The sequence below is a fragment of the Actinomyces provencensis genome, from assembly GCF_900155435.1.
GTDB classification, from domain to species: Bacteria; Actinomycetota; Actinomycetes; order Actinomycetales; family Actinomycetaceae; genus Pauljensenia; species Pauljensenia provencensis.
Genome location: NZ_LT700212.1, coordinates 1,759,837 through 1,845,100, shown reverse-complemented (window position 1 = coordinate 1,845,100; position 85,264 = coordinate 1,759,837). Strand labels below are relative to the sequence as shown.

General features: G+C 69.2%; 79 protein-coding genes, 1 tRNA gene, 1 other RNA gene and 1 pseudogene. 57 read left to right on the top strand and 25 right to left on the bottom strand.

Annotated features, from left to right (window positions below):
* The first annotated feature begins 304 nt into the window (after nucleotides 1-304).
* Nucleotides 305-601 (top strand): co-chaperone GroES, encoded by a 297-nt coding sequence (gene groES, locus BQ9890_RS08165; protein WP_075890730.1) that lies wholly within the window; start codon nucleotides 305-307, stop codon nucleotides 599-601.
* Nucleotides 602-784: 183 nt separating this feature from the next.
* On the opposite strand, the gene BQ9890_RS08160 is transcribed toward groES, so the two are convergent.
* Nucleotides 785-1,072 carry a WhiB family transcriptional regulator gene (locus tag BQ9890_RS08160; RefSeq protein ID WP_075890728.1) on the bottom strand — a complete coding sequence of 96 codons (288 nt, stop codon included), beginning with the start codon at nucleotides 1,070-1,072 and terminating at the stop codon, nucleotides 785-787.
* 317 nt (nucleotides 1,073-1,389) lie between these two features.
* Here BQ9890_RS08160 and BQ9890_RS08155 point away from each other — a divergent pair, with 317 nt between their 5' ends.
* On the top strand, nucleotides 1,390-2,331 hold the full coding sequence (locus BQ9890_RS08155) for a MerR family transcriptional regulator (RefSeq protein ID WP_075890726.1): 942 nt from the start codon (nucleotides 1,390-1,392) through the stop codon (nucleotides 2,329-2,331).
* Between the two features lie 64 nt (nucleotides 2,332-2,395).
* On the opposite strand, the gene BQ9890_RS08150 is transcribed toward BQ9890_RS08155, so the two are convergent.
* Complete coding sequence (locus BQ9890_RS08150; RefSeq protein WP_075889109.1) at nucleotides 2,396-3,706, bottom strand: ISL3 family transposase; 1,311 nt, start codon at nucleotides 3,704-3,706, stop codon at nucleotides 2,396-2,398.
* 173 nt (nucleotides 3,707-3,879) lie between these two features.
* Here BQ9890_RS08150 and BQ9890_RS08145 point away from each other — a divergent pair, with 173 nt between their 5' ends.
* Together BQ9890_RS08145 and guaB are read left to right on the top strand one after the other, a co-directional pair.
* Nucleotides 3,880-5,163 carry an AGE family epimerase/isomerase gene (locus BQ9890_RS08145; RefSeq protein ID WP_075890724.1) on the top strand — a complete coding sequence of 428 codons (1,284 nt, stop codon included), beginning with the start codon at nucleotides 3,880-3,882 and terminating at the stop codon, nucleotides 5,161-5,163.
* Nucleotides 5,164-5,437: 274 nt separating this feature from the next.
* Nucleotides 5,438-6,958: an IMP dehydrogenase gene (gene guaB / locus BQ9890_RS08140; protein WP_075890722.1), complete on the top strand. Its 1,521-nt coding sequence runs from the start codon at nucleotides 5,438-5,440 to the stop codon at nucleotides 6,956-6,958.
* A gap of 188 nt (nucleotides 6,959-7,146) precedes the next feature.
* Here guaB and BQ9890_RS08135 read toward each other — a convergent pair whose 3' ends face one another.
* Nucleotides 7,147-7,857 (bottom strand): exonuclease domain-containing protein, encoded by a 711-nt coding sequence (locus BQ9890_RS08135; protein WP_075890720.1) that lies wholly within the window; start codon nucleotides 7,855-7,857, stop codon nucleotides 7,147-7,149.
* A gap of 260 nt (nucleotides 7,858-8,117) precedes the next feature.
* Between BQ9890_RS08135 and BQ9890_RS08130 the strand changes: the two genes are divergently transcribed.
* The 7 genes from BQ9890_RS08130 to BQ9890_RS08100 all read left to right on the top strand — a co-directional run bounded on the left by BQ9890_RS08130 (nucleotide 8,118) and on the right by BQ9890_RS08100 (nucleotide 14,973).
* Nucleotides 8,118-8,708 (top strand): hypothetical protein, encoded by a 591-nt coding sequence (locus BQ9890_RS08130; RefSeq protein WP_075890718.1) that lies wholly within the window; start codon nucleotides 8,118-8,120, stop codon nucleotides 8,706-8,708.
* A gap of 142 nt (nucleotides 8,709-8,850) precedes the next feature.
* Entirely contained in the window at nucleotides 8,851-9,975 is a 1,125-nt protein-coding gene (locus BQ9890_RS08125) for a GuaB3 family IMP dehydrogenase-related protein (protein ID WP_075890716.1), read from the top strand.
* An 82-nt stretch (nucleotides 9,976-10,057) separates the two neighbouring features.
* On the top strand, nucleotides 10,058-10,654 hold the full coding sequence (locus tag BQ9890_RS08120) for a hypothetical protein (protein WP_043536281.1): 597 nt from the start codon (nucleotides 10,058-10,060) through the stop codon (nucleotides 10,652-10,654).
* 144 nt (nucleotides 10,655-10,798) lie between these two features.
* A complete protein-coding gene (locus tag BQ9890_RS08115; RefSeq protein ID WP_075890714.1) occupies nucleotides 10,799-11,428 on the top strand; it encodes a hypothetical protein in 630 nt (209 codons plus the stop codon).
* Nucleotides 11,429-11,579: 151 nt separating this feature from the next.
* Nucleotides 11,580-12,950 carry an MFS transporter gene (locus tag BQ9890_RS08110; RefSeq protein ID WP_075890712.1) on the top strand — a complete coding sequence of 457 codons (1,371 nt, stop codon included), beginning with the start codon at nucleotides 11,580-11,582 and terminating at the stop codon, nucleotides 12,948-12,950.
* A gap of 55 nt (nucleotides 12,951-13,005) precedes the next feature.
* A complete protein-coding gene (locus BQ9890_RS08105; protein WP_075890710.1) occupies nucleotides 13,006-14,046 on the top strand; it encodes an NAD(P)-dependent alcohol dehydrogenase in 1,041 nt (346 codons plus the stop codon).
* 45 nt (nucleotides 14,047-14,091) lie between these two features.
* Nucleotides 14,092-14,973, top strand: a complete 882-nt coding sequence (locus tag BQ9890_RS08100; protein ID WP_075890708.1) for an AraC family transcriptional regulator — start codon at nucleotides 14,092-14,094, stop codon at nucleotides 14,971-14,973.
* Nucleotides 14,974-15,168: 195 nt separating this feature from the next.
* Here the strand turns inward: BQ9890_RS08100 and BQ9890_RS08095 are convergent, their stop codons facing one another.
* Nucleotides 15,169-16,845 carry a fumarate hydratase gene (locus tag BQ9890_RS08095; protein WP_075890706.1) on the bottom strand — a complete coding sequence of 559 codons (1,677 nt, stop codon included), beginning with the start codon at nucleotides 16,843-16,845 and terminating at the stop codon, nucleotides 15,169-15,171.
* Nucleotides 16,846-17,140: 295 nt separating this feature from the next.
* Between BQ9890_RS08095 and BQ9890_RS08090 the strand changes: the two genes are divergently transcribed.
* Together BQ9890_RS08090 and BQ9890_RS08085 are read left to right on the top strand one after the other, a co-directional pair.
* Nucleotides 17,141-18,529 carry a class II fumarate hydratase gene (locus BQ9890_RS08090; protein WP_075890704.1) on the top strand — a complete coding sequence of 463 codons (1,389 nt, stop codon included), beginning with the start codon at nucleotides 17,141-17,143 and terminating at the stop codon, nucleotides 18,527-18,529.
* 292 nt (nucleotides 18,530-18,821) lie between these two features.
* Complete coding sequence (locus BQ9890_RS08085; RefSeq protein WP_075890702.1) at nucleotides 18,822-20,198, top strand: MFS transporter; 1,377 nt, start codon at nucleotides 18,822-18,824, stop codon at nucleotides 20,196-20,198.
* A 54-nt stretch (nucleotides 20,199-20,252) separates the two neighbouring features.
* Here the strand turns inward: BQ9890_RS08085 and BQ9890_RS08080 are convergent, their stop codons facing one another.
* Both BQ9890_RS08080 and BQ9890_RS08075 read right to left on the bottom strand, forming a co-directional pair.
* Nucleotides 20,253-20,735: a DUF456 domain-containing protein gene (locus BQ9890_RS08080; RefSeq protein WP_075890700.1), complete on the bottom strand. Its 483-nt coding sequence runs from the start codon at nucleotides 20,733-20,735 to the stop codon at nucleotides 20,253-20,255.
* A gap of 94 nt (nucleotides 20,736-20,829) precedes the next feature.
* Nucleotides 20,830-22,119, bottom strand: a complete 1,290-nt coding sequence (locus BQ9890_RS08075; RefSeq protein WP_230297882.1) for a phosphotransferase — start codon at nucleotides 22,117-22,119, stop codon at nucleotides 20,830-20,832.
* A gap of 351 nt (nucleotides 22,120-22,470) precedes the next feature.
* Here BQ9890_RS08075 and BQ9890_RS08070 point away from each other — a divergent pair, with 351 nt between their 5' ends.
* From BQ9890_RS08070 to BQ9890_RS08040, 7 genes are all read left to right on the top strand, one after another.
* Entirely contained in the window at nucleotides 22,471-23,691 is a 1,221-nt protein-coding gene (locus BQ9890_RS08070) for a TadA family conjugal transfer-associated ATPase (protein ID WP_075890698.1), read from the top strand.
* Nucleotides 23,688-24,548 carry a type II secretion system F family protein gene (locus BQ9890_RS08065; protein WP_075890696.1) on the top strand — a complete coding sequence of 287 codons (861 nt, stop codon included), beginning with the start codon at nucleotides 23,688-23,690 and terminating at the stop codon, nucleotides 24,546-24,548. The genes BQ9890_RS08070 and BQ9890_RS08065 overlap by 4 nt, the downstream gene beginning before the upstream one ends.
* A complete protein-coding gene (locus tag BQ9890_RS08060; RefSeq protein ID WP_075890694.1) occupies nucleotides 24,545-25,438 on the top strand; it encodes a type II secretion system F family protein in 894 nt (297 codons plus the stop codon). The genes BQ9890_RS08065 and BQ9890_RS08060 overlap by 4 nt, the downstream gene beginning before the upstream one ends.
* Nucleotides 25,439-25,687: 249 nt before the next feature.
* On the top strand, nucleotides 25,688-25,891 hold the full coding sequence (locus tag BQ9890_RS08055) for a hypothetical protein (protein WP_075890692.1): 204 nt from the start codon (nucleotides 25,688-25,690) through the stop codon (nucleotides 25,889-25,891).
* 3 nt (nucleotides 25,892-25,894) lie between these two features.
* The gene (locus BQ9890_RS08050; protein ID WP_075890690.1) at nucleotides 25,895-26,308 is read left to right on the top strand and encodes a TadE/TadG family type IV pilus assembly protein; all 414 of its coding nucleotides are present in this window, start codon (nucleotides 25,895-25,897) and stop codon (nucleotides 26,306-26,308) included.
* On the top strand, nucleotides 26,298-26,795 hold the full coding sequence (locus BQ9890_RS08045) for a hypothetical protein (protein ID WP_078062330.1): 498 nt from the start codon (nucleotides 26,298-26,300) through the stop codon (nucleotides 26,793-26,795). The genes BQ9890_RS08050 and BQ9890_RS08045 overlap by 11 nt, the downstream gene beginning before the upstream one ends.
* Nucleotides 26,788-27,249, top strand: a complete 462-nt coding sequence (locus tag BQ9890_RS08040; protein ID WP_075890688.1) for a hypothetical protein — start codon at nucleotides 26,788-26,790, stop codon at nucleotides 27,247-27,249. The genes BQ9890_RS08045 and BQ9890_RS08040 overlap by 8 nt, the downstream gene beginning before the upstream one ends.
* Nucleotides 27,250-27,290: 41 nt before the next feature.
* Here the strand turns inward: BQ9890_RS08040 and BQ9890_RS08035 are convergent, their stop codons facing one another.
* Nucleotides 27,291-30,047 carry a PEP/pyruvate-binding domain-containing protein gene (locus tag BQ9890_RS08035; protein ID WP_075890686.1) on the bottom strand — a complete coding sequence of 919 codons (2,757 nt, stop codon included), beginning with the start codon at nucleotides 30,045-30,047 and terminating at the stop codon, nucleotides 27,291-27,293.
* 99 nt (nucleotides 30,048-30,146) lie between these two features.
* Nucleotides 30,147-31,487, bottom strand: coding sequence for an NADP-specific glutamate dehydrogenase (gene gdhA / locus BQ9890_RS08030; protein WP_407638911.1), 1,341 nt, complete (start codon nucleotides 31,485-31,487; stop codon nucleotides 30,147-30,149).
* A gap of 173 nt (nucleotides 31,488-31,660) precedes the next feature.
* On the opposite strand from gdhA, the gene BQ9890_RS08025 reads away from it, so the two are divergent.
* From BQ9890_RS08025 to BQ9890_RS07980, 10 genes are all read left to right on the top strand, one after another.
* Complete coding sequence (locus tag BQ9890_RS08025) at nucleotides 31,661-32,212, top strand: hypothetical protein (RefSeq protein ID WP_143226285.1); 552 nt, start codon at nucleotides 31,661-31,663, stop codon at nucleotides 32,210-32,212.
* A gap of 329 nt (nucleotides 32,213-32,541) precedes the next feature.
* Entirely contained in the window at nucleotides 32,542-33,660 is a 1,119-nt protein-coding gene (gene prfB, locus BQ9890_RS08020; RefSeq protein WP_075890679.1) for a peptide chain release factor 2, read from the top strand.
* A gap of 136 nt (nucleotides 33,661-33,796) precedes the next feature.
* Nucleotides 33,797-34,486, top strand: coding sequence for a cell division ATP-binding protein FtsE (ftsE, locus tag BQ9890_RS08015; protein WP_075890677.1), 690 nt, complete (start codon nucleotides 33,797-33,799; stop codon nucleotides 34,484-34,486).
* A 4-nt stretch (nucleotides 34,487-34,490) separates the two neighbouring features.
* Nucleotides 34,491-35,405: a permease-like cell division protein FtsX gene (gene ftsX / locus BQ9890_RS08010; protein ID WP_075890675.1), complete on the top strand. Its 915-nt coding sequence runs from the start codon at nucleotides 34,491-34,493 to the stop codon at nucleotides 35,403-35,405.
* A 12-nt stretch (nucleotides 35,406-35,417) separates the two neighbouring features.
* Nucleotides 35,418-36,701, top strand: a complete 1,284-nt coding sequence (locus BQ9890_RS08005; RefSeq protein WP_143226284.1) for a peptidoglycan DD-metalloendopeptidase family protein — start codon at nucleotides 35,418-35,420, stop codon at nucleotides 36,699-36,701.
* A 106-nt stretch (nucleotides 36,702-36,807) separates the two neighbouring features.
* Complete coding sequence (smpB, locus tag BQ9890_RS08000; RefSeq protein ID WP_075890672.1) at nucleotides 36,808-37,335, top strand: SsrA-binding protein SmpB; 528 nt, start codon at nucleotides 36,808-36,810, stop codon at nucleotides 37,333-37,335.
* Nucleotides 37,336-37,768: 433 nt separating this feature from the next.
* Nucleotides 37,769-38,144: a transfer-messenger RNA gene (ssrA, locus tag BQ9890_RS07995) on the top strand.
* 181 nt (nucleotides 38,145-38,325) lie between these two features.
* Complete coding sequence (locus BQ9890_RS07990) at nucleotides 38,326-39,516, top strand: tyrosine-type recombinase/integrase (RefSeq protein WP_075890670.1); 1,191 nt, start codon at nucleotides 38,326-38,328, stop codon at nucleotides 39,514-39,516.
* A gap of 550 nt (nucleotides 39,517-40,066) precedes the next feature.
* Nucleotides 40,067-40,273: a helix-turn-helix domain-containing protein gene (locus BQ9890_RS07985; RefSeq protein ID WP_075890668.1), complete on the top strand. Its 207-nt coding sequence runs from the start codon at nucleotides 40,067-40,069 to the stop codon at nucleotides 40,271-40,273.
* 312 nt (nucleotides 40,274-40,585) lie between these two features.
* Nucleotides 40,586-42,715, top strand: a complete 2,130-nt coding sequence (locus tag BQ9890_RS07980) for a bifunctional DNA primase/polymerase (RefSeq protein WP_075890666.1) — start codon at nucleotides 40,586-40,588, stop codon at nucleotides 42,713-42,715.
* A 144-nt stretch (nucleotides 42,716-42,859) separates the two neighbouring features.
* On the opposite strand, the gene BQ9890_RS07975 is transcribed toward BQ9890_RS07980, so the two are convergent.
* The gene (locus BQ9890_RS07975; RefSeq protein WP_230297880.1) at nucleotides 42,860-44,284 is read right to left on the bottom strand and encodes an IS1380 family transposase; all 1,425 of its coding nucleotides are present in this window, start codon (nucleotides 44,282-44,284) and stop codon (nucleotides 42,860-42,862) included.
* 194 nt (nucleotides 44,285-44,478) lie between these two features.
* On the opposite strand from BQ9890_RS07975, the gene BQ9890_RS15655 reads away from it, so the two are divergent.
* The 7 genes from BQ9890_RS15655 to BQ9890_RS07945 all read left to right on the top strand — a co-directional run bounded on the left by BQ9890_RS15655 (nucleotide 44,479) and on the right by BQ9890_RS07945 (nucleotide 50,476).
* On the top strand, nucleotides 44,479-44,637 hold the full coding sequence (locus BQ9890_RS15655) for a hypothetical protein (protein WP_154671907.1): 159 nt from the start codon (nucleotides 44,479-44,481) through the stop codon (nucleotides 44,635-44,637).
* A gap of 1 nt (nucleotide 44,638) precedes the next feature.
* On the top strand, nucleotides 44,639-45,184 hold the full coding sequence (locus tag BQ9890_RS07970) for a WhiB family transcriptional regulator (protein ID WP_075890662.1): 546 nt from the start codon (nucleotides 44,639-44,641) through the stop codon (nucleotides 45,182-45,184).
* Nucleotides 45,185-45,190: 6 nt separating this feature from the next.
* A complete protein-coding gene (locus BQ9890_RS07965; protein ID WP_078062328.1) occupies nucleotides 45,191-48,271 on the top strand; it encodes a tape measure protein in 3,081 nt (1,026 codons plus the stop codon).
* A gap of 23 nt (nucleotides 48,272-48,294) precedes the next feature.
* Nucleotides 48,295-48,891, top strand: coding sequence for a hypothetical protein (locus BQ9890_RS07960; RefSeq protein WP_075890658.1), 597 nt, complete (start codon nucleotides 48,295-48,297; stop codon nucleotides 48,889-48,891).
* Nucleotides 48,888-49,280, top strand: a complete 393-nt coding sequence (locus BQ9890_RS07955) for a hypothetical protein (RefSeq protein WP_075890656.1) — start codon at nucleotides 48,888-48,890, stop codon at nucleotides 49,278-49,280. Before BQ9890_RS07960 ends, BQ9890_RS07955 begins: the two co-directional genes overlap by 4 nt.
* A 21-nt stretch (nucleotides 49,281-49,301) precedes the next feature.
* Entirely contained in the window at nucleotides 49,302-49,982 is a 681-nt protein-coding gene (locus BQ9890_RS07950) for a hypothetical protein (RefSeq protein WP_075890654.1), read from the top strand.
* Between the two features lie 86 nt (nucleotides 49,983-50,068).
* A complete protein-coding gene (locus tag BQ9890_RS07945; protein WP_075890652.1) occupies nucleotides 50,069-50,476 on the top strand; it encodes a hypothetical protein in 408 nt (135 codons plus the stop codon).
* Between the two features lie 41 nt (nucleotides 50,477-50,517).
* On the opposite strand, the gene BQ9890_RS07940 is transcribed toward BQ9890_RS07945, so the two are convergent.
* From BQ9890_RS07940 to BQ9890_RS07905, 8 genes are all read right to left on the bottom strand, one after another.
* A tRNA-Asp gene (locus BQ9890_RS07940) sits at nucleotides 50,518-50,604 on the bottom strand.
* 457 nt (nucleotides 50,605-51,061) lie between these two features.
* Nucleotides 51,062-51,520, bottom strand: coding sequence for an SHOCT domain-containing protein (locus BQ9890_RS07935; protein ID WP_075890650.1), 459 nt, complete (start codon nucleotides 51,518-51,520; stop codon nucleotides 51,062-51,064).
* An 859-nt stretch (nucleotides 51,521-52,379) separates the two neighbouring features.
* Nucleotides 52,380-52,760: a hypothetical protein gene (locus BQ9890_RS07930; RefSeq protein ID WP_075890648.1), complete on the bottom strand. Its 381-nt coding sequence runs from the start codon at nucleotides 52,758-52,760 to the stop codon at nucleotides 52,380-52,382.
* Complete coding sequence (locus BQ9890_RS07925; RefSeq protein ID WP_075890646.1) at nucleotides 52,757-53,062, bottom strand: hypothetical protein; 306 nt, start codon at nucleotides 53,060-53,062, stop codon at nucleotides 52,757-52,759. Before BQ9890_RS07925 ends, BQ9890_RS07930 begins: the two co-directional genes overlap by 4 nt.
* A gap of 127 nt (nucleotides 53,063-53,189) precedes the next feature.
* Entirely contained in the window at nucleotides 53,190-53,600 is a 411-nt protein-coding gene (locus BQ9890_RS07920) for a hypothetical protein (RefSeq protein ID WP_075890644.1), read from the bottom strand.
* Nucleotides 53,597-53,959, bottom strand: coding sequence for a hypothetical protein (locus BQ9890_RS07915; RefSeq protein ID WP_075890642.1), 363 nt, complete (start codon nucleotides 53,957-53,959; stop codon nucleotides 53,597-53,599). The genes BQ9890_RS07920 and BQ9890_RS07915 overlap by 4 nt, the downstream gene beginning before the upstream one ends.
* 387 nt (nucleotides 53,960-54,346) lie before the next feature.
* Nucleotides 54,347-54,571: a hypothetical protein gene (locus tag BQ9890_RS07910; RefSeq protein ID WP_075890640.1), complete on the bottom strand. Its 225-nt coding sequence runs from the start codon at nucleotides 54,569-54,571 to the stop codon at nucleotides 54,347-54,349.
* Complete coding sequence (locus BQ9890_RS07905; protein WP_075890638.1) at nucleotides 54,568-54,960, bottom strand: helix-turn-helix domain-containing protein; 393 nt, start codon at nucleotides 54,958-54,960, stop codon at nucleotides 54,568-54,570. Before BQ9890_RS07905 ends, BQ9890_RS07910 begins: the two co-directional genes overlap by 4 nt.
* 184 nt (nucleotides 54,961-55,144) lie before the next feature.
* Here BQ9890_RS07905 and BQ9890_RS16900 point away from each other — a divergent pair, with 184 nt between their 5' ends.
* The 5 genes and pseudogenes from BQ9890_RS16900 to tcmP all read left to right on the top strand — a co-directional run bounded on the left by BQ9890_RS16900 (nucleotide 55,145) and on the right by tcmP (nucleotide 60,404).
* A complete protein-coding gene (locus BQ9890_RS16900) occupies nucleotides 55,145-55,534 on the top strand; it encodes a helix-turn-helix domain-containing protein (protein ID WP_075890636.1) in 390 nt (129 codons plus the stop codon).
* Nucleotides 55,535-55,706: 172 nt separating this feature from the next.
* Nucleotides 55,707-57,107: a hypothetical protein gene (locus BQ9890_RS07895; protein WP_143226283.1), complete on the top strand. Its 1,401-nt coding sequence runs from the start codon at nucleotides 55,707-55,709 to the stop codon at nucleotides 57,105-57,107.
* Nucleotides 57,108-57,310: 203 nt separating this feature from the next.
* Nucleotides 57,311-57,520 carry a hypothetical protein gene (locus BQ9890_RS15320; protein ID WP_143226282.1) on the top strand — a complete coding sequence of 70 codons (210 nt, stop codon included), beginning with the start codon at nucleotides 57,311-57,313 and terminating at the stop codon, nucleotides 57,518-57,520.
* Between the two features lie 363 nt (nucleotides 57,521-57,883).
* A pseudogene (locus BQ9890_RS07885) lies at nucleotides 57,884-59,150 on the top strand (IS256 family transposase).
* A 72-nt stretch (nucleotides 59,151-59,222) separates the two neighbouring features.
* A complete protein-coding gene (gene tcmP, locus BQ9890_RS07880) occupies nucleotides 59,223-60,404 on the top strand; it encodes a three-Cys-motif partner protein TcmP (RefSeq protein ID WP_075890630.1) in 1,182 nt (393 codons plus the stop codon).
* Nucleotides 60,405-60,411: 7 nt separating this feature from the next.
* On the opposite strand, the gene BQ9890_RS07875 is transcribed toward tcmP, so the two are convergent.
* Nucleotides 60,412-61,158 (bottom strand): DUF5131 family protein, encoded by a 747-nt coding sequence (locus BQ9890_RS07875; RefSeq protein WP_075890628.1) that lies wholly within the window; start codon nucleotides 61,156-61,158, stop codon nucleotides 60,412-60,414.
* A gap of 617 nt (nucleotides 61,159-61,775) precedes the next feature.
* Between BQ9890_RS07875 and BQ9890_RS16895 the strand changes: the two genes are divergently transcribed.
* The 7 genes from BQ9890_RS16895 to BQ9890_RS07845 all read left to right on the top strand — a co-directional run bounded on the left by BQ9890_RS16895 (nucleotide 61,776) and on the right by BQ9890_RS07845 (nucleotide 68,173).
* Entirely contained in the window at nucleotides 61,776-62,099 is a 324-nt protein-coding gene (locus BQ9890_RS16895) for a GNAT family N-acetyltransferase (protein WP_078062326.1), read from the top strand.
* A gap of 877 nt (nucleotides 62,100-62,976) precedes the next feature.
* Nucleotides 62,977-63,258: an HU family DNA-binding protein gene (locus BQ9890_RS07870; protein ID WP_075890626.1), complete on the top strand. Its 282-nt coding sequence runs from the start codon at nucleotides 62,977-62,979 to the stop codon at nucleotides 63,256-63,258.
* A gap of 220 nt (nucleotides 63,259-63,478) precedes the next feature.
* Nucleotides 63,479-64,258: a glucosamine-6-phosphate deaminase gene (gene nagB, locus BQ9890_RS07865; protein WP_075890624.1), complete on the top strand. Its 780-nt coding sequence runs from the start codon at nucleotides 63,479-63,481 to the stop codon at nucleotides 64,256-64,258.
* A 116-nt stretch (nucleotides 64,259-64,374) separates the two neighbouring features.
* Nucleotides 64,375-64,731, top strand: a complete 357-nt coding sequence (locus tag BQ9890_RS07860; RefSeq protein WP_396142368.1) for a DUF3039 domain-containing protein — start codon at nucleotides 64,375-64,377, stop codon at nucleotides 64,729-64,731.
* Complete coding sequence (locus BQ9890_RS07855; RefSeq protein ID WP_078062325.1) at nucleotides 64,728-66,545, top strand: DEAD/DEAH box helicase; 1,818 nt, start codon at nucleotides 64,728-64,730, stop codon at nucleotides 66,543-66,545. Before BQ9890_RS07860 ends, BQ9890_RS07855 begins: the two co-directional genes overlap by 4 nt.
* Nucleotides 66,546-66,644: 99 nt before the next feature.
* Nucleotides 66,645-66,968: a DMT family transporter gene (locus BQ9890_RS07850; protein ID WP_230297879.1), complete on the top strand. Its 324-nt coding sequence runs from the start codon at nucleotides 66,645-66,647 to the stop codon at nucleotides 66,966-66,968.
* Nucleotides 66,969-67,039: 71 nt separating this feature from the next.
* Nucleotides 67,040-68,173: an integrase core domain-containing protein gene (locus tag BQ9890_RS07845; RefSeq protein ID WP_078062541.1), complete on the top strand. Its 1,134-nt coding sequence runs from the start codon at nucleotides 67,040-67,042 to the stop codon at nucleotides 68,171-68,173.
* Nucleotides 68,174-68,718: 545 nt separating this feature from the next.
* Here the strand turns inward: BQ9890_RS07845 and BQ9890_RS07840 are convergent.
* Nucleotides 68,719-70,062, bottom strand: coding sequence for a nicotinate phosphoribosyltransferase (locus BQ9890_RS07840; protein ID WP_075890619.1), 1,344 nt, complete (start codon nucleotides 70,060-70,062; stop codon nucleotides 68,719-68,721).
* Nucleotides 70,063-70,143: 81 nt separating this feature from the next.
* Here BQ9890_RS07840 and clpS point away from each other — a divergent pair, with 81 nt between their 5' ends.
* Genes clpS through BQ9890_RS07820 form a run of 4 tightly spaced genes read left to right on the top strand, consistent with a single transcriptional unit; the run spans nucleotide 70,144 to nucleotide 72,674 of the window.
* The gene (clpS, locus tag BQ9890_RS07835) at nucleotides 70,144-70,434 is read left to right on the top strand and encodes an ATP-dependent Clp protease adapter ClpS (protein WP_075890617.1); all 291 of its coding nucleotides are present in this window, start codon (nucleotides 70,144-70,146) and stop codon (nucleotides 70,432-70,434) included.
* Nucleotides 70,431-71,006 (top strand): DUF2017 family protein, encoded by a 576-nt coding sequence (locus BQ9890_RS07830; RefSeq protein ID WP_075890615.1) that lies wholly within the window; start codon nucleotides 70,431-70,433, stop codon nucleotides 71,004-71,006. The genes clpS and BQ9890_RS07830 overlap by 4 nt, the downstream gene beginning before the upstream one ends.
* A gap of 10 nt (nucleotides 71,007-71,016) precedes the next feature.
* Entirely contained in the window at nucleotides 71,017-71,853 is an 837-nt protein-coding gene (gene murI / locus BQ9890_RS07825; protein ID WP_075890613.1) for a glutamate racemase, read from the top strand.
* Nucleotides 71,850-72,674 (top strand): MBL fold metallo-hydrolase, encoded by an 825-nt coding sequence (locus BQ9890_RS07820; RefSeq protein WP_075890611.1) that lies wholly within the window; start codon nucleotides 71,850-71,852, stop codon nucleotides 72,672-72,674. The genes murI and BQ9890_RS07820 overlap by 4 nt, the downstream gene beginning before the upstream one ends.
* A 53-nt stretch (nucleotides 72,675-72,727) precedes the next feature.
* Here the strand turns inward: BQ9890_RS07820 and BQ9890_RS07815 are convergent, their stop codons facing one another.
* A complete protein-coding gene (locus BQ9890_RS07815) occupies nucleotides 72,728-73,645 on the bottom strand; it encodes a LysR family transcriptional regulator (RefSeq protein ID WP_075890609.1) in 918 nt (305 codons plus the stop codon).
* 195 nt (nucleotides 73,646-73,840) lie between these two features.
* Between BQ9890_RS07815 and BQ9890_RS07810 the strand changes: the two genes are divergently transcribed.
* On the top strand, nucleotides 73,841-74,221 hold the full coding sequence (locus tag BQ9890_RS07810; RefSeq protein WP_230298015.1) for a CBU_0592 family membrane protein: 381 nt from the start codon (nucleotides 73,841-73,843) through the stop codon (nucleotides 74,219-74,221).
* A 109-nt stretch (nucleotides 74,222-74,330) separates the two neighbouring features.
* Here BQ9890_RS07810 and rdgB read toward each other — a convergent pair whose 3' ends face one another.
* Nucleotides 74,331-74,993 (bottom strand): RdgB/HAM1 family non-canonical purine NTP pyrophosphatase, encoded by a 663-nt coding sequence (gene rdgB, locus BQ9890_RS07805; protein ID WP_230297878.1) that lies wholly within the window; start codon nucleotides 74,991-74,993, stop codon nucleotides 74,331-74,333.
* A 2-nt stretch (nucleotides 74,994-74,995) separates the two neighbouring features.
* Nucleotides 74,996-75,772, bottom strand: coding sequence for a ribonuclease PH (gene rph / locus BQ9890_RS07800; RefSeq protein ID WP_075892910.1), 777 nt, complete (start codon nucleotides 75,770-75,772; stop codon nucleotides 74,996-74,998).
* Between the two features lie 37 nt (nucleotides 75,773-75,809).
* On the opposite strand from rph, the gene nudC reads away from it, so the two are divergent.
* Nucleotides 75,810-76,934, top strand: coding sequence for an NAD(+) diphosphatase (gene nudC / locus BQ9890_RS07795; protein ID WP_230297877.1), 1,125 nt, complete (start codon nucleotides 75,810-75,812; stop codon nucleotides 76,932-76,934).
* Nucleotides 76,935-77,368: 434 nt separating this feature from the next.
* Entirely contained in the window at nucleotides 77,369-79,597 is a 2,229-nt protein-coding gene (locus tag BQ9890_RS07790; protein ID WP_075890605.1) for an ATP-dependent helicase, read from the top strand.
* Nucleotides 79,598-79,788: 191 nt separating this feature from the next.
* Here BQ9890_RS07790 and BQ9890_RS15650 read toward each other — a convergent pair whose 3' ends face one another.
* On the bottom strand, nucleotides 79,789-80,730 hold the full coding sequence (locus BQ9890_RS15650) for a hypothetical protein (RefSeq protein ID WP_154671906.1): 942 nt from the start codon (nucleotides 80,728-80,730) through the stop codon (nucleotides 79,789-79,791).
* Nucleotides 80,731-81,140: 410 nt separating this feature from the next.
* Complete coding sequence (locus BQ9890_RS07780; protein ID WP_075890601.1) at nucleotides 81,141-82,781, bottom strand: zinc-dependent metalloprotease; 1,641 nt, start codon at nucleotides 82,779-82,781, stop codon at nucleotides 81,141-81,143.
* A gap of 121 nt (nucleotides 82,782-82,902) precedes the next feature.
* Between BQ9890_RS07780 and BQ9890_RS07775 the strand changes: the two genes are divergently transcribed.
* The gene (locus tag BQ9890_RS07775) at nucleotides 82,903-84,168 is read left to right on the top strand and encodes a YlbL family protein (protein ID WP_230297876.1); all 1,266 of its coding nucleotides are present in this window, start codon (nucleotides 82,903-82,905) and stop codon (nucleotides 84,166-84,168) included.
* 348 nt (nucleotides 84,169-84,516) lie between these two features.
* On the opposite strand, the gene BQ9890_RS07770 is transcribed toward BQ9890_RS07775, so the two are convergent.
* Nucleotides 84,517-85,122: a PPA1309 family protein gene (locus BQ9890_RS07770; protein ID WP_075890599.1), complete on the bottom strand. Its 606-nt coding sequence runs from the start codon at nucleotides 85,120-85,122 to the stop codon at nucleotides 84,517-84,519.
* Nucleotides 85,123-85,264: the final 142 nt, after the last annotated feature.

Here is an 85,264-nt window from a genome sequence, read left to right as displayed (position 1 = left end):
GCGTGGCGCCGGTGGGGTCGGACCGGGGGGCCCGTGCGGCGCCGACGGGGTGCGCGGGGTCTCCCCGTCCTCGTGCTGCGGTGGTGCGGTGGGGCGCGGCGGCAGGCGCGGAAGGGTTCGCGGACGTCACGAGGGCGGACACCACGGACGTTGGCACTCGGGTTGTCAGAGTGCCAGCCGCGTCCTAGACTTGTGCGCGGAACGCGGCCCACAGCCGCGGTCGGGCCCCGGACCCTGACCCCCGCGACGGCAGGGTGGAACCGGGGCGCACCAATGCGCGAACATCAGAAAGGGAGTAACGACAGTGTCGATCTCCATCAAGCCCCTCGAGGACCGCATCGTGATCCGTCAGGTCGAGGCCGAGCGCACCACCGCGTCCGGTCTGGTCATCCCTGACACCGCCAAGGAGAAGCCGCAGGAGGGCGAGGTCATCGCCGTCGGACCCGGTCGCATCGACGACAAGGGCAACCGCGTCCCCATGGACGTCTCCGAGGGTGACACCGTGATCTACAGCCGTTACGGCGGCACCGAGGTCAAGTACGCCGGCGAGGAGTACGTCATCCTCTCCGCGCGCGACGTCCTGGCGGTCGTCGAGCACTGAGCCGCCGGGCGCCCGGCCACCGGGTGCCCGACAGCCCGACCACCGCGCGGTCACTGTGATGCGACTGCACAGGTCGGACAGTACGACGGAAGGGGCCCACCCCATCGGGGGTGGGCCCCTTCCGTGCGTGCGGACACGGGTCGGGCCCGGCACCTGTGCGGTACCGGGCCCGGCGTGTGGGGATCAGGCGGTGCGACGCTGACGCTGGAGGAACTCGCGGCGCTCCTCCTCGGTCATGCCGCCCCAGATCCCGTAGGGCTCCTGGGCGCGCAGCGCGTGCTCGCGGCACTGCTCGATCACCGGGCAGGTGGCGCACACGGCCTTCGCGGCTGCTGCGCGACGCCGACGGGTGGAGCCGCGCTCCCCCTCGGGGTGGAAGAAGAGCTCGGTGTCCATGTCGCGGCAGGCACCGTCATACTGCCATTCCCAGGCTTCGATCATCGGTCCGGGGAGTCGTGAGACGTCGGTCATTGGATCCCTACCTTCCGTTGTCTGAGGGGATGGTCAGGTGGGAGCACCCGGCCGTTCCGATCTGTGGCAAGGCTACAGAGTTACGCACCACTTATTCAAGAGTGGTCCAGCAACTCTCCGTAAACTCCCAGCTTGGGACCCATTCCTGAATGTCGCCTGACAACCATCAGCTCGTCCCTGCCTCGGGGTGCCCGTTCCCGGCGGCCCGAGTGGCAGGAAACGCCTGATGCGTCGACAATCAAGGGTGTGCGGGAGGCGGAGACGGCCCGCGGACAAGTACTGAACACTCCGGAACACGACGGGGAAGGGGACACGGGATGCCCAAGGCGCAGATCATCCGCGCAGTCCCCGGTGTCCCCCTCTCGGTGACGATGGTCGCCGCACGCCTGGGGGTGTCGGCCTCGACGTTGCGCACCTGGGAGCGACGCTACGGACTGGGCCCCTCCGAACGGCGGGCCGGGACGCACCGTCGGTACCGTCCGGAGGACGTCGCGCGTCTCTCACGCATGCTCGAGCTCGTCCGCTCCGGAGTGGCGGCCGCGGACGCCGCGGCCACGGTGCTCTCCCTGGCGGATGAGGACCTGGGTAGGGCATTGGTGGGGACGAGTGTCCCCTCCGGTCCCGAGGACCTGGTGGAGGCCGCGAAGCTGCGGGACCAGGAGCGTCTGGAGCGTCTCATCGCCGCCTCGGTCTCCGTCGTCGGCCTCGTCCACACCTGGTGCGACCTCATCGAACCGGCCATGGAGACGATCCTCGGCTCCGACGAGGGGGAGGAACCGGGCAGTGCGCCCTCGTCCTTCCTCACCGTCGCGGTCCTCGCGGTCATCCGCTCCGTCTCGGAGCACTGCCCCACCGCGCCCACGCCTGCGGCAGCGCCCGTGGTGGTCCTGGCGGACCGGGACCATTCACTGGCCGCACACGTGGCAGGCGTCGCCCTGCAGTGGAACGGGATCCCGACCGCCGTGATCTCCACCGGCCCCCATGCGGGGAGCACGGGATCGGGGCGTTTCGCGGCCCACCGTGCGCGTGCCGGGGACTCGGTGGCGGTGGTGATGGGGCGGGGCGCCTCCTGCGAACGCCTCATGCGTGCCATCGCGGGTTCCGGGGAGGTCGACATCGTCCTGGTGGGCGCGGACTCCCCCCACGTCCTCGACCAGCACGTCCAACGGGTGCGCACCCTCTCCGCCTGCGTGGACGAGACCGTGGCCCTGGCGCGCGCGAAGGCCACCCAGGGTGAGGAGCAACTGCTGGAGGACTGAGCCGGGCAGGACGTCGCAGCTGTCCAGCGGTGGTAATTTTGGGCGCTTCTGACTCTTCCGTGGGTCATGGTCGGCCGGGGAGGGTGGGGCGGTGGCCGCCGAGGGTGAGCATGGCCAGGGCGATGAGTGCGTCGGGTGAGCGGAACCCGAACGCGACGCGGGTGATGAGTCGGATCTTGGTGTTGACGGACTCGATGCGCCCGTTGGAGAGTCCGTGCTCGATCGCGGCGAGGATCCTCTCGCGGTGTTTCACGATCGAGCGTTGGAGTTTCACGAAGGCGGGGATACGACATCGCCTGGCCCAGGAGATCCACCGCTCCAGTGCGTCGATGGCTTGCTCGTAGGGCAGCTTGAAGACGACCCGTAGTCCTTCTTTGAGGAGGTAGGCGCGGTGCAACCTGGGGTCGGTCTGCGCGATCCAGGCGAGCTTCTCGGTCTGCCTCTCGGTGAGATCCTCAGGGTTCTTCCACAGCGCGTAGCGTGAGTTCTTCAACCTGCGGGCTGTGTCGTTGGCGGGTCTGGCGGGTGCGTCTTTGCGAGGTCTGCCGACGTTGCGGCGCGGCTCACCCCGGGCGGCCTTGCGGGCATCGTTCCATGCCTGCCGGCGCACCTCATCCAGGGCGTCGGTGGCCCACTTGACGACGTGGAACGGGTCAGCGCAGCGCACTGCATGAGGGCACTTCTCCGCCACGACGTCGCCGATCCAGTCCGCCCCGTCCGCACTGACATGCGTGACCTGGGCGCACCTGCCCGCCCCGGAGGCCTCCAGGGCGTCAAAGAAGGCTCGCAGCGTCTTCTTGTCCCGCCCAGGCGCTGCCCACACGAGTCGGCCGGTGTCGTGACAGACGACGACGGTGAGGTACTTGTGGCCCTTCTTGTAGCTGATCTCATCGATCCCGATGCGGGTGAGCCCGGCGAACAGGTCGGTCTCGGCGGCGGTGTCGTCCCACACGCGGGCAACGATCGCTCCGACCGTGCGCCACGCGATGCGCATCAACTCCCTCACGGCAGACTTCGAGGACACTGTCGCCAACCACGCGACCTGATCGTCGAAGAACCTCGTGTGTCCGGCACCGTGACGCGCCCACGGCACCTGCGCGACGATCACCCCATGCTCAGTACACTTCACACGCGGCGCCTCCGCTTCCAGCCACACCGGGACAGGGCCCAGGTCCAGCGCCCTCCACCGCCGCAGCCCCTCACCGAGGTCGTAACGGGCAGCACGTCTGCCGCACCTCCCGCACCGAGGCCTCAGCTTCCCCGACGCACGCACCGACGCGACCACGATGCCCTCGTCCGCGTCATACTCGACCTGCTCGACGACCGTGGTCTTCTCGACTCCCAGCAGCCCTCGCCATAGGGTGGTTTCCTGCACGCCGTTCTCCCTGTTTCGTTACTGACTCTCGACAAGCCAGGAACATAGACGAGAGAACGGCGTGCACCCGTCCAGACCCGCCCAACCACCCACAGATCAGTCACAAGAGCCTAATTTTGGCTGGGGTCCCGATGACGGGCCCGCAACGACGCACCCCGCCAGAAAGGCCTTCGATGGACACCCCTTGGGACGATCGAGCAGTCCGCGCAGAGTTCGACACCGAGTTCCGTGCGGTCGTCGACTTCGCACGCAACTCACGGGTTGCGACCGGGTTCGGCTACATGGGACCCGAGGGTGAGGTCGACACCTCACGCCCCGTCGAACTGTGGATCACCTGCCGCATGACGCATGTCTTCTGCCTGGCGGCCCTGCAGGGCATCGAGGGTGCCGCGGAGCTCGCCGACCACGGGATCGCCGCCCTGAGGGGTCCCTTCCACGACGAGGAGCACGGCGGCTGGTACTCCGCGATCGCCCACGGCACGGACGAGCACGGCGCGGGCATCCCCTGGGAGGGAACCCGCAAGGAGGCCTACGCCCACGCATTCGTCGTCCTGGCCGGTACCTCGGCGGTGGCCGCCGGTCGCCCCGGTGGCCAGGAGCTCCTCGACGCCGCCCTGGACGCCCAGGACCGTTTCTGGTGGGAGCCCGAGTTCGGGCGCGTGCGCGAGTCCTGGGACGTCGCCTTCACGGAGACCGAGGACTACCGCGGCATCAACGCCAACATGCACACCACCGAGTGCTACCTCTCCGCCTGGGACGTGACGGGGGACCGCAAGTGGCTGGACCGTGCCCGCGGCATCCTCCTCTTCGTCCACGACCGCGCCCAGGAACGCAACTGGCGCATCCCCGAGCACTTCACGGCCGACTGGAAGGTCCTCCCCGACTACAACCGTGACCAGCCCGCACACCCCTTCCGGCCCTTCGGCGTCACCCCCGGGCACGGCATCGAATGGTCCAGGCTCATGCTGCAGGCCCGCGCGGCCCTGCTGGCGCTGGGTGAGGAACCCGGTGAGTGGATGCTCGACGGCGCCCGTCACCTCTTCGCACGCGCGGTCGAGGACGGCTGGGACGTCGACGGTGCGCCCGGCTTCGTCTACACGACCGACTTCGACGGGACGCCAGTGGTGCGCGAGCGCATGCACTGGGTGCTGTGCGAGGGCATCGGTGCCGCCGTGGTGCTGGGCCGCGTCCTCGCCGACGAGGGCGGACACGAGGAGGAGATCGAGTCCCTGAGCAAGGACTTCGCCACCTGGGTGGCCTACGCCGACCAGTACCTGCGGGAAGCACCCGGACGCTGGTACCACGAGCTCACTCCCGAGAATGCGCCCGGTACCCGTACGTGGCCGGGCAAGCCCGACGCCTACCACGTCGCCCAGATGCTGCTCCTGCCGCGCCTGCCCGTGACCCCGACCTTCGCCACGGCGATCAGGGACGGGCTCCTGGCCCCGCTGGACTGAGGGCTGCGGCCCCGCGGGGCCGCCACTGGGCCGGCGGGGCCCACGGTGTGTCCGGACACGCGGTGTCCGCGCACGCGGTGTCCGCCCTCGTGCGCGCACAGGTGGGCCCGGCCCCGTCCCCCGGGGGAGGCCACAGTGCCGGACGTGTGGGTCCGGGTGGTGCGTGTCGGACCACGTCACGGGTCCCTTCCCCCTCCCGGCAGCGACGACGCCCCCGTGGGGTGTGACCACTCTCGCGTCGGGGTGGGGGGTGGGCCCCACCTAAACTTGGGCCATGGGTGACTATGACGCGACCGACCCGTTCGGCCTGACCGGATTGACCTACGACGACGTCCTGCTCCTTCCCGAGCTCACCGATGTGGTGCCCGCGGACGTGGACACCACGGGGCGACTGACCAAGAAGATCTCATTGCACGTCCCCCTCGTCTCCGCGGCGATGGACACCGTCACCGAAGCGCGCATGGCCATCGCCATGGCCCGCCAGGGCGGGATCGGGATCCTGCACCGCAACCTCTCCATCGAGGACCAGGCGCAGCAGGTCCGTCAGGTCAAGCGCTCCGAGTCCGGGATGGTCGAGGACCCCGTCACCGCCGGACCGGACGCCACGATCGAGCAGCTCGACGAGCTGTGCGGTCACTACCGCGTCTCCGGCCTCCCCGTGGTCGACCACGATGACGTTCTCCTGGGCATCATCACCAACCGCGACCTCCGCTTCGTCCCCGCTGCGGACTGGGGGCACCTGACGGTCCGCGACTGCATGACCCCCATGCCCCTCATCACGGGCAAGGTCGGGATCTCGCGCGAGGACGCGAAGAACCTCCTGGCCGAGCACCGCATCGAGAAGCTCCCCCTGGTCGATGACCAGGGGCGCCTGGCCGGCCTCATCACGGTCAAGGACTTCGTCAAGACCGAGCAGTACCCCCACGCCACCAAGGACGCCCGGGGTCGTCTGGTGGTCGGTGCCGCCATCGGTTACTGGGGCGACACCTGGGAGCGTGCCCAGGCGCTGGCGGACGCCGGTGTCGACGTACTGGTCGTGGACACCGCCAACGGTGGGGCACGTCTCGAGGTCGAGATGGTCCGGCGCCTCAAGGCCGACCCGACCTTCGACGGCATCGAGGTCATCGGCGGCAACGTCGCGACCACGGAGGGCGCCCAGGCGCTCATCGATGCCGGGGTGGACGCGGTGAAGGTGGGTGTGGGACCGGGGTCGATCTGCACGACCCGTGTCGTCGCGGGTGTCGGCGTCCCCCAGGTCACGGCCATCCACCTGGCCGCCAAGGCCTGCCGTCCCGCGGGTGTCCCCCTGATCGCCGACGGAGGGCTCCAGTACTCCGGGGACATCGGCAAGGCACTGGTGGCAGGCGCGGACACGGTCATGCTCGGCTCACTGCTGGCCGGGTGCGAGGAGTCCCCCGGGGAGCTCGTGTTCACCAATGGCAAGCAGTACAAGCTCTACCGTGGGATGGGCTCACTGGGCGCCATGAGCTCGCGGGGCCGCAAGAGCTACTCCAAGGACCGCTACTTCCAGGCCGATGTCTCCTCCGACGACCAGATCGTGCCGGAGGGCATCGAGGGTCAGGTGCCCTACTCCGGGTCCCTGGCGGCGGTCGTCTACCAGCTGGTGGGTGGGCTGCACCAGACGATGTTCTACCTGGGGGCGCCGACCCTGGAGGACGTCAGGCGCAACGGTCGCTTCGTGCGCATCACCTCCGCCGGCCTGCGCGAGTCCCACCCCCACGACGTCCAGATGACCACCGAGGCTCCGAACTACCACGGGTTCGGGGCCAAGTGACGGACTGAGCAGCTGTCCGGACGGCGTCCTGCGGGACCCCGGACGCCGCCGTGTCTGTGGCGCCAGCCCAGCATGCGGTCGGCCACGTGCCCGGAGATCCGTGTCCGCCGAGTGAGTGGCGGAGGCGACGCGCGCACAGATCGCCCGGAGCAGTGCCGGGGCCGCACTCGGCTGCGTGGTGGGACCGATCAGCCCTGGGGCCAGTGGGGGGAGATGTGGGCGTCGCGTCCCTTGGAACGCAGCCACTTCTCGAAGTCCACGGCCCAGGTGCGGTGGGCGTCCACCTCGAAGGCGTGGAGCTCGGCACCGTCCATGGCGGCGATCCGTGGGAACCGACGGGCCATGGCAGCCAGGACGTCCAGGGTCATGGCCACGTCGACCTCAGCGGTGTGGGCGTCCTCGGACAGCTCCACGCCGTAGACCGGCGCCATGGCGGCGAGGGTCTTCTTGCCGCGCCGGTAGCGGTCCAGGGCCCGGTCGAGCACCAGGGGATCGACGACGGGTGCGGGGCCAGTGCCGAGGCGCTCCTCGAAGGAGCCCAGCCCGTGGCGACGCAACTCGTTGTTGACGAGTGAGATGTCGTAGGAGGCGTTGAAGGCGACCACTGGGTTGCCCTGGCGCCAGTGGTCGACGAGCGTGGTCGCGACCTCGTCGAGGACGTCCACGACGGGGCGGCCCTCCTCACGTGCCCGCTCGGTCGAGATCCCGTGGACCTCGGTGGCAGCGCCGGGGATCTCCACCCCGGGGTCGGCCAACCAGGTCCTCTCCCGGTCCGGTGCCGAGGCATCCATGCCACCCGGCCTCAGGACCAGTGCTGCGGTGACCAGCCGGTCACGTGCGACGTCGACCCCGGTCGTCTCGGTGTCGAAGCCCAGCCAGGGTGCTTCCGTCCAGTTCACGTCTCCTCCTCGGTCGCTCTGTTCCCGTGCCCACAGTGTGCGCCACGGCATGTGCACCTGGGGGACGGAGGGCGCATCTCCCCCAACTCCCCGGCCAGGAGGCCTCCCCCGGACGTGCGCGGGAGCGGAACTGTCCACAACTGCCCCTGCGGCCCGTCGTCCGTCCACAACCGTGGGCACCAGGACTGGCAGGGACGAGGGGTCGCCGGGAAGCTGGCTCCACCGTTGGCATCCGCCGATGGGTCGGGCAGAATGGGGACGTGGTCACGGTGAGTGCGGAGATCATCACGACGATCGGCACGGTCGGCGCGGCGTTGATCGCGCTCCTGACCTACTTCCACATGAGCAGCACCAGGATGGAGGCCCGGCTGGACGACCGCTTCCTCCGGATCGAGAACGAGCTGCGTGACACCAGGGACTCGCTGCATCGCGAGATCGTCGAGGGGGACACCGAGACACGCGGTGAGATCGCAGGTCTGGCGATCTCCCTGCGTGCGGAGATCGCGAGTGGGGATGCGGCCCTGCGTGCCGAGATGGCGGGGCTGGGGACCGCCCTGCGTGAGGAGATGGCGGGGCTGGGGACCGCCCTGCGTGAGGAGATGGCGGGGCTGGGGTCCACCCTGCGTGCGGAGATGGCCAGTGGTGACGCCGCTGTGCGCTCCGAGTCCGCCCTCCGCTTCGACGCGGTCACCAGCAGGTTCGACCAACTCGATGGCAGGCTCGACGGCATCGACGGGCGGCTCGACAAGCTCGATGTCGGCCTGGAGGGCCTGCGGCGGGAGGTCACGGAGGTGAAGATCTCCGTCGCGAGGCTCGAAGGCCCCCGTCCCCGACTCATCGAGGCCCGGTGACCCCTGCTCCCCGGGCGACACCTGTCCGCTTCGGGGATGCTGCCGCCTGCGGCCGGTCACACCCGGTCCCCGACGCGACGGGCCCGCAGCCGTGTGGGGCTCCCGTGACCCGTTCCGCAACGCGTGCGAATAGGATCGACCCGTGAGCAACGAAGTGGAGATCGGCCGGGGCAAGCGCGGACGCAGGGCCTACTCGCTCGACGACATCGCACTGGTGCCGTCACGGCGCACCCGCGATCCCGAGGACGTCAACGTCGGGTGGCAGATCGATGCCTACCACGTCGACATCCCGATCATGGCCGCCCCCATGGACTCCGTGATGAGCCCGACCACCGCGATCGAGTTCGGGCGGCTCGGGGGGATCGGCGTCCTCGACCTCGACGGCCTGTGGACACGCTACGAGGACCCGACGGCGCTCTTCGAGGAGATCGCCCACCTGCGCGAGGAGAACTCCATCGCGCGGCTCCAGCAGATCTACTCCGAGCCCATCAAACCAGAGCTCATCACCGCGAGGCTCCAGGAGATCCGCCGGGCCGGGGTGGTGGTGGCCGGCAAGCTGTCCCCCCAGCGCACCCACCGCTACTGGCGCGCTGTGGTCGACGCCGGGGTCGACCTCTTCGTCATCCGTGGGACCACCGTATCGGCCGAGCACGTCTCCTCCCGCTCGGAGCCGCTGAACCTCAAGCGGTTCATCTACGAGCTCGACGTGCCGGTCATCGTCGGGGGTGTCTCCACCGACACCGCTGCCCTGCACCTCATGCGCACGGGTGCGGCGGGAGTCCTCGTCGGGTTCGGGGGAGGGGCGGCTCACTCGACACGGCGCTCCCTGGGGGTGCACGCCCCCATGGCGACCGCCATCGCAGATGTCGCCGCAGCCCGGCGTGACTACATGGACGAGTCCGGGGGACGCTACGTCCACGTCATCGCCGACGGTGGCATCGGCCTGTCCGGGGACCTGACGCGGGCCATCGCGTGCGGCGCGGATGCGGTGATGCTGGGTGCCGCCCTCGCACGCGCGGAGGAGGCCCCGGGGCGCGGATGGCACTGGGGGTCGGAGGCCACCCACCCCGACATGCCGCGCGGGCACCGGGCCCATGTCGGCACCGTGGGCACCATGCGCCAGATCCTCTACGGGCCCTCCACCCGGGCGGACGGATCACTGAACTTCGTCGGTGCCCTGCGCCGCACCATGGCCTCCACCGGCTACTCCGAGGTCAAGGACCTCCAGCGCGTCGAGGTGGTCGTGAGCCCCTACACCCCGTCGTGACGAGGACGTCGTGGGTGGCCCTCCGGTCTCCCTGTGACGGCACCGCTGTCCGGGTCCCTCCGGGTCTGGGACACTGGGAGCCATGACAACTCGCATCTCGGACGACGACTTCAAGGAGCTCGACTGGGGGTTCGGCGGCGACCGTGGACGTGCCGACACCCTCGTGGCGTGGGTCAGCGATCCCGAATTCGTCCTCGACGAGGACGTGGACCCGCTGGGCATGCTGGAACTGGCGGGCGAGGACTTCGCCGGCCTCGGGGAATGGGAGGACGCCGAGAAGGTGGCACTCCTCGCGGAGGAGGTTGACCCTGGCGGGGATAGGGGAGCCTACGTCGCTGCGCTCACCCGGATGGAGGTGGCAGCGGCGAGGGAGGACCTCAAGGTCCTCACGGACGTCGCGGACGGGCTGGCGCGACGCAGACTGCGCGATGCCGACATCCACACGAGGATCGGGGAACTCCTGGAGGGGTGTGGCGAGCTGACCCGTGCGGAGCGCTGGTTCACGAGGGGAATCCTCGTGGGCGAGGCTGCGGGGACCAAGGAGTACGCACTCCTCACCACCCGCAACGGGCGCCGACGGGTGCGCCGCGCCCTCGGGAGACCCACCGATGCGATGGACGAGGAGGGGGACGCCGTGCGCGCCCGCATCAACGACTGGATCCGTGGTGAGGAGGGATGACGTGCACCACTGCGTGGCGCCCCTGCCTGCCCCTGTCCGGTCCACGCGCCGGCTGGCACGGCGAGTGGTCCGGGACACCCGGGGCCGCCATGTCCGCCAGCGCCTCACCCACCCGACACCCGTCGCCCCGACCCGGAGCTCCCGATGAACACCGTGCATGACGAGGACGCGACCGCGGAGGGCCTGTCCGGGTCCCGCGGCCTGCTGGCCAACACACTGCCCACACCCGCAGGCACGTTCGCACTGGGCGCAGCCGTGCTGGCCGCAGCCGTGGTGCTCGGCGTCGCCGGGGGCACCACCCCCGCCCGGATGGCGGGGAACTGGCTCTTCGGTGTCGGCCTCGTCCTCCTGCCCCTCGCCGGGGTGTGGTGGCTGCTGGGACACGCGGTGCCACTGGTGGTGGGTCGACGTCTCAGGGATCGTGTGCGGCCCGCGGGGCTCGCCCTGCGGGAAGGGGCGCTGTGGTCCTTCTGGCTGGGTTGGGTGCTGCTCGCCCTCTTCCAACCGGGTGTGTCCGGCGCGACGGGAGGCATCGCCTCCCCGGTGGTCCGTGTGGCTGTCGGCGCCCTGGTGGTGCTCGGCATTCTCGGGCGGGGGCTGCGTCTGGACGAGGCCGAACGCCTGGCCCGGGGGGCCGGGTACGGCCGGGGGGCACTGGGGACCGTCCTGTTCGTGGGGAGTTCCATCCTCCTGGGCCTCCTCACCGTCGCATCCGTCTTCGTGCTGATCCTGGCCATCGGTCAGGGCTACAACGCTCCTGTTCCCGGCGCCTAGGACCCTCCGCGTCTGCACCCTGACGCGGAGGGGCGGGGCATGAAAGTACCAGGACCGGGCATGGGGAGTGCTGGGAGGGGTCCCGTCGTGTGACGAGACTGGGGGACGTCGGCGGAGCGGCCGTCGACCGGACACGATGAGGTGACCTCCTGTGAACCCACGGACACATCCCCGACTGGTCTTCGGCTTCGTGGCCATCGCCGTCTTCATGACGGGCGACGGCTTCGAACTGACCTTCCTGTCCAAGTACCTCGTGGACCTCGGGTTCTCGGCGACCCAGGCGTCCCTCGTCTTCACCTGCTACGGCCTGGTCGCAGCGTTGGCGGGCTGGTCCTCGGGCGTGCTGGCCGAGATGTTCGGCGCGCGCCGGATCATGCTCGTCGGTGCCGGCGCCTGGGTCACCCTGCACCTCGTCCTGCTGACGGTGGCACTGCCACTGGGCTCCTACCCCCTGATCCTGCTGGTCTATGCGCTGCGTGGCGTCGGATACCCCCTCTTCATCTACAGCTTCGTCGTGCTCATCGCCCAGACCGTCGACACCGCGCGGCTGGGTTCGGCGATGGGATGGTTCTGGACCTCCTACTCCATCGGCATCGGGGTCCTGGGTGCCTACCTGCCCAGCTGGACGGTCCCCTGGATCGGGGAGTACCACACGCTGTGGCTCTCACTGGGATGGGCACTGGCGGGCACGCTCATCTGTGTCCTCCTGGTCCCCCGCAGCCCGGCGAGGGCGGACTCGGAGGGGCTGGACCGGTCGGAGAAACTGCGCGAGCTGACGCGCGGGGCCACCATCCTCGTCGAGGACCGTCGCATCGCCGTGGCCGCGGTGATCCGCGTCATCTGCAACCTGACGCTCTACGGGTTCCCCGTGATCATGCCCCTGTACCTGACGGGGAACACACCGGGGTCCTCCGACTGGTTCACCCTCTCCGACTGGATGAGGATCTGGGCGGCGATGTTCACCGTCACGGTCTTCGGCAACGTGATGTGGGGACGCCTGGGGGACCGCTTCGGTTGGATGCGGCAGATGCGCTGGTACGGCTGCTGGTTCTGTGCCGCTGCGACCCTCGCCTTCTTCTACGCGCCGCGGCTGTTCGGGGCGAACATGGGCGTCATGCTGGCCGCCGCGGTCCTGCTGGGTCTCGGCGTGACGGCCTTCGTCCCGATGGGGGCCGTCTTCCCGGCGCTCGCGCCCCGGCACAAGGGCGCTGCGATCTCGGCCCACAACCTCGCCTCCGGGCTCACCACATTCGCAGGGCCCGCCATCGCCACGGTGCTGTTGCCGGTGGTCGGGGTGGGTGGGGTCTGCTGGACCTACGCCGGGCTCTACCTGGTCGGATCCGCCCTGACCTTCCTCGTGCACCCACCCCAGCCGGGTTTCGACCTCTCCGGACACAGGTTGCCGGCCTCGGCTCCGGTCGCGGCGCCACCGCCGGCGTCCGCACCGGCACCGGTGACCGCAGCGGCGTCAGTGTCCGCACCGGCCCCCCTCACCCCTGCAGCCGTCCCACCATCCGCCTGACCACCCACCCCCACCACCCACCCCTCCTGCCCAACCGATTCGAAGGAGAAACACCATGAAGGCTGTCGTCCTGGAGAAGCAGCACGAGATCAGGATCCGCGACGTCCACCAGGACCTGCACGTCGGGCCCGGTGACCTGAGGATCGCCCCCCACACCGTGGGGATCTGCGGGTCCGACGTCCACTACTACACGCACGGGCGCATCGGTCGCTACGTCGTGGAGAAGCCCATGATCCTGGGCCACGAGGCCGCCGGCACCGTCCTGGAGGTCGGTCCCGACGTGGAGGGGTTCGCTGTCGGTGACCGGGTCGCCATGGAACCCGGCGTCCCCGACATGTCCTCACGGGCAGCACGCATGGGGATGTACAACGTGGATCCCGCTGTCAGGTTCTGGGCGACACCGCCCGACGACGGGTGCCTGGTCGAGGAGGTCGTCCACCCCGCCGCCTTCACCTACCACCTCCCCGACTCCGTCACCTTCGGTGAGGGCGCGCTGCTGGAGCCGCTGGCGGTCGGCATGCACGCCGCGACCAAGGCACAGATCCACCCCGGTGACATCGCGGTGGTGTCCGGGTGCGGCACGGTGGGCATGCTCACCGCTGCATCCGCCCTGGCCGGCGGCGCGGCCCGCGTCCTCGTCTCCGACGTGTCACCCGTGAAGCTGGGGATCGCGGCCCGCATCCCGGGAGTCGTCCCGGTGGACCTGCGCAGCCAGGACCTGGAGGAGGTCGTCCACGACCAGACCGCGGGTTGGGGCGCGGACGTCGTCTTCGAGGCATCGGGGGCTCCTGCCGCCTACGAGACCCTGTGGAAGCTCGGGGCGCCGGGCAACCGCACCGTGCTGGTGGGCATCCCCGTGGACCCCGTCAGCATCGACGTCACCGAGGTCCAGGCACGCGAGACCACGATCGAGACCATCTTCCGTTACGCCAATGTCTACCAACGTGCCATCGACCTGGTGGCCGCGGGGAGGATCGACCTGGCACCGTTCATCACCCACACCTTCGCGATGGACGACGCGGTCGCGGCCTTCGACCGCGTGGCCGAGGGACGACCCGGGGACGTCAAGATCCAGATCACCGTGGACCATTCCTGAGGTGGAACCCCGGCACGTCAGGCGGGGTGGTGGGAGCATGGACAGGTGACCACCTCCCCGCCCGACCGCGGTGTCCTGGAGGTCATCGTGCCCGAACCGGGTACCGTGCTGCGGTGGCACACACATGACCACCCCCACCCCCTGGCACGATGGCACCACCACCCCGAGGCGGAGTTCCACCTCATCCGTCGGGGCACAGGACTGATGATGGCTGGCGATGCCCTGGTCCCGTTCGCACCGGGGCAGGTGGCGCTGATGGGTGGGGGACTTCCCCACAACTGGATCTCGGACCTCGCCCCCGGCGAGGTCCTGCCCGGGCGCGACGTCGTCTGCCAGGTACTCCCCTCCCGGGTCGCCGCCCTGGCGGAGGTGTTCCCGGAGCTGCTCCCCGCCGTGCGCGTGCTCGCGCGCGCCGCCCACGGAACCGTCCTCACGGGGCGCGCCGCCCTCGTCGCGGCAGGGGTGCTGGAGCGCATGGGCAGCCACGCCCCGATGGAGCGCGTGGTGGACCTGCTCACCCTCTTCCGGGTCTTCGCGGAGGCGGACGAGGGCGAGTGGCACACCGTCGTCACACCGGGGTACCTGCCCGACCACTCACCCGACACCGCCGAGCGGCTCAACACCGCCCTGGCCCTCGTCAGCGCCGGACTCGGCTCCGAACTGCGCCTGGAGGACGTGGCGGACGCGGTCGCGATGAGCCCCGCGGCCTTCTCCCGCTTCTTCCACCGCACGGCCGGGATCACGTTCTCCGACCTGGTGAGGCGACTGCGGATCTCGCGCGCCTGCCACCTGCTGGTCACCACGGACCTGCCCGTGTCGCGCGTCCAGGAGGAGTGCGGGTACTCCAACGCCTCCAACTTCAACCGGCGCTTCCGCCAGGAGACGGGTGTGACGCCCAGCGCCTACCGCCGACTCCACCGTGGCTGAGGAGGCGACGGGGCGGCCACCTCATCGGTGACCGCCCCACACGTCGGACAGGTGGCCGCTCAGCTGCTCGCAGTCCCGTCGGATGACGCCCCCACGGTCCCGGGCCAGCGCGGTTCCGGGCTCGCGCGGCGTCATGCCCGCACGGTCCCGGTCCTGCTCAGCCCCGGACCCGCACGGCTCCGGCGTTGCACACCCTCACAGACCGGGGCGCCTGCCGATCGTCAGGGTGACCTCCTGGGTGCCGGCGAAGAAGTCGTTGCCCTTGTCATCCACGACGATGAAGGCCGGGAAGTCCTCGATCTCGATCTTCCACACGGCCTCCATGCCCAGCTCCGGGTACTCCAGGAGCTCCACGGACTTGATGCAGTTGGCGGCCAGCTCCGCGGCGGGCCCACCGATGGAGCCCAGGTAGAAGCCGCCATGCTTCTGACAGGCGTCGGTGACCGCCTGGGAGCGGTTGCCCTTGGCGACCATGACCATGGAGCCCCCGGCGGCCTGGAACTGGTCGACGTAGGAGTCCATGCGCCCGGCGGTGGTCGGCCCGAAGGACCCCGAGGGCATCCCGTCGGGCTTCTTGGCGGGGCCGGCGTAGTAGACGGGGTGGTCCTTGAGGTACTGGGGCATCTCCTCCCCGGCCTCCAGGCGCTCGCGGATCTTCGCGTGGGCGATGTCGCGGGCCACGACCATGGTGCCGTTCAGGGACAGGCGGGTCTTCACCGGGTACTTGGACAGTTCCGCGAGCACATCGGCCATGGGCTGGTCCAGGTCGATGCGCACCGCGTCGTCGTCCTCGTCGTGCCCGATCTCCGCATCGGTGGTGGCGGGGAGGAAGCGGCCGGGGTCGGTGTCGAGCTGCTCGAGGAACACGCCCTCGGGGGTGATCTTCGCCTTCGCCTGGCGGTCCGCGGAGCAGGACACCGCGATGGCGACGGGCAGGGAGGCGCCGTGGCGGGGCAGGCGCACCACGCGCACGTCGTGGCAGAAGTACTTGCCGCCGAACTGTGCGCCGATGCCCATCTGGCGGGTGAGTTCGAGGACCTGCTCCTCCAGCTCCAGGTCGCGGAACCCGTGGGCGGTGGCGTCCCCGTGGGTGGGCAGCTCGTCGAGGTAGTGGGCGGAGGCGTACTTCGCGGTCTTGAGCGCGTACTCCGCTGAGGTCCCGCCCACGACGATGGCCAGGTGGTAGGGCGGGCAGGCCGCGGTGCCGAGGCTGCGGATCTTCTCCTCGAGGAACTGCATCATGTGGGTGGGGTCCAGGATGGCCTTGGTCATCTGGTACAGGTAGGACTTGTTGGCCGAGCCGCCGCCCTTGGCCATGAAGAGGAAGTGGTACTCGTCCTCCTCACCCGGCGCGGTGTCCGCGTAGAGCTCGATCTGGGCGGGCAGGTTGCAGCCGGTGTTCTGCTCCTCGTACATGGAGATCGGCGCGTTCTGGGAGTAGCGCAGGTTGAGCTCGGTGTAGGCCTCGTAGACGCCCTTGGCCAGGGGGCGCTCGTCGGTGCCCTCGGTGATGATGCGCTGGCCGCGCGATCCCTTGACGATGGCGGTGCCCGTGTCCTGGCACATGGGCAGGACACCGGCGGCAGCGACATTGGCGTTGCGCAGCAGGTCCAGCGCCACGAAGCGGTCGTTGGCGGAGGCCTCGGGATCGTCGATGATGCGGCGGACCTGCTCCAGGTGGGCTGTGCGCAGGTAGAAGGAGATGTCGTGGTAGGCGGTGCGCGACAGCAGCTCCAGGGCCTCGGGGGAGACCTTGAGGTAGGTCGTGCCCTCCGGTCCTTCCACGGTCTCGACCCCCTCGCTGGTGAGCAGGCGGTACTGCGTGGGGTCCTCGCCCAGCGGCAGCATGTCCTCGTAGAAGAACTCGGTCACTTCTGGCTCCTTCGCGCTCGCGGTCGCACAACGCGCCCACGCTAGGGGCGGGGTGGGGACGGGCGTGGGGATGCAGGTCCCAGACGCGCGCCATCGACGAGGGCGGACCCATGTCTGCGCTGGTGTGGAGCCATTTGCCGGGTCCCGGGAGCCGCCCTCGTGACGGGGACGACACCCGTGGGACGGGCCGGTGCACCTCCTGCTGCGGGCGCGCGGGGGGAAATAGGTCCCACCGTCGTCACAGAAATGGCGGACAATGGGAGGTGGCCCGTTGCCCGGACGAAGGAGAACTGACATGACGGAGTACCGCATCGAACACGACACCATGGGTGAGGTCCGCGTCCCCAAGGACGCGCTGTACGGTGCCCAGACCCAGCGCGCCGTGGAGAACTTCCCGATCTCGGGGGAGCGTCTGAGCCCCCACCACATCGCGGCACTGGGCCAGATCAAGCGCGCTGCGGCCCTGGCCAACTTGGAGCTCGGGGTCATCGACCAGCCGACCTCGGACGCCATCGTCGCCGCCGCCCAGGAGGTCATCGACGGCCGCCACGACGACCAGTTCCCCATCGACGTCTTCCAGACGGGGTCGGGCACCTCCTCCAACATGAACGCCAACGAGGTCATCGCGACGATCGCCTCGAACGCGTCGGGGCTGAAGATCCACCCCAACGACCACGTCAACGCCTCCCAGTCCTCCAATGACGTCTTCCCCTCCTCCATCCACATCGCCGCCTACCAGGCCGTGGACGAGGTCCTCCTGCCCGGGCTGCGCACCCTGGAGGCGTCACTGGCGGCCAAGGCCGAGGAGTTCAGGGACGTCGTGAAGTCGGGACGCACCCACCTCATGGACGCCACCCCCATCACACTGGGCCAGGAGTTCTCCGGCTACGCCTCCCAGCTCACCCACGGCATCGCACGCGTCGAGGCCACCCTGCCCCACCTGGCGGAGCTGCCCCTGGGGGGCACGGCCGTGGGCACCGGCATCAACACGCCCGAGGGCTTCTCGGCCCGCGTCATCGAGCTGATCGCGGAGAACACGGGTCTGCCCCTGCGTGAGGCGGACAACCACTTCGAGGCCCAGGCCGCCCAGGACTCGCTCGTGGAGCTCTCCGGCGCGCTGCGCACGGTGGCCGTGTCCCTGGTCAAGGTCGCCAACGACCTGCGGTGGATGAGCTCCGGGCCGCGCACCGGCATCGGCGAGATCCACCTGCCCGACCTCCAGCCGGGCTCCTCGATCATGCCCGGCAAGGTCAACCCGGTCCTGCCCGAGGCCACCGTCCAGGTCGCCGCCCAGGTGATCGGCAACGACGCGGCGATCACCTTCGCGGGTGCCCAGGGCAACTTCGACCTGCTCGTCATGCTGCCGGTGATGGCCGCCAACCTGCTGCAGTCGGTCAACATCCTCGGCAACGTGACCCGCGTCCTGGCCGAGCGCTGCGTCGACGGGATCGTGGCGAACGTGGAGACCTGCCTGCGCCACGCGGAGTCCTCGCCCTCCATCGTCACCCCCCTGAACCGCATCATCGGATACGAGAACGCGGCCAAGATCGCCAAGCACTCGGTGAAGGCCGGCATCACCGTGCGCCAGGCCGCCATCGACCTGGGCTTCGTGGAGCGCGGCGAGATCTCCCTGGAGGACCTGGACCGGGCACTCGACGTGCGCACCATGACCGGGTCGCACTGACACCGGGCACCGACCGCGGTTCGCGGTGACTGCCGGCCGGGAGGGGGGACCCCTCCCGGCCGGCGTGCTGTCCGGGCCGGGGGCGGGTGGGTTCGCAGCTCGACATCTGTTCTCCCGGGGACGGGTGCCGTCCGGGCTGTACCGGGGTGGGACGCACTCGTCCGTGAGGGGTGCCCCGGAAGCCCGGGCGTGACGGCGTCCAGGTGGGTGGGTCGCCCTCGTCCGTGCGGGGTGCCCGGGGTGGACGGCTAGGATGTCGGGAGCCTGTCCCGCCCCTTGATGACGAGGTCCGATGACCGCCACCCGCCCCGCTCCGTCCTCGGTTGCACGTCGTGCCCGGGGTGCGGTCTTCGCCCTCTTCTTCACCAATGGTGCGCTCTTCGCCAACCTGGTGCCGCGCTACCCGGAGGTCAAGGACACCTTCGACCTCTCGGACCCCGCCTACGGGGCCACCATCGCGCTGTTCCCCCTGGGGGCGGTCTGTGCAGGTCCACTGGCGGCATGGGTCATCCGCAGGTTCTCCTCGGCCCGCACCGCGACGCTGGGAACCGTCTGCATCGGCGTCGCGCTCAGCGTGGTGGGCATGGTCACCGTGTGGAGGGCCTCCATCGACGAGGGCGGACCCGGCTCCGCCACACTCGCCTACGTGCTCTTCGCCGTGACCTTCTTCCTGGGAGGCGCCTCGGACTCGATCACGGATGTGGGGCAGAACGCCCACGGGCTGCGGGTCCAGCGCCTCTACGGGCGCTCCATCATCAACTCCTTCCACGGCGGCTGGTCCCTGGGGGCCGTGACCGGGGGCCTCATGGGGTCCGCAGCCGTGGGGCTCGGGATCCCCCTGGGGTGGCACCTGCTCGGGGCGGCGCTGGTCTTCATCGTCGTCGGTGCGGGTGCCCTGCGCTTCGCCCTGCCGGGGACGGACGAACCGGGGTCGCCCGGGATGCCGGCCCGCGCGCCGGGCGGCGACGGACCCGGGTCGATCGGGCCGGTGACCGCTGTGACGCCGGGGACCGAGGCAGAGGTGGCGACGCCGGGGGCGGCGGACGCGCCGGTCGACACGGAGGTGGGACACGTGTCCACCAGGAGGTGGCCGTGGCTGATGGTCATCACTGCCCTCACGGTGCTGGCCATCTCGGGCACGGCGGTGGAGGACGTCATCTCCACGTGGTCGACGCTGTACATGCGGGACTTCCTCGGGGTGCACGCAGGGCTCGCCGGTCTGGCCTTCGTCACGATGCTGGTCAGCCAGACCGTGGGGCGACTGGGTGGGGACCGCGTCATCGACGCCCTGGGCATGCGCCGGACCATCCAGCTCGGTGGCGTCCTCGTGGTGGTGGGCACGGGCCTGGCGGCAGCGGTGCCCGCGGTCTGGACGATGCTGGTGGGAATGGTGCTGGCCGGCCTGGGGTGCGCGGCGATCGTCCCCGTGGCGATGAACGCGGCGGACGACATCCCCGGCATGCGCGCCGGGGTGGGGCTGACGGTCGTGACCTGGCTGATGAGGCTCTCGTTCCTGCTGGGCCCACCCCTGGTGGGCCTCCTGGTCGAGGCGACGACCCTGCGCTCGGCCGTGGTGGTCCTGCCCGTCGCGGGCGCTGTCACCCTCGTCGCGGCCTCGGTCCTGACGCCCTCGCCGCGGGGTGCGTCCCGGGGTGGTGCGCGGGAGTGAGCAGGGGTGTGGTGCCCGGGGCAGCGGCGGGTGTGGTCCGCGCGCGCACCGGGATCACACGAGGAACAGGCCCACGACCCAAGCGCCGGTCGCGGCGAGAGCAGCGACCAGTTCGATGACGACCGAGAGACCGACCGCGCGCAGTGCGACGACGGTGGCGGGCCACGCCGCCTGGTGGGACTGCAGGCGTGCCAGCTCGGCGAGGTAGATGCCCAGGACCAGCCCGATGACGAACCCGACCACGGGAATGACGAAGAAGCCGACCACCGCGGCCGCCAGTCCCCACAGCAGGGTCGAGTTGGGGATGCCCGAGCGGGCCAGGCGTCTGCCGGGGATGAGGTACTTCGCGACCAGCGCCGCCATGAGGACCAGCGCCGACACGGCGAAGACCGTCCATGCGGCCGGGGTGTTCCACGCGATGGCCCACACGAGGATGGCGCCACCCACGAACGGTCCCGAGGGATAGACCTGCACGACGGCACCGATGATGCCGATCAGGATGACCAGGCCCACCAGGACCGTTGCTGTTGTGCCCATGCCGCCACGTTAGCGGGGAGTGCGCGGTGCAGCCCGCGCTGGTTCCGGTGACGCTGCTCGCGCTGCGTATCCAGGGGCACGGAGGCGCCGATTCTCAGTGGTGCTCGAGGTCCAGTCTCTCCGTCGGGGCCTCCGACAGGGGGAGAGGACCGGTCTCCGACTCCGTGTCCACGGGGGCTGCTGCAGGTCGGGCGGGAGGGTCGGGCCGGTCCGCGCCGGGTGACCTCTCTCCGGTGCTGTCCGCGTCCCAGTGGTGGTCGTCCCCGTCGTGGTCGGGGGACGGCTGCGGCGTCGCACGATCCGGTGCCGGAGCGTCCTCCGCGGCAGCCCCGCCCTCGTCGACGTCCTCCGGGTCGGCGGGAGAGGGTGCGGATGCCGACCCGGGTGCGGATGCTGCGGCAGGGGCAGGGGCAGGGGCAGACGTGGTCGAGGAGGGCGCGCCGTTCTCCCTGGGGCGCACCAACTGCTCCTCGCCGAGTTCCCCGGCGAGCTCGGCGAGCATGGAGGTGGCGTCCTCCACGACCGAGTCGTCCTCGGCATGGATCCCGTGGGCGAGCCAGCGCACCACCGCGAGCTCGGAGAGCAGCTGGGCGCGTGTGACCAGGTGCAGGTCGGTGGCGTCGCGGGCCATCGAGTACGCCTCCTGGAAGCGGTCCAGGAAGTCGTCGGAGGCGCGGGCCAGGACCCAGGCGATGTCCTCCGCCGGGTCCCCGACGTGCATCGAGGAGAAGCCGGTGAGGCCGATGACGGATCCGTCGTCCACGAGGATCGTGGTGGGTTGGAAATCGCCGTGGACCGGGGTCGTGCGGAAGCGCCACAGCGCGACGTCCTCCAGGGCACCTTCCCAGCGGTCCCAGAGGCTGCGGGGCACCACACCGGTCGTGGCGACCTCGTCGAGGAGTGCGAGGTGGCGTGTGCGGCACTCCTGTGCGGAGTAGGCGGGCAGGTCGACGCCGGTGCACACGGACTCGGGGAGGTTGTGCAGGGCGGCCAGGGCCCGCCCCAGTGAGGCGGGGAGCACATGGGGGTCGGCGAAGTCGTCCTCGGTCATGAAGCGTCCGCCCAGGTCCCGGTGGACCATGACGCGTCCGCCCTCGGGTGTCCGTGTGAACCCGGCAGGACGGGGGACGTCGAAGGGGATCTCCCCGGCGTCCCTGGCGCGCGCGAGGCGCGAGAGGACTGCCGTCTGGGACTCCAGGCCGAGGCCGCCCACCGTGTCGTGGGGGCACACCACCGTCCACTTGTTGCCGGTGGCGTCGATGATTCCCGTGACGGAGACGACCTCGTCGCTGAACTGCGGGGGGCGCAGGCCGGTCACCCGCAGGCCGGGGACGGCGGCAGTGGCCAGGGCAGCCAGTTCCAGAGGGGTCTTCTCAGCGCTCACCCTCCCACGGTACATGCGGGCCGGGTGCCGGGCAGCAGGCAGGAGGGAAGTGCACCGGCACCTGCCGCGGAGGGGAGCACGAGGAGAGCCTGCCGGGGAGGGGGCGCGACGGGTGCCTGCCCGTCACGGGCACGCAAGGGGCACCTGCCGGGGGTGACCCCTGCTCCGTCCCGGCTGCTCCCGCGACCCTGGGGCGCGGCGGTGCCCGGCGCCGGCCGGGACCACCCGTGTCAACTGTCCACAGGGAACAGCCCTCCTTCCCAGGATCGTTCAAAGTGTGTAAGGTACAGCACACCTCGGGGTCGCTCCTCGTGGAGGGCAGGGTCATCGACGACGTCGTGAGGGGGTGTCGTGGTCCAGACGCTGGAACGGGACGTGCGCGAGACCTGGGTCCGTGACGCACTCAGCACCCGCGGCATCGACCCCCTCACCGACGGCCGTGGGGTCAGGCAGGTGGTGGAGGAGGCCCTGGAGCGCTTCCCGGGTCAGTCCTCCGACGCCGACCGGGAGGACGAGGTCCGTTCCCTCCTGGCCGAGGTCGTCGGTTTCGGTCCCCTCCAGCAGTTCCTGGACGATCCAGGGGTGGAAGAGGTGTGGGTCAACGAACCTTCACGTGTGTTCGTGGCCCGCGAGGGCGTCCCCGAACTCACCACGGTGATCCTCAGTGACCAGCAGGTGCGCGACCTGGTCGAGCGGATGCTCCACCATTCCGGGCGTCGACTCGACCTCTCCCTGCCCTTCGTCGACGCGACCCTGCGGGGCGGGGAACGACTCCACGTCGTCATCCCGCCGGTGGCCGGGCGCCACTGGGCCGTCAACATCCGCAAGCACGTCCAGCGTGCCCGCACACTCGCCGATCTGGTCGGGGCCGGGATGGTGCCCGCCCACGTGGCGGACTTCCTCGCGGCAGCCGTCGACTCCGGCCTGTCGGTGCTCGTCTCGGGGGCCGCCCAGGCGGGGAAGACGACCCTGCTCCGGGCTCTCGCAGGAGAGCTGCCCCGCACCCGGCGTGTCATCACCGCTGAGGAGGTCTTCGAACTCTCCCTCAGCCAGCGGGACTGCGTGGCCCTGCAGACGCGGCCGCAGAACCTTGAAGGGCTGGGCGAGGTGACGTTGCGCGACCTCGTGCGCGAGACCCTGCGCATGCGGCCGGAGTGCCTGGTGGTGGGGGAGGTGCGCGGACCCGAGGCCCTCGACCTGCTCCTGGCGCTCAACGCGGGCATCCCGGGCATGGCGACCCTGCACGCGAACTCCGCGCGTGAGGCGCTCACCAAGCTGTCGCTCCTGCCGCTCCTGGCCGGGGAGAACGTGACCTCCGCGTTCGTCGTCCCCACGCTGGCGTCCTGCATCGACCTCGTGTGCCACGTGCACCGGGACCCCTCGGGCAGGAGGTACCTGGCGGAGGTCGTCTCGGTCCCCGGACGCTCGGAGGGGACCAGCATCGAGATCTCCGAGCTGTGGAGCCACGACGGGGTGACGATGCACCGGGGCAGCGGTGGTCTGGAGGAACACGGCCGCTTCGCCGCCGCAGGACACGACCTCTCCCATCTCCTGTCGGAGGGTGTGTCATGAGTGCCGTCCTGGTCGGGCTCACTCTGGGAGGAGGAATCGTCCTGGTCCTCGCCGCATGGGTGGGCATGCCCGCGTGGGGCGAGGGCAGGCCCGGATGGTACCTGCGCTGGCAGGACGAGGTGGTGCGCTCCGGGATCCGCGGTCTCACCCCCCTGCGGCTGGCCGGGATTGCCGTGGCGGTCTCCGTGAGCGTCTTCCTGGTGGTGCTGGCCTGGACCGGTGCGTGGAGTGTGTCCGCGGCGGTGGCACTCATGGCCCTGCCCCTCCCGGCGGCCGTCGTCCTCTCGCGCTCCCGCCACCGGGTCGCGACCGCGCGTGCGGCGTGGCCCGACATCGTCGACTCCCTGGTGGCGGGGGTCCGCAGTGGGGGCGGTTTGCCCGAACTGCTGGTCGACCTCGCGGACTCCGGTCCCCCGGCGCTGCGCCCCCAGTTCGAGCGCTTCGCCGTGGACTACCGTGCGGACGGGCGCTTCGACATCGCCCTCGCACGCCTCAAGGACCGTCTTGCCGACCCGGTGGCTGACCGGATCATCGAGGCACTGCGCCTGGCGCGGGAGGTGGGCGGGTCCGACCTGTCCGCACTGCTGCGCGACCTGGGCGTCCTCCTGCGTGAGGAGTCCCGTGTGCGCGGGGAGTTGGAGGCACGCCAGTCCTGGACCGTCAACGCGGCCAGGCTCGGCGTGGTGGCGCCCTGGCTGGTGCTCGTCATCATCTCCGCCCAGACCCAGGCGGCCCGGGCCTACTCCACCCCGCAGGGCGTCCTCGTCCTCGTCGGGGGTGCATTGGCGACCGTCGTCGCCTACCTCGCCATGCAGCGCATCGGGCGCCTGCCCACGGAGCGGAGGTTCCTGCGATGACCGCGCTCGCGTGGGCAGCAGCCTCGGGACTCGGGATCGGGACCGGGATCCTGGCAGTCGCCGGTGCCTGGAGGACGAGCCGTCCCGACCTTGCGACACGTGCGGCCCAGGGGATGCCCGGGCGTGCACGTGGTGGGGTCGCCCGGGAGATGGCGCGGTCCCTGCGCGGACGCCTGGTCGGGGTCGCGGAGTCACTGGGGTCCACGACGGAGAGCGTCGAGAGGCGTCTGGTGCTCCTGGGCCGTGCCGGCACGATCGGGTCCTTCCGCCTGCAGCAGTTCGCCTCCGCCGTGCTCGGCATGGTGCTCGCGGCAGCTGTCGTGGCAGCGGCGGGGACGGGCAGGGGCGCGGGCCCGCTGGTCCTCCCACCGCTGATGGTGGTCGGTGGCCTGATCGGTGCCGCCCTGTGGGACCAGGTGCTGGGCATGCGCGCGAGGACCCGTCAGAGGCTGCTGGACGCCCAGGTGCCCGATGCCTCCGAACTCGTCGCGCTCTCCATCGGCGCGGGGGAGTCCGTCCCGGGTGCCCTGTCGCGGGTGGCGCATGCCTCCACCTCCTCCCTGGCTCTGGAACTGGAGGCCACGGCCCAGGAGATCCGTCTCGGACGCCCCACCACCCGTGCGCTCCACGACCTGGCCGCACGCAATGACTCCCCCTCCCTGGACCGGCTCTGCCTGACACTGGTGACCGCGATCGAAAGGGGGACACCCCTGGCCGCAGTCCTCCACGACCAGGCTCGTGACATCCGCGAGGCATCGCGTCAGAGGCTCATGGAGCAGGGCGGCCGGCGCGAGATCGCCATGCTCGTCCCCGTCGTGTTCCTCATCCTGCCCGTCACGGTGCTGTTCGCCCTCTACCCCGGTCTCATCTCACTGGGGATCGGGCCGTGACGACCCCGCACGCAGGGGCACTTCCCGTCCGGGCCCGCCCCACGCAGCCACGTTCCCGGCGCCCCCACGTTCCCGGCGCCCCCACGTTCCCGGCGCCCCCACGTTCCCGGCGCCCCCACGTTCCCGGCGCCCCCGCGGCCCTCACGCACCCACGTTCCTCCGGACCCGGACCGATCACCCCGGACCCCGACCCGGACCGATCCGACCCGCGCGGTTCCCGACCGCCACCCCAGACCTGAGGAGGTCACCATGGAGACACTGACCACTTGGTTCCACGCACTGCAGCACCTCGTGGGCCCGGACCCGGGGGAGGACCCCGAACGCGGCGACGTGCCCGGGTGGGTCCTCATCACGCTGATGACGGCTGCCCTGGTCGCAGCGATCTGGGCCGTGGCGGGCACGCGCCTGGTCCAGATCTTCAACGAGGCCATGGACCGGGTGTCGGGGATCTGAACGATGCGTGCGCGCCGTCCGGATCCGGGGAGGGACCCCGAGGAGGGCTCCGAGGTCGTCGCGCACGTCCTCACCCAGGCCCTGGTCGTCCTCGTCTTCCTGGGGGTGCTCCAGGCCGCCTTCGCGCTGCACACCCGCAACCTCGCGATCTCGGCAGCGGGGGAGGGCGCACGACGTGGCGCCCTCGAGGGCAGCGGGGAGCTCCAGGCCGTCGCGCGCACGCAGGAACTCCTCGACGAGTCCCTGGGGGCGTCACGGCCCCGCACGGTCACCACCTCGCGCGAGGTGACCGGTGGACGCGAGACACTGGTCGTCACCGTCTCGACGTCGCTGCCGGTGCTGTTCGCCTGGGGTCCGGGGGAGTGGCTGACGGTTCGGGGACGCTCCCTGGTGGAGGGAGCCGGAGATGCTCCCTGACCACGGGGTCCACGCAGGCGGGCCCGAGTGCGCGACACGCACGACCGGGCCGGGCACGCCTCCCGGCACCCCCTGTGACGAGGGCGAGCGCGGCGGTGCCCTGGTGGAGTTCATCGTGCTGGTCGTCGCGCTGCTCGTCCCCGTCCTCTACCTGGTGATGTCGCTGTCCCTGGTCCAGGCGAGCGTCTTCGCTGCCGAGTCGGCCTCGCGGGAGGCGGCGCGGGTGCTGGCGGGGGATCCCACGGACCTGGACACCGCACGCGCACAGGTGGACCTGGCCTTCGGCGACTTCGGGCTGCCGGCACCGGCGGAGGTGTCCATGGGCTGTGTGCCCGCCGGTTGCCACGGGGAGTCGGCCCGGGTGAGCGTGAGGGTCTCGACGACCGTGCCGATGCCCCTGGTGCCGGGATGGGTGGGGCAGCGAGGACTCGTCCCGGTCACCTCGACGTCGGAGGCAGTGGTGGAGGGGATGCGTCTCGATGGGTGATGGCCACGGGGTACCCCCTGCGCATCCGGACGCGGGCCGCATCTCGGTCCTCGTCATCGGCCTCACCGCACTCTTGCTGGCCGTCGTCCTGGTCCTCGCGGCCATCACGGTGGTCCACGTGCAGGACCGGCGGCTCCTCACCTGTGCGGACAGGGTGGCGGCCGCTGCCTCGGCCGTGATGGATGCGGACGCCTACTACGGAGCGGACGGTAGCCCGAGGCGTCTGCTCCCGGCCCCGGGAGCCGCCAGTGCGGAGGCGGGCAGCACCCTCGCCCTGCTCTCGACGACCTCCTGCTCGGTGGGGGGCGGAGTGGCGCTGCTGGGTGTGGAGGCCACTGCAGGGGGTGTCACGGTCACGGTCTCGGCGACCGCGACGCTGCCGTTGCTCCCACCGGTCCTGGGTGACGTGGTCGCCCCCACGCTGGTGGCGACCTCCTCGGCCACGACCCGTTGAGCACGACCACGAGCAGGGCCGGGACCCGGGCCGGACCGGGCTCAGGAACACACCAGGCGCTGGGTGACGACATCCGCGCGCAGCTCCAGGTCCTCGAAGGCCGCGACGTGGACGACCCCTGCCAGGGGCGCTGCCTCCGGAACCAGCTCGGCCAGCACATTGGGACGCTCCAGGACCAGTTGCGGGTTGAACACCGTACCGGGTGCGTCGTCCATGACGGCGACGTAGAAGATGCCGGTCTCGACCAGGTCCTGGAAGAAGTGACTGCCCCAGGACAACTCGGGGTGGAAGTCGCCCGGCGCGTGGGTCAGTTCCCCCAGCACCGTGGCGCCCGAGATCTCGGCGAAGGTCACCGGCACCCCCAGTCCCGGGGTGGTCGTCCCCCAGCGCCCGGGTCCCAGGTACATGACGTGGCGCCCGGCCAACTCGCGGTTGAGGTCACCGACCCGGCGCGCCACCTCGTGGCGGTCCTGCGTGCCCAGGCCCAGGTAGGCGTCGGGGCGGACCAGCACCACGTGGTCGAGCTCCAGGCGCACATTGCCACCCATGAAACCGCCCCGGGTGGCGAGCAGGCACTGCGCGGGGTCCTCCGGCTCGACCACCTCGACGGCCCGTCCGGGTCCCCGCGTCTGCAGTGGACGGCACTGCAGGAGGTTCACCCGCCAGCCCCGCGGGGTGACGTTCAGTGTGAACTCGATGTCGACGGGGTAGTCGTAGGCACCCTGGAGTGCCGCGAGGACATCCCGCATCCAGGGGGCGAAGTCCGTGTCCGCCAGCAGCCCGTGGAAGTCCACGATCCGCGGCGCGGCGCTCGCGGGTCGCCCGAGTTCCTCCAGACGTCGCACGGCTGCGCGATCGGTGCTGAGGAAGAGGGACCACGTTTCCTCTGCGGCCCCGTCGGCAGTCCCGTCGGCAATCCCACCGGCAGCTCCGTCGGCAGTCCCACCGGCAGCTCCGTCGGCAATCCAGCCGGCAGATTCTTCCAGCTGCCGGTCCGCGCGACTGCCCCCCACCCCGCCCGGACGACCCCCCGACCCCGCGGCGTGACCTCTGCCCCGGCCCGGCCCACCCGTGGGCACGCCCCGACCGGTCGGTCGGTCCCCCTCCACGACCTGTGCCACGGGCACGGCGATGCGCTCGTCGGTGGGCAGGGAGAGCACGTCCATGCGTCTCTGCGAGAAGCGTGCCGCGTCGCCCTCGTCCGTGAGCCCGAGGGAGAGGGGGGCGCCCAGCGCGACGATGCGGGCGTAGTCCTTGCGCGTGCGGTCCACGGCCCGCGTGCCGAGCCCGACCACCATGCGCAGCATGCCGGCATCGGCGTCGATCTCGGGGGACCAGACGTAGAGGTTGGCGGAGTTCCCGACGCCCGCGGCGTGGGGGAAGAAGAGGTCGCCGTGGTGGTCCCCGGAGACCCGCTGGACCAGCAGTGCCATCTGCTCGTCACGGAACTCCAGGCCCCGCTGGCGCCGGTAGGCGAGGGCCTCGGGTGACATGGAGGAGGCGTAGACCGTGCGCACCGCGTCCTCCAGCGCGCGGTGACGCTCCTCGGGGGAACCCTGGTTGACGAGGAACACCGACTCGTACTTGCCGGCGAAGGCGTTGCCGTAGTCGTCCTCCAGCAGGGAGGAGGAGCGCACGATGAAGGGGGACTGCCCGAAGTGGTCCAGCACCCGCCAGAAGTCCTCGCGCACCGAGGGCGGGAACTTGCCCCGCGCCAGGCGCTCACGCAGCCGCGCGCCCGCCTCCATGAAGGACTCCGGCTCCTTCTGCTGCATGCGCAGGCGCCACCAGCCGTTGGAGACGACGTAGGTGTAGAAGTGGTCGGAGCCGACGTAGAAGGAGTCGTGGGCCTCCAGGTTCGCCCGGAAGCGATCCGCCCCGTCATGGTCGAGGATCGCGCGGGCCAACAGCATGCCCACGCTCTTGCCCCCGATGCGCCCGGTGCCGACCAGTCGGTGGGCGACGCCCAGCAGGTCCCCCAGGGTGAAGTGGCGTCGGCACAGCTCCACCAGTCGGCCCCCGCGCCCGACCATGACCTCCAGCAGCAGGTCACGGGCAGCCCGTCGGGCCTCCTCGTCCCCCTCCACGAGGGCTGTGCGGGCGTCCTCGACCAGGTCGGCCCAGTGGTCGGTGAGCTCCACGCGTCCGCCCAGGGTGGCGAAGAGACGCGCCGACTCCTCCGAGGAGGTCACGGGCTCCACCTCGTCGCCGTCGAGGCGGTGGGGGAAGAACATCGTGGGGGAGTAGCGCGCCCAGACCTTCAGCGGGTGGACGTAGAGCTGGTCGTCGATGCGGTGGAGCTCCAGGAGCAACTGGGTGGTCTCGCGCACCCCCGCGATGGTGGTGGCCGAGTGGCGCCGCCGCAGGAGGCAGAAGTAGGCGACCGTGTCCAGGTCGTAGAGGTAGGGACAGGTGACGGTGAAGAAGTTCATCACCATCAGGTCGGAGTGCCAGATGTCCAGCAGGTCGCTCAGGCAGTCGAACACGTAGTACGCGAAGGTGCCGGACTGCCCGATGAGCTGGTGGATCCGCGTGGTGAAGAGCTCGAACCCGGCGGTGGCGTCGACCTCGTGGACCACGACCCCGGGGAGATCGGGCAGCAGTGGGGGCGCGGTGGAGAAACGGATGTAGTGGACCTCGCGCCCGACCTCGAGGGCCCGCCGGACGTAGGGCAGCGTGACCTCGGTGAAGTCGCCGGTGGCGTCCACCTGCCACACGACGTTGTCCCCCAGGCGCAGCCGGTCGATGGTGCGGTCGAGGCCCGGGATCCCGGTGCTCGCGGTGTTGTGCGCTTCCATCGGCCGGCTCCCTCCAGGGTGGGTGGGGCGCATCGACGAGGGCGGCCCGTGCTGCCTGGGCCCGCGCCGCAGGGACCCCGCTACCGGGACCCGTCCTGCTCAGATGACGCCCATCGCCACCATCGCGTCGGCGACCTTGATGTAGCCGGCCAGGTTCGCACCGGCCACGTAGTCGCCGGGGACCCCGTACTCGTCGGCGGTGGCGAGGCAGCGGTGGTGGATGTCATCCATGATGCCCTCCAGACGCTGCTCCGTGTAGTCGAAGGTCCACGAGTCGCGGGAGGCGTTCTGCTGCATCTCCAGGGCGGAGGTCGCCACGCCACCGGCGTTGGAGGCCTTGCCGGGGGCGAAGAGGACGCCCGCCTCGCGCAGGGTGTCAGTCGCGGTGGGGGTCGTGGGCATGTTCGCGCCCTCGGCCACCAGCTCCACACCGTTGGCGATGAGCGTCTTCGCCGCCGACTCGCCCAACTCGTTCTGCGTCGCACAGGGCAGGGCCAGCTGGCAGGGGACGTCCCAGATGGAGCCGCCCTCGATGTAGCGCGCGGAGGATCCGCGTTCCTCGGCGTAGTCGGAGACGCGCCCGCGCCGGATCTCCTTGATGTCGCGCAGGAGCTCGAAGTCCAACCCGGACTCCTCCACGACGTAGCCGGAGGAGTCGGAGCAGGCCACGACCGTGGCGCCGAGCTGCTGGGCCTTCTGGATGGCGTAGAGGGCCACGTTGCCGGAACCGGAGACGACCACACGTTTGCCGGCGATCTCCTGGCCGGCTGCCTTGAGCATCTCCTCCACGAAGAAGACCAGGCCGTAGCCGGTGGCCTCGGTGCGGACCCGGGACCCGCCCCAGGTGAGCCCCTTGCCGGTGAGGACCCCGGAGTCGTAGCGGTTCTGGATGCGTTTGAACTGTCCGAAGAGGTAGCCGATCTCGCGTCCGCCCACACCGATGTCACCTGCGGGCACATCCGTGGTGGGACCGATGTGGCGCTGGAGCTCGGTCATGAAGGACTGGCAGAAGCGCATGACCTCCCCCTCCGACTTGCCCTTCGGGTCGAAGTCGGAGCCTCCCTTGCCGCCGCCGATGGGCATGCCGGTCAGGGAGTTCTTGAAGACCTGCTCGAAACCGAGGAACTTGATGATGGAGAGGTTCACGGAGGGGTGGAAGCGCAGCCCGCCCTTGTAGGGGCCCAGTGCCGAGTTGAACTCGACGCGGAAGCCGCGGTTCACCTGGACGACGCCCTCGTCATCGACCCAGGGCACCCGGAAGATGATCTGGCGCTCGGGTTCGCACATGCGCTGCAGGACGGACCACTGCGCATAGGCGGGTTTGCGTCCCGTCAGGGGCTCCAGGCTGAGGAGGACCTCGTAGACGGCCTGGAGGAATTCGGATTCTCCCGCATTGCGTGACAGCACAGCCATGTACTGGGGTCGCAGGGAGTCGGACAGTCGTTCGATCTCGAGAGTGGCCACAGTGGGATTGTGTCATCCGGGCGGCGCCTTCGTGGACGAACGTCCGGGATCCGGTGGAAGGGACGCGGGGAAGAGGGCGGGCGTCCGGCGCCGGTCGTGGTCGACGTCGGACAATGGGTCCCGGACGGATCGTGGAGGAGGAGTCGGACATGGCGTCGATCACGGGAATCAGTGAGTGGCACCGCGGTGGCGTACCCGGTGCGGAGGCAGGTCCGGGGGCTCCGTGGGCGGTCGTCATCCCCGGGATGGGGTACACCGCCGTGCACCCACTGCTGTTCTGGGCCTCCACCGCCCTGGTCCAGGACGGGTGGAGGGTCCTCACCGTGCAGTGGGACACCACGGGCATCGAACTCCCGCAGGACCTGGACGCAGGGGCCGCCCTCGTCGAGGACGCCTGGTCGGCAGCGCGGACGCACATCCCGGGAGGGCGCGCCCCCGACCTGCTGGTGGGCAAGTCGCTCGGCACCCTCGCGGCGGGGAGTGCATTGGCGGCCGGTGCGGACGTCGTCGCGCTGACGCCCCTGCTCGCCCAGGGACATGCCCCGACGCTACCCGCGGGTTCCGGCCGGTCGGCGGGTGCTGGCGGTCGGGGGGACGGCGGACACGCTCTGGGACGCGGACGCCGCGCGGGAGCTGGGCGACGCCGTGGTCGAGGTGCCCGGTGGCGACCACTCCCTGCAGCTGCGCGGCCACTGGCGTGAGTCCCTGCGCACCGTGGAACGGGTCACCGGAGCCGTCCAGGAGTTCGCCGCCGCGCGCCGTGTGTGAGGGTGCCGGACGTCGGTCCGGCGGGCGGGCCGAGGCCGGATCCGGGGCGTCCTGCAGTGGGGGTCGTCTTCACGGCCGTCCTGGGCCCGTGGAGCCCCCCGAGTGCCGGTGAGATCGACAGTGGACGCCACCGGGGGCGTGTCGACCGCACGCAACCGTCGGGGACGTCCGCCTGGTCCGCGGTGGTGCCCACGGCATGCGGGTCGCGGGGCGGACCCGGCCCCCGGAGTTCCCCGGCCGGGGCATCGACTAGGCTGGGCAGGTGGCCACTGAGTTCCCTGAAGAGATCCAATCACTGCGCACGACGATGGAGAACATCCTCGCCGTGACGCAGCCCGACGTCCTGCGCACCCAGATCGAGGAGTTGTCGAAGAAGGCCGCTGCCCCTGACCTGTGGGACGACCCCGCCAGCGCCCAGGAGGTCACCTCCGAGCTCAGCCACACCCAGTCCGAGCTGGAGCGGGTCACCAAGATGTCGGAGCGCATCGACGACCTCGGTGCCATGGTCGAGATGGCCGGGGAGGACCCGGAGGAGTCCGCCGAGATCCTCGCCGAGGCCGAGGTGGACTTGGTCAAGCTCAAGGAGGACCTCTCCGACCTGGAGATCCGCACCCTCCTGGACGGCGAGTACGACGAGCGCAATGCCGTCGTCACCATCCGCTCCGGGGCCGGTGGCGTGGACGCGGCGGACTTCGCGGAGATGCTCATGCGCATGTACCTGCGCTGGGCCGAGCGCCACGGGTACTCCACGAAGGTGCTCGACACGTCCTACGCGGAGGAGGCGGGCATCAAGTCCGCGACCTTCGAGGTCCAGGCGCCCTATGCCTACGGCACGCTCTCGGTCGAGGCCGGCACGCACCGCCTGGTGCGTATCAGCCCCTTCGACAACCAGGGCCGTCGCCAGACCTCCTTCGCCGCGGTCGAGGTCATCCCGCTCATCGAGTCGACCGACCATGTCGACGTCCCCGACACCGACATCAAGATCGACGTCTTCCGTTCCTCCGGCCCCGGGGGCCAGTCGGTCAACACGACCGACTCCGCCGTGCGCATCACCCACCTCCCGACGGGGATCGTGGTGTCCATGCAGGACGAGAAGTCCCAGATCCAGAACCGCGCGGCCGCCATGCGCGTCCTCCAGTCCCGCCTGCTGGTCCTCCAGCACGAGCAGGAGCAGGCGAAGAAGAAGGAACTCGCCGGGGACGTCAAGGCCTCCTGGGGTGACCAGATGCGCTCCTACGTGCTCCAGCCGTACCAGATGGTCAAGGACCTGCGCACCGAGTACGAGTCCGGCAACCCGCAGTCCGTCTTCGACGGCGACATCGACGGTTTCATCAACGCTGGCATCCGCTGGCGCAAGAACCAGCAGCACGCCGCCCAGTGATGCACCACCGCCGGGTCTGACCGGCGGGTCCCGGGGCGAACCTGTGGGGGAGCTGGTGGCGGCGTGTCGCGCGCTGCGCGCCGGAGGCAGCGCACCTACTCTGGCCACTGACCCCTTCCCCGACAGAGACGGCCCCATGATTCGCTTCGACCACGTGACGAAGGTGTACGCCCCTGGCGCACGCCCGGCACTTGACGACGTCTCCCTGGAGGTGGAGCGGGAGGAGTTCGTCTTCCTCGTCGGCAAGTCCGGATCGGGCAAGTCCACCTTCCTCCAGCTCGTCCTCCGCGAGATCACCCCCACCTCCGGACATGCCTGGGTGCTCGGGTTGGACACCGGGAAGCTCTCGCGCTGGGCGGTGCCCAAGCTGCGCCGCCAGATCGGGACCGTCTTCCAGGACTTCCGCCTGCTTCCGTCGAAGTCCGTCTACGAGAACGTGGCACTGGCCATGCAGGTGATCGGCAGACCGCGCCACGCCATCCAGACGGCAGTTCCCGACGTGTTGGACCTGGTGGGCCTCTCCGGCAAGGAGAAGCGTCTGCCCCATGAGCTCTCCGGCGGTGAGGAACAGCGAGTCGCCATTGCACGCGCCATGGTCAACCGCCCCAAGCTGCTGCTGGCCGACGAGCCCACCGGCAACCTCGATCCCGACACGAGTCTGGGCATCATGCGCCTCCTGGACCGCATCAACCGCACCGGTACCACGGTGGTCATGGCCACCCACGACGCCGACATCGTCAACCAGATGCGCAAGCGCGTCATCGAACTGCAGGACGGCGCCGTCATCCGTGACCAGTCACGCGGCGTCTACGGGGCGGTGAGGTGAGGTCATGAAGCTGCGTTTCATCCTCTCCGAGGTCGGCAAGGGCCTGACCCGCAACCGCGCCATGTCGGTGGCCGTCGTCATCGTCACCTTCGTGTCTCTCCTGTTCGTGGGCGTCGCGGGTCTGGCCCAGATGCAGGTCGGGCGCATGAAGAGCGAGTGGTACGACAAGATCGAGGTCTCGATCTACATGTGTGCCACCGACGACGAGACCCCGTCCTGCAACGGGGACGAGGCCACGGACGACCAGATCGCCGCCGTGCGCGAGAAGCTGAACTCCGAGGAGCTCAAGCCCTACGTCAAGGAGGTCTACGAGGAGTCCAAGGAAGAGGCGTACGAGAACTTCCAGAAGCTCTTCGGTGACTCCCCGTTGGGCCAGTGGACCACCGCCGACATGCTGCAGGTCTCCTTCCGCGTGAAGCTGGTCAACCCCGAGCAGTACTCGATCATCAAGGAGGAGTTCACCGGGACGCCGGGTGTCTCGGTCGTCAAGGACCAGCGTGAGCTGGTGGAGCCACTGTTCCAGGTCATCGACAAGGCGAAGATGCTCTCCCTGGGTCTGGCGGCCGTCATGACCATCGCCGCCATCCTGCTGATCACCACCACCATCCGACTGTCGGCCATGAGCCGTGAGCAGGAGACGTCGATCATGCGTCTGGTGGGTGCCTCGACCCTGTTCATCCAGGCCCCGTTCATGATCGAGGGCGCGATCGCCGCCCTCATCGGTGCCGGACTGGCGGTGGGTGCCCTCTTCGCGGGCGTCCACTTCCTGGTGGACGGCTGGCTCGCCCAGGCCTTCCAGTGGACCAGCTTCATCGGAATGCGCGAGGTGTGGATCATGACGCCCCTGCTGGTGCTGGCAGCCCTCGTGCTGTCCCTGGTGGCATCCGGGTTCTCCCTGGCGAAGTACACGAAGGTCTGAGGAGGGCGCGACGTGGGCAGGCTGTGGGTGAAGGCGGGAGGGCGCTCCCGGGGACGAGGGCGACGTCGCTCCGTTGCCGGCATGGTCGCGTGTGCGCTGCTGCTCTGCGTCCCACTGGCCGCCAATGCCGACGACCGCGACGACGCCGCGGCACGCCAGAAGGAGTCGGCGCAACGGGTCGAGGAGCTGAAGTCCAACCTGGAGGGAATCGACTCGACCCTGGCGGCCGTCTACCTGGAACTCGACTCGCTCAAGACGAAGATCCCGGTGGCGCAGTCGGAGCTGGACACCGCCACGACGAAGTTCGAGGCGGCCTCGCGCCAGCACCAGGTGGCCCTCGACCAGTTGGAGTCCGCCGAGGCGGAACGCGACAGGTTGGAGACCGAGATCTCCCAGGCGAAGGAGGACCAGCGCAAGGCCTCCGATGCCATTGCGGGCCTCGCACGGGAGATGTACCGCGGCGACACGACCTCCCCGCTGGTCCTGGCCATGACCTCGCAGAGCACGCAGGAGATCGGTGACCGTGCCTCCGCGGCGGAGTCGCTGGCGCGGACCCAGAACCGGACCATGGACGAGGCACGCGCCTCCCAGGTGGTCGAGCGCAACAAGGCGGAGCGCCAGAAGGCGGTCACGACCCGCATCTCCTCCCTGGAGGAGAAGGCGAAGCAGGCGGAGGACGAGGCGGCCGAGGCGAAGTCCACCGCGGAGTCGAAGGTCGCCGAGCTCTCGGAGCTCAAGACCCAGGCGGACGCCAAGGCCAAGGAGTGGGACTCGAAGAAGGCACAGGCCCAGAAGCAGTTGGGCGCCTGGCAGGCGGAGCTGGACGCGACGACCGCCAAGCTGGCGAAGATCGATGCGGAGAACCGCTCGAGCGGCCGTGTCTACGTGACGGGCGGCGGCATGTTCACCAGCCCCCTCCCGGTGGCCCTCCAGGTCACCTCGTCCTACGGATGGCGCTACCACCCCGTCCTCGGAGTCAACAAGCTGCACAACGGGACGGACTTCGCTGCTGCGTGTGGGACACCCACCTATGCGATCGCCCCCGGGGTGGTCTCCGCGGTGACGAACGAGGTGGCGGGCGGCAACGTCGTCTACGTGAACCACGGCATGATCAACGGTCACTCCTGGGTCAGCGCCCACGTCCACCTCCAGGAGATCGACGTCTCTGTGGGCCAGCGGGTCGACCGGACCACGGTGGTCGGCAAGGTCGGTGCCACGGGGTACGCCACCGGCTGCCACCTGCACCTGTCACTCATGGAGGACGGCGCCACCGTTGACCCGATGGGCTACCTGTAGGAGAATCGACAAGTTGTGCCCTCGCCCCGCTTCCGCCCGGAGGCAGTGACCCGGGGGCGCGGGGGGCGAGGGACGCCCTCGTCGACACCCCGGGAGGAGGGACACGATGCCCAAGGAATGGAAGCAGCCCAAGGAGACCGCGGCCGAGAAGCGCAAGGCCGCCTCCGATGCCAGGAAGACGATCGCGCGCAACAAGAAGGCGCTGCACGACTACGCGGTGGAGGAGCGGTGGGAGGCGGGCCTGGTCCTCTCCGGCACTGAGGTCAAGGCCCTGAGGATGGGACGCGCATCCCTGGTCGATGCCTGGGTCGAGGCCAAGGACGGGGAGGCGTGGCTCTACGGGGCGAACATCCCCATGTATGCCCAGGGCTCCTGGAACAACCACACGCCCACCCGCAAGCGCAAGCTGCTGCTGCACGCCTCGGAGATCCGCCGCATGGAGCAGAAGGCGATGTCGAAGGGGTACACGATCGTGCCCCTGGAGCTCTACTTCCTGGGTGGGCGCGCCAAGGTCGAGGTGGCCCTGGCCCGCGGCAAGCAGGAGTGGGACAAGCGTCAGACCCTGCGTGAGGCCCAGGACAGGCGTGAGGCCGAGCGAGCCATGCGGCGCTACACCAAGCAGGCGCGGCACTGAGGGATCCGGTGGTCCTGTCCGGACGCTCCGCCGGGTCCGTGATCGATGTGCCCGGGGACAGGGCTCACCGCGTCCCGACAGTTCGTCCTTCTCACTCGACCCGCCCGCACAGGAGCGTCTGACCGGAGGCGTCGGTCCGCGGAGTTCGATTGGCGACGAGGGTGCTGCGTCGGGCGGCATGGTCCGTGCCGAGAGGTGGGTTTCTCACCGAGAGGTGGCGGTACAGGGCCTCCGTTCGGTGAGAAGTCCACCGTTCGACGAGGAGAGCCGTCGGACCCGCGTGGCCGTCCGGACCGGGGTCATCCGTCGGACAGGGGTTCGATTCCCCCCATCTCCACGCCGGTACGTGGCCCATTGCCCCGCGTGCTCGAGGCGGGTATCATGGGATGTCCACCAGCGGGTGACCGGTGGTGGTGGGTTGAAGAACTCAATAGGGGATGATCGGTTTCGACGGCGGTCGTCGATCGAGGGGAAGCGGGTCGAGGACGCGCGCTCAGCTCGTGAACGATGCGTGCAAACCAATAGGTGCCGAACAGAATCGCACCGACTACGTTCTTGCTGCCTGACAGCAGTCTGAACCTTTAGTCCGTCAGCCCGGGTGGTGCTCCCAGCCCGGATCCTGGCGTCATTCAGGGAGCCACTGGTTGTCGACCTCGTCAGCGGGTCGACTTCGACACTCAGTTGACTGAGCCCATCCGGCAGGCATGTCTGCATGACGTCGGGGGCCGAGAAATAGCTTGCAGACTGTGCCCGGAGAAGACCTCGGGGCCGGCCGTCGGACGGGGGTTCGATTCCCCCCATCTCCACAACGGGTGACCCCGGAGCCGCATGGTTCCGGGGTTTTCCTTGGAATCATGCGGTTTGAGGACCTCGCGGCGCGCCTCACTAGTGCCCTCTAGAGGACTCTAGTACCCTCTACTTTAGGAATAGAGTAGGAATCGCGTCAAGCAGCATTCCTAAAGCGTGTCGCACCGGGGGCAGGAGGCGGACATGACAGTCCCGGCCAGGCGCAAGAAGAGGACCATCGAACGCGGCATCAGCGAATGGCAGGGCGGCTACCGCGTGCGCCTCACCGTCAACGGCCGCCAGTACTTCATCGGCCAGTTCGACGCCCTCACCGACGCGCGCACGGCCCTGGCCATCGCCAAGGGCCAAAGAGCTGCAGGCACGTTCGTTCCCCCGGTCGAAGTGCGGCGCCGCGCTCGAGCTGCAGTGAAGGAGCGGGAAGTCGAGGACGTCACCGTGAGGGAGTGGGCCGACAAGTGGCTTGCCCTCCCCGTCCAGTCGGGTCGGCGCAAGGGACAGCCGGTCTCCCCCTCAACCAGGCGCACCCGAAGGTCCTCTCTCGGCGCCCACGTCCTCGACACCCTCGGAGACCTCCGCTTGGGAGACGTGACACCAGAGCAGATTGCAGCCGTCCTCGGAGGCATTGACGCTCCTTCCGCTCGACGAAACACCGCGCTCGCCCTGCGCGCCATGTTCAATGCCGCGGTCCGCCACCATGCAGGTGGACTCACCGCATCTCCCTTCCATGAGGAAGTGGGGGACCACCAGAGATCCGACAAGACCGGTCGCTTCGAGATGATCACCCCCGCCACCGTGCGCGCACTGACGGCCGCCATGCCCGAATGGTTGGCCCTCGTGGTTCCCCTGGCCACATGGTGTGACATGCGCAAGGGCGAGATCCTCGGCCTCCAACGCCGCGACTTCGCCCACCTGGAGAACACCACCAAGGCCACAGTCACCGTCGACCGCCAGTGGATGGCCAAGGCATCCCCGTCGCGCTATGGGCCTCCGAAGGCCGGGAGCAGGCGCACCGTGGCGATCCCCGCGAGCATGGTCCCAGCGGTCATCGCCCATCTGGACAAGTTCGTGGGCCCTGGCCCGGAGTCTCCGGTGTTCCCCTCGCCGCGGATCCCGACTCAGCCGACCGCGCCGAACACCATCGACCTCGCATGGTGGAGAGCCCGCAAGGACCTGGCACCTGGCCTCAGGTTCCACGACCTCCGCGCGGTGGGCCTCACCGAGTACGCCCGGGCCGGGGCCACGACAGCGGACATCATGGCCCGAGGCGGGCACAAGGACGTGGAGGTGGCCATGCGCTACCAGCGGGCGAGCGCCGAACGCGATCGGGACATCACCGACCGCCTCAACGACATCATCGGGAGTGAGGACTCATGACAGCGGCACGACTCCATCAGATAGAGATCTGGTGCGATGGAACCGACACGCATCCTCACGGGCCGGGCAGGATCGCGACCTATGGCTTGTTTGACGAAGGCGAACGAGAAGTGTGGTCACCCATGTCTCTATTCCATCAGCAACAACGTGACGCCGATGGGCTTCCATCCGAAGAAGCCTCTCCTGCGACTGATCTGTTGGTTGGAGACGACCTTCGCTCGGTTGTGGGAGGGTCGAGGCGGGGACGCAAGGTGGGCGGGAGAGGGGTGCTTCCTGAGGAGGCACGCTCACGGCTCCACCTCGATTGCAGGAAGTGTGGGAGCCCCGTGCCTGTCCGCTGGGAGAACTTGGTGTGGGCACTCGACACTCTTCGAGATGCTGGGCGGGGCTACGTGACTCTAGGTGAGTTGCGTGTACTCTTGGGAGCGAAGCGTCGCATCGGCGGCGTCTGATCTTCCTCGCGTAGATCCACGGGACCGGGTGTCACCGCCACGCAGCAACTCGCCCCATCGGGTGGTCAGTTCGACCATGCCCGAAGGGGTGTTTTCAGTTGCATCCGCTTATCACGATCCAGCAAGCCGCCGAGCTGCTGCAGTGCAAGCCGGTCACCATTCGACGGATGATCTCCCGTGGTTGTCTCAAGGCGTACCGGTTCCCCGGGTCTCGGCTGATCCGTGTTGATCCGCGTGACCTCGACCGCATCAAGCGCCCCGTCACCAACGTTGCTGACCTCGTGGGTGCTGGTGATGCCGCGTGACCAACCCACACACGAAGGTGGCCCCCCACCGCCCGTGGGGAGCCACCCAGGAAGAATCCCGTCCAGGAACCGCATCCGCCACCAGTCTACCGGGCAGCACCCCCACGAGCACGGCACGCATAATCAACGTGCGACACGGCCAAGACGGCGTCCGCACCCTCACCGTCGCCTGCCCCTACTGCGGTCGACGACACCGGCACGGCTGGCCCCCAGAGGACAAGACGCCCGGGATCCGTCTCTCACACTGCAGGCCCACCCGCCGGCATCCCGAGCTGGCCGCGCGCCCCTACCTCATCGAGGAGGGGACGGCCCATGTCTGAGATCCTCGACCACGCTCTCGCAGCCGCCCACAGGGGGTGGAGCGTGTTCCCCCTGCAGCAGGCCGGTAAGACACCCCTGCCCGGGTTCAGGTGGACCCGTGACGCCAGTACCGACCCGGACCAGATCCGACAGTGGTTCTCGGACGCGGACCTGAACATGGGGGTCGCGTGCGGGCCCTCGGGACTCCTCGTCGTGGATGAGGACCATCCAGGCGACCTGGACCGCTGGTGCAAGGACCAGGGCGTCACCTTGCCCGCGAGTTTCACCGTGGCCACCGCTCACGGCCGTCACCTCTACTTCAACCGTGGGGGCCTCGACCTGGGCAACCACACGCCCTTCAAGGAGGACGGGTACGGCATCGACGTGCGCGGCGCAGGTGGCTACGTCGTGGGCCCCGGCAGCGTGCACCCCACGGGCGTCATCTACACGCCCACCGACACCTCTCCGGCCGCGCCCCTGCCCCAGTCCCTCGTCGCCTACCTGCAGGCCCCCAGGACCCGCACAGCGCCACCCCCACAGGTCCCTACTGCTCCCGGGGGACGACCCGGGGACGACTTCGAGCAGCGCGCCACGTGGGCAGAGATCCTCCAGCCCCACGGCTGGCAGGTCCACCACACGGACGGGCGGGAGACGTACTGGACGAGGCCCGGCAAGGACGACCGGGAGGGGTGGTCCGCGTCGACGGGGCGCGCCGAGGACCGCGACAGGCTCTGGGTGTTCTCCACCTCCACCCCATTCCAGGCGGAGACCCCGTACACGAAGCTCGGCGCGTTCGCGGTCCTCAACTTCAACGGCGACCACCGTGCCGCCGCCCGCGACCTCCGGGCCCGCGGCTACGGTGCTCCCGACCCCGTCATCGACCTCACGCCACACCTGGCCACCGTCACCACCCTGGAGCCCCACACGGGCCAAGAACGGCACGAGGAGGACGAGGGCACGTCGTGGGCGCCCATACCGCTGGAGGACGTCGTTCGGGGCCTCCTCGACGGCACGCGCCACGCACCCACCCCCACCATCGGCACTGTCCGCAATGGGAGCGCCCTGTTCTACCCCGGCTGCGTCAACGGCGTGGCCGGCGACTCCGGGTGCGGCAAGACCTGGACCGCGCTCACCGTGTGCGCCGAGGAAATCAGCCAAGGACACCACGTCGCCTACTTCGACCTGGAGGACACCCCCGAAGGCATCATCGGGCGCCTCCTCGACATGGGCACCGACCCGCAGGCGATCATCCGAGGCTTCCACTACGCGCGCCCACACGACCACTTCGACGTGTTCGCCCGTGAAGCGGTCACCGCCATGATCCGTGAGCACGGCATCACCCTCGTCATCATCGACTCCACCGGCGAGGCCCTGTCCCTGCAGGGAGCGGACCCCAACGCCGACGAGCAGGTCGCAGGCTGGTTCCGGCAGATGCCGACCTACATCGCGAACCAGGGCCCAGCCGTCGTCCTCCTCGACCACGTCACCAAGAGCGACCCGGACGGCATGTGGCCGATCGGCTCACAACGCAAGCGGGCCGCCATCAACGGCGTGCAGTACATGCAGCGGGCCGTTTCACCGTTCGCACGAGGCAAGGACGGGAGGGCGGTCCTCAAGGTCGCCAAGGACCGCCACGGCCACTACCCGCCCTCCGCGAAGGCAGCAGAGCTCACCGTGAGCACCGTGGGAGACGGCGTGCGGGTCCAGCTGGAGGCGCCTGAGAAGGTGGTGAATGAGGCGGGTGAGTTCAGGCCCACCGTTCTCATGGAGAAGGTCTCCCGCGCACTGGAGGCCGAGCAGCCGTTGACTGGACGACAGATCCGCGAGGAGATCGGGAGCAGCCGCCAGAACGCAGACCTTGCCATCAAAGCCCTCGTCCGAGAAGGACACGTGACGACGGCGGCGGGCCCGAGGCGAAGCCTCCTCCACACGCTGGTGCGTCCCTTCCGAGTAAGTGACTGTTCCCGGGAACACTCAACCGATCCTGACATGCCCGTGGGGAGTGTGAGTGTTCCCCGTCTTAAGGACGGGGAACACAGGAACACTCAATCCCCCCTCACGACTGTTCCCCGCGGGAACACTCGGGAACACTCGGGAACACTCAACCCTGATCCACCGTTTGTGGGGGTGGGGGTGGTGTGAGGCGAGCGGGATGGGGTTGTGGTGGTGTGTTTGTGCTGGTGTGAGGGTGTTCGGGTTCCGGGGTGTGGTGGGGTCTCCGACCACTGGTGTCGGCTTGTCCTGGGGTTCCTCGGGTTGGGCCCGCTGGGGCTGGGTGGGTGGTGGTCAGGCCGCCAGGGGCGGGTCGCTGCCGGTGGCGTGGCCCCACAGGTCCATGAACTGGCGTTGCCAGGGCCAGTGGGTCGGGTAGTGCAGGAAGCGGCGCCTGGACCTCGTGGCCACTCGTGCTGGCACGTGGATGAGTCGGGTGCGGATGGTGGGCATGCGGGCGGTGTTCATGCCTGCGGCGTGGGCTGCGGCCCGGGAGATGTTGAACGCCAGGACCGCCAACTGCAGCCAGGCGGCGTTGGCCTGGAACTTCCCCGAGGGCAGGTGCGCCAGGGCATTGCCCTTCAACTCGGCCATGACCTGCTCGATGATCGCATGTCCCCGGTGACGCTCATCGGCCTGGACCATGGGGAGGGTGGAGTTGGTGATGAAGGGGTGGTACCGGTACGTGTCGAACAGTTCCCCCTGACCCGGGCTGGCCTTCGGGTTCAACCGCTTGACACGGCGCACGACGAGCCTGCAGGTGACGTGTTCACTCACCGTGTGGGAGGTGAAGGCGGTGAAGGGGACTTCTGCGACCTCGGCGTCACTAATCCATTCTCCCGTGTCTTCTTCGAAGACGGCGTTGGGGTAGTGGATCCCCACCCACTCCTCCTCCCGGATCGCACTGATGGCTCGGGTGACGGTCTTCCACTGGGGGACGGTCACGGAGAACCAGCACCCGGCGTCGAGGAAGGCGTGGACGAAGTCGCACGTGCAAAACGCGCTGTCAGCCCGACCCATCACCCTCGCATCCGGGCGGACGCGTCTGAGGACTGTGAGGGCTCTCTTGGCGTGCCAGGCGGCGTTGCCCCCGCTGCGGATGTTGCCCCGACGCAGTTGGGCCCCGGCGATCACGGGCGGGGTGTGCTCGGTGCTGATGGTGGCGACGAGGGCGTTGAGGCCCTTGACATGGTTGTAGCCGTAGGCCACCGCCTGCTTCGAATACCCGTGCACCTCCCGGATGGTGTCATCGAGGTCCACCATCACCAGCTCATCACTGCCGAACAGGGTGGGGACCCTGGGGGCCAGGTTGGCCAGGAGCTGGCGGTTGATGGCTCCCAGCTGGAGGGTGTGACCGTGGGTGAAGGACCGCAGGAAGGTCCCCAGGGTGGAGGGGGCACGCACCGCCCCCACCACCTTCGCCGTGCCCCCCGAACGCAAGACATCCATCCCGTCAATGTCATCGGCCCCCGCCAGCATGCCCGTCACCAGCGCGCGCGTCTTGACCACCGCGTTCGGGGATGCCACCGTCAGCCGCTCGTTCAGCAGATCAGCGAGCCCGGCCCGCTGGGCCAGGCCCATCACCGCGGGCAGGCCCCCGGCGGAGACGAGGTGGTCCTCATCGAAGACCGGGGTGAAACGGCGGGTGGGAGTGTGAAACGATTGCACCTGAGCGATGCCCCCTCGACTTGGTGAAATGGTTTGTCTGGCGACACCCATTATCCCAGATCAGAAGGGGCATCCTCCCTTTTTCACACCCCCACAACCCACCCCCTAAACGGTGGATCAGGGCTCAAAACGGACACCAAGAACGAGCGCCTCTGCCTCAATCCCAGCTGCGACAGGGAACTGATCACCGGAGCCGCCAAAGCGTCCGGCTACTGCGCTGAGCACCGACCCAAGGCGATCGCATCATGACCCGGCCCGCTCTCGACCTCACCGGCCTGCCCCGGGAGGAAGCCGCCAGTCTCCTGCGGGCCGCCCTGGAGCCCGGCAACGTCTACGCGCTCACCGGACCCGGCATCGTCCTCCAATGCCTCGACCCCGACGACGACCCCGAGGGGGTGGCCTGACATGTACGTCAACCACGCCCGCCAAGTCAACGTCGAAGCCCGGGAAGCCGACCACGAAGCCCTCACCCTCGCCCTCAACGCCCTCCCCAACCCCACACCCTGCTACGACGACGACCGCTTCCTCTCCGACTCCGACACCATCCAGACCCTCGCCGCCCCCCGGTGCGCAGGGTGCCCGCTCCTCGACAGGTGTCGCACCTACGGGCTTGCCTGGCCCGAAGAGCTCGGCGTCTACGGCGGGCTCACCCAGAAGGAACGCCAGGCAGCCGCCCCCACCCCACGACCCCCCTCACCGCCCCCGGCCAAACCCCGGCAGGAACGCCCCACCCCGGATCCCCAGAGACTGGCCGCCCGACGTGCCCACCGTGAACACCTCGCCGCCATGACCCCGGCCGAACGGAAGGCAGACCGCGCGGACTTCAACCGGTGGCGCCAGTCCCGCTACCGCTCCGGCCTCTCAGCCACCCGCGCCGAGTACGACACCCCAGACCCCACCCCCACCAGCACAAAGCCCCAACAAGGGGCACACACACGAAAGGACAGGTGACACCGCATGGCAATGAACGTCGGCGAGCTCGCCGCCTACCTCACCCTCGACGACACCCAGTTCAACGCGGGCCTCGGCCGCGCCAAGGGATCCCTCGGCACTCTCGGCAGCCTCGCGAAGGGCGCCGGCCAGGTCGTGGCCACCGCGCTCACCGCAGGCACAGCCGTCGCCACCACCATGGGCGTGGCACTGCTCAAGACCGGAGCGAACTACAACGTCTTGCAGCAGTCCAGCCGCGTTGCCCTCACGACCATTCTCGGTTCCCAGGAGAAGGTCAACGCGCAGATGGCTGAACTCAACGAGATGACCTCCAAGTCACCCTTCGGGAAGGACCTCTTCATCAAGGGCCAGCAGCAGTTGTTGGCCTTCGGCATGGCCGCCGAGCACGTGGTCCCCACCCTCGACGCCGTCCAGAACGCGGTGGCGGCAACGGGCGGCTCCGCCCAGGACCTCTCCGAGATCACCTACGTGCTTGCCCAAATCCAGGCAGCCGGGAAGGTGACCGGCCAGGACCTCATGCAGCTCGGCCAGCGAGGCGTGGACGCGGCCACCCTGGTCGGCGCGCAGATGGGCAAGACCGGATCCGAGATCCGCCAGATGATCTCCGACGGGCAGATCTCCGCCGAACAGTTCATCGACATGCTCACCACCGGCATGACCCAGAAGTTCGGGGGCACCACCGACAAGCTCAAGCAGCAGTGGACGGGCACCATCGACCGGATCACCGCGGCCTGGCGAGACATGGGCGCGGACCTCTCCGCCCCCTTCATCGACCCCAACGGGGGCGGCAAGGCCGTCGAATGGGGCAACCAGGTCGCGGACATGATGCGCGTCGTCCAGAAGGAAGTCGCTTCCGGCATGGGGGAACTCGTCGACCGGGCTGGCCCCGCCTTCCAGCTGGTCACAGACGGGCTCGACAAGGCCAACGACGTCGCCAAGAAGTTCAGCATCGAGAAGATGCTGACCCAGGTCGACAAGCTCGCCGCCTACACGCCCCTCGTCAACGGTGCGACCACCGCCCTCCTGACCCTCGGCCTGAAGCCTGTCCCCGGTCTGGGGAAGCTGGCCGAAGGCATGGGCCCTGTCCTCGTTGGCGTGACCGCCCTGGTCGCCAGCAGCCCCGAGCTCCGCAAGGTGGGATCCGCGTTCACGGATGCCCTCGCCCCCGCCATCCCCCAACTGCAGCAGGCAGGGAAGGGCATGGCCGACCTTGCCATGGAGGCCATCGATGCCCTGGCGCCTGGGCTGACGGTCGCAGCCAAGGGGGCGGGTGACTTCCTCGCTGATCTTTCACCGCTGGTCCCGATGCTCGTCGACGCCACAGGCGCCGTCCTCCCCCTGGTGTCCGGGGTCGCGGACCTCGCCGGGTGGGTCGCCAACCTCCCCACGCCACTCCTCGCCGCCGTCAGCGCGCTGGTGGCCTTCCACGGGCCACTCGGCGACGCCAAGACCAGTGTCATCAACCTCGGCACCAGCCTCGCCGGCGTCATCGGGAACATCCGCGACGTCTCACAGGCCACCAGCCTCCTCAACCTGGAGACCGGCATCTCGAAACCCGCGATCCTCGCGAAGAGCGCCGCAACAGAGCTCGGCACGGCCCTCACGGGGATCCTGACGCCCGCCAACCTCGTCGGCGCGGGGCTGGCCGTGCTGACCGGGGTTGTCGCTGCCTACGCCGCGAAGAAGGCTGAGGCGAAGCGCCAGACCGATGACTTCCGCCAGTCCCTCGACGAGGAGACCGGCGCGATCACCGAGAACACCGAGTCCTTGGTTGCCAAGCGCGTCGCCGATTCCGACGCCGCCGACTCCTACCGGGACATGGGCGGCAACGTCCGCGACCTCACCGAAGCGATCCTCGGCAACGCCGACGCCCAAGAGCGCGTCAACGGGGTCCTCGACGCCTACGCCGAGAAGCAGTCCTACCAGGGACAGACCAACTACGAGGCCCTCAAAGCCATCGGTGACGTCAACAAGGAACTCGGCACCCAGAAGGGGCAGCTCGCCGACGCGAAGGCCGCCCAGGACGAGTACAACGCCGCTTCACTCAACGGGTCAGACGCCGCCCAGCAGCAGGCTGACTCCCTCGCGGACCTCATCGACAAGCAGCGCGAAGCCGCCGGGGTCGCCATGAGCGCCGACGAAGCCCAGGGGAAGTGGAACGAGCAGCTCGCCGACAACGCAGACGTCCTCCAGAAACTCAACGGCTACACCGACGAGGCAGGCAACGCCGTCGCAGGGCTCGGCACAGCGGTCACCGGCTCCAAGGACGCGTGGAACCTACAGTCCGAAGCAGGCAGGCTCGCCAACGACACCATGCTGGACACCGCAAGCCGAGCATGGGACGTCATCAACTCCCTCAAGGAACAGGGCGCAACCCAGGAAGAGTTGAGCGGATCCATGGTCGGCCTCCGCAAGAGCTTCGTCGACACCGCCACCCGTATGGGGATGAACGAGACGGCGGCGAACAGGCTGGCCGACAGCTACCTGCTGATCCCCAGCGAGGTCTCCACCAACATCACGGCCTTCGACAAGGCGTCGGGGATCATCAAGTCGATCCGCACCACCCTGGACGGGCTGCCCCGCGAGAAGACCATCACCGTCTACACGGACCACGTGCAGCTCGGCGGCGGCAAGAACGGCATGACGGGCTACACCGAAGCCAACGGCGGGCTCGTGAAGTTCCTCGGCAGCACCGCCATCCAGGCGTTCGCCAACGGCGGGGAGAACCACGTCGCCCAGATCGCCCCGGCAGGCGCCTACCGACTCTGGGCCGAGGACGAGACCGGTGGGGAAGCGTACATCCCGCTTGCCCCATCCAAGCGGGCACGCAGCGAACAGATCCTCGGGATGGTCGCCGACCAGTTCGACCAGGTCATCATCCCGAAGAGCCACCTGCGTGGCTACGCAGACGGAGGCACCACCGCGACCCCGACGACCTCGACCCAAGTTGCCCCCAGGTATCCGCAGCGTCTCCGCCTCGTCGTCAAGGACCGCGAGTTCGACGCCTACATCGAAGAGACTGCCGAGGCAGTTGCCATCGACGTCACGAACACGAATGCACGTATCAGCAGTTTTTACCGGAGATGACCACCACGAAAGGAACCACCCCCATGACCAGCACCCGCACCCAGCAGCGCGACAGCGAGATCCGCGCCCTCATCAACTACATCCGCGACCAGGGCACCACCCGGTACAAGGACGCCAAGACCCGGGCGCAAGCCCTGGCCATCTCCATGAGCATCACCGTCGACGAGATCCACGCCGAGGAAGAGAAGGTCCTCGACCAGGTCCTCAACCACCCCGACTGCCCACAACCCACCCCCGAGGAACGGGAACTCGAACAGCAGGAAGACGACGTCGACCTGTACGAGGGACGCCTCCTCAACGCGGCCCCCGCCCTCGGCATCGACACCAGCGGGCTCGACCGGGCCGCCGAGCAGCTCGACTGGCTCGACCCCCTCCACGCCCTGTGGGCGCACCTCGCTGACCCCATGGAGTCATTCACGGACGCCGACCAAACCCGGCTCACCGGGCAGGACGAGAAGCTCGGGGAAGCCGTCCAACTCGCCCTCACGGCCGTCCAGGAAGGGCTCACCAGCAAGCGCCGCCCCGGACCCCCACGCCGCGCACACGCCGGCACCCAGACCACCCCTCTGACCCCTCACCCCACCCCAGCAACACCAACCCGAAAGGAACCACCCCAATGAGCACCACCATCCCCGCCATGAACACCCCCTACGAAACCGCGAAGCTGCAGGACTTCACGCGCCTCATGGGCAGCTCACACCCCACGGCCCTCAAGAGAGCCACCGAACGGCACGCCGCGCACCGCGACCGCGCAGCCGATATCACCGCCGGGCGCGGACTCGTCAACGGCATCGACACCGACCCCGAAGCCCAGGCCGACTGGCACACCACCATGGCCACCATCTGGGACCAGCTCCGCAAGGGCGCCGCCACCCGCGTCGCCATCACCACCGGAGTCAACGCCACCATGCCCGAACCCCTCGACCCCAACACCATCACCCACCTCGACGAGTACGACCCCACCACCGGGGCCGCCGCCCGCGCCGCCCTCGCCACCATCACCGACTGAACACGAAGGAGAACCACCACCATGAGCAATCTCGGAACCGCACGCCACACCCAGGCCCTCCGCGACTTCGCTGCCCGCATGCGCCAGTCCCACATGGCTGACCCCACGCGCGTCAAGAAGTACAACGAAGATCAGCAGGCCAAGGCCCGCAGGGAGGCGCTCGCCATCGCCACCGCCCGGAAGGAGAGCCTCAACCCCACGGAGAGTGCCCGCGAAGTCCAGGCCGCAGAGCAGGACCTCAAGGACAGGATCCGCGCCGGCCACACCCCCGACGAGATCCGCCTCGCCTGGGACGCCCTCCAGCCCCTCCTGGGAGCCGGACTCTCCTACTTCGACCTCATCGACCAGGCCAACACCCTCACTGAGGTAGCCGCCGTCCAGACGTTCGCCCCGCCCCTCCTCCGAGCCGACGCAATCAGGCGGAAGGGAGGCGACCGTCTCGCGACAGCCGACAACGACCTGGAGGACCTTGACAGGCGGGCCGCGCGCACGGCCGAACGCCTCGGCCTCGACACCGGGGACCGTGACCTCGCCCGCAGGGTCGACGACGAGACCAACGCATGGAAGGTCGTGTGGGCGAGCCTTGCGAACATGGAGCAGCCCGGCATCGCCACGCTCACCGCCCTCAAGCAGGTCGACACCGCGGCCTACGAGGCGCTCCTCGACGCCTCCAGCGCCATGCGTGGTGGCCCCGCCGCCTGACACTCGCACGCCCGGGCTCCCCACCACACCGGTAGGGGAGCCCGGGCCCACACCCCCACAAAGGGGGACACACACAGGGAGGACACATGCCCCACCACCACCCAGACCCGCACATCGCGCTCACCGCCGCCCAGAGGCAGCAACGCGCCCTCCAACTCCGCCTCGAAGGCAAGACGTTCGACGAGATCGCCCGCCAGGTCGGCTACGCCAACAGGAGCGGCGCGAGGAAAGCCATCAACCGGGCCCTCGACCTCGTCACCCTGCCCGCCGCCGAACGGTTCCGTCGTGAGCAGATGGAACGCACCTACGCCGTCATCAACGGCCTCACCCCGAAGGTCCGGGAGGGGGACGACAAGGCTGCCCAGGCGTTGCTCCGTGCCATGGCTGCGCTCGACAAGTACACGGGCCTGGACTTCAAGCTGGAGGAGCTGGCCCGCCGGGATGGGGTGGAGCAGGTGGCCGAGGTGTTGGAGGGCCTCCTCGGGAAACGGTAGGGGGGAAGCCTTCACCGGGCACGCTTCGTTGCGTACTCTGGTGGTGCGCCCGACGGGACTTGAACCCGCATGCCCAGGCAGGCGGCAGATTGACAGTCTGCTGTGTCTTCCAGTTCCACCACGGGCGCCCGGGGTTCCCGCCGTGAAGTGACGTTCACGGTCTGGGGACCCCGACCTCTTTCGAGGACACCCCGATCCTTGCACCGTGCTTCGCCCAGTTGCACCACTCCATGGCGCCTCGGCGCCCGTTCAATCCCAGGAGAGCCGACCTCCGAAGTCGCGAACTGGCTTTGAACTGCGGATTCATCGTGGTGAGGTTGTGGATAACTTGCGGAGGCGACACGCGTAGAGCGTGTGGAGGTTGTTGTCGAGGATCTACGGAATGAGCAGTTACAGCACATCGTTGAGCAGATGGAGGATGAAGTAGATCCGTGCTTCCCCATCCCTGGCAAGCTTCCCACCGCCGGGAACCATCAGCAGTAGTGATGGAACCCCGGGGGAACCATCAGCAGTAGTGATGGAACCCCGGGGGAACCATCAGCAGTAGTGATGGAACCCCGGGGGACCCCCGGGGAACGCGAGAGTTCAGACCGCGCCGCCCGGAGCATCCCCGGCTGGCTGATCCTCGATGACCCGCCGCTTCGCAGCCGCGAACTCCTCATCCGACAACGCCCCGGACCCGTGCAACTGCGCCAGGGTCGCCAACTGGCCGTCCACCGACGTCTCACCCTGATCCGGGGCGCCCACCACCGCGGTGGGCTTGGAGTTCTTCACCAGCCCCCACACGACCAGCGTCAAGCCCACCAGCAGCACGATGATCGCGGGCAGGAGCAGGGCGCGGCGGGCCGCGTCGCACCCGTCCTGGTAGTCCCACATGGGGATGGTGCTTCCCGACAGGGTCGCCCCGAACTCGGCGACGGCCGCGTCATCCGTGCCGAAGAAGGCCCGCCCACACTTCACTCCCTCGTAGGAGAGGGGGAACAGGCCGATGATGAGTCCGACGACGCTGGTGATGGCGCCTGCGATCGTGAGGTTCTTGCCCATGTGTCAACCCTACGTCCCAGCATGTGCAGCAGTGAGCGGCCCAGGGGACCATTCTGCTGGCGTAGGCAACATGGTCGGGGAGGGGCTCAGTTCGGACGGTCCGAACCACAAGAAGAAGCGTGCGCTGCGTACGGTACGAACCACAAAAAAGGCACCGCGTGCAGGGTGGTGTTCTTGCAGGTCAACCGGGGTCCCGAACCGTCGCCAGCTGGGCTCGGCGCGAGGGGTTGCAAACGGATGCAACCACAAAAACGAAGGCCCATCCGAACGCCCCTGAGTACGTCAGTAGTCCTGACGGACCCCAGCGACCCCCGGTTCGTCCTCGCCGACCTCTGCGGAGTGCTCGACATCGCGAACCCGTCGATGGTCGCCACGCGCCTTGATCCCCTGACTCTCAGTCAGACTGAGGTTCAGAACGCGCGGGGTCAGATGCGGATGACCGTCATCGTGTCCGAGCCCGGCATGTACGAGGTGGTCATCCTCAGAGGTGAGATGGAGCCCTGCGGGCCTGTCTCTCTCGGAGCGTCCCTCGGCTCCCAAAGCGGCCCGACGCCCCCGCCCTCACTCTGCGACATTCGCCCACGACGAGTGGCGCCCACCTGTTCGGCGCGCGCTTCGCTGTGACCTTGGGTCGCGCTCGCGTTGCGCTTCCTCCGACCGGCGGCACGATCGGTTCAGGGAGGGTCCTACGCCGCGCCCCTCTGAGTAGGTGGGAGGGGCAGGAACACCCGGGTGGAGATCCGCCACCCACAACGGCCACCAGGAGCGTCGCTGGGACGCGCTGGGAGCCCGTGTGGAGCGTCGGAGCCCGCGGGGACCGAGAGGACAGGAACGCATCCCCTCGGCCCCCACAGGGGCTCTACTCACGCATCTGCTCCTCCGCCCACTTCAGGTCACCGGTCTGAGGAACGAGCACCACCCACACCTGCATGACGCTCCCGTTCACGACCAACAGGCCCGCCTCGGGTCCCCCACCCTTCGCAACGAGATCGGCACCCATGCACAGCAGGAGGAAGTCGCGAACGTCGCCCTCCCTCCGCCAGGCATGCACGCCCGTCTCATCACGGGTCACCATGCCGACCGCCCGGTACCGTCCGTCCTCGTAGAGGTCGAACCCGTCTGGGAGGTCGACGCACGTCATCTGCACGTCGACCCCCCTGCTGAGGGCCTGGTGGAGGGCTTGGGGTGATGCGTGCTCGGGCGCCAGGAAGATCAGGCCTTCATAGCTGTCCTCGTTCACAGGGCCTCCCTCCGCGCGATCTCATCCACGACGCTGGCAACGTGGAGCAGTGCCGCGGCTACGGCGCGCACATCGGCTGAGCTCATCTCCCCGTCCACAGTCCACACGTCCACCACCGGCACAGGGCGTTCCGCGGTGGCGAAGAGTCGGACCTGTGTGCCTCCGTCGGCGTCCGACACCCCGAGGTTGGCCCACCTCGTCCAGAAGCCCTGGTCGTTGGGTTCCTCGTCGCGAGGCAGGGCGTACCAGTCCTCCACGGTGAAGTCGACGGCTCGGGTCAAGGTGTTCGTTGCAGCGGCCATCAGGCCACCTCCTTGTGGTTGATGCTTCGCGGGGCCGGCCGGCGCCCGCAGATCTCATCCTCACCGCCGTGGACACACTCCCACGCGGCCATGGGGCAGGTCATCCACCCGGAGCAGGGGAACCCGCTCACCGGACACCCCTCGCAGTGGTGACGGCGTCCACGTCCAGGCACTCCCCGTTGTCCACAGGCGTCACCACGTACGCCACGAGCCCGTGCCCACCGCACCGCCAGCAGTCACACGCCGCCAGCACGTGAGTCGGGTACAGGCGGGCCAGGCGCAGGCAGGTCGCCGCCCACGCTCGGTCAAGAGGCGTCGTGCCCTGACACATGCGGATCACGGGGGTCCCAACTGCAGGGATGTGCAGCTCTCCCGCGTAGCGGCCTTCGGTGCCGAGGCTCCCCAGTGAGTACCAGACGGGGCGCGGGAGGCCGGTGAACTCGACGCCCTCAACGGTCGCCTCGAAGAAGTCGCGGAAGTCGACCTCGGCGGGCTTGTATCCGTGGACGTGGGACCACACGTCTTTCGAGCGGGTCATCGGGCCACCCGCTCCCGGTAGTCCTCCAGGCTGTAGGCGTGATCGCAGGCGGCCTCGAAGCCGAAGATGGCGGTGGCCCATGGCCGGTCGGGGTCCCGCTGGTGGTCGAGCCAGCCGTCCTCGTAGGCGACCTCCAGGGGACCTCCCCAGTGTGGGGACGCGTCGGCGTCGGCACCTGCGGCGTGCATGTGCCAGCCCTCCAGGTAGGCCCGCGCGTAGTCGAGGCCGGTGAGCCCGTGCAGGACCTCGGGGAGGAAGGCGTGGGTGGGGGCGCTGAGCGCGTCGAGGGCAGCTCTGCCCTGCGGGGTGATGGACCAACGGGTGTCGGTCTCGGGTGTGGTGACGGTAGGCTGTGGCATGGCGCTGGACTCCTCTCAAGTCCGGTCGCCTCGCCCGCCGGGACTGGTCTCCCAGGCGGGCACCTCACTCTGAGGGGCGGCCATTTTAGGAGCGCTGTGGGAATCGTCCTCCAGAAACCACCTGTGACCTGCGGAATCGGGAGATTCCCCCCATCTCCACGAGACACCCCGGGACTCCACTGGAGTCCCGGGGTTTTCGTTGTCCTGGTGCGGAAAGGTCCAAGGTGGGTCCGGGGTGCGTATGGTGCATGGGATAGTGTGAAACAGGATCGCGAAGGGGTCCACTTGGACACGGAGAAGACCTCGGCGGCCTGCGCGCAGGAGTAGAAGCGCTCCGGGTCGAACGGCAGCAGCGCCTTCTGGGAGACGGCCTTGGTGCGCCCGACGTCACGCCACCGCACACGGGATGGCCTTGATCCACGCGACGACGGCGCGACGGGTCGGGGCCTCGTGGATGACGTGCCCACCTCGAGGGGCGAGGGCGACCCACACCTTGCCGCGGTGCTCGAAGCACCCGACGAAGCGGCGACTGCCCTCCCAGTCCGTCGCCCACACCGTGCCGTCCTGCATGACGCGGAAATCTCGGAACCTCTCGACCAGGTCCCGAGTCATGACGCCACCCCCTCCGGCACCTGGAGGGCCTCGAAGCCGGAACGCAGCTCGTCGAGCTGGGCGCACATGGCCTCGATCTGGCTGAGCGCATCGTCACGCTCCTTCGTGACGCGCCGGACTTCTGCCTCCCGCTCCGCTGCCTCTCGGTCGAAGTACCCCTCGCGGACGAGGGCGACCTGGGGCACCTCAAGCACCTCGGCAGCCTTCGCGAGGAGGACCTGGGAGGCGGACTTGTGGCCGAGCTCGATGTTCCGCACGTGCGATGCGGAGACGAGTAGCTCATTGGTGAGCTCGTCAGCTGTCATACCGCGAATCTGGCGAATGGTGCGGAGCGTCGCGCCAACTCGAACCTCTTCAGCGGGCGAACCGCCCGCGAGTCGCTTGCTCATGCGTTGGACACCCGGAGAAGCGAGTCAAGCGATAGGGGCGAGACATTCGCTTGATTCGCGTATCCTCGCAGGTCAAGCCGGTATGACAAGTGTTTAACTACCAGCGAGTGTTTCCGGCGTGTCGCCTAGATGTTTCCTGCGTGGCCTGATTGCTGTTTCCTGTCGCTTCCGCCACTCTGGTCGCATGACGAACGAGAAGGACAGGGTGTCGCTCGGCGAGCTTGTCCGTGCAAGGCGCCTGGAGGTTGGCATCGCCACTGGGCGCGCGCTAGCGGATGCATCGCAGATCTCGACGCGAACCCTCAATGACATCGAGAATGGGAGGAGACCGTCATACTCGCGCGCAACTCTCTGGGCGCTGGACCGCGCACTAGGTTGGACACGCGGCTCGGCCCAAGCCGTCCTCGACGGCGGTGAACCAACCTTGGAGCCGCTCGGCAGCGGGCAGTCGGCTGCATCCAGATCGTCGACGCGGACCTCGCGCCCCGCCCTAGTCCCAGGACATCGAGAGCGGCAGGGTCGTCACTCTGCCCGCGAGCGCCGTGGCGGGTCTGAACGAGGCAGAGCTGGATGAGGTTGAGTCGGTGGCGCGAGCAGCTGGGTTGCAGCGGGCGCGCGAGATCCTCGCGGCGCGAAGACTGCCGCAGTATGACGATGCCCAGACCAGCAGTGATGCTGCCGAAGAACCACAGGACCGCTGACGAGCAGCGGATCCTTACCTGTCAGGCGGGACGGAAGGCAAGATCATGAGGTTCCTTCGGGGTCTCTTCGGAGTTGTGTTGTTCCTGGCTGCCTTGGCGAGTGGCCTCCTTGCCTTGCTTGGTCTGATCGTCGTGATCGTTCCGAGTGAGACAGCTACGCGTGGCGATGGTGTCGTCATGGTCATCGTCTTTCTCATCCTCGGACTCGCCCTCCTCGTTGGGTCTGGGAAGGTCCTTCCGGAGCCGACGCCAGCCCAGAAGGAGGCGCAAGCGGAGGCCTCGAAGAAGCGGGCCATGAAGAGGGAAGCGCGGCGTCGAGAGCGTCGTTTTGCCGTCGCTGATAGGGAGACCAAGGTGCGCGAGAAGCGCATGGCTGCCGAGGAGATGAGGACCGCAGATAGGGACGCCAACCGGACGGCCACACGGGGTGACAGTGGAGTTCCGCGCCGTTCGCGGGCAGAGTCTTTCGCTCCGCCTGTCGCGTCTGCCGCGGGGAGTCAGGGCAGTGGGCACATGGTGGGCGGCGACTGGGTGCCTGCAACTCCCCAGGGTGAGCAGCTGGACCCTTGGGGACGTGGCGTCACCTGGTCCGACATCAACGGAGTCTGGTACCACCGGGAGACACTGCGGCGGTTTCTCAGTCCCTTGCCGGAGTTCAGCCAGTACGGCAGCGGGGCCCGACTCGACGAGCCAATCACGCTGACGTACGACGGGGACAACCCCTTTTCGTCGAACGGGCATGCTGTCGCGGCGTTCCTCCGAGGACAGCACATCGGATACCTACCTGACGATGAGACCCCCACATGGGGCCCCATCCTCCACGATCTGCAAGCGGAGGGCTTTGACCTGCGAGTACCAGGCAATGTCTGGGGACATGACGCCGAGTACGGCGAGCACTACAACGCTAGAGTCCACCTGCCCAACCCGAGTGAACTCACACCCTCCAATGGCCTCCCCTCTACGTCACACGTCATCATCCCCAACGGCCGCAAGCGTCAGGTCACCAAGGAAGAGGATCACCTCGATGTCCTCTCCAAGCTGGTGATCCCGGATGGAGTGAATCACGTGGCCGCTGTCCTGCGGTCCATCATCGAAGTCCGCGCCCGCTCGGCGCCCGAGATCGTCCAGGTCGAGATCGACGGGCACCGGGTCGGCATCCTCTCCGACGTCCAGTCGAAAAACATGCTGCCCCTGGTGAAGTACATCGAAGCCCGCGGCAAGCTCGCCGTGTGCCGAGCCGAAGTCCAAGGCACCGCCATCAAAGCCGACGTCGTCCTCTACTGCGCTGACGCCGGCGAGGTCGGGGCCGCCTGGCTCAACGCCCTCGGGCCCGAGATCCCCAAGCCCACCGAAGTCATCCCTGGACCCGACTGGGACTGGGACGACGAACCGATGCCTGCCGACCGGTCCGACGACCCCGACAGTTCCCGACAGGGTCCGCCATGACGTGGCACCCATGGCGAACTCTCCGCGAGCGCAAGGACATCATCGTCTCGTGGACAGATCGCTTGCCGACCCCTGTGTTGGGAGCGACGGATGGTCGGCACGTATGGATGGCCCGGAACCAATTACGGGCCGAGCGTCGGTGCACGCTGACGCACGAGCTCGTGCACATCGAGTGGGACCACCATGGGTGCCAGCCTGGGACAGTGGAGCGGGCAGTATCGATCGAGGCCGCGCGACGCCTGATCACCGTGGAGGAGTTGTGTCATGCGGCCGTGTGGGCTCACTGCCTGGAGGAGGCAGCCGAAGAGCTGTGGGTCGACGTCGACACCCTGCTCACCCGCTTGGAGAGCCTTACGGCGGAGGAGCAACTCATGCTCGACCACGTTCTGGCATGCCGTGATCACGCTTCCTGACATGGCGTGAAGTGCCCGACACCTGACGAATCAGGCACCTCACGCACCACATGCACCGATGATTGGAGGTGAACCATCATCACTGGGCGACCACTCGGCTAGGTCGACCACATGTCCTAGGCGAGAGGATCACCCATGAGACCCCTGAAGTGTCACCGTTGCGTCGAGTACTTGTTCGCGCAACCAGCAGACAAGCCGGCCGACCTGCTCGCGAAGCTCTGAGTGTCACCGAAGGACGAGTGGATTCGGCGGAGTCCCTTAGGGTGGTGGCAATTCCTGCAGGTCAGCGAGCATCCTTGGGGTGTTGGTGGGCCATCGTGGGTGTCCAGAGTTTCGACCAAGAATCCTAGGAGTGTTCCCACGATGGCCCGCAACCAGTCTGCCCTGTCCACCTTGATCAGTGAAGTCCTGTCCGACCCGAGCCTTGCAGGAGACGCCGTGTTCCGTCGACTGTTGGAGGCGGGCCTCCAAGACCTCATCGATGCTGAGGCCACCACCAAGATCGGGGCGGGGCGCTATGAGCGCAGCGAGTCCCGCCTCACCCGACGCAACGGAAGTCGCGACAAGACGGTGTCCACCCCGGCAGGAGACGTGGTGGTGGCCATCCCCAAGCTGCGTGAGGGGTCCTTCTTCCCCAGCCTCCTCAACCCCCGCAAGCGGATCGACAAGGCCCTCTACGCCGTCATCTGCCAAGCGTGGATCAACGGGGTGTCCACCCGCAAGGTCGACGAGCTCGTCAAGGCATTGGGATGCGAGTCGGGCATCTCGAAGTCCCAGGTCTCAAGGATCTGCGCCGACATCGACTCCGTGGTCGAGGAGTTCCTGACCCGTCCCCTGTCCCACACGTGGTACCCGTACCTGTTCCTGGACGCCACCTACGTCGACGTCCGCCACGCCGGCCATGTCGTGTCCAAAGCGGTCGTGGTCGCCACCGGCGTCTCCGCCCAGGGCAGGCGTGAGATCCTGGGCATGAGGATCGGCGACAGTGAGTCCACCTACTTCTGGACGGAGTTCCTACGATCCTTGCGCGAGCGCGGCCTCAAGGTCTCAACCGACACTGACCCACTGGGAGTGCAAGTCGTCACCAGTGACGCCCACCAAGGCATCAAGAACGCCGTCAAAGCCATCCTCACCGGCGCCTCTTGGCAACGCTGCCGCGTCCACTTCGCTCGCAACGTCACCCAGACCCTGGGCTCCACCCGCTCCAAGCCCGTCAACGCCCTCATCGCCACCATCTTCGCCCAGACCACCCCAGAGGCCGTCAAGGACGCCTACCACCAGGTCGTGGCCTCCCTGACCCCGACCTTCCCCCAGATCGCCCAGATGCTCACCGACGCCGAAGTCGACCTCACCGCCTTCGCTGACCAGCCCCGCCCCCACTGGCAGAAGATCTGCACCACACAACCCCATCGAGCGACTCAACCGCGAGATCAAACGCCGCACCGACGTCGTCCAAGTCTCCCCCGACGACGCCTCCGCCACCCGCCTCATCGGAGCCATCCTCCAAGACCAAAACGAGGAATGGCAATACGGGGAACGCCGCTACCTCTCAGAGACCTCCATGCGCGACCTTACTGACCAACTCACCCACCCCAACCACCCCGACCCCACCCACCTCCTCACAGCCTGAAACCAACCCCCACCAGCCCAAACGAAACAACAGACACTTACACCACCAACAGGGACTTGATCGTGGATTCTGATGTCAAATAACTCCGAGTTCTTTTCGGATAAGAAGCCCGCCGCAGTCTTCAAGCATGGGATCATCTCACGGTATCCGCTGATCTTCTTCTCGAAGACGGGCTCAATTAGCGAAGAGGGTCGAGGCGTCTACTTTGATGCCTTCGCGGGGCCGGGCCGTTATTCCAATGGTGAAAAGGGTTCTCCTGTCATTGCATTGGATATGGCGACAACGGTTCAGAAATTCGGTCGAGAGATCACTTGTGTCTTCACCGAAAAGAACTCAGCCTACGCCGAGGAGCTCGCCGAGTGTCTTGCAGAGCAGGCTCGACTTAAGCACATCGAAGTGCACAATGATGAGGCGATCGAGCAAGTCGATCATGTGCTTGATCTGGCGGATGGCCTTCCACTATTGAGCTTTCTCGATCCTTTCGGCACAGCCCTGCCTTTCGAGGTGGTCACCCAGAAACTCCTTCGGAAAACCCGCAACAGTCCCACTGAGCTACTAATCAACTTCAATGTCTCAATGTTCTGGAGATCTGGCGGCCTCGCAGCAAAGCATGATGGTGACCCGAAGTCAGAAGCATCCTTGCAGGCGTTCGACACCGTGGTCGGTGGACGATGGTGGAGGGACTTCTTCAGTGACTACACCAAGGATGACGGGCCGACGGCGCCCGAGAGAGCGAGGAATGTCGCCAAGGAGTATGCCAAACGGGTGCGTGAGACGAGCCACTACTCTTCCATCATGACGCCCGTCCGACGAAGCCCTACGACGCAGCCGATCTTCTACTTGATCCTCTTTTTCCGTCACGTTGATGCGGCGTGGGCGTTCGTCGAGTCTCATTCGAAGGCTCTCGAGGAGTGGCGGAGAACGTGCTTCTTGGCTGAGCAGAAGAAGATGACGGGCACGTTCGACATCTTTCCTGATCTCGAGGAGGTTCGCTTCAAGTCCGATGAGGATCAGCTCAAAGCGCGTTGGATCGCAGAGATCAAGACGAACTTGGAGAAGCTCGTGTCTGAGCGAACGGGTACCACAGTCTCGCTGGCGAGCAAGATCGAGGCGGTCTACGGGGAGACTCTTGGCGCTGCCAGAGAGATGCATCTGCGTGCGGCATGGAAGGAACTGGCTCGCGACGGTCTGGTACTTCCAATTCCCAGAGGGAACAGGTGTTCACTCCATAAGCTCTCGATGACTGTTCTATAGGAGATTGCTAGATTGCCGATCGCAATGGCATCTCGTCCCACACTTCCCCGTCGAGCTCGCGGCCAAGCTGCTTCGGCGTGCGGCCGCCCCACTGCTTGAAGAAGAACGGTACCTCGGCCGCGAGCGCGGCGTCGCGGATTGATCGTGCCCAAGTGAGTTCCATCGGGCGGTAGTTGGGTCCGGACTCGCCGCCGGCGATGACCCATCCGATGGCATCGAGGTTGATTCCCTCCATTGAGCCGAGGAGCGGTTCGCAGGAGAGGAAACGGACAGCTGCCGGGATGCGGCGTAGCTCGTCGATGCGGTGGAACTGGTCCTGTGTCTCGACCGAGACGCCCATCCAGAGGTTCTTTGGCCAATCGAGCTTGTCGGAGAGCAGCCGGGCGCGGCGTGCGCGCTTCGTGAGCACCTGGTAGGTGTGCTGGGGAGTGGCTTCGATGGTTGCGAAGACGGCCTTGATGAACTCCAGGGGCACCTTGGCATGAAAGAGGTCCGACATCGAGTTCACGAAGACGGTGCGGGGGTGCTTCCACTTCTTCGGAGAGTCGAGAAGATCGGGGTGACAGCGAATGGCGAAGCCAAGACCGGAGGTGATCGGGTTTCCGTCTTCCTGGTACCGGTCGGAGCCCATAGCCTTGAGGCGCTTCGCCAAGGCGAGGGCATAGCAGTGGTCGCAGCCGGGCGAGATCTTGTCGCATCCGGTCACGGGGTTCCAGGTGACCTCCGTCCACTCAATGCTGCTTCGCTGTGCCATGCTGCCAGTGTATTGTCGGGGGGTCGCCTACGACCGGAGGCGCGAGCGGCAACTTCGGTGAGCTGCCTGTCGAGGCGGTTCGAGCGTGCTGGACTGTGGCCGATCCGCCCGCGTTCGGGGTAGATTCCCGCGTCGATGCCTCGAACCCTGTTGCACGGGGATGGCACGCAAATTGAACACCTGTACTCCGTCGCAGGTCAGAGGGCCAATTGGGGAGATTCCCCTCATCTCCACGAGACACCCCGGGGCTCCACTGGAGTCCCGGGGTTTTCGTTGTCCTGGTGCGGAAAGGTCCGGGGTGTGATCGGCACGCGTGTGGGTGGGCGACAGCGTCGGTCGTCTCCTCTTCGGGTGCAGAACAGGAACGGAGCAGGAACACTTCCCCATTCCCTGCGGGGCTTCCCGGAGTGGGCCGGAGCCGATGGCGCCCACCCGCCCGACAGTTCCGATCTCCCGGACCACAGGTGGAGAATGCCGCGTGTCGACCGGAGCCCGGACGGGCGGGCCACACCTCTGGGGAGAGGAACGCCATGCCGGACGTCGTGGAGTTCGAGCCACACCGCGGGGTGTAGGACAGCGGAGGTCGCGGCCACCAGGCGATCTTCAGGGCAGCGGACATGCGGGATGTGCGAGGTCTCGCAACAGTCATGGCTGCCCGAGGTGGGACTGCTCCCGACCTTGCGGAGCACGCTCTCCGCCTGGTCGGGCAGCTGCCGGTGCTGCTGGTCGCCGAGACACCGGTCGGGTGCTTGGTTGGATGGAGCGGAGCACAGAGCCATGTGACACTCCCGGGGACGAACTCCGGATGGCTGGTCGCGGGTCTGACGGTCCTGCCTGCAGTCCGTCGACAGGGTGTCGGGTCCCGTCTGCTTGCCGCGGTGGTCAGGGCAGTACATGACCCGATCCCGGTGCCCCCATCCACAGCGCGGTCAACCTGCTGAACCAGGCCTCGATCGAACTCCATCACGGGGTGGGATTCCGTGAGATCGCGCGTGGCGGGGCATTCGCTGGCATCGACTTCACCGGAGGTGAGGGAGTGCTGATGCGGTGCCACGGAGAGAGATGAGCGTCCCCGTGGTGACGGCTGTGCCCGCCGCCCACGACCGGGTCCGGTCCGGCACCTTGCCCCCGACCCTGTCGCCCTGCCGCGACCAAAGGCTCCTGGTCACCGTCCTGTCGTGCCCTGTGTCGAACTGAGTTCGACGTGGTGCCGGCGGTGGCTCCTCCGCGCGCCATGCCATGGGGCACGGAAGCACGGTGGGAGCGCTGGCAACCACCGACGGAACGGATCCTCATGGGTGCCGCGTGCGGCTTCCTGGTCGCTCTGGTGACAGTGCTCCAGCGAACCGCCGGTCACTCCCTGGGAGGCCACCCGTGGTCAGGTCGCGCAACTCCAGGACCAACCCGGCGAGCCCACTGACCTCGTGGTCCGGCACCATGGGTCGACCACCCGCCCGGGAGGGAACTTGATCCCCAGCGGACTCCTCGCAGGCCCGGCCGTCGCGCCGACTCCGGTGGAGCGAGCAGTGCTCCGTCCTCGTCGTTCCCCTCCCCGTGGGACGCCCGCATCGCTGCCGACTTGCACCCGTTCCCACCCCTCCTGCGTGACGGGCCAGGACCACGATGGCGAGTGACCGGGTGCCCCGGGGCGGGGACGTGGGGTCGCCAGCACGGCCACATTCTGGGAATCCTGTGTAAAAACGGCTCGGAATCGCCGCAAACCGCCCCCAGATCTGACAATCCGGGCGTTCGTTCCGTACTGTTTCCCCTGTGACCACCACAGTGGTCCCCGACATCTGCAAGAGGAGAGGTCCATACATGTCCGTCAACCGCACTGAGCTCGTGGCCGCCATCGCTGATCGCGCCAACCTGTCCAAGGTCCAGGCCGACGCGGCTCTGTCCGCCTTCCAGGAGGTCCTGGTCGAGTCCCTCGGCAAGGGTGAGCCCGTCAAGGTGACCGGTCTGCTGTCCGTGGAGCGCGTCGAGCGCGCCGCCCGCACCGGCCGCAACCCGCGCACCGGTGAGGAGATCCAGATCCCCGCCGGCTTCGGCGTCAAGATCTCCGCAGGCTCGACCCTGAAGAAGGCCGTCGCGAAGTGACCCTGGACTGATCGTCCCGGCTGGGGGGGGCGGGTGCCGACCGGCACCCGCCCCTTCTCCGTACCCCGTCCGTCCTCTCCGCCGCTCTCCGATCCGTCCCCGTGGTGCCTGGTGTCTGGTGACGTACACGACCGGGTGGGAGGCCTCGCCAGGTGAAGGAATCTGACGTTTGGTCCTTATACTGATCAATGTCAATCAACTGACCGTCTGAGGGGTCCACATGAAGGTCGCCATCCTTCCCGACACCACCGCCATCGCCAGCGTCGCGGCCGACAGCTTCGAGCGGCTGCTCACCCGCAGGCCCACTGCCGTCGTGGGCCTGGCGACGGGCTCCTCCCCGTTGCCGCTCTACGACGAGCTCGCGGCCCGCACCGAGGCCGGGCGCCTCAGCTTCGCTCGGGCCCGGGCCTTCACCCTCGATGAATACGTCGGCCTGCCCGAGGGCCACCCCGAGGCCTATCGCAGCGTCATCCACCGCGACTTCGTGGACCGGGTGGACTTCGCCCCGGGGGCGGTCAACGGACCCGACGGCAACGCCCCCGACCTCCCTGCCGAGGCCGCGCGCTATGACGCCGCAATCCGTGACGCCGGCGGCATCGACCTGCAGGTCCTCGGCATCGGAGGGGACGGCCACCTCGCCTTCAACGAGCCCGGCGGTTCGCTGGCATCGCGCACCCACGTCGGTGTCCTCACCCAGCGTACCCGCCGGGACAACGCCCGCTTCTTCGACGGTGACCCCGAGGCCGTCCCCACCCGCTGCCTGACGCAGGGGCTGGGAACGATCATGGAGGCCCGCAGCCTGGTCCTCATCGCGACCGGTGCCGGCAAGGCGACAGCTGTCCGCGAGATGCTCGAGGGCGGCGTCTCCGCCCTGTGGCCCGCCACGCTCATCCAGTTCCACCCGGACGCCCTCGTCCTCCTCGACGAGTCCGCTGCCTCCGAGCTGACCCTGGCCGACTACTACCGCGAGGTCTGGCAGCGCGAGGGCGAGCTCGCCTGAACCCGGGCTGCCCGGGGTGCGGAGCCGGGTGTTCGCCCCTCGGTGGAAGCAGCGTGGGATTGTGCACGCCACCGATCCGGCACGCAGCGGAGCCGCCCTCGTACGCCCCACCTACAATGGGCGCCATGCGAGCACTGGACGAACCACGCGGACCCGAGTCCCCCCAGTCCCCGGGCGGCGCCTCCGCCGACCCCGAGTCGGCCACCGGGCTGCTGGAGCGGACCGAGGAGGAGGAGCGCAAGTCGCCGGGCGACGGTGACCGCTTCGCCCACTTCGTGCGCAAGGACCGCGCGGACTCCTCCATGGTCACCGGTCAGCCGGTGGTCGCCCTGTGCGGCAAGGTCTGGATCCCCTCGCGCGACGCCTCGCGTTACCCCGTGTGCCCCCGTTGCAAGGCGCTGCGCGACGGCATGGGCAGGAACGGGCGCAACTGGCCCTTCTCCGACGGCGGGTCGGGAGGGTCCGACAAGTGAGCCGCGGCGGAGACGGCCGGACGGCCCGACCCGCACGAGTCTCGACGGCAGCTGCCGAGCAGCTCTCACCCGCCTTCCCCCGGCGCGCCGCCTGGGGAACCGCGGGGAGCCTGCGCGCGTGGCAGGCGGCCGCACTCGAGACCTACCTGGAACGCGAGCCGCGGGACTTCCTCGCGGTCGCCACCCCGGGCGCCGGCAAGACCACCTTCGCGTTGCGCGTCGCGGTGGAGCTGCTGGGTCGCGGCATCGTGTCCAAGGTGACGGTCGTGTGCCCCACCGAGCACCTCAAGGGCCAGTGGGCGGACGCCGCGGCACGGGTCGGCATCCACCTGGACCCGGCGTTCTCGAACTCCCAGGGACGCGCTGGCGCACACTTCGACGGCGTGGCCGTCACCTATGCGCAGGTCGCCGCCAATCCGTCCGTGCACTCCGCACGGACGAGGGCGAACCCGACCCTCGTCATCCTCGACGAGATCCACCACGCAGGGGACGCGTTGTCCTGGGGTGACGGGATCGGGGAGGCCTTCGGCGAGGCCACCCGGCGGCTGTCACTGACGGGCACACCCTTCCGCTCCGACACCAGCCCGATCCCCTTCGTGCGCTACGAGGAGGACGAGGAAGGGGTGCGGCGTTCGCGCGCGGACTACGTCTATGGGTACGGCGATGCGCTGCACGACGGGGTCGTGCGCCCCGTCCTGTTCATGTCCTACTCGGGGAACATGTCCTGGCGGACCTCGGCGGGGGAGCAGTTCAGCGCCCGGCTGGGGGAACCACTCACCAAGGACATGATGAAGCAGGCGTGGCGTACCGCGCTGGATCCCAAGGGGGAGTGGATCCCCTCGGTGCTGCGTGCCGCCGACCAGCGACTCTCCGAGGTGCGCCGCCAGGTCCCCGATGCCGGCGGACTCGTCATCGCCTCGGACCAGACGCAGGCGCGCGCCTATGCCCGTCACCTGCGGGCCATCTCCGGGCAGGGCGCCACCGTGGTGCTCTCCGACGATGCGGACGCCTCGGAACGCATCGACGGGTTCCGGGAGTCCAAGGACCGCTGGATGGTGGCCGTGCGCATGGTGTCCGAGGGCGTGGACATTCCGCGCCTGGCCGTGGGGGTCTACGCGACCAACACCTCGACCTCGCTGTTCTTCGCCCAGGCCGTGGGACGTTTCGTGCGCGCCCGCAGGCGGGGGGAGACGGCGACGGTCTTCATCCCCTCCGTGCTGCCGCTGCTGGACCTGGCCGGGCAGATGGAGGTCGAACGCGACCATGCCCTGGACCGGCCGGTCCACGCCGACGCCGAGGGGGACCTGTACAACCCCGAGGATGCGCTCGTCGCGCAGGCCAACCGCAGTGAGCAGGCGTCCTCGGACCTGCTGCCCGGCTTCGAGGCGCTGGGGGCGGACGCGGAGTTCGACGCTGTGCTCTTCGACGGTGCGGCCTGGGGGAGCGGGGCCGAGGTCGGCTCCGTCGAGGAACAGGAGTACCTGGGCATTCCCGGGCTGCTGGAACCCGACCAGGTGACGACCCTGCTGCGTGCGCGCGCGGCCGATCAGGACCGCCAGCACAGTCGTGCCGTGGAAGCCGCCCGGCAGCGGGAAGCCAATGCGGGGATCTCCGAGCACCGACTGCGCGCGGCCCGGCGCAAGGAGTTGCAACGACTGGTCTCCTCCTGGTCGCGCAGGTCAGGGGACTCCCACGCGGTCATCCACACCCGTCTGCGCCAGCGCACCGGGGGTCCGGAGGTCGCCCAGGCGACGGTGCAGCAGATTGACGCGCGCATCGCGCTGTTGAGAGAGTGGTTCGTGGGACGCGTCTGACCGGGGTCCATCCGGTGGGTCGAGGTACGGTCGTGCCCCGCCCCCGGGACGACCCGGGCGGCGCACCTCATGTGGGGACGGCCCCGAGGAGGTGCCACCGTGCACACCCGTTGGATCGTCCTCGTCGTCTCCGGTCTCTTCGAGGCCGTCTGGGCGACGGCCCTGGCCCGCAGTGAGGGTCTCTCCCGCCCACTCCCGGCACTCGTCTTCGCAGCGGCCCTCGTCGTGTCCATGGGTGGACTGGCGTGGGCCCTGCGCGGCATCCCCGTGGGCACCGGCTACGCGGTCTGGGTCGGCGTCGGCGCGGCCACGACAGCTGCGTGGGCCATGGCCACCGGTGCGGAGGCGGTGAGCGTGGTGCGGATCCTCCTCCTGGTGGGTCTGGTCGCCTGCGTCGCCGGCCTCAAGCTCACGGCCCACTAACCCCCCCCGACGGCGAAGTCCGCTCTGTTCTNGCGCCTGCACTTGATCGAGGGAAAAGACGGGTGGGACTGATGGCCGGGCCGGTCCCCACTCGGCTGGGGGGTCCGGCCAAGCAGGCACTGCTTGACCTGGTCTCAGATGCGGCTGGGGCGGGGTTCTCGCTGCGTCAGGCGTGTGTGTGGCTGGGGATCAACCACTCCCGGGTACTGGCCTGGCAGGAACGCCTGGATCGTGGTGTCTCCTTGGAGGACCAGCCAGCTGGCCCAGTGGCCGGAGAAGTCCTCCACGCGCTCTTGGAGTGGGAGAAGGAGGCGATCGTGGCCCTGGCCGGGCAGTGGGAGCGCGTCGACCTCTCCCACCGCAAGCTCGCCCATCGAGGTTCCCGCCTCGATGTGGTCTACGTGTCCGAATCCTCCGTGTTGCGGGTCCTGACCGAGGCGGGGGTGCGCCTGCCCGGCCTCCCCAGGCCCACTCCACGTGAACGCAAGGCGTTCCCCGACTGGGCCCAACTGGTCCCCGGCGTCATCTGGGTCTACGACTTCACGCACTTCTCGGGCCTGCCCGGGTGGTGTGCGATCGCTGTGGTGGACGTGGTGTCCAAGAAGTGCCTGGCGTTGAACCTGAGTGTGGAAGAGACCAGCACCCAGGTCGAGGCCGCCTTCATCGACGCACTCCACTGTGATGGGAAGGCCTGGCTGCTCGCCGATGACGCCTTTGCAGTGGAACTGGCCCAAGGACACGTCCCTGACCCTGACATCGACGTCGAAGACGACGGGACGGGCAGTGTGCCAGTCCTGCTGGCAGTGTCTGACAACGGGCCCCAGATGACGTCCTCTGCCACGGCGAGGTTCATGGCCGCCGCCCGCATCGGGCAACACTTCGGCCGCCCCGGCACCCCCAACGACCAGGCCTGGATCGAGTCGTTCTTCGGCCACCTCAAGGCCGAGAACCCCCACCTTGACGCCATCGCCGATCCCGGTGCCCTACGCGCTGAACTCGACCACCTGTGCGTCCACTACAACACCGTGCGCCTCCACGAGTCCATCGGCTACGTCACCCCCCAGGAGGAACACGAAGGGCGCGGACCCGCCATCCGCAAGGCCAGACAAGACGGCCTCAAACGAGCCCGAGAAGCCCGCATTGCCACCAGACGACAAACACGACACAATCACACCAACAACACCAGCACCGATGAGGGTATTTGAACCCGCGAACTGGTCAATTTACTCAGACACGCCGCGCCCGCGAATATCAGAGTGACCACACCGTCCACCAACGGACACACCCCACCCCACAAGGCCCCACCCCGACGACCGAGGCGCCGCCCCACAACCAGTGCCGGGCGGCGCCTCACCATGCCCACTTGACAGCACACACCCCCATATCAGTCCGCTCTGTTCGGGGCTTGAGGTCCGCTCACCTCCGGGCTCGCGGTCTGCCCGTCCTTGCCGGCCACGATCGAGGACGGCCACGATCGAGGACGGCCGGGCTCCGAGTCGACATCGAGCGAGGTCCGTCGGTTCGCCGGGACCGCGGAAACCACCTACTGCGGAAGCTGGTGGGCGACGTCGGCTGCCGGCTCACGAGGACGGACCTCACCCTTGGAACAGAGCGGACTTCGAGGCACGAACTGAGCGGACTTCAAGCCCCGAACAGAGCGGACTTCACGCATCGAACAGAGCGGACTTCGACCCGAGAACAGAGCGGACTTCGAGGTCAGAACTGAGCGGACTTCGCGGTGGGGGTGGGGTCAGTCGGCCGTGCGGTAGTGGGTCGGGATGGCGGGCTCACCCTCGGAGAGTCGCCATGCCTGGTAGGGGAGCTCGTTGCGGGAGCGGACGTGGTGCTCCTGGGCGTGGGCCAACGCCTCGCGCCCCCAGGCGGAGGCGTCGATGTGCCCGTCGCGGACCAGTGACACCTGCAGGGGGCGTGCGCCGACAGCGGCCAGGATCCGGCCCGCGTCCTCGGCAGAACCACCGGCAACCAGCAGTTCCTCCTCTGCGTAGCCGTCCTCGCCGATGACACGCCCGGCGTACTTGCGCCCGGCCACGGTGCTCTTGGAGGCCGACTTCTTGGCGACACCGCGCATCGTGCCCTCGGCGTCCTCGCGCTCCACCATCTTGTAGACGAGGGCGGCCGTGGGAACGCCCGAACCGGTGACCAGGCGTGTCCCCACACCGTAGGAATCGATGGGTGCCGCGCCCAGGGCCGCGATGGCGTACTCGTCGAGGTCGTTGGTGACCGTGATCTTCGTGGAGGTCGCACCCATGGAGTCCAGCTGGCCGCGCACCTTGAAGGCCAGGGCCACCAGGTCGCCGGAGTCCAGGCGGACCGCCCCCAGCTCACCCCCGGCGGCGCGGGCGGCCTCGACCGCGCTGCGTACGGCGGTGGGGATGTCGTACGTGTCCACCAGCAGTGTCGTGCCCGTCCCCAGCAGCTCGATCTGGGCGGCGAACGCCTCGGCCTCGGTGTCGTGGAGCAGGGTGAAGGCGTGGGCGGCGGTGCCGATCGTCGGGATGTCGTACCGCTTGCCGGCCTCCAGGTCGGAGGTCCCGAGGAACCCGCCGATGACAGCTGCGCGCGCGGCCGAGACGGCGGCACGCTCGTGGGTCCGCCTCGCGCCCATGTCCATGCAGGGTCGCCCGTGGGCGGCGATCGTCATCCGTGACGCGGCCGAGGCGACGGCGCAGTCGTGGTTGAGCACCGACAGCGCCAGCGTCTCCAGCAGGACACACTCGGCGAACGTCCCCGACACGGTCAGCAGCGGAGAACCCTCGAAGTAGCACTCCCCCTCCGCGTAGCCGTCGATGTCCCCACCGAACCGGAAGTCCTTGAGGAAGTCGAGGGCCTCGTCGGAGACGATGCGCTGGGCGTGGAGCCAGTCGATCTGGTCCTGGGAGAACTCGAATCGCTCCAGGGCCTCCAGGATGCGACCCGTCCCGGCCACGACGCCGTAGCGACGGGTGGCAGGAAGTCGGCGTCCGAAGACCTCGAAGACGGTACAGCGCTGGGCCATCCCGTCGTGGAGGGCCGCGTCGAGCATGGTGAGCTCGTACATGTCGGTGAGGAGTGCAGTGGAGATGGAAGCAGGCATGGGACAAACTTAGCGATCCTGACCACAGTGGTGGGCCCGAAAGTCACACCCCGGTCGTGCCGACATGCCTACGCTGATCCCATGCCCGCCAGCCCGTCGCCTGCTCCGACCGAGCAGGCGAGCCCCTCCGCGTCCGACGTGCCCGAATGGCACACGGTCGTGTGGGACGACGCCGTCAACCTCATGGACTACGTCACCGAGGTCCTCAGCAGGCATTTCGGCTACCGACGCAGTGTCGCGCACGCGCTGATGCTGGAGATCCACCACCTCGGGCGCGCCATCGTGTCCCGGGGCACCCGGGAGCGCATGGAGGCCGACGTCCTCGCCATGCACTCCTACGGACTCCACGCGACCCTGGAGAGGGCCGGATGATCGGGGAGTTCCGCGCGACCCCCCAGGGCTTCCGCGCGGAACTGGACCGGGACGACTCGAACATGCTCGACCGCCTCGTCGGGGAGATCCTGGCGGTACTGGACGAACCCAGTGACCTGACGTCACTGGTGCGTGCCACGACGGGCTTCGAGGACTCCCGTCCGGAGCCCGGCGACCCCGCCCTCGACAACCTCCTGCCCCCCATGAGCGCCGACGAGCCCGAGGCCGCGGAGCTGCGCGCCCTCACCGAGGACTTCCTGCGTTCCGAGAAGTCCGCACGTCTGCGCCGACTGCGACAGGACCTGCGCGGCGCCCAGTGGGAGGTGGGGGGTGGAGTGCTCGTGTCCCGCGCGGCCGTGTGGGACTGGCTGGCAGCACTCAACGACGTCCGCCTCGCACTGGCCGGTGAGCTGGGAATCGAGGCCGAGGGAGACGCCGAGCGGGTCTGGGACCAGGCCCGCTCGGAGGGGACGGACCCGGGCCTCGCCCTCGTCAGCCGCCTCTATGTCGCGGTGACGTGGTGGCAGGATTCACTGCTGCGAGCCATGCGGGAGGAAGCTCCCGCGCACTAGTGTCCCAAGCATGGACAACGCGCCGATCGGGATCTTCGACTCCGGGCTGGGGGGCCTCACGGTCGCGCGCGCCATCATCGACAAGCTCCCCGACGAGCAGATCGTCTACCTGGGCGACACCGCCCACACCCCCTACGGCCCGCGCCCCATCGCCGAGGTCCGCCAACTGGCGCTCGCAGGACTCGACGAGCTGGCGTCACGCGGCGTGAAGGTACTGGTCATCGCCTGCAACACGGCCACTGCCGCCGCCCTGTCGGATGCGCGCGAGCGTTACTGGATCGACGCCCACATCCCGGTGATCGAGGTCATCACCCCCGCCGCCCGCGCCGCAGTGGTCACGACCCGCAACCGGCGCATCGGGATCATCGGCACCGAGGCGACCATCCAGTCCGAGGCCTATGTCAACGCCCTCGCCGCCGTGCCCGGCCTCACGGTCGTCCAGCAGGCCTGCCCCCGTTTCGTGGAGTTCGTCGAGGCGGGCATCACCACGGGCCCCGAGCTGGAGCGGGTGGCGCGCGGCTACCTGGCGCCCCTGCGCGAGGCCGGCGTCGACACGCTCATCCTGGGTTGCACCCACTACCCGCTGCTCACAGGCGTCATCGGGCGTGTCATGGGCGAGGGCGTCTCCCTGGTGACCTCCTCGGAGGCCACCGCCAATGCCACCTACAACGAGATGGTCGACCGCGACCTGCTCCACGAGCCCCGTGGCCTCGACGGGTCACCCCACCACGAGTTCCTCACGACCGGGGGGCCCGACACCTTCGCCAGGCTCGCGCGGCGCTTCCTGGGGCCCGAGGTCCACGACGCCGTCGAGGTCCCTCTCGAGGAGACGGGCGTGTCGGCATGAGGTTGCGCGTCGTGGGCTGCACGGGGTCCATGTCGGGCCCGGGATCAGCGGCCTCCTGCTACCTGGTCCAGGCCGAGGGCGTGGACCCGCGCACGGGTGCGGGTCGGACGTGGAACGTGGTCATGGACCTGGGGCCGGGTTCCTTCGGCCAGCTGTGGACGCACCTCGACCCGCGCGACATCGACGCGGTCATCTTCTCCCACTGCCATGCCGACCACGTCGGTGACGTCATCTCCCTGCACGTCCACCGCCGCTGGGGCCCCGCACGGGGGTCGGACCCCATCACCATGGCCGGCCCGACGGGGCTGCTGGACCGGGTGCGCCAGGTCGACGGCGTGGGGGCGGAGGAGACGTACGAGGGCGAGTTCACCGTGCACACCCTGGAGGCAGGCGTGCCCCTGGAGATCGGCCCGATGACCCTGACGCCAGCCACGGCCTGGCACTCGGTGCCGGGCTTCGGCATCCGTGTCGAGGGCCCCTCGGAGACCGCCCCCGCGGAGGGCACCCACGTGCGGGAGGGGCAGGGGCGCAGCTCCCTCTTCTACACCGGCGACACCGACCAGTGCGACACGATCACCCGCGGTGCCAGCGGGGTGGACCTCCTGCTCTCCGAGGCGGGCTTCACCTCGTGTGAAGAGGTGCGAGGCATCCACATGACGGGTGCACGCGCCGGCGCCACCGCCACGGAGGCGGGCGTCGGCCGGGTCGTGCTCACCCACATCCAGCCCTGGACGGATCCCGGGGAGGTCGCGGCTGACGCCCGCACCACCTGGTCCGGTCCCCTCGACATCGCCCGTGCGGGCCAGGAGTACCTGGTCTGAGGGTGGTCCTCCGACCCGTGACCGGGTGGGGACGCCCGATCCGGAGAGCGTGATCAGGCGGGGACGCCCTCGCTGAAGGGGTGGTCCGCCACCCACTGGACCAGGCGCTGGATGACCTGCCCACCCGGCGTCGCGGGATCGGCTGCGTGGGTCCGGTGGCGGATGAGCAGGCGGCGCACCCCCAGTCCCGGGAGCGGCGTGACCCGTACGCCCTCGAGGGGCACGTCGACGAGGGCGAGGCGGGGGAGCACGGTCGACCCGCGTCCCGCAGCGACCAGGGACAGGGCGACCCCGTAGTTGATGTAGGAGTCCTCGGCGAACTCGGGCTCCGGGATCCCCGCTGTGATGCGCGCCATCGCGTGAGCTCCCGCCGTGCCCGGCAGGACCCGCAGCCAGTGCAGCGGGGCGAGGTCGCGCTCGGAGCCGATGGGTGGGGCGGCTGTCGGTGTGGCGAGGACCCAGGGCTCGTCGAAGAACGCCGTGTCGGTGAAGCCACGGGGAGCGCCTCCCGGGGACTCGTCGCGCTCCAGGGTGAGGATGTCGAAGCGCCCCGAGCGCAGCGCCGCCATGCCGGGGATCTCGTCGGTCTCGACCAGACGCAACTCGATCCCGGGCAGGACGTGCGCGAGATCGGCGAGGAAGGGAATGAGCACCGCGCGCAGCAAGGTCTGGAAGGAACCGATGGTGACGACACCGGTGACCTGGCCGGTGAAGGGGCGCAGTGCCTGCGTGGTGTCGGTCAGTTCCGCCTCGATGCGCTCCGCCCCACCGGCGAGCACGTGTCCGGCGGGGGTGAGGACGGCCCCGGTGGGTGTGCGCTCGATGAGTTCCAGTCCGACCTCGTCCTCGAGGCGCTGGACCTGCTGGGAGACGGCGGAGGGGGAGACCCCCAGGACGTCGGCGGCGGCGACGATGCCACCCTCACGGCGCACGGCGAGCAGGACGGGCAGCCGGCGCGGGTCGATGTGCACGGGTGGGTCCTCCCAGGGTCTCGGGGTCGCCGGGGTCGGCCCGGGTGCGGCCGACAGGGGGTGCGGTCAGGGGTGTGGTCAGGGATGGAGTTGGGGCACGCCGGGGCACCCTCGGCGCATGAAGTATTGCTTCAGTAGTTCTGAAGAATGCTTCTATTGCACTGTAGCAGGGTGGTGGGCACGATATGCCTCGTGATGTGGTCACTCTCTGCCGCTGCGATGGTCCTGGGATGGGTCGGCGCGGTGTGTTCCCTGCTCGCCTACTGGACCGTCTCCACGCAGCGCGTGGCGCCCGACTCCCTGCGCTACCACGCCCTGAACATGGTGGCGTGCGCGTTGCTGGCGGTGGCCTGCCTGGTGACGAGGGCGTGGCCGTCAGTGGTCACGAACCTGATCTTCATCGTCATCGGTGTGCGCATGACGTGGCGGGTGCGTGACCGTCTGGTCCTCAGGCTGCGTGACGAGTGGACCGGGCTCGCGGAGCGCATGGCTGGCATGCGGGTCCGTGTCGCCGCCCTGCACCACCTCCGTGGGAGCGGCGGCGTCCCCGCCGAGGAGCCCGCGCTGGGGCGTTGACGCCCGCACTGCAGCGCACCGCAGCCACAGTGCACGGACACGCCACGGGCACGGTGCACCACGCGGGGCAGGCGCCGGGCGCTGGCGGTGGGAACGATGCCGCGGATCCTCAGGACACCTTCGCGCCGCCCAGGGCCTCCACGATGTGTGGGGCGAGCGCGCGGAAGGCGATGCCCCTGTGGCTGATCGCGTTCTTCTGCTCGGGTGACATCTCGGCGGTCGTCAGCGTCGACCCCTCCGGCACGAAGACCGGGTCGTAGCCGAATCCGCCCTCGCCACGGCGTTCCCGCAGTAGGGTCCCCATGACGCGCCCGAGCTCGACGAACTCCTGACCGTCGGGCAGCACCAGCACCGCGGCGGAGACGAAAGAGGCTCCGCGCAGCCTGTCGGGCACGTCACTGATCTGGGCCAGCAGGAGGTCGAGGTTCGCGACGTCGTCCCCGTGGTGGCCGCACCAGCGCGCGGAGAAGATGCCGGGAGAGCCCCCCATGATGTCCACACAGAGCCCCGAGTCGTCCGCCACCGCCGCCAGGCCGGTGGCCCGGCACAGGGCACGGGCCTTGATCAGGGAGTTCTCCTCGAAACTGGCGCCGTCCTCGACGGGGGACTCCACGGGGAACTCGTCCATGCGCGCGATCGTGCCGGGGGTGAACCCCTCGAGCAGGGGCTCGAGGATCGCCTCAAGTTCGGTGATCTTGTGGGGGTTGGAGGTCGCGAAGACGAGGCGGGCGCCCTCGTCGATGCCCGTGCCCTCCCCGCGTGTGCCGCCCACGTTCACTCCTGCCCCAGCGTGACGGTGGTACCGACCTCGGACGCCAGCGCGCGGTCCTGCAGCTCGGTGAGCTGCGCATTGCCCGTGGCAGCCAGGTCCAGCAGGATGCCCAGCTCGTCGCGGTCGAAGGGGGCGTGCTCGGCGGTGCCCTGGACCTCCACGAAACGCCCGGACCCCGTCTGGACGACATTCATGTCGGTCTGGGCGCGCACGTCCTCCACATAGGGCAGGTCCAGCATCGGGGTCCCGTCGATGATGCCCACGGAGATGGCGGACACCGAGTCGGAGAGCACGGGGTGTCCGGTGCGCTCACGGATGATGTGGCGCTCCCGGGCCCAGGAGAGGGCGTCGGCGAGTGCGATGTAGGCCCCCGTCACCGACGCGGTGCGGGTGCCACCGTCGGCCCGCAGCACGTCGCAGTCCAGGACGATCGTGTTCTCCCCGAGCGCGGCGACGTCGACGACGGCCCGCAGGGAACGCCCGATGAGACGCGAGATCTCCTGCGTGCGACCGCCGATCTTGCCCTTGACGGACTCGCGCTGGGAGCGCTGGGAGGTCGCACGCGGCAGCATTGCGTACTCCGCCGTCACCCAGCCCTCCCCGGAGCCCTTGCGCCAACGCGGCACGCCCTCGGTGAAGGAGGCGACGCAGAGCACGCGGGTGTTGCCCGCCTCGATGAGCACGGACCCCTCGCCGGAGCCCGCCCAGCCGCGGGTGACGGAGACGGGACGGAGCTGGTCGAGGGCGCGCCCATCGGCGCGTGTGGTGGTTGAAGTCATGGTGACCACCGTAGCGCGGGGCAGATACCGTGGGCACATGGGCATGACTCTTCCCCTCTCGAGGGGCATCCTCGACTCCGTCCCCACCGCCCGCGAGACCGTCGACCCGCTCACCCTCCTCCTGGAGGGACCTGTCGCACTGGACGGCGTCGTCGAGGGCCCGGTCACCGGGGTGAGCGCCTTCCTCCTGGACCCCACGGGCCGCCTCGCCGTGCTCGCCCCCACCGGCGGGCACACCGCGGTGCGTCGGGAGGGGGCCGCCGTGCGAGCCGACGCCGACACCCCCTTCGCCACCATCCCCGCGGACGAGGGCGACCCCGACCCGCGGCGTGGTGCGCTGGGGGCCGGGCACGGTCACGGGGACGGGACGGTCTCCCTGTGGCACCCCGAGCCGCGGGCCGCGGTGGCGCTCGCGGAGGGGACGAACGCGGCGATGCTCATCGGTCGCACACGTGACGGTGTGGTGCACGTGGCCGTGCGGGTCGCGGATCCCGTGGAGAGGCCCGGGACCACCTGGGCGAACCTGCGGTGGTGCGCCCACCTGCTGCCCGACGACGAGTCCGCGCTGGCCTGCGAGGCGGTCGCCCTGGTGCAGTGGCACCGTCAGGCCTCCTTCTGCCAGCGGTGCGGCTCCCGGGTGGAGACGACGTCGGCGGGGTGGACCACGACCTGTCCTGCCTGCGGGACCATCGAGTACCCCCGTCAGGACCCGGCCGTGATCATGGCGGTGGTCGACGAGGAGGACCGCGTACTGCTGGCCCACAACTCCGCGTGGCGACCCGGCTTCTGGTCGGTGCTGGCCGGTTTCGTGGAGGCGGGGGAGGCACCCGACCGGGCGGTTCGTCGTGAGGTCCTGGAGGAGGTCGGCCTGGAGGTCGGGGAGGTCAGGTTCCTCGGGGCCCAGCCCTGGCCGTTCCCCCGGTCCCTCATGGTCGGCTACTCCGCGCGCCTCGCGCCGGGATCAGCGGCCGAGGTGCACGTCGACGGGGTGGAGATCGACCGGGCGCGCTTCTTCACGCGGGAGGAACTGGGCGAGGAGATCTCGGCCGGGCGGCTGGAGCCCCCGGGGCCCACGGCCATCGCCCGGGCCATGGTCGAGGAGTGGTACGGCGGTCCCCTGCCGGAGTCGCCCCGTCGGATCGATCCCCTGCGCCAGGCCTGATCTGCCGGGACCAGGTGTGGCTGGCCGGGGAGAGGTGTGGCTGGCCGGGGAGAGGTGTGGCTGGCCGGGGAGAGGTGTGGCTGGCCGGGGAGAGGTGTGGCTGGCCGGCGAGAGGTGTGGCTGGCCGGGGAGAGGTGCGGCTGGCCAGCGGCGGATCGCGAGTGCGCGGTCCATCTACCGCTTCACGTGGCGCCTGCCCGGTGACCGTGCGTCGAACGGTGGACTTCTCACCGAGAGGTGGGCCCATACCCCCACCGTTCGGTGAGAAGTCCACCTCTCGGTGAGAGGCCCGGTCTCGGTGAGAGGCCCGGCTGTCGATGGGCGTTCCACGTCCCGATGCGCCCCCCACCCCGGTAGCGATGCACATGCCCATCAGTCCACAGCAGGTCCCGGGCGATGGGGCACGTGCGCACGGGAGCTGAGAGAATCCGGGCATGACCCCCACCGATCCCGAAGCGCTCCTGGACCAGCTCGATCCCGACCAGCGGCGTGTCGCGCAGCAGGTCACGGGTCCGTTGGCAGTGCTGGCGGGCGCGGGGACCGGCAAGACACGCGCCATCACCTACCGCATCGCCTATGCCGCGGCGACGGGCGCCGTGGACCCCTCCACCGTCCTGGCCGTGACCTTCACCTCGCGCGCCGCCGCCGAGATGCGGGAGCGTCTGCGCTCCCTGGGAGTGCCCCACGCCCAGGCCAGGACCTTCCACGCCGCGGCGCTGCGCCAGCTCTCCTTCTTCTGGCCCGGCGTGGTCGGTGGACACCTGCCCAGCCTGGTGGAGCACAAGGCCTCCCTGGTGGCGGCCGCCGCCAACCGCACCGGGATCCGCGCCGACCGCACGACGGTGCGTGACCTCGCCTCCGAGGTGGAGTGGGCGAAGGTCTCCATGGTGGATGCCGCCCACTACGCCGAGCGGGTCCGTGCCGAGCGCCGTGACCCGCCTGCCGGGCTCGACGCCGCCGCCTTCGCGCGCCTGATGTCCGCCTACGAGGACGCCAAGCAGGACCGAGGGGTCATCGACTTCGAGGATGTCCTGTTGCTCATGTGCGGTGTCCTGGAGCAACGTGAGGACGTCGCCCGCAAGGTGCGCGCCCAGTACCGCAGCTTCGTGGTGGACGAGTACCAGGACGTCTCCACCCTCCAGCAGCACCTCTTGGACCTGTGGGTGGGGGAGAGGCGCGACATCTGCGTGGTCGGCGACGTCGCCCAGACCATCTACTCCTTCGCCGGCGCGAGTCCGCGTCACCTCGTCGAGTTCCCCCGCAAGCATCCCGGGGCCAATGTCGTGGAGCTCAACCGCGACTACCGCTCCACCCCGCAGGTGGTGGCCGTGGCGAACCAGGTCATGGGACGCGCCCGCTCGACGAGGGCGGGCCGGGCCGCTCCCGGTGGTGGGACCGGGAACGGGAGCGCCATGGAGGGCGCGGTCCACCTGGTCTCCCAGCGTCCCATGGGCCCCGGCGTCGCCTTCCGCACGTACCCCGACGACACCGCTGAGGCCGCAGGGGTGGCCGCGCGGGTCAAGGAACTCGTGGGTGAGGGCGTTCCCATCCATTCCGTTGCCGTCCTCTACCGCACGAACTCACAGTCGGAAGCGCTCGAAGCCGCCTTCTCCGAGGCGGGCATCGCCTTCCTGGTGCGCAGTGGGGCGCGCTTCTTCGACCGCGACGAGATCCGGCGCGCCATGCTGCTGCTGCGTCGGGAGGCCGTCGCCGCAGCCCACGGCGCTCCGAGTGGTGGGGCCGAGGGCGCTCCGAGTGGTGTGGCCGAGGGGGTGGCGCCCCCTGCGGAGGAGGCGGGGGCCCGGCGCACCGGCTCCTCCGGTGAGGACTCCCCGGTGGAGGACACCGGGCTGCGGGAACGGGTCGAGGAGGTCGTCACCGTGGTCGGATGGACACCCCAACCCCCGACCGGGACGGGCGCCGTGCGTGAACGGTGGGACAACCTCAACGCCCTCGTGGAACTCGCACGGGAGAGGTCAGTCCTGACGTTGCCGGAGTTCGTGCGTGAGCTGGAGGAGCGTTCCGTCGCCCAGGCCGCGCCGGCCGTGGCCGGGGTGACGTTCTCCACGCTGCACGCCGCGAAGGGCCTGGAGTGGGACGCGGTGTTCATCATCGGTGTCTCCGAGGGGCTCCTGCCGATCTCCATGGCGCAGACCCCGGAGGCCCGCGAGGAGGAGCGCCGACTGCTCTACGTCGGTGTGACGCGGGCGCGCGACCACCTGGAGCTGTCCTGGTCCCGGGCTCGCGGCGCGGGGCGAGGGCGCGGCTCGCGTACCCGCAGCCGATTCCTGGACGGCATCTGGCCCGAGGAGGTCGCCTCCGCACGTCCGTCGAGGTCGGGGTCGGGATCAGCTGGCTCCAACCCCCGCCACCGCGCGCGGGCGAAGGCGCAGGAGTTCGAGGAGGAGAACCCCCCGGAGGTGCTTGAGCTCTTCGCGCGCCTCAAGGAGTGGCGCGGCGAAGTGGCGCGCGCGATCTCGAAACCGGCATTCACCGTGCTCGCCGACCAGACTCTCCGCGACATCGCGATCGCGCGCCCCAAGACCTTGCGCCAGCTCGGTGTGATCCGGGGGATCGGGGCCGTCAAGCTCGACCGCTACGGTGCGGCGGTGCTGGCGATCGTGCGCGGGGAGGACGTGGAGGTCATCGCAGAGGAACCCTGAGGTCCGCCACAGGTCCCCGGGGTGTTCCGGGCGGGGCTCCGTCCGGGCTCGAGGCACTGGGCACTGCAGTCCGGGCACTGGGCACTGCAGTCCGGGCACTGGGCACTGGGGTCCGGGCACTTGGCACGGGGATCTGTGGTCCCGGCCCGGTGCAACTGGGCTCCGGCCTCCAGGGCTCGGGTCACCGGGCTTCAGGGCGCGGTCCGGGACGGATGTGTGGCCGCCCGTGCGTCCGGTCCGGACACCGCTGCCAGGGAGGCGCACCCGCAGCGCGGATGGGAACGGACGATCTCCGTTCGGAGCGCGCCGTCGCCACTGACGTGGACCACGCACGGCTCTGAGCCCCAGGGGTTGCTCCCTCCCAGCAGCCGTGCGCCCGCTGCGCCGAGGGCGGCGCGAGCCACCTCCAGTGCGGCGACCTGCGTGGCGGCAGTCGGTGGCACGGGCAGTGGACAGCCGCGTGCCTCCTCCATCACGAAGGGCCAGCGGGGATCGCGGTCACTGAGGTGGAGCTCCACACAGTGTGAGCAGGGGGTCCTACCGGGATCCACGCGGGGTCCGACCGTGATCGAACGTTCGCGGTGGATGACGAGGAGGTGCTCCTGGTCCTCGGCCATGAGCATCCCGGCCGTTGAGGGGTCGCAGCTGCGGTTCGCGGAGACGATGACCACGTCAGGGGAGGTGAGTCGTCCTGTGCTCACGTGGGCGCTGGTCCCTGCGAGGACCTGCGTCGCAGCCGTCGGGCGAGGTGTGCCCAGGGACCCGGTCGGCAGGACCGTCGCGAGTGGGAGGTCCACCTGACGACGATCGACGAGGTCGAAGCGGCGGACCCCGACCCGGACCAGGAGCTGCGCGGCGGCCAGAGTGGTCACGTCGATGCCCTCCAGGCGGACCCCTCCGGGAAGTGGGTGTGCGAGGGGTTCGTCGGTCCGGAGGAATCCCCGGCCGCGCAGGAGCCCGGGGAGACGGGATCCCGCGGGGAGGGGCGGCAGGCGGACGTCATGTGCGCTGGCAGGGGAGAGCGGCCCGATGAGCGCGGCATCCAGTCTCGCGGCCATCAGCCAGGAGACCTCCTGGGTGCTCAGGTCGTCGAGGACCAGGTGGTCGTCCGGGTCCGCCCCGACCTGGATCACTCCGGGCTCCCTCCACATCACCGCCGTGCCCTGGCGTAGCCGCATGGAGTGCTCCCGTCCTCGTCGGTGACGGGCACCGATGTGGGACCCGTGGCGCCATTGTCCGGTGATCCCGTGGACGGGGAAGGGATGGGTCGGGCATCTGTGGATGGACCGTCCACAGGCGTCGCAGGGTGCTCCCACCGTGGACAGTTCACCCACGGTGGTGGGACGGATCCACAGGCATGGTGCGGTGGGGGTGGCCGTCAACAGGGCGCGACATGCGACGGCGCGTGAACGCACTCCGGTGCACCGCACGTCGGCGGGCGTCAACGACTGTCCGTGCACCGTGCACCGTGCACCGTGCACCGGGCGTGAGTGGGCTCCAGGTCCCAGTGCCCTCACACCCGGTGGGGCGCCTGACGGGTGGGTCAGTCCGCGTCGTCGCTTCCGGGCGTGTCCTCATCCGACCCGGCATCGTCCTCGTCCGAGCCGTTGTCCGTCGGGTCCTGGTCCGGTCCGGTGTCGCCCTCGTCGATGTCCCCGGGCGCGTGGCTGGCGCTGCCGACGCTGCTGTCCCCGGACCCGACCCCGCCCTCGTCAGGGATGTCGAACCCGGCGCGGCGCAGGCTCTCGGACTCGGGATCGACGTCGGGGGTCAGTCCCTCGGCCCAGCCGAGGGTGCCCTCCAGGAGCTCGGTGAGTGCGGCGTCGATCTCGGCGTCCTCGTCGGCGGCTGCAGCCCTGCCCGCGAGGAAGCCCTCGGGGGAGTCCAGTTCCTCGGCGGTGGGGACCAGGTCGGGGTGGGACCACAGTGCCTCCCGGGCGTCGCGTCCCTGGGCCTGCTCGACGAGGTCGAAGACCTTGGCGGCGCCACGGGCGCGGCGGGGACGCATCTGGAGACCGATGAGCTGTCCCAGGATCTGCTCGGCCGGCCCTCCGGCAGCGCGGCGGCGACGCATCATCTCGCGCAGCTGCTCGGCGTGGGGCAGGTAGGGTGCGACGGCGCGGGCCGTGACGACCTCCACCCATCCCTCCACCAGGGCCAGGAGCGTCTCGAGGCGGTCCAGGGCGTTGCGCTGGCGCTGCGTCGGCTCGGGGGCGAAGACTCCGTGTGACATCGCCTCGTTCACGGAGGCGGGGTCGGTGGGATCCATCCCACGGGCTGCCTCGGCAATGGCATCGGTGTCGATGGCGATCTCGGCGGAGTAGGACTCCACCGCGCGCAGCAGGTCGCCGACCAGCCAGGGGACTAAGGCGAAGAGACGGGCGTGGGCGCACTCGCGCACCGCCATGAACTGCTGGAGTTCGTCGAAGGGGACCTCCAGTCCCTCCCCGAACGCGGCGACGTTGCGCACGACCAGGGCAGTCGTGTGGCTCTCGGCCAGCAGGGGCAGACCGACGTCCGTGGAACCCATGGCCTCCTGGGACAGGGCGGACATCGCCTGGCCGATCTGCATGGCGAAGACCATGGAGGCCAGACGCGGCATCATCTCCTGGGTGCGTCCGATGAGGGCCGCCATCTCGGGGGGAAGGCCCTCGGGCAGCCCTGCCACTCCGGTGCCGTCCGTGGAGTCACCGAACTGGGAGGTCAGGGCGTCACTCAGCGCGCGCGAGACGTTCGCGGCGACCGGCTCGGTGATGCGGCGCCACATGGGCAGGGTTCTGGTCACCCAGTCCACCCGTGACCACGCCTCGCGGGAGACCTGGCCCGGGGAGAAGGCGGTGACGGCATCGAGCCACAGGTCCGCGACGGTCATCGCCTGGCGGGCGCGTTCGGCCTCGGACGCGGAGAGGGGGTCGTCCCCACTCTGGAAGGCCTGCTGCTTGGCCATGTCCTCGACCATCTGCCAGTTGACGGGGCCGTCGGACCGGCCCAGGAGGTACTGGAACTGGCCCAGCATGGCGTTCATCTGGTTGGGATCCGCGAACATCCGGTTGACCGCGGAGGCATCGAAGCCCTGGTCGCGCATGGCTCGCGAGGCCTCCTCGCCGGCCTGGTCGCCCAGCATCCGCCGGAGGAAGTCCTCGAAGGGGTCCCCGCCGCGGTTCGTGTCGTCTGGCTCACTCATGTTCCGAGCCTACTGGCCCCGGGCGAGCTGGTGCTGGGAGGAGGGTGGGAGTGCGCTGAGAGCGCAATGGTGGTCGTGGGCCGCAGGGGCTCACTGGGCCGCGGGGGGTCACAATGGGCGGGTGCACGAAGACCCCAGAATCGACTCCGACCCGAATCCGGACCAGTCCCGGACCGACCCCGTCGTCGTCCCCGACGCGATCCTGACGCCGATCCCCGGCGCCGAGGGCACGCCGCGACGACGGGGCGCGCTGAGGCACTACGTCCGGGCAGCTGTGGCGTTCCTCCTACTGGGTGGCCTCTTCGCCGCCGTGTTCGTGCTTCCCATGCCCTACGTGGTGGAGAGCCCCGGACCGACCTTCGACGTCATCGGTTCCTCCGACGACACCCCGATGATCGACATCTCCGGGACGGACCCGGACACCGGCAAGGCAGTCGAGGTGGACCCCGTGCGCCGCACGGGTGACGGGACGGGTGCCCTGCGCATGGTGACCGTCTACGAGACCGGGGGCCCCGGGAGGCGCCTGAACTTCATCGAGCTGGCACAGGCGTGGTTCAACGAGCGCGACCGCATCGTCCCCTACGACGAGGCCTATCCCTCCGACGTCACCCAGCAGGAGCTCGACGAGGCGGCTGCTGCGCAGATGCAGAGTTCGCAGTCCACGGCCGGGGTCGCCGCACTGGAGGAACTGGGGTGGACCGTTCCCGGGACGGTGACCATCGAGGGCGCGGTGCCCGGCTCCGACGCCGAGGACAAGGTCGAACAGGGCCAGACCATGGTTGCCCTGACCACCCCCGACGGTGTGAGGCATTCCGTGGACTCGGCCTCGGTGCCGTTCGCGGTGATGAGGGACCAGCCGGTGGGGGCACGGATCGTCGTCACCGTGGAGAAGGACGGAACGACCTCGGACGTCACGATCACCTCGGTCTCGGGCGGGGCCGGTACGACCGGTTCGAAGCTCGGCATCTACCTCAGTGCCGACGTGGAGATGCCCCTCGACATCACCATCCACCTGGAGAAGGTCGGTGGACCCTCGGCGGGGATGATGTTCGCCCTGGGGATCATCGACCGCATGACCCCCGGGGACATGACGGGGGGCCAGTCGATCGCCGGGACGGGCGCGTTGGCGTACGACGGCGGGGTCGAGCCCATCGGTGGGATCCAGCAGAAGATGTGGGGCGCCGTGCGTGACGGTGCCACGTGGTTCCTGGCGCCGAGCACGAACTGTGACGAGGTGGTCGGCCACGTCCCCGACGGGCTGAGCGTGGTCAAGGTCTCGACCCTCTCCGAGGCGCGCTCCGCCGTCGAGTCCATCGCCGCGGGCACGGGCGACACGCTGCCGACGTGCACCGAGCAGGACGCCGAGGATCTGGAGTCCGGCTCCTGAGGGCTGTGGTCCGGTGACCCGTCTCGCAGGAGTGGGCGCGCGTCACCGGATCCCCGGCCATCCGGGACCCGGGACGTCAGGTCCGGAGCACCGGGGCTGGGGGCGTTGGGTCCGGTGTCACCGGGGATCGCGGTTTGCGGAGGCTGACGGCGTGGCGAGTGGTCCCGGAACGCCGGTCTCCGGGGGCTGCGCTGACACGCCGCGCCACCTGGGGCGATGCAAGGAGGGCGGACTTCGGGGTCAGAACTGAGCGGACCTCGAGCCCTAAACAGAGCGGACCTCGAGGTCAGAACAGAGCGGACTTCGCCGAGATGGGTGGGCGGTGGGGCGGGTGTGGGGCCTGGTGGGTCAGAGCTCTCCGGGTTCCTCTTCCTCCGTCGCGGTGTCGTCCACGGGGGCGAATGAGGCGTGCAGGGCCTCGACGAGTCCCGGGACCAGGTTCGTCCCGCTGCCGACCTTGTCGTCCTGGTCGAAGGCGCGGGCCCGCACCGCCGTCCAGGACTCCCCACTGCGCAGCACGCCCGCCGCCAGTCGCACGTCCTGTCGTTCGGGGTGGTTGGAGATGAACTCCACGGCGGCCTCCGGGTCCGCGGGCGCCTGCTCCTCGACCTCGGGGGGAACGATGATCCGCTCGACTGTCAGTGCGGCCCCGGCCACGGAGTCCGGCCACGCCAGCCGTCCGAGCACCTCCTCCAGGTCGTCCTCGGGCAGGTCCTCCTGGATGATGGCGGAGAGGTGCGCCCCCGTCCCGTCCCACCCACGACGCAGCTGGTCGGCGATGTCGGCAGGGACGTCGTGCTGCTCCAGCAGGTCCTTGGTGGGGACCAAGGCGTAGAGGGAGGGCGCGTGGTCCCATCCGGCCCGGGAGGCGGCCAGCTCGATGTCGTGGACGACGTTGGCCAGTGCCACCTGGACGGCGGTGGGCAGGGCTGGCTCGGAGGAAGGTTCGCTCATGTCCCCATGTTGCCACGCCCGGGGTGCCCGCGCGCCTGACCCGTCATCGACGAGGGCGGCGCCGCCCTCGTCCCGGATGACGCCGCGGGAGCGGGAGGAGGAGGGACGACGGAGCCGGAGGGGTCGAGGGGGTCGTGGCGGG

What these genes read in the sequence shown, in the direction of transcription:
- BQ9890_RS07970 (WP_075890662.1), top strand. Translation starts at nt 44,639, where the DNA reads ATGTACGTCAACCACGCCCGCCAAGTCAACGTCGAAGCCCGGGAAGCC.
- BQ9890_RS08115 (WP_075890714.1), top strand. Translation starts at nt 10,799, where the DNA reads ATGAACACCGTGCATGACGAGGACGCGACCGCGGAGGGCCTGTCCGGG.
- BQ9890_RS08060 (WP_075890694.1), top strand. Translation starts at nt 24,545, where the DNA reads ATGACCGCGCTCGCGTGGGCAGCAGCCTCGGGACTCGGGATCGGGACC.
- BQ9890_RS07820 (WP_075890611.1), top strand. Translation starts at nt 71,850, where the DNA reads ATGAGGTTGCGCGTCGTGGGCTGCACGGGGTCCATGTCGGGCCCGGGA.
- BQ9890_RS16900 (WP_075890636.1), top strand. Translation starts at nt 55,145, where the DNA reads ATGACGAACGAGAAGGACAGGGTGTCGCTCGGCGAGCTTGTCCGTGCA.
- BQ9890_RS07895 (WP_143226283.1), top strand. Translation starts at nt 55,707, where the DNA reads ATGAGGTTCCTTCGGGGTCTCTTCGGAGTTGTGTTGTTCCTGGCTGCC.
- BQ9890_RS07790 (WP_075890605.1), top strand. Translation starts at nt 77,369, where the DNA reads ATGACCCCCACCGATCCCGAAGCGCTCCTGGACCAGCTCGATCCCGAC.
- rph (WP_075892910.1), bottom strand. Translation starts at nt 75,772, where the DNA reads ATGACTTCAACCACCACACGCGCCGATGGGCGCGCCCTCGACCAGCTC.
- smpB (WP_075890672.1), top strand. Translation starts at nt 36,808, where the DNA reads ATGCCCAAGGAATGGAAGCAGCCCAAGGAGACCGCGGCCGAGAAGCGC.
- murI (WP_075890613.1), top strand. Translation starts at nt 71,017, where the DNA reads ATGGACAACGCGCCGATCGGGATCTTCGACTCCGGGCTGGGGGGCCTC.
- BQ9890_RS07905 (WP_075890638.1), bottom strand. Translation starts at nt 54,960, where the DNA reads ATGAGCAAGCGACTCGCGGGCGGTTCGCCCGCTGAAGAGGTTCGAGTT.
- ftsX (WP_075890675.1), top strand. Translation starts at nt 34,491, where the DNA reads ATGAAGCTGCGTTTCATCCTCTCCGAGGTCGGCAAGGGCCTGACCCGC.
- BQ9890_RS07980 (WP_075890666.1), top strand. Translation starts at nt 40,586, where the DNA reads ATGTCTGAGATCCTCGACCACGCTCTCGCAGCCGCCCACAGGGGGTGG.
- BQ9890_RS07990 (WP_075890670.1), top strand. Translation starts at nt 38,326, where the DNA reads ATGACAGTCCCGGCCAGGCGCAAGAAGAGGACCATCGAACGCGGCATC.
- BQ9890_RS07870 (WP_075890626.1), top strand. Translation starts at nt 62,977, where the DNA reads ATGTCCGTCAACCGCACTGAGCTCGTGGCCGCCATCGCTGATCGCGCC.
- BQ9890_RS07845 (WP_078062541.1), top strand. Translation starts at nt 67,040, where the DNA reads ATGGCCGGGCCGGTCCCCACTCGGCTGGGGGGTCCGGCCAAGCAGGCA.
- BQ9890_RS07860 (WP_396142368.1), top strand. Translation starts at nt 64,375, where the DNA reads ATGGGCGCCATGCGAGCACTGGACGAACCACGCGGACCCGAGTCCCCC.
- BQ9890_RS08065 (WP_075890696.1), top strand. Translation starts at nt 23,688, where the DNA reads ATGAGTGCCGTCCTGGTCGGGCTCACTCTGGGAGGAGGAATCGTCCTG.
- BQ9890_RS15655 (WP_154671907.1), top strand. Translation starts at nt 44,479, where the DNA reads ATGACCCGGCCCGCTCTCGACCTCACCGGCCTGCCCCGGGAGGAAGCC.
- BQ9890_RS07770 (WP_075890599.1), bottom strand. Translation starts at nt 85,122, where the DNA reads ATGAGCGAACCTTCCTCCGAGCCAGCCCTGCCCACCGCCGTCCAGGTG.
- BQ9890_RS07925 (WP_075890646.1), bottom strand. Translation starts at nt 53,062, where the DNA reads ATGGCCGCTGCAACGAACACCTTGACCCGAGCCGTCGACTTCACCGTG.
- BQ9890_RS07955 (WP_075890656.1), top strand. Translation starts at nt 48,888, where the DNA reads ATGAGCACCACCATCCCCGCCATGAACACCCCCTACGAAACCGCGAAG.
- BQ9890_RS07830 (WP_075890615.1), top strand. Translation starts at nt 70,431, where the DNA reads ATGATCGGGGAGTTCCGCGCGACCCCCCAGGGCTTCCGCGCGGAACTG.
- BQ9890_RS08055 (WP_075890692.1), top strand. Translation starts at nt 25,688, where the DNA reads ATGGAGACACTGACCACTTGGTTCCACGCACTGCAGCACCTCGTGGGC.
- BQ9890_RS08035 (WP_075890686.1), bottom strand. Translation starts at nt 30,047, where the DNA reads ATGGAAGCGCACAACACCGCGAGCACCGGGATCCCGGGCCTCGACCGC.
- guaB (WP_075890722.1), top strand. Translation starts at nt 5,438, where the DNA reads ATGGGTGACTATGACGCGACCGACCCGTTCGGCCTGACCGGATTGACC.
- BQ9890_RS07910 (WP_075890640.1), bottom strand. Translation starts at nt 54,571, where the DNA reads ATGACTCGGGACCTGGTCGAGAGGTTCCGAGATTTCCGCGTCATGCAG.
- BQ9890_RS07840 (WP_075890619.1), bottom strand. Translation starts at nt 70,062, where the DNA reads ATGCCTGCTTCCATCTCCACTGCACTCCTCACCGACATGTACGAGCTC.
- ftsE (WP_075890677.1), top strand. Translation starts at nt 33,797, where the DNA reads ATGATTCGCTTCGACCACGTGACGAAGGTGTACGCCCCTGGCGCACGC.
- BQ9890_RS07875 (WP_075890628.1), bottom strand. Translation starts at nt 61,158, where the DNA reads ATGGCACAGCGAAGCAGCATTGAGTGGACGGAGGTCACCTGGAACCCC.
- BQ9890_RS08040 (WP_075890688.1), top strand. Translation starts at nt 26,788, where the DNA reads ATGGGTGATGGCCACGGGGTACCCCCTGCGCATCCGGACGCGGGCCGC.
- BQ9890_RS08050 (WP_075890690.1), top strand. Translation starts at nt 25,895, where the DNA reads ATGCGTGCGCGCCGTCCGGATCCGGGGAGGGACCCCGAGGAGGGCTCC.
- BQ9890_RS16895 (WP_078062326.1), top strand. Translation starts at nt 61,776, where the DNA reads ATGCGGGATGTGCGAGGTCTCGCAACAGTCATGGCTGCCCGAGGTGGG.
- BQ9890_RS08160 (WP_075890728.1), bottom strand. Translation starts at nt 1,072, where the DNA reads ATGACCGACGTCTCACGACTCCCCGGACCGATGATCGAAGCCTGGGAA.
- BQ9890_RS08105 (WP_075890710.1), top strand. Translation starts at nt 13,006, where the DNA reads ATGAAGGCTGTCGTCCTGGAGAAGCAGCACGAGATCAGGATCCGCGAC.
- BQ9890_RS08155 (WP_075890726.1), top strand. Translation starts at nt 1,390, where the DNA reads ATGCCCAAGGCGCAGATCATCCGCGCAGTCCCCGGTGTCCCCCTCTCG.
- BQ9890_RS07950 (WP_075890654.1), top strand. Translation starts at nt 49,302, where the DNA reads ATGAGCAATCTCGGAACCGCACGCCACACCCAGGCCCTCCGCGACTTC.
- BQ9890_RS07780 (WP_075890601.1), bottom strand. Translation starts at nt 82,781, where the DNA reads ATGAGTGAGCCAGACGACACGAACCGCGGCGGGGACCCCTTCGAGGAC.
- tcmP (WP_075890630.1), top strand. Translation starts at nt 59,223, where the DNA reads ATGTCAAATAACTCCGAGTTCTTTTCGGATAAGAAGCCCGCCGCAGTC.
- BQ9890_RS08025 (WP_143226285.1), top strand. Translation starts at nt 31,661, where the DNA reads ATGGCGTCGATCACGGGAATCAGTGAGTGGCACCGCGGTGGCGTACCC.
- BQ9890_RS08045 (WP_078062330.1), top strand. Translation starts at nt 26,298, where the DNA reads ATGCTCCCTGACCACGGGGTCCACGCAGGCGGGCCCGAGTGCGCGACA.
- BQ9890_RS08085 (WP_075890702.1), top strand. Translation starts at nt 18,822, where the DNA reads ATGACCGCCACCCGCCCCGCTCCGTCCTCGGTTGCACGTCGTGCCCGG.
- nudC (WP_230297877.1), top strand. Translation starts at nt 75,810, where the DNA reads ATGGGCATGACTCTTCCCCTCTCGAGGGGCATCCTCGACTCCGTCCCC.
- BQ9890_RS07945 (WP_075890652.1), top strand. Translation starts at nt 50,069, where the DNA reads ATGCCCCACCACCACCCAGACCCGCACATCGCGCTCACCGCCGCCCAG.
- BQ9890_RS08120 (WP_043536281.1), top strand. Translation starts at nt 10,058, where the DNA reads ATGACAACTCGCATCTCGGACGACGACTTCAAGGAGCTCGACTGGGGG.
- BQ9890_RS07920 (WP_075890644.1), bottom strand. Translation starts at nt 53,600, where the DNA reads ATGACCCGCTCGAAAGACGTGTGGTCCCACGTCCACGGATACAAGCCC.
- nagB (WP_075890624.1), top strand. Translation starts at nt 63,479, where the DNA reads ATGAAGGTCGCCATCCTTCCCGACACCACCGCCATCGCCAGCGTCGCG.
- BQ9890_RS07975 (WP_230297880.1), bottom strand. Translation starts at nt 44,284, where the DNA reads ATGGGTGTCGCCAGACAAACCATTTCACCAAGTCGAGGGGGCATCGCT.
- BQ9890_RS07810 (WP_230298015.1), top strand. Translation starts at nt 73,841, where the DNA reads ATGTGGTCACTCTCTGCCGCTGCGATGGTCCTGGGATGGGTCGGCGCG.
- BQ9890_RS08145 (WP_075890724.1), top strand. Translation starts at nt 3,880, where the DNA reads ATGGACACCCCTTGGGACGATCGAGCAGTCCGCGCAGAGTTCGACACC.
- BQ9890_RS07935 (WP_075890650.1), bottom strand. Translation starts at nt 51,520, where the DNA reads ATGGGCAAGAACCTCACGATCGCAGGCGCCATCACCAGCGTCGTCGGA.
- BQ9890_RS08080 (WP_075890700.1), bottom strand. Translation starts at nt 20,735, where the DNA reads ATGGGCACAACAGCAACGGTCCTGGTGGGCCTGGTCATCCTGATCGGC.
- BQ9890_RS07915 (WP_075890642.1), bottom strand. Translation starts at nt 53,959, where the DNA reads ATGCCACAGCCTACCGTCACCACACCCGAGACCGACACCCGTTGGTCC.
- BQ9890_RS08090 (WP_075890704.1), top strand. Translation starts at nt 17,141, where the DNA reads ATGACGGAGTACCGCATCGAACACGACACCATGGGTGAGGTCCGCGTC.
- BQ9890_RS07960 (WP_075890658.1), top strand. Translation starts at nt 48,295, where the DNA reads ATGACCAGCACCCGCACCCAGCAGCGCGACAGCGAGATCCGCGCCCTC.
- BQ9890_RS07965 (WP_078062328.1), top strand. Translation starts at nt 45,191, where the DNA reads ATGGCAATGAACGTCGGCGAGCTCGCCGCCTACCTCACCCTCGACGAC.
- clpS (WP_075890617.1), top strand. Translation starts at nt 70,144, where the DNA reads ATGCCCGCCAGCCCGTCGCCTGCTCCGACCGAGCAGGCGAGCCCCTCC.